This is a genomic window from Bacillus sp. JK106 (assembly GCF_053663355.1).
The window spans coordinates 1-115,343 of sequence record NZ_JBSJQC010000001.1; the positions used below are offsets into that span (position 1 = coordinate 1).

At 44.6% G+C, this 115,343-nt stretch carries 111 protein-coding genes, 4 tRNA genes, 1 rRNA gene, 3 pseudogenes and 1 riboswitch; of the genes and pseudogenes, 87 read left to right on the plus strand and 32 right to left on the minus strand.

Annotated elements, in window-relative coordinates; all coding sequences use genetic code 11:
* From ACWJJS_RS00005 to dnaA, 8 genes are all read right to left on the minus strand, one after another.
* A 16S ribosomal RNA gene (locus ACWJJS_RS00005) occupies positions 1-115 on the minus strand; the annotation flags it as partial.
* Between the two features lie 298 nt (positions 116-413).
* Positions 414-2,873: a DNA gyrase subunit A gene (gene gyrA, locus ACWJJS_RS00010; RefSeq protein WP_004392898.1), complete on the minus strand. Its 2,460-nt coding sequence runs from the start codon at positions 2,871-2,873 to the stop codon at positions 414-416.
* 215 nt (positions 2,874-3,088) lie between these two features.
* Positions 3,089-5,005: a DNA topoisomerase (ATP-hydrolyzing) subunit B gene (gene gyrB / locus ACWJJS_RS00015; protein ID WP_004392900.1), complete on the minus strand. Its 1,917-nt coding sequence runs from the start codon at positions 5,003-5,005 to the stop codon at positions 3,089-3,091.
* A gap of 59 nt (positions 5,006-5,064) precedes the next feature.
* On the minus strand, positions 5,065-5,310 hold the full coding sequence (gene remB, locus ACWJJS_RS00020) for an extracellular matrix regulator RemB (RefSeq protein WP_004392908.1): 246 nt from the start codon (positions 5,308-5,310) through the stop codon (positions 5,065-5,067).
* A 17-nt stretch (positions 5,311-5,327) separates the two neighbouring features.
* Entirely contained in the window at positions 5,328-6,440 is a 1,113-nt protein-coding gene (gene recF, locus ACWJJS_RS00025) for a DNA replication/repair protein RecF (protein ID WP_007409910.1), read from the minus strand.
* A gap of 15 nt (positions 6,441-6,455) precedes the next feature.
* Positions 6,456-6,671 carry a ribosome maturation protein RlbA gene (gene rlbA, locus ACWJJS_RS00030; protein ID WP_004392910.1) on the minus strand — a complete coding sequence of 72 codons (216 nt, stop codon included), beginning with the start codon at positions 6,669-6,671 and terminating at the stop codon, positions 6,456-6,458.
* 134 nt (positions 6,672-6,805) lie between these two features.
* Complete coding sequence (gene dnaN, locus ACWJJS_RS00035; protein WP_094247315.1) at positions 6,806-7,942, minus strand: DNA polymerase III subunit beta; 1,137 nt, start codon at positions 7,940-7,942, stop codon at positions 6,806-6,808.
* 184 nt (positions 7,943-8,126) lie between these two features.
* Positions 8,127-9,467 carry a chromosomal replication initiator protein DnaA gene (gene dnaA, locus ACWJJS_RS00040; protein WP_004392913.1) on the minus strand — a complete coding sequence of 447 codons (1,341 nt, stop codon included), beginning with the start codon at positions 9,465-9,467 and terminating at the stop codon, positions 8,127-8,129.
* Between the two features lie 622 nt (positions 9,468-10,089).
* Here dnaA and rpmH point away from each other — a divergent pair.
* The 10 genes from rpmH (at position 10,090) to ACWJJS_RS00090 (ending at position 19,458) form a co-directional block, all read left to right on the plus strand.
* The gene (rpmH, locus tag ACWJJS_RS00045; protein ID WP_003178075.1) at positions 10,090-10,224 is read left to right on the plus strand and encodes a 50S ribosomal protein L34; all 135 of its coding nucleotides are present in this window, start codon (positions 10,090-10,092) and stop codon (positions 10,222-10,224) included.
* Between the two features lie 154 nt (positions 10,225-10,378).
* Positions 10,379-10,729, plus strand: coding sequence for a ribonuclease P protein component (gene rnpA, locus ACWJJS_RS00050; protein ID WP_004392944.1), 351 nt, complete (start codon positions 10,379-10,381; stop codon positions 10,727-10,729).
* A gap of 160 nt (positions 10,730-10,889) precedes the next feature.
* Positions 10,890-11,639 carry a YidC family membrane integrase SpoIIIJ gene (gene spoIIIJ, locus ACWJJS_RS00055; protein WP_007409906.1) on the plus strand — a complete coding sequence of 250 codons (750 nt, stop codon included), beginning with the start codon at positions 10,890-10,892 and terminating at the stop codon, positions 11,637-11,639.
* On the plus strand, positions 11,636-12,277 hold the full coding sequence (jag, locus tag ACWJJS_RS00060) for an RNA-binding cell elongation regulator Jag/EloR (protein ID WP_004392953.1): 642 nt from the start codon (positions 11,636-11,638) through the stop codon (positions 12,275-12,277). The genes spoIIIJ and jag overlap by 4 nt, the downstream gene beginning before the upstream one ends.
* A gap of 288 nt (positions 12,278-12,565) precedes the next feature.
* On the plus strand, positions 12,566-13,945 hold the full coding sequence (mnmE, locus tag ACWJJS_RS00065) for a tRNA uridine-5-carboxymethylaminomethyl(34) synthesis GTPase MnmE (RefSeq protein WP_025854033.1): 1,380 nt from the start codon (positions 12,566-12,568) through the stop codon (positions 13,943-13,945).
* 16 nt (positions 13,946-13,961) lie between these two features.
* Complete coding sequence (gene mnmG, locus ACWJJS_RS00070; RefSeq protein ID WP_004392959.1) at positions 13,962-15,848, plus strand: tRNA uridine-5-carboxymethylaminomethyl(34) synthesis enzyme MnmG; 1,887 nt, start codon at positions 13,962-13,964, stop codon at positions 15,846-15,848.
* Positions 15,849-15,861: 13 nt separating this feature from the next.
* On the plus strand, positions 15,862-16,581 hold the full coding sequence (rsmG, locus tag ACWJJS_RS00075) for a 16S rRNA (guanine(527)-N(7))-methyltransferase RsmG (protein WP_014306213.1): 720 nt from the start codon (positions 15,862-15,864) through the stop codon (positions 16,579-16,581).
* A gap of 121 nt (positions 16,582-16,702) precedes the next feature.
* Complete coding sequence (noc, locus tag ACWJJS_RS00080) at positions 16,703-17,554, plus strand: nucleoid occlusion protein (protein ID WP_007409900.1); 852 nt, start codon at positions 16,703-16,705, stop codon at positions 17,552-17,554.
* A gap of 298 nt (positions 17,555-17,852) precedes the next feature.
* Positions 17,853-18,614, plus strand: a complete 762-nt coding sequence (soj, locus tag ACWJJS_RS00085) for a sporulation initiation inhibitor protein Soj (protein ID WP_007409899.1) — start codon at positions 17,853-17,855, stop codon at positions 18,612-18,614.
* Positions 18,607-19,458: a ParB/RepB/Spo0J family partition protein gene (locus ACWJJS_RS00090; protein ID WP_004392966.1), complete on the plus strand. Its 852-nt coding sequence runs from the start codon at positions 18,607-18,609 to the stop codon at positions 19,456-19,458. The genes soj and ACWJJS_RS00090 overlap by 8 nt, the downstream gene beginning before the upstream one ends.
* Positions 19,459-19,487: 29 nt before the next feature.
* Here the strand turns inward: ACWJJS_RS00090 and yyaC are convergent, their stop codons facing one another.
* Complete coding sequence (gene yyaC / locus ACWJJS_RS00095; protein WP_004392969.1) at positions 19,488-20,102, minus strand: spore protease YyaC; 615 nt, start codon at positions 20,100-20,102, stop codon at positions 19,488-19,490.
* A 200-nt stretch (positions 20,103-20,302) separates the two neighbouring features.
* The gene (locus ACWJJS_RS00100; RefSeq protein ID WP_454023202.1) at positions 20,303-20,830 is read right to left on the minus strand and encodes an N-acetyltransferase family protein; all 528 of its coding nucleotides are present in this window, start codon (positions 20,828-20,830) and stop codon (positions 20,303-20,305) included.
* 88 nt (positions 20,831-20,918) lie between these two features.
* Between ACWJJS_RS00100 and ACWJJS_RS00105 the strand changes: the two genes are divergently transcribed.
* The 12 genes from ACWJJS_RS00105 (at position 20,919) to ACWJJS_RS00160 (ending at position 30,269) form a co-directional block, all read left to right on the plus strand.
* Entirely contained in the window at positions 20,919-21,944 is a 1,026-nt protein-coding gene (locus ACWJJS_RS00105) for a YkvI family membrane protein (RefSeq protein ID WP_454023203.1), read from the plus strand.
* Positions 21,945-22,029: 85 nt separating this feature from the next.
* On the plus strand, positions 22,030-22,236 hold the full coding sequence (locus ACWJJS_RS00110) for a DUF951 domain-containing protein (RefSeq protein WP_004392973.1): 207 nt from the start codon (positions 22,030-22,032) through the stop codon (positions 22,234-22,236).
* Positions 22,237-22,282: 46 nt separating this feature from the next.
* Positions 22,283-24,286 (plus strand): molybdopterin-dependent oxidoreductase, encoded by a 2,004-nt coding sequence (locus tag ACWJJS_RS00115; protein ID WP_454023204.1) that lies wholly within the window; start codon positions 22,283-22,285, stop codon positions 24,284-24,286.
* A gap of 126 nt (positions 24,287-24,412) precedes the next feature.
* Complete coding sequence (gene ychF, locus ACWJJS_RS00120; protein ID WP_004392975.1) at positions 24,413-25,513, plus strand: redox-regulated ATPase YchF; 1,101 nt, start codon at positions 24,413-24,415, stop codon at positions 25,511-25,513.
* Positions 25,514-25,624: 111 nt separating this feature from the next.
* Complete coding sequence (rpsF, locus tag ACWJJS_RS00125) at positions 25,625-25,912, plus strand: 30S ribosomal protein S6 (protein WP_004392977.1); 288 nt, start codon at positions 25,625-25,627, stop codon at positions 25,910-25,912.
* 39 nt (positions 25,913-25,951) lie between these two features.
* Positions 25,952-26,470: a single-stranded DNA-binding protein SsbA gene (gene ssbA, locus ACWJJS_RS00130; RefSeq protein ID WP_004392979.1), complete on the plus strand. Its 519-nt coding sequence runs from the start codon at positions 25,952-25,954 to the stop codon at positions 26,468-26,470.
* Between the two features lie 43 nt (positions 26,471-26,513).
* Positions 26,514-26,753, plus strand: a complete 240-nt coding sequence (gene rpsR / locus ACWJJS_RS00135; protein WP_004392983.1) for a 30S ribosomal protein S18 — start codon at positions 26,514-26,516, stop codon at positions 26,751-26,753.
* 188 nt (positions 26,754-26,941) lie between these two features.
* On the plus strand, positions 26,942-27,523 hold the full coding sequence (locus ACWJJS_RS00140; protein ID WP_176283644.1) for a bifunctional transcriptional activator/DNA repair enzyme AdaA: 582 nt from the start codon (positions 26,942-26,944) through the stop codon (positions 27,521-27,523).
* On the plus strand, positions 27,520-28,035 hold the full coding sequence (locus ACWJJS_RS00145) for a methylated-DNA--[protein]-cysteine S-methyltransferase (protein WP_454023205.1): 516 nt from the start codon (positions 27,520-27,522) through the stop codon (positions 28,033-28,035). The genes ACWJJS_RS00140 and ACWJJS_RS00145 overlap by 4 nt, the downstream gene beginning before the upstream one ends.
* 38 nt (positions 28,036-28,073) lie before the next feature.
* Positions 28,074-28,832 carry an exodeoxyribonuclease III gene (locus tag ACWJJS_RS00150; protein WP_094247317.1) on the plus strand — a complete coding sequence of 253 codons (759 nt, stop codon included), beginning with the start codon at positions 28,074-28,076 and terminating at the stop codon, positions 28,830-28,832.
* A 62-nt stretch (positions 28,833-28,894) separates the two neighbouring features.
* A complete protein-coding gene (locus tag ACWJJS_RS00155; RefSeq protein WP_454023206.1) occupies positions 28,895-29,833 on the plus strand; it encodes a LacI family DNA-binding transcriptional regulator in 939 nt (312 codons plus the stop codon).
* Between the two features lie 55 nt (positions 29,834-29,888).
* Positions 29,889-30,269, plus strand: coding sequence for a VOC family protein (locus tag ACWJJS_RS00160; RefSeq protein WP_121984315.1), 381 nt, complete (start codon positions 29,889-29,891; stop codon positions 30,267-30,269).
* A gap of 30 nt (positions 30,270-30,299) precedes the next feature.
* Here ACWJJS_RS00160 and ACWJJS_RS00165 read toward each other — a convergent pair whose 3' ends face one another.
* On the minus strand, positions 30,300-31,631 hold the full coding sequence (locus ACWJJS_RS00165) for an MFS transporter (RefSeq protein ID WP_326353211.1): 1,332 nt from the start codon (positions 31,629-31,631) through the stop codon (positions 30,300-30,302).
* Positions 31,632-31,845: 214 nt separating this feature from the next.
* Between ACWJJS_RS00165 and ACWJJS_RS00170 the strand changes: the two genes are divergently transcribed.
* Entirely contained in the window at positions 31,846-32,742 is an 897-nt protein-coding gene (locus tag ACWJJS_RS00170) for a CPBP family intramembrane glutamic endopeptidase (protein ID WP_454023207.1), read from the plus strand.
* On the opposite strand, the gene ACWJJS_RS00175 is transcribed toward ACWJJS_RS00170, so the two are convergent.
* From ACWJJS_RS00175 to ACWJJS_RS00200, 6 genes and pseudogenes are all read right to left on the minus strand, one after another.
* Positions 32,739-34,589 (minus strand): thioredoxin domain-containing protein, encoded by a 1,851-nt coding sequence (locus ACWJJS_RS00175; RefSeq protein ID WP_454023208.1) that lies wholly within the window; start codon positions 34,587-34,589, stop codon positions 32,739-32,741. The two genes, ACWJJS_RS00170 and ACWJJS_RS00175, sit on opposite strands and share 4 nt — an antisense overlap.
* Positions 34,590-34,663: 74 nt before the next feature.
* Positions 34,664-34,819, minus strand: a pseudogene (locus ACWJJS_RS00180) (DUF255 domain-containing protein); the annotation flags it as partial.
* A 146-nt stretch (positions 34,820-34,965) separates the two neighbouring features.
* Positions 34,966-35,655: a DUF554 domain-containing protein gene (locus ACWJJS_RS00185; RefSeq protein ID WP_454023209.1), complete on the minus strand. Its 690-nt coding sequence runs from the start codon at positions 35,653-35,655 to the stop codon at positions 34,966-34,968.
* Positions 35,656-35,723: 68 nt separating this feature from the next.
* Positions 35,724-36,536 (minus strand): MerR family transcriptional regulator, encoded by an 813-nt coding sequence (locus ACWJJS_RS00190; protein ID WP_048367898.1) that lies wholly within the window; start codon positions 36,534-36,536, stop codon positions 35,724-35,726.
* Between the two features lie 161 nt (positions 36,537-36,697).
* A pseudogene (locus ACWJJS_RS00195) lies at positions 36,698-36,865 on the minus strand (DUF255 domain-containing protein); the annotation flags it as partial.
* A 148-nt stretch (positions 36,866-37,013) separates the two neighbouring features.
* Complete coding sequence (locus ACWJJS_RS00200; RefSeq protein WP_454023210.1) at positions 37,014-37,925, minus strand: DMT family transporter; 912 nt, start codon at positions 37,923-37,925, stop codon at positions 37,014-37,016.
* Between the two features lie 128 nt (positions 37,926-38,053).
* Here ACWJJS_RS00200 and pdxR point away from each other — a divergent pair, with 128 nt between their 5' ends.
* Entirely contained in the window at positions 38,054-39,502 is a 1,449-nt protein-coding gene (gene pdxR / locus ACWJJS_RS00205; RefSeq protein ID WP_454023211.1) for a MocR-like pyridoxine biosynthesis transcription factor PdxR, read from the plus strand.
* Positions 39,503-39,707: 205 nt separating this feature from the next.
* On the opposite strand, the gene ACWJJS_RS00210 is transcribed toward pdxR, so the two are convergent.
* Positions 39,708-40,142, minus strand: coding sequence for a GNAT family N-acetyltransferase (locus ACWJJS_RS00210; protein ID WP_166705967.1), 435 nt, complete (start codon positions 40,140-40,142; stop codon positions 39,708-39,710).
* A 120-nt stretch (positions 40,143-40,262) separates the two neighbouring features.
* Between ACWJJS_RS00210 and ACWJJS_RS00215 the strand changes: the two genes are divergently transcribed.
* The 7 genes from ACWJJS_RS00215 to ACWJJS_RS00245 all read left to right on the plus strand — a co-directional run bounded on the left by ACWJJS_RS00215 (position 40,263) and on the right by ACWJJS_RS00245 (position 45,510).
* On the plus strand, positions 40,263-40,715 hold the full coding sequence (locus ACWJJS_RS00215; protein ID WP_014306189.1) for a MarR family winged helix-turn-helix transcriptional regulator: 453 nt from the start codon (positions 40,263-40,265) through the stop codon (positions 40,713-40,715).
* Positions 40,716-40,897: 182 nt separating this feature from the next.
* On the plus strand, positions 40,898-41,776 hold the full coding sequence (locus ACWJJS_RS00220; RefSeq protein WP_014306188.1) for a YitT family protein: 879 nt from the start codon (positions 40,898-40,900) through the stop codon (positions 41,774-41,776).
* Between the two features lie 137 nt (positions 41,777-41,913).
* Entirely contained in the window at positions 41,914-42,348 is a 435-nt protein-coding gene (locus ACWJJS_RS00225; protein WP_004393037.1) for a MarR family winged helix-turn-helix transcriptional regulator, read from the plus strand.
* A gap of 13 nt (positions 42,349-42,361) precedes the next feature.
* Complete coding sequence (locus ACWJJS_RS00230; RefSeq protein WP_032875378.1) at positions 42,362-42,988, plus strand: nitroreductase family protein; 627 nt, start codon at positions 42,362-42,364, stop codon at positions 42,986-42,988.
* Between the two features lie 30 nt (positions 42,989-43,018).
* Positions 43,019-43,387, plus strand: a complete 369-nt coding sequence (locus ACWJJS_RS00235) for a DUF1304 domain-containing protein (RefSeq protein WP_004393040.1) — start codon at positions 43,019-43,021, stop codon at positions 43,385-43,387.
* 345 nt (positions 43,388-43,732) lie between these two features.
* Positions 43,733-44,950 (plus strand): MFS transporter, encoded by a 1,218-nt coding sequence (locus ACWJJS_RS00240; protein WP_454023212.1) that lies wholly within the window; start codon positions 43,733-43,735, stop codon positions 44,948-44,950.
* A gap of 50 nt (positions 44,951-45,000) precedes the next feature.
* Positions 45,001-45,510 carry a DinB family protein gene (locus tag ACWJJS_RS00245; RefSeq protein WP_070082663.1) on the plus strand — a complete coding sequence of 170 codons (510 nt, stop codon included), beginning with the start codon at positions 45,001-45,003 and terminating at the stop codon, positions 45,508-45,510.
* A 77-nt stretch (positions 45,511-45,587) separates the two neighbouring features.
* On the opposite strand, the gene ACWJJS_RS00250 is transcribed toward ACWJJS_RS00245, so the two are convergent.
* The 5 genes from ACWJJS_RS00250 to ACWJJS_RS00270 form a co-directional block, all read right to left on the minus strand.
* Positions 45,588-46,250 (minus strand): GntR family transcriptional regulator, encoded by a 663-nt coding sequence (locus tag ACWJJS_RS00250; protein WP_172615122.1) that lies wholly within the window; start codon positions 46,248-46,250, stop codon positions 45,588-45,590.
* 79 nt (positions 46,251-46,329) lie between these two features.
* A complete protein-coding gene (locus ACWJJS_RS00255; RefSeq protein ID WP_172615121.1) occupies positions 46,330-47,886 on the minus strand; it encodes a glycoside hydrolase family 32 protein in 1,557 nt (518 codons plus the stop codon).
* A 61-nt stretch (positions 47,887-47,947) separates the two neighbouring features.
* A complete protein-coding gene (locus tag ACWJJS_RS00260) occupies positions 47,948-49,369 on the minus strand; it encodes a glycoside hydrolase family 68 protein (RefSeq protein WP_025650097.1) in 1,422 nt (473 codons plus the stop codon).
* A gap of 347 nt (positions 49,370-49,716) precedes the next feature.
* Entirely contained in the window at positions 49,717-50,634 is a 918-nt protein-coding gene (locus ACWJJS_RS00265) for an EamA family transporter (protein WP_281063059.1), read from the minus strand.
* Positions 50,635-50,819: 185 nt separating this feature from the next.
* A complete protein-coding gene (locus ACWJJS_RS00270) occupies positions 50,820-51,749 on the minus strand; it encodes a manganese-dependent inorganic pyrophosphatase (RefSeq protein WP_004393053.1) in 930 nt (309 codons plus the stop codon).
* 206 nt (positions 51,750-51,955) lie between these two features.
* Here ACWJJS_RS00270 and ACWJJS_RS00275 point away from each other — a divergent pair, with 206 nt between their 5' ends.
* Entirely contained in the window at positions 51,956-52,327 is a 372-nt protein-coding gene (locus tag ACWJJS_RS00275; RefSeq protein WP_454023213.1) for a winged helix-turn-helix transcriptional regulator, read from the plus strand.
* 36 nt (positions 52,328-52,363) lie between these two features.
* Here the strand turns inward: ACWJJS_RS00275 and ACWJJS_RS00280 are convergent, their stop codons facing one another.
* Positions 52,364-52,849 (minus strand): spore coat protein, encoded by a 486-nt coding sequence (locus ACWJJS_RS00280; RefSeq protein ID WP_017418488.1) that lies wholly within the window; start codon positions 52,847-52,849, stop codon positions 52,364-52,366.
* Between the two features lie 133 nt (positions 52,850-52,982).
* Between ACWJJS_RS00280 and ACWJJS_RS00285 the strand changes: the two genes are divergently transcribed.
* From ACWJJS_RS00285 to ACWJJS_RS00330, 10 genes are all read left to right on the plus strand, one after another.
* Positions 52,983-53,135 (plus strand): hypothetical protein, encoded by a 153-nt coding sequence (locus ACWJJS_RS00285; RefSeq protein ID WP_004393059.1) that lies wholly within the window; start codon positions 52,983-52,985, stop codon positions 53,133-53,135.
* Between the two features lie 243 nt (positions 53,136-53,378).
* Complete coding sequence (locus ACWJJS_RS00290; RefSeq protein WP_172615120.1) at positions 53,379-54,314, plus strand: YybS family protein; 936 nt, start codon at positions 53,379-53,381, stop codon at positions 54,312-54,314.
* Positions 54,315-54,344: 30 nt separating this feature from the next.
* The gene (locus ACWJJS_RS00295; RefSeq protein WP_014306180.1) at positions 54,345-56,324 is read left to right on the plus strand and encodes a DHH family phosphoesterase; all 1,980 of its coding nucleotides are present in this window, start codon (positions 54,345-54,347) and stop codon (positions 56,322-56,324) included.
* Positions 56,321-56,770, plus strand: a complete 450-nt coding sequence (gene rplI, locus ACWJJS_RS00300; RefSeq protein ID WP_004393063.1) for a 50S ribosomal protein L9 — start codon at positions 56,321-56,323, stop codon at positions 56,768-56,770. The genes ACWJJS_RS00295 and rplI overlap by 4 nt, the downstream gene beginning before the upstream one ends.
* Before the next feature lie 6 nt (positions 56,771-56,776).
* Positions 56,777-57,475, plus strand: a complete 699-nt coding sequence (locus ACWJJS_RS00305) for a protein kinase family protein (protein WP_077723107.1) — start codon at positions 56,777-56,779, stop codon at positions 57,473-57,475.
* 87 nt (positions 57,476-57,562) lie between these two features.
* Entirely contained in the window at positions 57,563-58,219 is a 657-nt protein-coding gene (locus ACWJJS_RS00310) for a PIG-L deacetylase family protein (RefSeq protein ID WP_004393067.1), read from the plus strand.
* Positions 58,216-59,550 carry a glycosyltransferase family 4 protein gene (locus tag ACWJJS_RS00315; RefSeq protein ID WP_454023214.1) on the plus strand — a complete coding sequence of 445 codons (1,335 nt, stop codon included), beginning with the start codon at positions 58,216-58,218 and terminating at the stop codon, positions 59,548-59,550. Before ACWJJS_RS00310 ends, ACWJJS_RS00315 begins: the two co-directional genes overlap by 4 nt.
* Complete coding sequence (locus ACWJJS_RS00320; RefSeq protein ID WP_353575377.1) at positions 59,540-60,727, plus strand: carboxylate--amine ligase; 1,188 nt, start codon at positions 59,540-59,542, stop codon at positions 60,725-60,727. The genes ACWJJS_RS00315 and ACWJJS_RS00320 overlap by 11 nt, the downstream gene beginning before the upstream one ends.
* Positions 60,720-61,775 (plus strand): phosphotransferase, encoded by a 1,056-nt coding sequence (locus ACWJJS_RS00325; protein ID WP_167860577.1) that lies wholly within the window; start codon positions 60,720-60,722, stop codon positions 61,773-61,775. Before ACWJJS_RS00320 ends, ACWJJS_RS00325 begins: the two co-directional genes overlap by 8 nt.
* 22 nt (positions 61,776-61,797) lie before the next feature.
* On the plus strand, positions 61,798-63,090 hold the full coding sequence (locus ACWJJS_RS00330) for a glycosyltransferase family 4 protein (RefSeq protein ID WP_229154668.1): 1,293 nt from the start codon (positions 61,798-61,800) through the stop codon (positions 63,088-63,090).
* Between the two features lie 55 nt (positions 63,091-63,145).
* Here ACWJJS_RS00330 and ACWJJS_RS00335 read toward each other — a convergent pair.
* A pseudogene (locus ACWJJS_RS00335) lies at positions 63,146-63,394 on the minus strand (hypothetical protein); the annotation flags it as partial.
* Between the two features lie 82 nt (positions 63,395-63,476).
* A complete protein-coding gene (locus ACWJJS_RS00340; protein ID WP_014306172.1) occupies positions 63,477-63,620 on the minus strand; it encodes a YycC family protein in 144 nt (47 codons plus the stop codon).
* Between the two features lie 118 nt (positions 63,621-63,738).
* On the opposite strand from ACWJJS_RS00340, the gene ACWJJS_RS00345 reads away from it, so the two are divergent.
* Positions 63,739-63,948 (plus strand): hypothetical protein, encoded by a 210-nt coding sequence (locus ACWJJS_RS00345; protein ID WP_014306171.1) that lies wholly within the window; start codon positions 63,739-63,741, stop codon positions 63,946-63,948.
* 31 nt (positions 63,949-63,979) lie between these two features.
* Here the strand turns inward: ACWJJS_RS00345 and ACWJJS_RS00350 are convergent, their stop codons facing one another.
* Positions 63,980-64,177: a DUF2188 domain-containing protein gene (locus tag ACWJJS_RS00350; RefSeq protein WP_007407900.1), complete on the minus strand. Its 198-nt coding sequence runs from the start codon at positions 64,175-64,177 to the stop codon at positions 63,980-63,982.
* A 169-nt stretch (positions 64,178-64,346) separates the two neighbouring features.
* On the opposite strand from ACWJJS_RS00350, the gene dnaB reads away from it, so the two are divergent.
* The 20 genes from dnaB (at position 64,347) to ACWJJS_RS00450 (ending at position 83,847) form a co-directional block, all read left to right on the plus strand.
* Complete coding sequence (gene dnaB / locus ACWJJS_RS00355) at positions 64,347-65,711, plus strand: replicative DNA helicase (protein WP_004393100.1); 1,365 nt, start codon at positions 64,347-64,349, stop codon at positions 65,709-65,711.
* 117 nt (positions 65,712-65,828) lie between these two features.
* Entirely contained in the window at positions 65,829-66,242 is a 414-nt protein-coding gene (locus tag ACWJJS_RS00360) for a VOC family protein (RefSeq protein ID WP_004393101.1), read from the plus strand.
* A gap of 238 nt (positions 66,243-66,480) precedes the next feature.
* The gene (purA, locus tag ACWJJS_RS00365; protein WP_004393102.1) at positions 66,481-67,773 is read left to right on the plus strand and encodes an adenylosuccinate synthase; all 1,293 of its coding nucleotides are present in this window, start codon (positions 66,481-66,483) and stop codon (positions 67,771-67,773) included.
* Between the two features lie 202 nt (positions 67,774-67,975).
* Positions 67,976-68,051 (plus strand) — tRNA-Lys (locus ACWJJS_RS00370).
* Between the two features lie 8 nt (positions 68,052-68,059).
* Positions 68,060-68,131: transfer RNA gene (locus tag ACWJJS_RS00375), tRNA-Glu, on the plus strand.
* An 84-nt stretch (positions 68,132-68,215) separates the two neighbouring features.
* A tRNA-Asp gene (locus ACWJJS_RS00380) sits at positions 68,216-68,292 on the plus strand.
* 36 nt (positions 68,293-68,328) lie between these two features.
* Positions 68,329-68,401: transfer RNA gene (locus ACWJJS_RS00385), tRNA-Phe, on the plus strand.
* Between the two features lie 336 nt (positions 68,402-68,737).
* Positions 68,738-69,445, plus strand: a complete 708-nt coding sequence (gene walR / locus ACWJJS_RS00390) for a cell wall metabolism DNA-binding response regulator WalR (protein WP_004393104.1) — start codon at positions 68,738-68,740, stop codon at positions 69,443-69,445.
* A gap of 6 nt (positions 69,446-69,451) precedes the next feature.
* Positions 69,452-71,287, plus strand: a complete 1,836-nt coding sequence (walK, locus tag ACWJJS_RS00395) for a cell wall metabolism sensor histidine kinase WalK (RefSeq protein ID WP_004393106.1) — start codon at positions 69,452-69,454, stop codon at positions 71,285-71,287.
* A complete protein-coding gene (gene yycH, locus ACWJJS_RS00400) occupies positions 71,277-72,635 on the plus strand; it encodes a two-component system activity regulator YycH (RefSeq protein ID WP_004393107.1) in 1,359 nt (452 codons plus the stop codon). Before walK ends, yycH begins: the two co-directional genes overlap by 11 nt.
* The gene (locus ACWJJS_RS00405; protein ID WP_004393108.1) at positions 72,622-73,461 is read left to right on the plus strand and encodes a two-component system regulatory protein YycI; all 840 of its coding nucleotides are present in this window, start codon (positions 72,622-72,624) and stop codon (positions 73,459-73,461) included. The genes yycH and ACWJJS_RS00405 overlap by 14 nt, the downstream gene beginning before the upstream one ends.
* 14 nt (positions 73,462-73,475) lie before the next feature.
* Complete coding sequence (locus tag ACWJJS_RS00410) at positions 73,476-74,270, plus strand: MBL fold metallo-hydrolase (protein ID WP_004393110.1); 795 nt, start codon at positions 73,476-73,478, stop codon at positions 74,268-74,270.
* A gap of 86 nt (positions 74,271-74,356) precedes the next feature.
* Positions 74,357-75,553 carry a S1C family serine protease gene (locus ACWJJS_RS00415; protein WP_043867591.1) on the plus strand — a complete coding sequence of 399 codons (1,197 nt, stop codon included), beginning with the start codon at positions 74,357-74,359 and terminating at the stop codon, positions 75,551-75,553.
* Between the two features lie 513 nt (positions 75,554-76,066).
* Entirely contained in the window at positions 76,067-76,279 is a 213-nt protein-coding gene (locus tag ACWJJS_RS00420) for a winged helix-turn-helix domain-containing protein (protein ID WP_043867590.1), read from the plus strand.
* Complete coding sequence (locus tag ACWJJS_RS00425; RefSeq protein WP_454023215.1) at positions 76,276-77,694, plus strand: sensor histidine kinase; 1,419 nt, start codon at positions 76,276-76,278, stop codon at positions 77,692-77,694. The genes ACWJJS_RS00420 and ACWJJS_RS00425 overlap by 4 nt, the downstream gene beginning before the upstream one ends.
* Before the next feature lie 231 nt (positions 77,695-77,925).
* Positions 77,926-78,933: a ThiF family adenylyltransferase gene (locus ACWJJS_RS00430; RefSeq protein WP_077723099.1), complete on the plus strand. Its 1,008-nt coding sequence runs from the start codon at positions 77,926-77,928 to the stop codon at positions 78,931-78,933.
* Positions 78,930-80,252 (plus strand): ABC transporter substrate-binding protein, encoded by a 1,323-nt coding sequence (locus ACWJJS_RS00435; RefSeq protein ID WP_454023216.1) that lies wholly within the window; start codon positions 78,930-78,932, stop codon positions 80,250-80,252. The genes ACWJJS_RS00430 and ACWJJS_RS00435 overlap by 4 nt, the downstream gene beginning before the upstream one ends.
* An 18-nt stretch (positions 80,253-80,270) precedes the next feature.
* Entirely contained in the window at positions 80,271-81,461 is a 1,191-nt protein-coding gene (locus ACWJJS_RS00440; RefSeq protein ID WP_077723097.1) for an MFS transporter, read from the plus strand.
* 27 nt (positions 81,462-81,488) lie between these two features.
* The gene (locus ACWJJS_RS00445) at positions 81,489-83,114 is read left to right on the plus strand and encodes an ABC-F family ATP-binding cassette domain-containing protein (RefSeq protein WP_232213045.1); all 1,626 of its coding nucleotides are present in this window, start codon (positions 81,489-81,491) and stop codon (positions 83,112-83,114) included.
* A gap of 13 nt (positions 83,115-83,127) precedes the next feature.
* Positions 83,128-83,847 carry a cupin-like domain-containing protein gene (locus ACWJJS_RS00450; protein ID WP_004393125.1) on the plus strand — a complete coding sequence of 240 codons (720 nt, stop codon included), beginning with the start codon at positions 83,128-83,130 and terminating at the stop codon, positions 83,845-83,847.
* 45 nt (positions 83,848-83,892) lie between these two features.
* Here ACWJJS_RS00450 and ACWJJS_RS00455 read toward each other — a convergent pair whose 3' ends face one another.
* Positions 83,893-85,308: a sigma-54 interaction domain-containing protein gene (locus ACWJJS_RS00455; RefSeq protein WP_071392516.1), complete on the minus strand. Its 1,416-nt coding sequence runs from the start codon at positions 85,306-85,308 to the stop codon at positions 83,893-83,895.
* 174 nt (positions 85,309-85,482) lie between these two features.
* Here ACWJJS_RS00455 and ACWJJS_RS00460 point away from each other — a divergent pair, with 174 nt between their 5' ends.
* From ACWJJS_RS00460 to ACWJJS_RS00495, 8 genes are all read left to right on the plus strand, one after another.
* A complete protein-coding gene (locus ACWJJS_RS00460; RefSeq protein WP_015240946.1) occupies positions 85,483-85,770 on the plus strand; it encodes an autorepressor SdpR family transcription factor in 288 nt (95 codons plus the stop codon).
* Positions 85,767-86,402 carry an SdpI family protein gene (locus tag ACWJJS_RS00465; RefSeq protein WP_454023217.1) on the plus strand — a complete coding sequence of 212 codons (636 nt, stop codon included), beginning with the start codon at positions 85,767-85,769 and terminating at the stop codon, positions 86,400-86,402. Before ACWJJS_RS00460 ends, ACWJJS_RS00465 begins: the two co-directional genes overlap by 4 nt.
* 229 nt (positions 86,403-86,631) lie before the next feature.
* Positions 86,632-87,837 (plus strand): ornithine--oxo-acid transaminase, encoded by a 1,206-nt coding sequence (locus ACWJJS_RS00470; RefSeq protein ID WP_025650081.1) that lies wholly within the window; start codon positions 86,632-86,634, stop codon positions 87,835-87,837.
* A gap of 223 nt (positions 87,838-88,060) precedes the next feature.
* A complete protein-coding gene (locus tag ACWJJS_RS00475) occupies positions 88,061-89,461 on the plus strand; it encodes an amino acid permease (RefSeq protein ID WP_004393132.1) in 1,401 nt (466 codons plus the stop codon).
* Positions 89,462-89,534: 73 nt separating this feature from the next.
* A complete protein-coding gene (gene rocF / locus ACWJJS_RS00480) occupies positions 89,535-90,425 on the plus strand; it encodes an arginase (protein ID WP_252053078.1) in 891 nt (296 codons plus the stop codon).
* Between the two features lie 131 nt (positions 90,426-90,556).
* On the plus strand, positions 90,557-91,672 hold the full coding sequence (locus tag ACWJJS_RS00485) for a response regulator aspartate phosphatase (RefSeq protein WP_353575370.1): 1,116 nt from the start codon (positions 90,557-90,559) through the stop codon (positions 91,670-91,672).
* Positions 91,659-91,793, plus strand: coding sequence for a hypothetical protein (locus ACWJJS_RS00490; RefSeq protein ID WP_004393139.1), 135 nt, complete (start codon positions 91,659-91,661; stop codon positions 91,791-91,793). Before ACWJJS_RS00485 ends, ACWJJS_RS00490 begins: the two co-directional genes overlap by 14 nt.
* 37 nt (positions 91,794-91,830) lie before the next feature.
* Entirely contained in the window at positions 91,831-92,304 is a 474-nt protein-coding gene (locus ACWJJS_RS00495; RefSeq protein ID WP_033574290.1) for a GNAT family N-acetyltransferase, read from the plus strand.
* A 29-nt stretch (positions 92,305-92,333) separates the two neighbouring features.
* On the opposite strand, the gene ACWJJS_RS00500 is transcribed toward ACWJJS_RS00495, so the two are convergent.
* Positions 92,334-93,314, minus strand: coding sequence for an aldo/keto reductase (locus ACWJJS_RS00500; RefSeq protein WP_017418510.1), 981 nt, complete (start codon positions 93,312-93,314; stop codon positions 92,334-92,336).
* Positions 93,315-93,496: 182 nt separating this feature from the next.
* On the opposite strand from ACWJJS_RS00500, the gene ACWJJS_RS00505 reads away from it, so the two are divergent.
* From ACWJJS_RS00505 to ACWJJS_RS00540, 8 genes are all read left to right on the plus strand, one after another.
* Positions 93,497-94,246: a hypothetical protein gene (locus ACWJJS_RS00505; RefSeq protein ID WP_454023218.1), complete on the plus strand. Its 750-nt coding sequence runs from the start codon at positions 93,497-93,499 to the stop codon at positions 94,244-94,246.
* Between the two features lie 10 nt (positions 94,247-94,256).
* Positions 94,257-95,420 carry a hypothetical protein gene (locus tag ACWJJS_RS00510; protein WP_326374931.1) on the plus strand — a complete coding sequence of 388 codons (1,164 nt, stop codon included), beginning with the start codon at positions 94,257-94,259 and terminating at the stop codon, positions 95,418-95,420.
* A 304-nt stretch (positions 95,421-95,724) separates the two neighbouring features.
* Positions 95,725-95,895: a hypothetical protein gene (locus tag ACWJJS_RS00515; RefSeq protein ID WP_454023219.1), complete on the plus strand. Its 171-nt coding sequence runs from the start codon at positions 95,725-95,727 to the stop codon at positions 95,893-95,895.
* A 153-nt stretch (positions 95,896-96,048) separates the two neighbouring features.
* Positions 96,049-96,219, plus strand: coding sequence for a CxxH/CxxC protein (locus tag ACWJJS_RS00520; RefSeq protein WP_004393147.1), 171 nt, complete (start codon positions 96,049-96,051; stop codon positions 96,217-96,219).
* Between the two features lie 80 nt (positions 96,220-96,299).
* Complete coding sequence (gene rlmH, locus ACWJJS_RS00525; RefSeq protein ID WP_013354196.1) at positions 96,300-96,779, plus strand: 23S rRNA (pseudouridine(1915)-N(3))-methyltransferase RlmH; 480 nt, start codon at positions 96,300-96,302, stop codon at positions 96,777-96,779.
* Positions 96,780-96,929: 150 nt separating this feature from the next.
* Positions 96,930-98,873 (plus strand): hypothetical protein, encoded by a 1,944-nt coding sequence (locus ACWJJS_RS00530; protein WP_088037194.1) that lies wholly within the window; start codon positions 96,930-96,932, stop codon positions 98,871-98,873.
* Between the two features lie 624 nt (positions 98,874-99,497).
* Entirely contained in the window at positions 99,498-100,490 is a 993-nt protein-coding gene (locus ACWJJS_RS00535; RefSeq protein ID WP_020958089.1) for a ParA family protein, read from the plus strand.
* On the plus strand, positions 100,487-101,353 hold the full coding sequence (locus ACWJJS_RS00540; protein ID WP_061861697.1) for an SIR2 family protein: 867 nt from the start codon (positions 100,487-100,489) through the stop codon (positions 101,351-101,353). The genes ACWJJS_RS00535 and ACWJJS_RS00540 overlap by 4 nt, the downstream gene beginning before the upstream one ends.
* A 169-nt stretch (positions 101,354-101,522) precedes the next feature.
* On the opposite strand, the gene ACWJJS_RS00545 is transcribed toward ACWJJS_RS00540, so the two are convergent.
* Both ACWJJS_RS00545 and ACWJJS_RS00550 read right to left on the minus strand, forming a co-directional pair.
* Positions 101,523-101,684 (minus strand): hypothetical protein, encoded by a 162-nt coding sequence (locus tag ACWJJS_RS00545; RefSeq protein ID WP_044052758.1) that lies wholly within the window; start codon positions 101,682-101,684, stop codon positions 101,523-101,525.
* 58 nt (positions 101,685-101,742) lie between these two features.
* The gene (locus ACWJJS_RS00550; protein ID WP_095318288.1) at positions 101,743-102,297 is read right to left on the minus strand and encodes a Pathogenicity island protein; all 555 of its coding nucleotides are present in this window, start codon (positions 102,295-102,297) and stop codon (positions 101,743-101,745) included.
* Between the two features lie 316 nt (positions 102,298-102,613).
* Here ACWJJS_RS00550 and ACWJJS_RS00555 point away from each other — a divergent pair, with 316 nt between their 5' ends.
* The 6 genes from ACWJJS_RS00555 (at position 102,614) to ACWJJS_RS00580 (ending at position 108,949) form a co-directional block, all read left to right on the plus strand.
* Complete coding sequence (locus ACWJJS_RS00555; protein WP_454023220.1) at positions 102,614-103,630, plus strand: FUSC family protein; 1,017 nt, start codon at positions 102,614-102,616, stop codon at positions 103,628-103,630.
* A gap of 63 nt (positions 103,631-103,693) precedes the next feature.
* Positions 103,694-104,710 carry an XdhC family protein gene (locus ACWJJS_RS00560; protein WP_454023221.1) on the plus strand — a complete coding sequence of 339 codons (1,017 nt, stop codon included), beginning with the start codon at positions 103,694-103,696 and terminating at the stop codon, positions 104,708-104,710.
* A complete protein-coding gene (locus tag ACWJJS_RS00565) occupies positions 104,707-105,327 on the plus strand; it encodes an NTP transferase domain-containing protein (protein WP_326998250.1) in 621 nt (206 codons plus the stop codon). Before ACWJJS_RS00560 ends, ACWJJS_RS00565 begins: the two co-directional genes overlap by 4 nt.
* 5 nt (positions 105,328-105,332) lie before the next feature.
* Positions 105,333-107,663 carry a xanthine dehydrogenase family protein molybdopterin-binding subunit gene (locus ACWJJS_RS00570; protein WP_454023222.1) on the plus strand — a complete coding sequence of 777 codons (2,331 nt, stop codon included), beginning with the start codon at positions 105,333-105,335 and terminating at the stop codon, positions 107,661-107,663.
* Positions 107,650-108,492 (plus strand): FAD binding domain-containing protein, encoded by an 843-nt coding sequence (locus ACWJJS_RS00575; protein WP_454023223.1) that lies wholly within the window; start codon positions 107,650-107,652, stop codon positions 108,490-108,492. The genes ACWJJS_RS00570 and ACWJJS_RS00575 overlap by 14 nt, the downstream gene beginning before the upstream one ends.
* The gene (locus tag ACWJJS_RS00580; RefSeq protein ID WP_044052762.1) at positions 108,485-108,949 is read left to right on the plus strand and encodes a (2Fe-2S)-binding protein; all 465 of its coding nucleotides are present in this window, start codon (positions 108,485-108,487) and stop codon (positions 108,947-108,949) included. Before ACWJJS_RS00575 ends, ACWJJS_RS00580 begins: the two co-directional genes overlap by 8 nt.
* A gap of 52 nt (positions 108,950-109,001) precedes the next feature.
* On the opposite strand, the gene fbp is transcribed toward ACWJJS_RS00580, so the two are convergent.
* Complete coding sequence (fbp, locus tag ACWJJS_RS00585; protein WP_070082638.1) at positions 109,002-110,927, minus strand: fructose-1,6-bisphosphatase; 1,926 nt, start codon at positions 110,925-110,927, stop codon at positions 109,002-109,004.
* Between the two features lie 298 nt (positions 110,928-111,225).
* Positions 111,226-111,306: riboswitch (glycine riboswitch) on the plus strand.
* Between the two features lie 145 nt (positions 111,307-111,451).
* Between fbp and ACWJJS_RS00590 the strand changes: the two genes are divergently transcribed.
* Positions 111,452-112,804, plus strand: a complete 1,353-nt coding sequence (locus ACWJJS_RS00590) for an amino acid permease (RefSeq protein ID WP_454023224.1) — start codon at positions 111,452-111,454, stop codon at positions 112,802-112,804.
* A 999-nt stretch (positions 112,805-113,803) separates the two neighbouring features.
* The gene (locus ACWJJS_RS00595) at positions 113,804-115,105 is read left to right on the plus strand and encodes a hypothetical protein (protein WP_096034911.1); all 1,302 of its coding nucleotides are present in this window, start codon (positions 113,804-113,806) and stop codon (positions 115,103-115,105) included.
* Positions 115,106-115,343: the final 238 nt, after the last annotated feature.

Here is a 115,343-nt window from a genome sequence, read left to right on the forward strand (position 1 = left end):
TACTCACCCGTCCGCCGCTAACATCAGGGAGCAAGCTCCCATCTGTCCGCTCGACTTGCATGTATTAGGCACGCCGCCAGCGTTCGTCCTGAGCCAGGATCAAACTCTCCGATAAAGTAGTTTGACTGACTACGCACATCACTGTGCGATTTATTTAAAACTTTGAATTAACAGGTACGTTTTGTCTTGTTTAGTTTTCAAAGAACTTTTCCACTTCTCTCGAAGCGACCTCTTAATCATAACATTTTCAGTTTGCTAGGTCAATACTTTTTTAAAAAATATTTTCGCTAGGCTTGCCTTTCTATTAAAAAGACAACAAAAAGAATTATATCAGCATCATCACTATGTGTCAAAGCTTTTTTTCATTTCTTTATATAGTAAAAGCGCAGCCTGTTGCAGCTGCGCTTTTTCGTTTATACTTCTTCCGTTTCTTCCGGCTCTTCTTCATTCTTTTCCACAAGCGCCACAGTGGCTACATGCTCTTGATCAGACATGCGGATCAGACGGACGCCTTGAGTTACGCGTCCCGTAGTGGAGATATCATTAATATCCATTCTGATTAACACGCCGCTTGCCGTAATAATCATTAAGTCCTCTTCGCCTTTTGTTGCTTTCACGGTTACTAACGGACCGTTGCTGTCAGTGATTTTACATGTTTTAAGGCCTTTTCCGCCCCGGCTTTGAACTCTGTATTCTGAAGCTGGTGTGCGTTTGCCGTAGCCGTTTTCTGTCACTATGAGGACATGGGAGTCTTCTTCAAGAATCTCCATGCCTACAACGACATCATCGTCTGTCAGCGTAATGCCTTTAACACCCGCAGCTGTGCGTCCCATTTGTCTTACATCTTCTTCAGGGAAACGGATCAGCAAACCGTTCTTCGTTCCGATGATGATTTGTTTCTTGCCGTCAGTCAGGCGGACGGCCATCAGTTCATCGTCTTCCCGGAGACCTAGGGCGATCAGCCCGTTATTCCGTATATTCGCAAACTGGGACAGTGCCGTACGTTTCGACACCCCTTGTTTGGTCGTAAAGAAGAGGTATTGCTCCTCATCAAACGTGCTGACCGGAATAATGGCATTAATCCATTCGCCTTTTTCAACTTCCAGAAGGTTAATAATCGGAATGCCTTTTGCCGTTCGGCCGTATTCAGGGATTTCATATCCTTTAGAACGGTATACCTTCCCTTTATTAGAGAAGAACAGAATCGTATCGTGCGTTGATGTGGAAATTAAGTGTTCCACAAAGTCATCTTCATTCGTTCCCATTCCCTGTACGCCTTTTCCGCCCCGTTTTTGGCTGCGGTATGTGGACGCCGGGAGACGTTTAACATAGCCGTTATGGGTCAGTGTGATGACGATATTTTCTCTCTCGATAAGATCTTCATCTTCAATTGTTTCAAGACCGGACGTCACAATTTCAGTGCGTCTCTCATCATTGAAACGCTCTTTGATTTCATTAAGTTCTTCACGGATGATCTCAAGAACTCTTTCTTCATTGGCTAAAATATCTTTCAGCTCAGCGATAAGCGCAACAAGTGATTGATATTCCTCTTCAATCTTTTCGCGCTCCAGACCGGTTAATCGCTGAAGGCGCATATCCAGAATGGCTTGCGCTTGTTTTTCAGTCAGTGAGAATTGTTCGATCAAACCTGTTCTCGCAATTTCAGCCGTCTGGGAATTGCGGATAAGAGAAATAACGGCATCTAAATGATCGAGAGCAATTCTTAAACCTTCCAAAATGTGAGCTCTCGCTTCCGCTTTGCGGAGTTCGTAAGCCGTTCTGCGCCGGATCACAACCTTTTGGTGATCAAGATAATGCTCCAGACATTGTTTCAGGCTTAGTACCTTCGGCTGTCCGTCAACGAGCGCCAGCAGGTTGATCCCGAAAGACGTCTGCAGGGCCGTTTGTTTGTACAGGTTATTCAAAATGACGTGAGCATTGGCGTCACGGCGGATCTCAATGACGATTCTCATTCCGTTACGGTCGGATTCGTCTCGCAGATCGGTAATTCCTTCGATTTTTTTGTCCCGGACAAGATCCGCGATTTTTTCAATTAATCTCGCTTTGTTCACCTGATAAGGAAGTTCCGTGACAATAATTCTTTCTTTTCCCGATGAAGTCTCTTCGATTTCAGCCTTAGCCCGGATTGTGATTGATCCCCGTCCGGATTCATATGCCTTGCGGATGCCGCTCCGGCCCAAAATCTGACCTGCAGTCGGAAAATCCGGGCCCGGGATGTATTCCATCAGCTCCTGGTTTGTAATCTCAGGATTCTCACTTACGGCAAGCACGCCTTCAATGACTTCCCCAAGCTGATGCGGGGGAATGTTTGTCGCCATTCCGACCGCAATACCGGCAGCCCCGTTTACGAGCAGATTCGGAAATCTCGAAGGCATGACGGCAGGCTCTCTTTCTGAACCGTCATAGTTATCTTGATAGTCAATCGTGTCTTTCGTAATGTCACGCAGAATTTCCATTGCGATTTTTGACATTCTTGCTTCTGTGTAACGCATCGCGGCCGCTGAGTCGCCGTCAACCGAACCGAAGTTGCCGTGTCCGTCAACAAGCATGTAGCGGTAGTTAAAATCCTGCGCCATTCTGACCATTGATTCGTAAACCGCTGAGTCACCGTGCGGGTGGTACTTACCGATAACTTCACCGACGATACGGGCAGATTTTTTATATGGTTTGTCACTGGTCATGCCTAAATCATTCATTGCGTACAAAATCCGTCTGTGAACCGGCTTCAGACCGTCACGCACATCCGGAAGCGCCCGGGATACGATAACGCTCATTGCATAGTCCAGGAAGGATGTCCGCATTTCCTGACTGATATTGACTTCACGTACTTGTGGTGTGTTTTGTTCACTCATTAAAAAAACCTCCCTGAAGTATCACATGAAATAATGTGGGAGTAGATTGTCCATTATGATCTTCAATACGATTTCACTATTCTCCATTATATCAATAAACTTGTGTTTATACACATTAATTTAGTAGAATATACGGGTTTTGCGGGTTTTCAGAGGCTTTAGAAGCCGCTTTGAGAAAAAAGCCTTATTTCTTAACGAAAATAAGGCTTTCTTGGTTAAATATCAAGATTTTTCACGTATCTGGCGTTTGCTTCTATGAAGTTTCTCCGCGGTTCTACTTTGTCACCCATCAGCATTTCAAAAGTCTCGTCAGCGTCCATTGCATCTTCAAGATTGACTTGCAGAAGCGTTCTGGTCGCAGGGTCCATTGTCGTTTCCCAAAGCTGAGTCGCGTTCATTTCTCCAAGACCTTTATAACGCTGGAGGCCGGGCTTAGGTGATTGCGGAAGCTCTTTTAACAGCTCATCAAGCTGCTTATCGTTATAAGCGTATTCCACCCGTTTTCCCTGCTGCACTTTATAAAGCGGCGGCTGGGCAATGTAGACATAGCCGTTTTCGATGATTTCCCGCATGTATCTGTAGAAGAACGTTAATAAAAGCGTTCTGATATGGGCGCCGTCAACATCGGCATCCGTCATGATGACCACTTTATGATAACGCGCTTTTTCAAGATTAAAATCTTCTCCGATTCCTGTTCCGAGGGCCGTGATCATTGATCTGACCTCATTGTTTGAGAGAATCTTATCAAGTCTGGCTTTCTCAACGTTCAGAATCTTACCGCGCAGCGGCAGAATGGCTTGGAAATGACGGTCCCGTCCCTGTTTCGCTGATCCGCCCGCAGAGTCACCCTCTACGATATACAGCTCGGAAATGCTCGGATCTTTAGAAGAACAGTCCGCCAGTTTGCCCGGCAGATTGGAAATCTCAAGCGCACTTTTGCGCCGGGTCAATTCCCGGGCTTTTTTCGCCGCCATCCGCGCTCTTGCGGCCATTAAACCTTTTTCAACGATTTTGCGGGCTGAGTCCGGATTTTCAAGAAGGAATGTTTCCAGCGCAGAAGAAAACAGCGTATCAGTGATCGTTCTCGCTTCGGAGTTGCCGAGCTTGGTTTTCGTCTGCCCTTCGAATTGCGGATCAGGGTGCTTAATTGAAATAATGGCAGTCAGCCCTTCTCTCACATCATCCCCGCTTAAATTCGGATCATTTTCTTTGAAAATCCCTTTTCTTCTTGCATAGTCGTTTATGACACGGGTCAGACCGGTTTTAAATCCGGCCTCGTGCGTGCCGCCTTCGTATGTGTTGATATTATTTGTGAAAGAATAAATATTGCTTGTATAGCTGTCGTTGTATTGCAATGCAACTTCAACCGTTATGCCGTCTTTCTCGCCTTCGATATAAATCGGCTCTTCATGAACGACTTCTTTGGAACGGTTTAAGTACTCAACATAGCTTTTGATTCCGCCTTCGTAGTGGTACTCGTTTTTCCGTTCTTGTCCTTCACGTTTGTCTTCAATCGTGATGTTTACGCCTTTTGTCAGGAAGGCCAATTCCCGGACACGGTTTGAAAGCAGATCATAGTCATATACGGTTGTTTCTTTGAAAATTTCCGGATCCGGAACGAAGTGCGTAATCGTTCCGGTCTTATCAGTTTCGCCGATCACTTCAAGATCAGCCACAGGTACACCGCGCTCGTACGCCTGATAGTGGATTTTCCCGTCACGATGAACCGTAACGTCAAGAGTGGTCGACAAGGCGTTTACGACGGACGCCCCTACACCGTGAAGACCGCCGGATACTTTATATCCGCTTCCGTCAAATTTACCGCCGGCGTGGAGAACGGTCATGATGACTTCAACCGCAGGGCGGCCCATCTTCTCCTGGATACCGACCGGAATTCCGCGCCCGTTGTCCTTAACGGTAATGCTGTTATCTTTTTCAATCTCGATGTTAATATCTGTACAATAACCGGCCAGGGCTTCGTCAATACTGTTGTCGACGATTTCCCACACCAAATGGTGAAGGCCTTTGCTGTTAGTTGATCCGATGTACATCCCCGGTCTCTTTCGAACAGCTTCCAAACCTTCTAATACCTGTATCTGATTCTCATCATAACTATTTTGCTGCTGTTCCATAGCCATGCACATTCACCTACACTTTTCTTAAACGATAATATATTCATTGTAAAGATCCGCTAAGAATCTATTTCTAACATAAATTGCGCACGTTTCTTCAGTGTGCCGGAAGATAAGGGAGAGTAATATATATTCTCAGTCGTGACTACGATAGACTTTGGCGTGCCGTTTACGGACGGCACTACTTTTTCTTTCTGTCTGTCCAGAAATTCTTCAACGATCGGCGATACATTGACCTTGCAGTCAAAAATGCCGACAATATCGCGGGTTGAAACGACAAAGTCGTCACCTAAATGAATATACAATCGCTCACCTCATTTCTTCACTTCACTAACGTACCGTTTTCCACACGGAACATTCCTGCTTGATGTAAGGTATCGTGGTCAATGCCATCCACGCTCGTCGTGGTGACAAATGTCTGCACACGGCCTTGGATCGTATGAAGCAAATGGGACTGCCGGTAATCATCCAGCTCGCTTAGTACATCATCCAAAAGTAAAATGGGGTATTCTCCGATTTCTTCATGAATCAAATCTATTTCAGCCAGCTTCAGAGACAAAGCCGTCGTACGCTGCTGTCCCTGCGAACCGTAAGTCTGCACATCGCGTCCGTTCACATAAAAAAGGACATCATCCCGATGCGGTCCGAATAATGTGACGCCTCGTTCTATTTCTTTTTCTTTTAATTTCGAAAAAGACTCCTGGTAGCTGTTACCTATTTTCGACAAATCTTTAGGATCTGATACATCAAGCGCCGTGTGATACTTAAGCGTCAGTTCTTCAAGTCCCCGGGAAATGCCGGAATGGATCGGCTGCGCCCATTTTTCAAGCTGCGCCGTAAACTGCAGACGTTTGGCGACAACTTTTGCGGCTGCTTCAATCAGCTGATCAGTGAGAACGTCAAGCATGGTCCGGTCAGTCTGTTTCCGGCTTTGCAGCTGTTTCAGAAAATGATTCCGCTGTGAAAGGATTTTTTGATAAAGAGATAAATCATACAGATAAACGGCAGAAACCTGCCCGATCTCCATATCGAGAAATCTTCTCCTCACCTGAGGGCTTCCTTTGACGAGATTTAAATCCTCAGGGGCAAACATAATGGTGTTCAGCGCTCCGACATACTGACTGAGTTTTTGCTGCTCTATATGATTGACCTTGCCCTTTTTACCTTTTTTGGAGATGACAAGCTGCATCGGGATGTCCCCGTTGCGTTTCATCACTCTTCCTTCTATTTTAGCATAGTCTTCGTCCCACCGTATAAGTTCTTTGTCATTTGAGGTGCGGTGTGATTTTGCCATCGAAAGGACATAGATGGCTTCCATCAGATTGGTTTTGCCTTGGGCATTTTCCCCGATGATCACATTCACCTTGTTTTCGAATTGAAGCTCAGCGCGCTCATAATTACGGTAGGATGTTAATTCTAAATTTTGGATATACAACCGCTGTCACCCGCTTTAATTGACGACTTGAAATGAACCAAATCCTTCAATCGCGACCACGTCTCCAACGTAAAGCTTTCTGCCGCGGCGATTGTCAGGTTCATTGTTGACAGTCACCTCATGCTCGCTCAGAAACCACTTCGCCATGCCGCCGGACTGAATCACATCGGCTAATTTTAAAAACTGGCCAAGCGTAATCATTTCTGTATCAATCGAAATCGGATTTGCCATAATATCGACCTCTTTCAAATATCACTAATATCTAATTGTACTAAAAAATCCTGAAATAAGGAAAGGGAAAACTTGAGGGAGCGGCTGATGAATAGAAAAGCTGCCGAACTAAGCCGGCAGCACATTCTGTTTGATTAATACGTTCTGACCGGAAGGATGAGCTGAACGATGGTCTCATCATTCGGCGTACGGATAAGAAACGGTCTCATCGCTCCCGTAAAGCTGATGCGGATGTCCGCTCCTTCAAGTACTTTCAGTGCGTCCATCATATATTTTGGACTGAATGAAATATTTAATTCCTCGCCGTCAATCTGGTCAGCCAGCACAGCTTCGACCACTTTCCCGATTTCCGGAGAATTTGATGAAATCTCAAGCGAATCGGCCGGTTTGGCAGAAAGCTTTACAACGTTGTTGCGGCCTTCTCTCGCCAATAAAGAAGCACGGTCTATCGCCTGTAAAAATTCCTTCGTGTTCACGACGATTTCCGTTTTGCTTTCCTGCGGAATTAAGCTGGTCGTGTCCGGATAGTTTCCGTCAAGCAATCTTGAGAAGAACAATACGTTTTTCGCTTTGAACAGAACTTGGGTTTCTGTAATGACGATATCCACCAGCTCTTGGTTGTCATCAAGAATTTTGCTCAGCTCGGTTAAGCTTTTCCCGGGAATGACCACGTTATAAGTACTGTCTTCCGGAATATCAAGCTTCGCCTTTCTTAAAGCGAGTCGGTGGCTATCCGTGGCAGTGCATAATAATTCACCGTTTTCAACTTTCCAGTTTACACCTGTCAAGATAGGGCGTGTTTCTGAGGCGGACACAGCGAACACGGTTTGGCGGATCAGGTTTTTCAAAAGATCCGTCGGAATCTGAATGGCGTGATGCTCTTCGATTTGCGGTAGATGCGGATATTCATCTGCATCAAGGCCGTTTAAATTAAATTCGGCTTTTCCGGAACGGATAATCGTTAAATATTGATTTTGAACTTCGATTTCAACAGTCGCCATCGGCAGTTTTTTAACGATTTCACTGAAGAAACGCGCTTGAAGCACGATACTTCCCGGCTGATCAATCGTCACGATTTCTTTATCATCATCTTCTTTCGGAATGAATGACTCAATTGAAATATCAGAGTCACTTCCTGTGAAAGATACTCCTTCATCTGAGGCGACGATCTTAATACCGGTGAGAATGGGAATTGTGGTTCTGGATGAAACGGCTTTTAGAACGTCTTGTACACTTTCGACTAACCGATCTTTTTGAATCGTAAATTTCATGTTTATCCTCCTAACGGATAATATAATTAATATATTTTAAAAATAGCAGTAGTAATAGTAGGGCCTGTGGATTTGTGGATAAGTTGTGAAAAAGACAGGAAACACAGCCTATCCCCATGTGGACAGACTGTGTATGGCTATGAAAAAGTTATTCACACTTTCCCCGATTCATCCGAGGACACTATTATTTAAGCAGTTCTTTTATTTCTTTCACCTGCTGCTGAAGCTGCTCGTCATCAATCAGCAGTTTTGAAATCTTTTCGTGGGCGTGAATGACGGTTGTATGGTCTCTCCCGCCAAATTCTTCCCCGATTTTAGGCAAAGAAGAATCCGTCATTTCTCTTGAAAGATACATTGCAATTTGTCTTGGGAAAGCCACTGATTTCGTACGCTTTTTCGCTTTGAAATCTTCAAGCTTAATGTTGAACTGCTGTCCGACAATCCGCTGAATCTCTTTTATCGTAATGACCTTCGGCTTAGAAGACGGAATAATATCTTTCAATGCTTCTGCTGCCAGGTCTGCGTTAATGTCTTTATTGATTAAGGATGAATAGGCAACAACCCGGATTAATGCCCCTTCCAGTTCGCGGATGTTGCTGTCAATCTGATTCGCGATGTAAAGCATGACCTCGTTCGGAATATCAAGGCCCTCCGCCTTCGCTTTCTTTCTCAGAATGGCAATCCGCGTTTCCAGATCCGGCGGTGTGATATCTGTAATCAATCCCCATTCGAACCGCGAACGCAGGCGGTCTTCAAGGGTCGGGATCTCTTTCGGCGGTCTGTCACTGGAAATCACGATTTGTTTGCTTTCTTCATGAAGCGTGTTGAATGTATGGAAAAACTCTTCCTGTGTTTGTTCTTTTCCGGCTAAAAATTGAATATCATCTATCAAAAGTACATCAACGTTCCGGTAGCGGTTGCGGAAATCAACGGCTTTATTATCGCGGATTGAGTTGATGAATTCATTTGTGAATTTTTCAGAAGACAGGTACACCACTTTGGCTGAAGGATTATGATCAATGACATAATGGCCGATCGCGTGCATTAAGTGGGTTTTTCCTAAGCCGACTCCCCCGTATATAAATAAAGGGTTGTACGCTTTAGCGGGTGCTTCCGCCACAGCCAGTGATGCTGCATGGGCGAATCGGTTTCCCGATCCGATGACGAATGTGTCGAATGTATATTTCGGGTTGAGCATGCTTTGGGGAAAATCAGACGGTTCCTCTTTTGCCGCTTTTTTCACTTGCGGTTTCGGCAAAAAGTCTTCTTCGTCCTGATTTTGAGGAATGACAAATTTGACGCTCAATTCTTCCCCGGTTAATTCATATATGGTATCTGCAATGAGATGTAAGTACCTGGACTCCAGCCAGTCTCTGGCAAATTCATTGGGAGCGGTGATGGTTAAGGTATCTCCTTGCAGCGAATGGGCTTTCGTCGACTTCATCCAAGTTTCGAAACTCGGTTTGCTTAGCTTTTTCTCAATTTGAGCTAGAGCTTGATTCCAAAGATCCAATATATTCTCCATTATCCGGCACAGCCCTCCTTTTCTTTAAAAAATCAGCGCCCTTCCCCTGTTATAGAACACAAAAAAAGAGCATATGGCTCTGACCATTCGTACACACGAAATGTTGAAAACATATAGTATAGTAGAAAAATAGCTTTTCGACAAATTCCACAAGTTGTGGACAACAATCTACACAAGCTGTGTGAAAACAATCCACAACTTATCCACAATTTGTGGATAAAGAGAATGGACTGGATAAGTAATTAAGAGTTAAAACACAAATATAATATCAAATTAAGCGAGGACTTGCAATGGTTCTTGTAATCTTATCCACAAACCTGACAACTTGTTGAAAAATCTTTGTCCACAGGGGTTAGCAATGTGAAAATGTTGTCGATAACGATTGTGGATATTAAAAAAAGACCGAAAAATTATCCACATGACGTTTTTTCGGGGGAGCGCGGCTTTTTTTGTGCGTTAAAAAAAGGAATATGAAAAATAAGGTTTCTAATCTGGTTAAGGTATGTTATCCTATTATGGTTGTAAGAAATAAAAGCACTGCTGAAGTTGACAATGAATAGGCAGCACAAATATAATAAGTAAGACTGTCTTTAACAGCTATTCCTCGAGGGAGGTGTCATAAATGAAAAGAACATTCCAACCGAATAACCGTAAACGCAGTAAAGTTCATGGCTTCAGAAGCCGTATGAGTTCAAAAAACGGTCGTCTAGTATTAGCACGCCGTCGCCGCAAAGGCAGAAAAGTATTATCAGCTTAGGCCACTGAATAATGTCAGTGGTCTTTTTTCACATTAAGAGAAAAGAGATGTCATGCGTCGCCCGGTACTGGAGAAATTTCTTCAGTATTCCGGCGGCCCGTTTTTTTTAGATAGAAATAAAAGTTTCTGCGAGTGAATATCGGAGTGAATTAAAGTGAAGAAGCGAAATCGGTTAAAGAAAAATGAAGATTTTCAAAAAGTGTTTAAACGCGGAACGTCTATGGCAAACCGCCAGTTCGTGCTGTATACGCTTGATCAGCCGAAACAGGAAGAGCTCCGGGTAGGGCTTTCTGTCAGTAAAAAAATCGGCAATGCCGTCGTGCGCAATCGGGTGAAGCGGTTAATCAGACAGGCGGTTCAGGAGGAAAAAGAGCTGCTCAAGCCGAAAGATTTTATTATTATCGCAAGAAAACCCGCCGGCGACCTCAGTTTTGAAGAAACGAAAAAGAGTCTGCAGCACTTATTCAGAAAAACCTCATTATATAAGAAATCTTCGTCAAAATAGCTCATATTTTGTTTTCTTCACGTTTTTAAAAGCGCTTCCTTTTATTTGGCGAAAAATGAACGCCATTTGAAACTGAAAGATGCTAAAATACATACAAGGTTTATAAAGATTGGTATAGGAGGAAACGTTCTTGAAAAGGAGAATATGGTTACTACTGAGTATGGTCGGTATGCTCGTGCTGCTGGCCGGATGCTCGAGTGTGAAAGAGCCGATTACGGCGAATAGTCCGCATTTCTGGGACAAATATGTTGTGTATCCATTGTCAGAAGTCATTACGTACGTAGCGAAACTGACGGGCGATAACTATGGTTTATCGATCATCATCGTTACGATTCTAATTCGTCTGCTGATTCTGCCGCTGATGATCAAGCAGCTTCGAAGCTCAAAAGCGATGCAGGCGCTGCAGCCTGAAATGCAGAAGCTCAGAGAAAAATACAGCTCTAAAGATCAAAAAACGCAGCAGAAGCTTCAGCAGGAAACGATGGCCCTGTTTTCAAAGCACGGGGTAAACCCGCTGGCGGGATGTTTCCCGATCCTGATTCAAATGCCGATTTTGATCGGATTCTACCACGCCATTATGCGTACGCAAGCCATTTCACAGCACAGCTTTTTATGGTTTGATTTAGGAGAGAAGGATCCTTACTATATTCTTCCTATCGTTGCCGGTGTGGCCACTTTTGTCCAGCAGAAGCTGATGATGGCGGGAAATCCGACTCAGAATCCTCAAATGGCAATGATGGTATGGATTATGCCGATCATGATTATCGTATTTGCAATCAACTTCCCGAGTGCGCTTTCTCTGTATTGGGTAGTCGGAAACCTGTTTATGATTGCTCAGACATTCCTTATTAAAGGACCTGACATTAAACACGATCCGGAAACGCAGAAAGCCGGAGGAAAGAAAAAGTGAAGAAGGTGACTGCTGCGGGACGGAATGTCGAAGAAGCAGTTCAATCAGGCCTTCAGGAACTTCAACTGACGAAAGATCAAGTAGAAATAACAGTGGTGCAAGAAGAATATAAAGGGTTTTTGGGTATTTTCGGAAAAAAGAATGCGATCGTAGAACTTGAAGAGAAAAGAAATCCTGTTCAGGAAGCGAAAGCGTATTTGGAAGAAATCATCCATTCCATTGCCGGGCCTTCTGAGATTGTTACGGAAGAAAACAAGAAAACAGTCTGTTTTCACATTAAAGGTGAAAAAGCGGCGCTGCTTATTGGCAAAAGAGGACAAACACTCAATGCATTGGAAACATTGACGCAGCTTGTTTTGAACCGCGGCTCCGGCCAGTATCGCCAAGCCGTTGTCGACGCTGAGAATTATCGGCGGAAAAGAAGAGAAATTCTGGATCAGCTGGCAAACAGGCTGGCCAAGCAAGTGTCGAAAACGAAAAAAGAGGTGCATTTAGAACCGATGCCGTCAGGTGAAAGAAAAATCATCCATGACGCGCTGTCAAAGCATCCAAATATCAAAACGTTTTCTACCGGTGAAGGCCGGTACCGCCATCTCGTTATTTCCCATAAAGATAGCAGAAAACCGAAGTCCGGGTAAAATCGGAACTTCGGTTTTTTTATTGGTAAAAATGGCTCTATTCCTGAGCAGAATCGCATTTTTTGCGTTTAAGTTTTTTCTTTTTCGGTCTATGCTGTTGATAAAAAAGGTTTTAGGAAATAAAATTAATTGTTATTCACATGTGGATAAGTTAAAGTAATAAGGGATGAATTTCTGCTTTTGTGGATAACGTATCTTCCACTTCAAACCAAACTATGTTATCTTTTAATTTTGGCATAAATAAATTTTTTATATAGATGGAAACAGAGATAAAGAGAGGTGAACAGCATGGATACAATTGCAGCGATTTCAACTCCGATGGGTGAAGGCGCGATTGCGATCGTTCGGCTGAGCGGCCCGGAAGCCGTAAAGATCGCCGACAAAATGTACAAGGGTCCGAAAGGCAAAACGCTCAGTTCGGCAGAATCGCATACCATTCATTACGGGCATATCGCGGACAGTACGACGGGACGGATTATTGAGGAAGTCATGGTGTCTGTTTTAAGAGCGCCCAGAACATTCACAAGGGAAGATATCATTGAAATCAACTGTCACGGGGGTATTGTGACGGTTAATCAGGTGCTCCAGCTTGCTTTAAGAGAAGGTGCGAGACTGGCAGAACCCGGTGAGTTTACGAAGCGCGCATTTTTAAACGGACGGATTGACCTTTCACAGGCGGAAGCGGTGATGGATCTGATCAGGGCCAAAACGGACCGTGCCATGAATGTCGCCATGAACCAGATGGAAGGACGGCTTTCCGCGCTTGTCCGCCGTCTGCGTGATGAGTTGTTAGAAACACTTGCCCATGTTGAGGTGAATATAGATTATCCGGAATATGATGACGTCGAAGAAATGACGCATCAGCTTTTAGTGGAGAAGGCAAGCGGCGTGAAGAAAGAAATCGAGGCGCTGCTCCGTACGTCTGAGCAGGGGAAAATTTTGCGTGAGGGACTGTCTACCGTGATCATCGGCCGTCCGAACGTCGGGAAATCCTCTCTGCTTAACAGCCTTGTTCATGAAACGAAGGCGATTGTAACCGATATTCCGGGAACGACGCGTGATGTGATTGAGGAATATGTCAACGTGCGAGGCGTGCCGCTTCGGCTTGTCGATACCGCCGGAATCCGTGAGACAGAAGACATCGTCGAAAGAATCGGTGTGGAACGGTCACGGCAGGTTCTGAAGGAAGCGGATCTCATTTTGCTTGTGCTTAACCACAGCGAAGCGCTTTCTGAAGAAGATGTGAAATTGTTTGAAGCGGTTGAGGGAATGGACGTCATTGTCATTATGAATAAGACGGACCTTGAGGCTAAGATTGACGCTGAGCGCGTCAAGGAACTGGCGAAAGGCCGGCCTGTCGTCACGACCTCATTGTTGAAAGAAGAAGGCATTCAAGATTTAGAGGAAGCGATTCAGTCGCTATTTTATACAGGAGCGATCGAAAGCGGAGATCTCACCTATGTCAGCAACACCCGTCATATTTCGATTCTGCATCAGGCAAAGCAAGCGATTGATGATGCGCTGAACGGAATTGAACAGGATGTTCCGATTGATATGGTGCAAATTGATTTGACAAGGTGCTGGGAACTGCTGGGCGAAATCATCGGTGATGCCGTCCACGAAAGCTTAATTGATCAGCTCTTTTCACAATTTTGTTTAGGTAAATAAAAGGGAGGAAAAAACCATGGGGTATGAAGCAGGCCAATACGACGTGATTGTCATCGGCGCCGGGCATGCCGGTGTTGAGGCTGCCCTCGCATCCGCGCGCCAGGGAGCCAAAACGCTTGTTTTGACGATTAATCTTGATATGGTTGCGTTTATGCCATGTAATCCGTCTGTCGGCGGCCCCGCGAAAGGGATTGTCGTCCGCGAAATTGACGCGCTCGGCGGAGAAATGGCTAGAAATATAGATAAAACTCATATTCAAATGAGAATGCTGAATACAGGAAAAGGTCCGGCCGTACGGGCGCTGCGTGCGCAGGCGGATAAATTCCAATATCAGCACGAAATGAAGCATACGCTGGAAAAAACACCGAATTTGACACTTCTTCAAGGGATTGCCGAGCGTTTAATCATTGAAGACGGAGAGTGCCGCGGTGTCATTACGCAAACCGGTGCTGAATACAAGGCAAAAACGGTCGTGCTGACAACCGGAACGTATTTAAGAGGGCGGATCATTCTCGGGGATCTGTCTTACTCAAGCGGTCCGAATAACCAGCAGCCGTCTATTAAACTTTCTGAGCACTTAGAGGAGCTCGGTTTTGATCTCGTCCGTTTTAAAACGGGCACGCCTCCTCGTGTCTCAAGCGATTCCATTGATTACAGCAAAACAGAAATCCAGCCGGGGGACCCGGTTCCGCGCGCTTTCTCATATGAAACGGTTGAATACATTACCGATCAGCTGCCTTGCTGGCTGACTTACACGAGTCCTGAGACTCATGAGATCATCGACAGCAACCTGCATCGTTCGCCGATGTATTCCGGTATGATTAAAGGAACGGGACCGAGATACTGCCCTTCGATTGAAGATAAAGTCGTTCGGTTTAATGATAAACCGCGCCATCAGATTTTCCTTGAGCCGGAAGGCAGAAATACGCAGGAAGTATACGTTCAGGGTCTATCCACGAGTCTTCCTGAGGACGTGCAGCAGCGGATGCTGGCGACCATTCCGGGACTGGAAAAGGTGCAGATGATGAGAGCCGGATACGCGATTGAGTATGACGCGATTGTACCGACGCAGCTCTGGCCTACACTGGAGACGAAAAAAATCCCTAACCTGTACACAGCCGGTCAAATTAACGGTACATCAGGTTATGAGGAAGCAGCCGGGCAAGGAATTATGGCAGGGATCAACGCAGGCCGCAAAGCGCTTGGAAAAGAAGAAGTGATCCTCAGCCGTTCCGATGCTTATATCGGTGTATTGATTGATGATTTGGTAACGAAAGGAACCAATGAACCGTATCGTCTGCTGACTTCACGGGCGGAATACAGACTGCTGCTCCGTCACGACAACGCGGATCTTCGCCTGACGGAAATCGGCCATGAGATCGGCTTAATTTCTGATGAGCGCTATGAAGCGTTTGAGAAGAAAAAAGCGGCGATCGAGGCAGAGAAAAAACGTCTCTGGTCTGTTATTATCAAGCCGTCTCCTGAGAATCAGGAATATATCCGTTCACTCGGCGGAAGCGAGCTGAAAGACGGAGTGCGCGGCACAGATTTAATGAAACGTCCGGAAATGAACTATGAAACAGTGACAAAACTTGCGCCTGCAGATTCTCCGGTTCCGCAAGATGTGGCGGAACAAGTGGAAATTCAGGTGAAATATGAAGGATATATCGAAAAATCCTTGCAGCAAGTGGAAAAGCTGAAGAAAATGGAAAACAAAAAAATCCCTGATCGGATTGATTATGACGCCATTAAAGGAATTGCTACTGAAGCCCGTCAAAAGCTGAAAGAAGTGCGTCCTTTATCAGTTGCTCAAGCGTCCCGTATTTCCGGCGTCAATCCGGCAGACATTTCAATCCTGCTGGTATACCTGGAGCAGGGCCGTATTGCCAAGGTAGCTGAATAGAAAGGATGACGGCATGAATATAGAGGAATTCACATCCAGTTTAGCGGAGAAAGGGATTTCCCTTTCTGACCGCCAGCTGGAGCAATTCGAGTTGTATTACCGGATGCTCGTGGAATGGAACGAAAAAATGAATCTGACATCCATCACTGAGAAAAAGGAAGTTTATCTCAAGCATTTTTATGATTCGATAACGGCGGCATTTTATATTGATTTTGAAAAGGTCACCACTCTTTGTGACGTCGGCGCCGGCGCCGGTTTTCCAAGCCTGCCCGTCAAAATCTGCTTCCCGCATCTGCATGTCACCATCGTCGATTCACTGAATAAGCGGATTACGTTTTTGGAAACTCTCTCTGATGCTTTACAATTAGAGCATACAACATTTGTCCATGACAGAGCGGAGACATTCGGACAGCGGAAAGACGTCCGGGAAAGCTTCGATCTCGTGACGGCCCGTGCGGTGGCGCGTCTGTCGGTCCTGAGTGAGCTTTGTCTGCCGCTGGCCAAGAAAAACGGTATTTTTGCGGCATTAAAAGCTGCAGCCGCTGATGAAGAGCTGAAAGCGGGGCAAAAGGCGATTAAAGTATTGGGAGGAGAGCTTGAACAAGTTCATTCCTTTACACTTCCCGTTGAAGAAAGTGAACGGAACATTATGATCATTCGCAAGACGAAAAGCACTCCGAAAAAATATCCGAGAAAACCGGGTACTCCAAATAAATCGCCAATTGAAGGGTAATTTAGACAGCCTGATGTGACAATTCCATCATATTTTCTGCAAAATTGATGAAGATACAGCAGGAAAAACCATGAGAAAATAGAATTATAAAAATGGCAGTTTTTAAAGGTGGTGTAGGTACATGAAGCATTCATTCTCTCGTTTCTTCGGGTTTGGTGAGAAGGAAGAGGAACCGGAGATAGCTGAGCATGATACAAACAAAGAAGAGATACTCGAAATACCGGTACATGCTATCGTTCCCAACCGTTTTCAGCCACGCACCATTTTCTCAGATGAAAAAATCAAAGAGTTAGCAATGACTATCCATACACACGGCATCATTCAGCCGATTGTTGTCAGACATACAGAAGATGAAGGACAATATGAGCTCATTGCGGGTGAAAGGCGCTGGAGAGCGGTACAGACGCTTGAATGGGAGAAGATTCCCGCAATTATTAAAGATTTTTCTGATACGGAAACAGCATCTGTCGCTTTGATTGAAAACCTGCAAAGGGAAGAATTGTCCTCCATTGAGGAAGCTCATGCGTACGCAAGACTGTTAGAACTTCATGATTTAACACAGGAAGCCTTGGCGCAGCGCTTAGGAAAAGGCCAGTCAACGATTGCGAACAAGCTCCGATTGTTAAAGCTCCCGGAACCCGTCCAGGATGCGATTATGGAGAAAAAAATTACGGAACGTCATGCAAGAGCACTGATTCCGCTCAAACAGCCGGAGTTTCAGGTCACATTGCTTGCGGAAATCATTGAGAAAAGCTTAAACGTCAAGCAGACGGAAGACAGAGTGGTGAAAATGCTTGAACAGAATAAGCAGAAACCAAAGCCGAGACGCAAAGCGTTCAGCAGGGATACAAGAATTGCGATGAATACGATTCGTCAGTCACTGTCGATGGTGGAAGACAGCGGCGTCAGGCTGAACACTGAAGAAGAAGAATTCGAAGAGTACATCCAGCTTACCATTCGGATACCTAAATAAAAACTCTCCTGATCAGCAGGGGAGTTTTTATTTTAATCAAAAAACTATTTTAAGATAATGATAGATTTATTGTGCACTATACACTATATATGTAAAATTTTATCTTTTTGTGTCGTGAATTGTCTTTTTACAGTCAAAAAAGTCACTTTATCGGAGAACTTATATTAGAAAGTGTCTTTTTCGTTTACATTTTTTTCACTTGCTGATAAACAAATTATGAAAAAAATAAAACGCTTTACTCTTTTTTTGATAAGATAGAAACAAGACAGTACATGTTCATGTGAAGGTAGGTGACATCGTGGGAAAAATCATAGCAATTACGAACCAAAAAGGCGGAGTCGGGAAGACGACGACTTCTGTCAATCTGGGGGCTTGCTTGGCTTACATAGGTAAAAGGGTTCTTCTTGTTGATATTGATCCGCAGGGCAATGCAACGAGCGGATTAGGGATTGAAAAAGCCGATGTGGATCATTGTGTGTACGACATTTTAGTAGATGATGCAGATGTTACAGATATTATTAAACCGACTTCAGTAGAGAACTTAGATGTCATTCCGGCCACGATCCAGCTTGCGGGAGCGGAAATCGAATTGGTTCCGACGATCTCACGGGAGGTCAGGCTGAAAAGAGCATTAGAATCAGTGAAACAAAATTACGATTACATGATTATTGATTGTCCTCCGTCTCTCGGGTTATTAACGATTAATGCGCTTACCGCTTCAGATTCAGTCGTTATCCCGGTTCAGTGCGAATACTACGCTCTTGAAGGATTGAGTCAATTATTAAATACAGTTCGGCTTGTGCAAAAACATTTAAATACCGACTTAATGATAGAAGGAGTGCTTCTGACGATGCTTGATGCCAGAACGAATCTCGGCATTCAAGTGATAGAAGAGGTAAAGAAATACTTTAGAGATAAAGTGTATCAAACCATTATTCCTCGCAATGTCCGTTTAAGTGAGGCGCCGAGTCACGGCAAGCCGATCATATTATACGATCCGCGTTCGAGAGGTGCGGAAGTATATTTAGATTTAGCAAAGGAAGTGGCAGCGAATGGCTAAAGGCGGGCTCGGAAAAGGGATTAACGCGTTGTTTAATCAGGTTGATTTGTCTGAAGAGACAGTGGAAGAGATTAAAATCAGTGATTTACGCCCCAATCCTTATCAGCCAAGAAAACAATTTGACGATGAGTCATTAGCTGAACTGAAGGAATCCATCATTCAGCATGGCATTCTTCAGCCCATTATCGTGAGAAAATCATTGAAGGGCTATGATATTGTAGCCGGCGAACGCCGTTACCGCGCCGCAAAACTTGCCGGTAAAGAGACAGTGCCGGCTATCGTGCGGGATTTATCTGAATCGCTGATGCGGGAAATCGCTCTTTTGGAAAACCTTCAGCGTGAAGACTTATCACCGCTTGAAGAAGCTCTGGCATATGACTCACTGCTGAAGCATTTGGATTTAACCCAGGAACAGCTCGCTAAACGGCTCGGGAAAAGCAGGCCTCATATTGCCAACCATTTAAGACTGCTGACGCTGCCGGAAAGCATCCAGAACCTCATTGCAGAAGGTACGTTATCCATGGGACACGGCAGAACCTTGCTTGGCTTGAAAAATAAAAACAAGCTTGAACCGCTTGTGAAGAAAGTGGTTGAAGAACAGCTGAACGTCCGCCAGCTTGAGCAGCTGATTCAGCAGTTAAACAACAATGTTCCACGTGAAACAAAGAAAAAAGAACCTGTTCAAGATGTTGTGTTAAAAGAGCGGGAATCGTATTTGCAAAATTACTTCGGAACAACAGTCAATATTAAGAGACAAAAGAAAAAAGGGAAGATTGAGATTGAGTTTTTCTCAAATGAAGATCTTGAACGTATCCTGGAACTATTGTCCGAAAGAGAAGCGTAAAAACCATCTTTTTAAAAAAAGATGGTTTTTTATATACGTCTTGTCAGCTTATGAAACGGACTGAGCCGTTCCTGCCGGCCTTCTGATTTATCTGTCAGCTGTAACCCCTCTGCTAAAACATTTGCCATGCTCATAACAAGATGAAGCCTCGTATTCTGCAGGACAAAATACTCCATAAACCCGCTGACATTGACGATTCCATTGATATGGACGTCACCGATTTCAGGAAGGTCTTTTTGAACACCTGCTCCGGGCTTCAGCGGCCCATCGCCGATTTGAAATGAGCCTACGCTTTTGACGCGGCCTAAACAAGCATCAACCGCTATAATAAACGGATTTTTATGTAGATGTTGAATATCTTTCAGCTTGTCTTTCATATTGACGGCGTGAACAGGATCTGACAGCGTGCCGTAAACGTGCAATCTGCCTAAATTCATTTTTTCTAACTTTGTTCCTACGAGCGGACCTAATGAATCTCCGGTCGACCGATCTGTACCGATACACACGGTGACTAACGGTCTGCCGGCTGCTTTACGTAAAGATGAAGTAAGGATCGCTTGTATTTGATTCGCAGCAGAAGAATCCGTATGGGATACATATTGTTTTGCCCGTTCTTGAGAAAAAAGCCCGCCTTTTCGATTCATAAGGTTCACTTCCTTGTCATGTCATACGAGTATTACATTGTTGTTTTTGGTGATGTATGGTTGTTTACAGTATATCCAGCGCTGCCTTTTTTTATGCTTATGTCATGATCAGCATGCCGGTTGTTTGAAAAGAGCGGGATAGAAAAAAGAACCCAGAGCAGTTGTTCTCTAAGTTCATGAAAGAAGTAAGACCATTTGATCTACATCAACATATTGCGATCTAATTTCAGCACTCTTTTTTCTGCAGAGAAGAGGAAAAATCCTAACTGAGCGCAGAGTTTTTTTACGGGTTCATTTGTTGAAGTAACAGAGAGATGGAGCTGTTCTGTGTCTTTCATCTTTTTTGCCCGGTTGATGGCTTCCGTCATTAACGCTTTTCCCGCGCCTGACCCTCGGTGTTTGGGGGAAATATACATAGAACCGATAACCGCAATGTGTCTTAGTTTAAACAGCGAATGCTTGGAGATCTTGAGGATTCCTATCAGTCTGTCTTGTTCAAAGGCGCCAAGCACGATGGCATTGCCGGCTTCAAGCCTGGCTTTGCATTTTTCGGACGGCCATTCATTCGCCTCATCATAGCTGACGGCGAATGCGTCCGGGTGATCTTTTAAAGCTTTGAGCCTCATATCGGAGTAAGGCTGGGTATCACTTGCGGTTAACCGCCTGATGTACATGATTTGATCGCCTAACATAAATAAGTTTTCTGAATAGTCAATCGTCGTTATCATACCATATTTGTCCCATTTGTATGAATGTTTGCCGCTGTCACTCAATATAGTAGCAATATGCGGAGATGATCAGAAATTTTATGAGGTGATGAGGGTGTGGAGAGCCGGGATGAAGTGGATGCTGCTCATATTAAGCAGCCAGATTGGGGCCGGGTATGCGAGCGGGCAGGAAATATGGCAGTTTTTCGGTGTCGAAAGCGGACTGGCTATTGTATTGTTTACAGTCATGTTTACGATTTCGGCTTATATTGTGTTGAAGATCAGCTATCGGGTTCAATCAACGCACTTTTTACCTGTGCTTGAGCATCTGATGGGGCCGGCTCTTGCTAAAGTCTATGATGTGCTTATTATGTTTTATTTGTTTTCAATGACGATGGTTATGATTGCCGGCGGCGGTGTGACACTGCAAATGTACAAGCTGCCGTTTTGGATCGGTATTTTTCTTCTTTGCATTGTGACCGTCGGTTTATTCTTTTGGGATATAAAAGGAATATTATCTCTGAATAGTATTTTGATACCGATTCTTGTAGCGGGGCTGTTATATGCATTGGTCTTTTTTCAGACAACCCATCATTACACGTGGACGATAGATTTGACCCGCCAGTATAATTGGCCGGCAAGCATTACCTTCACGTCCTTAAACATCCTTTCTGTTGTCGCTGTTCTTTCTTCAATCGGGAAAGATATGAAGGGACTGGGAGAAGCGAAAATCGCAAGCGTTGCAAGCGGGCTGATTTTCGGTATGATTTCATTTGTTTACAATGAAACGCTTGTACAGCTTTCAGGCAGTCTTACACAATATGAGATTCCTCTTTTCGCCGTCCTTGAAGGCGCTCCTTATCCGTTATTTCTTTGTATGGCCGCCGTGCTTTTTTTAGCCATCTATACGACAACGGTGACCGGTCTTTTCGGGCTGTCCAGCCGCATACTTGCATTTGTGAAATTGCCGAGATGGACGCTCGTATCTCTTCTTTTAGCTGTGATGGTGCCTTTTACGACAATCGGTTTTTCAGATTTGATCGCCATTTTATATCCCATTTACGGGCTTTTAAGTCTTTATTTGCTGGTATGTCTTCTTCTTTACCCTATTTTAGGGAGATGGAAAAAAGTATAATGCTCATTTTGAGTGCGGCCGTTGCTCTTATCCTGTTTTTTTTTGTACAATAAATAAAGCAGTCTATGGAGAGAGGTGAAGGGTCTTGGCGGATAAAGACTTTGGCCTGAATGATATTGTTGAAATGAAGAAGCCGCATCCTTGCGGTGAAAACAGGTGGAAAATCATTCGGATGGGGATGGATATTCGGATCAAATGCACGGGTTGTTCCCACAGTGTCATGATTCCGAGAAGAGATTTTGAGAGAAAGCTGAAAAAAGTACTCGTCAAGCATGAGGAGCCTACATCATAAGGGCTGGCGCTCATGCTTTTTCATATAGAGGAGAGGAAGAGGCCCGATGAGCAAAGTGCATCAGTCAGCGTGCCCGCTGAATTGCTGGGACAGCTGCGGCTTTTTGGTGACAGTTGAGGATGGAAAGGTGACGAAAGTAGACGGAGACCCGAATCATCCCATTACGGAAGGGAAAATTTGCGGCCGGGGCAGAATGCTGGAGACGAAAACGAATGCGCCGGAACGGCTTCGTTTCCCTTTAAAAAAGAAAGACGGCGAATTTGTCCGGATTTCCTGGGAGCAGGCGTTAGATGAAATTGCTGAAAAAATGGCGGTGATTAAGGAGACGCTGGGCACTGCCGCAGTGCTGCACAGTCATGACTACGCCAATAACGGTCTTTTGAAGGCGCTCGACCAGCGTTTTTTCAATGGATACGGCGGTGTAACCGAGATTGCGGGCAGCATTTGCTGGGGTTCCGGCATTGAAGCGCAGCGCTGGGATTTCGGGCGTTCTTACGGGCATGGACCGCTTGATATTTATCACAGCAAGCATGTGATCGTATGGGGCAGAAACGTGTCCCGGACGAATATGCACCTCTATCATCATCTGCAGCAGGTGAAGAAAAAAGGAGCGACACTGACGATCATTGATCCTATTTTTAACCCGACTGCAAAGCTTGCCGACCGGTATATATCCGTCAAACCCGGCATGGATGGCTGGCTTGCGGCGGGTGTTTTAAAAATATTATGCCAAACCGGCAGAACCGATTCTGATTTTATTCAAAAGCATTCGGTCGGTTTTGAGGAAATAGACAAGCTTCTGCAGACGATTTCTTTTGAGGAGATCATTGAGAAAACAGAAACGTCTTTAGAAGTGCTTGAATATCTTGCCGATTTATATGCTGACGGTCCCGCCTCCACTTTTATGGGTCTTGGGATGCAGAGATATAAAAACGGGGGCGGGACGATACGGTGGATTGACGCTTTAGCTGCGGCGAGCGGAAATGTCGGTATCAAAGGCGGCGGCGCAAACTTCGGAAATGTGCAAGTCGGTGAAAGCTTTGCAAAGGCCGAGCTCACTCGTCCTGATTTGAAGAAAAGTTCGAGAATGTTTTCGATGATGACTCAAGCTGAAGAGGCGCTGAATGCAGCCGACCCGCCGATTGAGATGATCATCGTGACGTGCGGCAATCCGCTGACACAGGTGCCGAATACAAAAAAAGTGAAGGAAGCGTTTGAAAAAACGCCGGTCACAGTGGCCATTGATTCGGTCATGACCGATACGGCGAAGCTCTGTGACTATGTGCTGCCGACGGCCGTTGTTTTCGAAGAGGAAGATATTTATTATTCCAGCATGTATCATCACTATGTTCAATATGGCAAGAAGCTCGCGGAACCGCAGGGAGAGGCAAAATCAGACCGCTTGATCTGGACGGAACTCGCAAAGCGTCTCGGATTCGGGGAGCTGTTTGATTACAGTACGGAAGATTTCTTAAAAATGGGGCTCTCTTCTTTGGAGAAAGAAGGAATCACCCTTGAGCAATTAAAGGAAAAAGGACATATGCCGCTTCCGGTTAAACAGGTTCCATGGAGTGATTTTCAATTTTTAACCCCGAGCGGAAAATTTGAATTCGTCTCGTCACTGGCAGAAGAGAAAGGATACAGCGGCCTCCCTCAATTGGAGGTGCCGGAGGAGTCTGTTTATCACGACGCCGGACTGGCCGGGAAATATCCGTATACGCTGCTGTCCATTCACCCGCAGCGCTCCAATCATTCACAGCACGTGCCGTTTATTGAAAAGCTTCAGCAGATTCAGGTGGACCTGTCGCCGGATATCGCGGAAGAGCTTTCTCTTCAAGACGGAGATACGGCAGAGGTTTACAATGACCGCGGCCGTCTGCGCGGCAGGGTGAAAATCATGAAGCAGGCTCACCCGAAGACGGTGAATATAGATGAAGGCATGTGGGCGGCATTCGGAGGCTCCGTCAACATGCTCACAAAGGATTCAAATTCCGATAATGGAATGGGAAGTACGCTTTTTGACTGTCTGGTAGCGGTTAAAAAAGGATAATCTAAGGAGAGAGAGGGCGGGAAATGCTTTTTTCTCAGCTTGTCTTTTCCTATGAACCTCCTTATAATTGCTCTAGGTTTACAATACGTTTATACGATGATGGTTTGATATAGAGGAGATGAAAGAATGGCTTTAACTGCTGGAATTGTCGGTTTGCCGAATGTCGGAAAATCGACGTTATTTAATGCAATTACCCAGGCTGGTGCCGAATCAGCCAACTACCCGTTCTGTACAATTGATCCGAACGTGGGAATCGTGGAAGTGCCGGATGAACGTCTGCAAAAGCTGACTGAATTGGTGAACCCGAAAAAAACGGTGCCGACTGCGTTTGAATTCACTGATATCGCGGGGATCGTAAAAGGCGCATCTAAAGGTGAAGGACTCGGAAATAAGTTTCTTTCTCATATCCGTCAGGTTGATGCGATCTGCCACGTTGTACGTGCATTCGCTGATGACAATATTACGCACGTGTCAGGGAAAGTCGATCCGATTGACGATATTGAAACGATCAATCTTGAATTGATTCTTGCCGACATGGAGACAGTCGAAAAACGCATCACGCGTGTAAGCAAGCTTGCGAAGCAAAAAGACAAAGAAGCGGTTTTTGAATTTGACATTCTGTCTAAATTGAAAGAAGCTTTCGAACAAGAAAAGCCTGCCCGTTCCGTTGAATTTACGGAAGAACAGCAAAAGCTTGTGAAGCAGCTTCATTTGCTTACGTCAAAACCCGTGCTTTATGTGGCGAATGTAAGCGAAGATGAAGTGGCTGATCCTTCAGACAATGAATACGTTGCGAAAATCCGTGAGTACGCCGCGGGTGAAAATGCCGAAGTTATCGTCGTCTGTGCGAAAATTGAGTCTGAAATTGCTGAATTGGAAGGCGAAGAAAAGCAAATGTTCCTTGAGGAGCTCGGCATCGAAGAATCAGGTCTTGATCAGCTGATTAAAGCGTCATACTCTCTTCTCGGCCTTGCAACATACTTTACGGCGGGCGAACAGGAAGTGCGCGCATGGACATTCAGAAAAGGCATGAAAGCTCCTGAGTGTGCGGGTATCATCCACACTGACTTTGAACGCGGCTTTATCCGCGCTGAAACGGTTGCTTATGAAGACCTTTTGGCAGGCGGCGGAATGTCCGGAGCGAAAGAAGCCGGAAAAGTGCGTCTGGAAGGTAAGGAATATGTAGTCCAAGACGGAGATGTCATTCATTTCCGATTTAATGTATAGGACACAGTTGTAAAGGGACAAGAGCTTTGGTATAATATAAACTTGTGAGTAATAGAATTATTGCTCCTTGCCCATTATAGGGCCGCTTAGACCAAAAGGAGGTGCAAACAGATGAAAAAGTACGAAGTTATGTACATTATCCGTCCGAACATTGACGAAGAGTCAAAGAAGGCAGTTATCGAGCGTTTCAACAACGTATTGACTTCTAACGGAGCGGAGATCACTGGAACAAAAGATTGGGGTAAACGTCGTCTTGCTTACGAAATCAACGATTTCCGTGACGGTTTCTACCAAATCTTAAACGTTCAGTCTGAAGCTGCAGCGGTTGCTGAATTCGACCGTTTAGCTAAGATCAGTGACGATATCATTCGCCACATCGTTGTTAAAGAAGAAGAATAAGCAATTTGAAATATATAATGTTAAAAGGTGGTCTTTCATATGCTTAACCGAGTTGTATTAGTCGGAAGACTGACAAAAGACCCAGAGCTTCGTTATACGCCAAGCGGTGCGGCTGTCGCCACGTTTACTCTTGCTGTGAATCGTACATTCACGAACCAGTCCGGAGAACGTGAAGCCGATTTCATTAATTGTGTCACTTGGAGAAGACAAGCCGAAAACGTTGCAAACTTTCTTAAAAAAGGAAGCCTTGCCGGCGTAGACGGCCGACTCCAGACAAGAAATTATGAAAATCAGCAGGGACAGCGTGTCTTCGTGACAGAAGTCCAAGCTGAAAGTGTTCAATTTCTTGAGCCTAAAAACAGCGGCGGTTCTGGATCAGGCGGATACAACGAAGGAAACAGCGGCGGAGGCCAATACTTTGGCGGAGGCCAAAATGATAATCCGTTCGGCGGAAATCAGAACAACCAGAGACGAAATCAAGGGAACAGCTTTAATGATGATCCATTTGCCAACGACGGCAAGCCGATTGACATCTCGGATGATGATCTTCCGTTCTAATAGATTATCGCTATATTCATAACGAGAAAGGTGGGAAATGACAATGGCAGGAGGACGCAGAGGCGGTCGTGCGAAACGCCGTAAGGTTTGTTACTTCACTTCTAACGGCATTACGCACATCGATTACAAAGATGTAGATCTTCTTAGAAAGTTTGTTTCTGAGCGTGGTAAAATCTTACCTCGCCGTGTAACTGGAACAAACGCGAAATACCAACGTAAATTGACTATCGCGATCAAACGCGCACGTCAAATGGCTTTACTTCCATACGTAACTGGCGAGTAAGCCGAAAGAAAAGAGCAAGAGCCTGCGGGCTCCTGCTCTTTTTTTATATCAGTCCTCCTCCATCCTGCCGAAATGTTTCACATGAAACATGGAAGTGCTTCTTACTCCTTTGTTATCTTGCTCCTCTATTCAAATACGCGTACTTATGCAATGAATTTGTTTATACTGAAGAACAGGGGGTGGCTGAGATGGAGACAGACAGAAATATCCTGACTGATGAAAAGTGGGGCGCAATCATACGCAATGATGCTTCTTATGACGGGGCATTTTATTATGCAGTAAAAACGACGGGGATTTTCTGCCGGCCTTCTTGTAAATCGAGAGTTCCGAATAAAGAAAACGTGCTGGTGTTTGATACGGCTGATGCAGCGCTCGAGAAACATTTTCGTCCCTGTAAAAGGTGCCGGCCGAACGGTCTTCGTCTTCCTGATGAAGAATGGATTGTTCAAATCATTGAGTACATTGACCGCCATTATCACGAATCTCTGACTCTGAGTGTACTGGCCGAAATGTGTCACGGCAGCCCTTATCATTTACAGCGGACATTTAAAAAAATCAGGGGAATATCCCCGATTGAGTATATACAGAAAAGAAGATTGTCGAAGGCGGAACACCTTTTAAAGCATACTGATATGACAGTCATGGAGATCGCTCTGACGGTCGGAATTCCAAACACAGCGCATTTCGCCACTCTTTTTAAAAAGAGAACCGGAAATTCGCCCACAGAATACCGAAAAACTGCCGGAATGGGAAAGGGAGGTTCAATATGAGTAAAGAGACAATGGTCTATTGGACACTTTTCACACGGAATGATTGGAGCCTGTATACAGCCGCCACATCTAAGGGGCTATGCTTTATAGGTTCAAATCATGGAAGCTTTGAAGAGCTTGAGCAGTGGGCAAAAAAATCACTGCCGCAATACCGATTGGCACGTGATGATGAGAAGCTGGCGTCTTACACGGCAGAGCTGTCCGAGTACATCGAAAATGGCAGATCAGCTTTTTCAGTGCCGGTGGATCTTTACGGGACAGAATTTCAGCTTGCTGTATGGAAAGCGCTTATGGACAGACCGTACGGCGAGACATACTCGTATTCGGATATAGCAAAAATAATTCAGAAACCGGCAGCCGTAAGAGCCGTGGGCGCCGCGATTGGAAAAAATCCGGTATTGATTACGGTTCCGTGCCATCGCGTCATTGGAAAAAACGGGAAACTGACCGGATTCAGAGGCGGTTTAGAAATGAAAAAGCAGCTGCTGGCATTAGAGGGCGGAAACATTTAAACACTGGAATGACGGCTGAGCCGGACAGGAGGGAACACATGAAACTGATTTCTTGGAATGTAAACGGCTTACGTGCCGTGATGAAAAAGATAGATATCAATACTTACGTTCAGGAAACGGAAGCCGATATTTTATGTCTGCAAGAAACGAAAGTACAGGACGGACAAGTATCATTACAGCTTGAAGGGTACCATGGCTATTGGAACTATGCGGTGAAAAAAGGCTACTCAGGCACGGCTGTTTTTTCGAAAGAAAAGCCGCTTCACGTGTTTTATGGATTGGGAATTGACGATCATGATCAAGAAGGACGGGTGATCACACTTGAATTTGAGAACGTGTTCGTCGTCAACTGTTATACGCCGAATGCCAAACGCGGATTAGAGCGAATTGATTACCGTCTTCAATGGGAAGCCGATTTTAAGGATTATCTGAAGAAGCTTGACCGGAAGAAGCCCGTGATATTATGCGGCGATCTGAATGTCGCACACAGGGAGATAGATTTAAAAAATCCGAAAGCCAACCGGAAGAACGCCGGTTTCTCGGATCAAGAGCGGGAAGCGTTCAGCGCCCTGCTGAACACAGGATTTACCGACTCATTCCGCTATTTATATCCTGATCGGGAAGGCGCCTATTCCTGGTGGTCTTACAGGACGAACGTACGTGAGAAAAACATCGGCTGGCGGCTTGATTACGTCATTGTTTCAGACAGACTGAAGCCGCGGATCAGCCAAGCGGCCATTTGTGCCGATATCATGGGTTCTGACCATTGCCCTGTTGAAATGACAGTGGATTTATGATGAGATAGCAGTAAGAGAAATCCACTCTTGCTGCTTTTTTATCACCGAAAATGGAGGAGCACATGGCAAATATAAAAGAGATTGCGAAACTGGCGAATGTGTCGGTGGCCACCGTATCACGCGTATTAAACCGACACCCGTACGTATCTGAGGAGAAAAGGCGTCTTGTGAATCAAGTGATGAAGGAGCTGGATTATACCCCTAATCGAACCGCCATTGATCTGATTCGCGGAAAGACCAATACGATCGGCGTGATATTGCCGTACAGTGACCATCCCTGCTTTGACAAAATTGTAAACGGTATCACGAAGGAAGCGTTTGCCCATGATTACGTGACAACCCTTCTCCCCACCAACTATGACCTCGCTATAGAGATGACCTATTTCGAACTGCTGAAAATGAAAAAGATTGACGGACTGATTGTCACGTCCCGCGCGAATGAATGGGAAACCGCTGTGCCTTACCTGGAATACGGCCCCATTGTCGCTTGTGAATATACGCAGCATCAAGAGATTCCCTGCGCTTATAATGACAGGCAGGCAGCTTACAGAGAAAGCTTTTTGTATTTGAAAAACCGCGGACATCAAGACGTTGCTTTTACATGTGTGCGGGAAGCGGAAAAAAGCCCGAGTACGGCCGACAAGGTAACCGCATATAAGGCGGTTTTCGGCTCTCTTGATGAAACCCGCATTCTGATCGGATGCCATGATATGGACGACGGAAAGCGGGCAGGTGAACACTTCTGGGGTTTCGACAAGGCGCCGACGGCCATCTATGCGCACAGTGATGACGTGGCTGCCGGCTTGTACCAGTTTGCGAAAGAACAGAAATGGGACGCGGAGATCATCGGCGAGGGAAATCTGAGCGTCAGCCGGGCATTGAATATCCCATCTCTGGAACTTCATTTGGAACGGGTCGGAAGGGAAGCATTTTTGCTGTTTTTGCACGGAGAAACGGCTAAAAAACAAATTATGCATCAATTTCAGCGGAAAAAGTCTTGAGCTGAAATGGGTTTCATGCTTTATAACTAGATTGAGAAAAAAAGGAGGCGGACATATGCGAATTGAACATGCGGCCATATGGGTGAAAGATTTAGAACGGATGAAAGAATTTTATGAGACATACTTCGGCGCCAAGGCCAATGACCTTTATCATAATGAGAAAAAAGATTTCAAATCGTACTTTCTTTCGTTTGACTCCGGATGCAGGCTGGAACTTATGAAAAAAGGCGGCATTGATGAAGCTCCGTCACAGAATATGACCGGATGGGCGCATCTCGCATTTTCTACAGGCAGCAAGGAGCGGGTGAATGAATTGACGGAGACGTTTAAAAACGACGGATTTCAGGTTGTAAGCGGCCCGCGCGTGACGGGTGACGGATATTATGAGAGCGTGATAGAGGATGGGGAAGGCAATTTGATAGAAATCACAGTGTAACAGTGCGGGGAACCCGCACTGTTTTATTGATTAAATTTGCTGAGCATTAGTTTTCGGACCGAAGAGGATTAACAAAACGGAACATAGAAGCCAGCAGCCGCCGATGAACAAAAAGACGCTGATGTAGCCGAGCTTAACGGCAATAAATCCGACGAGCAGGGAACCGAAGATGTTGGAAAAACGGCCGAGCCCGTACGCCAGCCCGCTCCCGGCCGAGCGATATTCCGTAGGATACGGCTCCGATGTATATGCGTATAAGTTTGAGGTGAATACCCGTTCCGTGACGTTGACGACAAATCCAAACACAATAATCATGACGGGAATAAACGTCATGCCGTATAACAGTCCGGCAATGGCAGTCAGAAAAGCGCTTGCGGCCAGAATCCATTTCCTTTGGAACGTCTCGGATATCATGGAACCGAGCAATGCGCCAAGCGGTGCGCCGACAGAGTGAAGCACATTGTACCACAGTGTTTTTTCCATGGTGATGCCGTTGCTTTTCAGCAGGCTGGGCACCCATGAAGCAAAGCCGTAAAAGCCAAAGGTTTCAAGAATCCATACCGCTGACAGGATGATGGTGATCTTTAAATTCCTGCCCTGAAACAGCCCTAAGTAGCCTGCGTGCTTCACTGTATGTACTTCTGCCGCCTCTTTTGGCGCGGGAAGCGGGCCTTTTTCTTTCTCTATACGTGCTTCAAGACGGTTCATAATGGTGTTTGCCTGATCATATGCGCCCCGATTTTCGTGCCAGCGCGGCGATTCCTCAAGCCGGCGGATAAAAAAGAAATAAATGAGACCGGCCGCCCCCCATACGAATACGAGCCGCCACCCCCATGAGCCTAAAGGAATGACAAAAGCGGAAACAACGTTTGTGACGGGAACGCCGATCAGTCCGATCATGGCGCAAAAGGAGATGTATTTTCCTCGTACGGATGATGGAAAAAATTCCGCCAAATAGCTGTTCGTCACAATCATGGCGGCCGCGACGCCGAGCCCGGTCAAGAAGCGGAAAATCATTAAGGACGGAATGTCCCATGCCAGCGCATTCAGAAAAGATGAGATCGAAAAGACAAGGACAAAACAATTCAGCGCTTTTTTCCTGCCGATCCGATCGGACAGCCTTCCGCCGATGGAGGCGCCTAAAAACATGCCCAGGAAGGATGCGGCCGTGATGTCGGCAATGGTGGACAGCTTCACGCCCCAATGCTCAATCAGCGCCGGAGCCACGTTGCTGAGCGTAAACAGATCAGCGAGATCGAAAAAATAGATGATTCCGAGAGCGGTTAATACTTGATAGTGCACACGCGAAATGGGGAGACGGTCTAATCGGTTCGCTACATTTGAGAATGTCTGATGTTTCATAAAAAACCCCCTGACTTAGCAATTGTAATCAGAAAATACTGTAAATTTATCTGACGAATACATTATAAAGGTCTTTTTTTGGCAAAAACAGAGTGTAAATAACCAGAGCCAAAGGAAACGGCATAGCGCTTTCTTCTTAAAATATATAACATTTTCTATATCTGTTTCTGTTTATATTGTAAAATGTTGAAGGAAAGGAAGTTGATGCATAAATATGAATACATTTGTACGGCCCGCAGAGGGAAGAAATAGTGTATCGAGATATCTTCTTTCTCTGTTGGTCATTGTGGGTTTATTCTTTTTCGGAAGCATACTGACCGTGTTTTACATGTTTCTTACGTCCGCTTTCAATCCTTCACTGACGATAAATTGGGATGAGGCGGCATTAAGTGACCCGCTGGCGGATATTTATTTACAGCACCTCGTCTATTTCATAGCGATTCCGGGCATTTGGATAGCGGTTCGTTTCATTATGAAGCGGCGGTTTTTATCCATCATTACACCGAATCAGTCGCTGAACTGGAAGAGAATTTTCTTTGGATTCGGCACATATGTTGTGCTGATGTTTGTCGCGGGGCTGATTGATTTTTTAATTCATCCGGATCGTTTCACGCTTCAGGAATTCCATGCTTCACGTTTTCTGCTGCTGTTAGCGGCGGCCGTCTTATTGGTTCCGATTCAAACCTCTGCGGAGGAATTTCTCTTTCGCGGTTTTCTGCTACAGTTCGCCGGAAAATTGACGGCAAACGCGGTGGTTCTGACGGTCATTATCGGCGGATTATTCGGCGCACTTCATTTCGGAAATCCGGAGATGGATAATGGGGCTCTATGGGCGGGAATCGGATATGTCACCATCGGCATGATCTGGACCTTTATCACGATTAAAACGGGCAGTCTGGAGATGTCCCTTGGCGGTCACGCTGCCAATAATATGTTTTTATTTATCTTTCTCACAGAGGATCATTCGGTGTACGGCGGCATTCCGTCGGTATTTACAACAGCAGCCGGGGGCTATGAAATATACGATTGCATATCGACTCTGGTGATCAATATCATCTTCGCATGGCTCGCGTTCCGTTTTGTGAAAAAAGAAAAGCAGCAGGCCGCCTAGGCTCTGCTGCTGATTTGTAAGGTGTTCATCGCTTCATCAATATCCGTCGTCGGCTTCCGGCAGGCGAAATTCTCACAAATGTAGACTGTTGTCTTTCCGTCGATCATTTGATAACCCGCGGCAAAGTCAGAAATGCCAGCAAGATCATCCGGATGTTCTGCGGCGAGAATCGTATAGGCGGGAGTGAAATGCTCCTGAAGCGCCTCAATGAAACGTTTTCTGTCCGGGTCATCTTTCCTTCCGAACACAACGATTTCTTTTTGGGGCATTGTGTGTGCCAGTACGCTTTGCATGAAGAAAGCGTTGCTGCTCGGATAGGCCTCTATTTCCCGTTTGAACACGGAAAACATCACTTCGGCTTTTTCAATCAGTGATACATCACTCGTCAGGCGGCCGAGACGAAGCAGCTGTACGGCAGCCGCGCTGTTTCCGGAAGGCACGGCCCCGTCATAAACCTCTTTTTCCCTGACAAGAAGGGTCTCAGCATCATTCCCCGTAAAGAAGAAACCCCCGTGCCGTTCATCCCAGAACAGCTCCAGCATGCTTGTACATAACGTTTTCGCTTTCTGCAGATAAGACGGATGAAAACCCGCTTCATACAGTTCAAGATAAGCCCAGATGAGAAAAGCGTAATCATCGATAAACCCTTTGTTTTTCACTTCGCCCTCGCGATAGCGGACCATGACGCGCCCGTCCGGCATGAGGTGCCGTTCGAGAAAGCGGATGGCTGTTTCCGCCATGCTGAGATAGTCAGGCTCGTGAAATACCTTTGCGGCTTTTGCCAGCCCGGCAATCATGAGCGCGTTCCATGAGGTCAGCACTTTGTCATCTGTATGCGGATAGCTTCTGTTTTCACGCGCTTCCAGCAATTTTGTTCTTGCCTCTTCAAGACGTTCGGCCAGCTCACGTTCGGTGAGGCCGGTCTCTTCGAGGATAGCCTCACGCCGCGTGAAAATGAGGTGCGGGATGTTTTCGCCTTCAAAATTGCCTTGATCTGTGATGTTATACACCTTGCAATAAAGCGGGCCGAGTTCATCACCGAGAAGATTCATGATTTCTTTTTTGGACCATATGTAATATTTCCCCTCACGGCCTTCGGTATCAGCGTCTAAAGCTGAGAAAAAGCTGCCGTCTTCATGCATCATTTCCCGCTGAATAAACGTTACGATCTGCATCGCAATCTGTTTGTAGCGCTCATTACCTGTGACTTGATAGGCTTCCGTATAGGCGGTCAGGAGAAGGGCGTTGTCATACAGCATTTTCTCAAAATGCGGCACGAGCCATTCATTATCAGTCGAGTAGCGGGCAAATCCGAACCCGATGTGATCAAAAATTCCGCCGTTCGCCATGCCGTCGAGTGTCTTGGTTACGCCGGCCAAAGCCTGCTCCTTGCCCGTATAGCTGTAGTAGCGAAGCAGAAACATGAGCATATGCGGCATCGGAAATTTCGGAGCCTGGCCGAACCCGCCGTACACCGTGTCAAACCCGCCGGCCAGCTGGCGATACGTGTCATGAACCGCCTGTTCGCCAAGCATGCCCTCAGCCGGGTGAACCTTGACTTCAAGATGAGCGGCGGCGTTTTCAGCGATATCCTCGACATGCTGCCGGTCATTCGCAAACGTTTCGGACAGATGTTCAAGCACATCGATAAAGCCTGGACGGTTAAATTTGCTCGTCTTCGGAAAATACGTCCCCGCATAAAACGGCTTCTGATCTGGTGTGACGAACACGTTCAGCGGCCACCCGCCCTGCCCCGTCATCAGCTGGCAGATTCTCATATACACGGAATCCACATCAGGGCGCTCCTCACGATCAACCTTGATGGCTATGAATTTATCGTTTAACATACCGGCGATCTCTTCGTCCTCAAAGGACTCGTGAGCCATTACATGGCACCAGTGGCAAGTTCGCTAAGCTACCCGTACCCAATAGATAAGAGAACAGGTTTATTCTCTCGTTTCGCTTTTTCAAATGCTTCATCGCACCAAGGATACCAATCCACGGGATTATAAGCATGTTGGAGTAAGTACGGTGACTTCTCGTCGATTAATCTATTGGGTACTTTTTTATTTGGCATGGGATCACCTTCTTTCGTTCGTATTACCGTTGATATATCTTTACTGTACCATAAAGATGTGCAGTCTATTCTTTATTTGTTTCTGTCTAAAGAAAACTAGTCTGTAGTTGACAGAATGGACAAGGTGCCTGACAACTGATATAGAGCTATGCGCCTAATCCAAAAGCTTTCATAACAAAGATAACAACAGGCGGAATGATAAGTGACGGCAGAAGATTTAAGGTTTTACATTTTTTAATTCCCAAAATGCTTAACCCCGAGCTTAGTATCAGTATTCCGCCCACAATTGTTATTTCATTAATCATGTCTGCACTTAATGCACTCTCCATTACTTTTGCAAATAAATAGAGTGAGCCTTGCCAGGCAAATAACACAACAGCAGATAAGGCTATTCCAAAGCCAAACGCTGATGCGAGAACAATAGAAGTGATGCCATCCAACATACCGTTTGTAAGAAGATAAGTGGAATCATCATGGATCGCGGATTCAATGGGCCCTAATATCGACAATGATCCCATGCAAAACAATAAGATTGCAGTTGATAAGCCTTCAGCTAAGTTATTTTTAGAGAACTTGCTGACTAGATGGTTGAATCTAAGTTCCAAATTTACAAACTGTCCAAGTAGTCCGCCAACAGCTAAACTTACAATAAAAAGAATAGGGTATTTACTATCCGATAAATGCTGTGCAATGGCGTTTATTCCTAATCCAACTGCAACAAACCCCATCGCTTGCATAAGAATATCTTGATATTCACCTTTCATTCCTTTCTTGAATAGCCCTCCGAGTAAACATCCTGCGAAGATCATAAATGTGTTAAAAATTGTTCCAATCATGTGCTTTCTCCCCCAATAAAGTGTGCTTTTAAAAAAATAAACTCTCCAGTAACTAGAGAGTCAAGGGATTATTTAATGGGCAGCATGATTTCGGTCACATAATGATCCGGATTATTAGTAACACCATAATCAATTAACGTTATCTCAATGGAGTCGGCCGCTAACTCCAGATGATGCTTTTTCATATATGTCAGTAACTTTTTATAATATTGTTTGGCCTCTTTATGCGACCCCTTAAACCTGATTTGTAAATATTCATTTGATGGTAAGGTGATTACTGATGGGGGCAAATCATGCTCGTCTTCTAAGATCATAAAAATACTGGAGTAACGATCAAACTTATGCGCTTTTAGGTTTGACACTGAAATCGATAATCCAATCTTTCCTAAAAATATGTCTTCTTTAATAGTAAGATCATTTCTCAATTCTGTTAGAGAGTGTTCAATATCATGACCTAGAATATACTCATGCTGTAAATAAGCGACACGCAACTCCGGAAGTTTGATTTTTGTAATTTTGTCTAACGGTTTATTAACGGCATCTTCTATTTTGTTTAAACGGCGGGTGATCTTTTTTTCAATAAGCTCTAATTCCCTTTTTTTACGATCGATTTCGGTTTTTTGGTTTTTCAGTAATTGAATTAAGGTATCTGCATTGTGGGAATTATAAAAATCTAGGAGTTTGTTTATTGGCAAGCCTAAAGCCCGCAAATATTTGATTGTATCCAGTCTCTCAAACTGCTCTGTGGAATAGTATCTGTAGTTATTTTGCTTGTCTTTGTATGCAGGTTTCAAAAGACCGATCTCATCATAATATCTGAGAGTGGATATTTTGACGTGAAATAACCTGGATACCTCTCCGATAGAGAAAAAATTCTTCATGATCATAATCCTTCTGCTTTCATTTGTCTTAATAAACCTGTAAAAAATGGTTTTATCAACATTATAATATTCAGCAATTTAAAGATAAAGCATCCCCTCTGGATAGAAAAATTTTAATGGAGGGAATTGGAGAGGATTATATGGTAATCTGCGTGGCGTCAATGACACGTCGAATAGCCGATGCTGACAAGAACCGGCTTGTTTAAGCGTTTCGCTTTTTCGAAGGCTTCTTCTCCCCAAGGGTGCCAGTTTACGGGGGTGTGGGCGTGTTGGAGCAGATAGGGGGACTTCTCCGTGATTAAACTGTTGGGTTTACTATTGTTTGGCATGGGCTCACCTCTTTCTATTCATATTTGTATGTTTAACATACCACAATCCTCTAAAATAATTCATACACTCAACTTTGTGACCCAAACCCAAGTCATTAAAAAGGAGAACGGCTTATGATTCTATTTTCAGGGTTAAACTTCATCCACCTTATTGCTTTTTAGATAAGAAATAAGGATTTAAAATCTTTATCATTTTATTTACTGTTAGATAAGTGAAACACACCCCAACGACTGTAACTGCGCCGCCCAGAAGAGAAATAAACGCAGGTACCTCACCTAACCACACCCAAGAAATGACCAAGGTTATAGCGGGTGTTAGGTAAAGTGAAATGGCTGCTTCTGAAGCACCGACGAGTGAAGTGACATACGCAAGTGCAAAGTAAGGCACAACCGTTGGTAATAAGCCTAAGTAAACGATAGACAATGTTGAGTTCATTGAAGCGTTCAAAACCTCTTCCCCTAAGCCAGGCAGAAATACAAGCATAGGTATTGTCCCGCCCCAAATAGTGAATGTAACGAATGGGATAAATCCATATTTTTTTATATAGCGGGCTTGAAAAACGAAATAAATACTCTCCGAAAAAGCTGCCAGCAGGATTAACAAAATGCCGTTCACTGAATTTGTATTGTTTCCTGCCCCGAAAGAAATGATCGACACACCCAATAAACTTATGATAGAGCCAATCCATTTATAAAGCCCAAAATGTTCACCAAAAAACAGACGAGATAACATTGCAGAAAAAATAGGTGTCATGGTCACGAGTAAGCTCGCAACTCCTGCACTAACTGTTTTTTCTCCGATATTCAGCAAAATGTGATATAGCGCAAAACCTAAAAATCCTAACAATAAAATAGCAGGGATATCCTTCATGTCAGGCAAACGCATATGAGTCAAAACAGCAAAAACCAACAATGCCATTGACCCAATCAACAAGCGAAACAAAGCAAGGTGTTCCGGCGTGTAACTCTCAAGACCCGCGCGAATTCCCGGGAAAGCTGATGCCCACAACCCAATCATCAGACTGTAAGATATGCCGATTCGAACTGTTTTCTTTCTCATCTTTCTCACTCCTCTTTACAAAAACCAACCAGTTATTTAATGTTTTTCTATATTAATAAAGATTTGAGGAGATGACTTCAACCAGTTAAATAGATTTTGACCCAACCACTTTAAGGAGGATCCTTTTTATGAGCGCTCCAGAAGAAAAAAAGATGAGAAAGCTTCCTAAGTACATACAAATCATTCAATTTATAAAAGAGAAAATAGGAAATGGAGAATGGCCGATCGGAAGTAAGATTCCAAGCCAGCGCACGCTTGCCAAACAACTTGAGGTGAACAGGAGCACAGTCATTACAGCTTTAGAGGAATTGATGGCGGATGGATTAATCGAAGGCAGAATGGGCAAAGGGACAGTTGTTACGAACAATACATGGACACTTTTGGCTAAGAATTCCGCCCCCGATTGGGATCAGTATGTAACCTCCGGAATTCAGCAGCCAAGCCAAAAAATCGTTCAAGAGATCAATAAATCAGAATCAAATTCTGATCTTATACAGCTCAGTAAAGGAGAACTTTCACATGAGATTTTTCCTTTAGCTGTTATGAAAGAGATCATGGGAAAGGTATCTCAAAACATAGAGGCATTCGGATATGAGGAACCAAAAGGATATTTACCTTTGAGAGAGGCATTAAGCGGCTATTTAAGAACAATCGGCATTCAAGCTTCTCCTTCTTCCATTCTTATTGTTTCGGGCGCACTGCAAGCCTTACAGCTTATATCAATGGGGCTTTTACAAAGAGGATCGACCGTATTTCTCGATCAGCCTTCCTATCTTTATTCATTACACGTCTTTCAATCAGCCGGTATGAAGCTGACTGGAGTTCCTATGGACAATGATGGACTTTTGCCGGAACATATTCGCATGGCAAGGGGGGAACGGGGGAGAGCTATCTTATATACAAATCCTTGTTTTCATAACCCGACAGGTATTTTAATGTCAAAAAAGAGACGAGAAGAAATCCTTGCGGCAAGTGAGAATGCACAGCTTCCCATTATTGAAGATGACATTTATCGTGAGTTATGGATCGATGAGATTCCTCCAGATCCTATTAAAACAATTGATAAAAATGGGCATGTGCTTTACATAGGCAGTTTATCGAAAACATTAAGTCCGGGCTTGAGGATTGGCTGGATTGTCGGGCCGGAACCAGTGATTGAACGTTTATCCGACATAAAAATGCAAACAGATTACGGCTCCAGTTCGTTATCCCAGAGAGTAGCGGCAGAGTGGTTTATATCCGGTGAATACCAGCAGCATCTAGAACAGGTGAGAAGTCAATTAAAGGTGAGAAGAGAATTGGCCTTGAGTGTTTTAGAAACTCATTTGAAAGATGTGGCGACATGGAATATCCCAAAGGGAGGATTCTTTGTCTGGGTAAAAATATTGCCTTCCATATCCATGAAATTACTTTATACCAAAGCCTTATCAAAAGGGATACTTCTCAATCTCGGCAGTATTTATGCTCAAGAAAAAGGGAATTATATTCGCTTATCATATGCTTATGCATCTCTTGAAGACCTTCAAAAGGGAATTTATGAATTGGGTTTGATGATTAAGGAATTGGCAAGCAGATAAATTTAAAAGACAGCGGCATACCGGAATTCAAACTCCATGGTTCGTTTTAAACTTGGCGAATCGGGATGCAGTGAGTGACAAGGCAGGGATAGATAAGAAAGTTAAAGGAGGTCAGAATATTCTAATCTCCTTTAACTTCGGTCAACCTTGCATCCTTAATATACTAAAGATTAAAAAGGAAGAAGTCCGGCCGTTTGTTATTCGGTTAAGCCAGCTCTTTTGTCATTAAGACATGCGGGATGCCGTCTTCCATAAATTCCGGTGAATCTGTCTGATAGCCCAGTTTGTGATAAAAGCCTTCCGCATGTGTTTGTCCATGCAGTTTACATTGGGTGATGCCTTTTTCTTTTACCATGTTTTCTAATTCTCTTATGATTACTTTGCCTAACCCGTATTTGCGGTAAGGTTTCAGGATGCAGATTCGTTCGAGCTTGCCTGTATGGTTTACGATGCGGACCCGTCCTGTGCCGGCAGGCTGATTTTCATGATAAACCAAGACATGCCCGCACTGTTCCTCAAGCGTATCGAACTGATCAAATTCATCGGATTCAGGTACATGCTGTTCCTCAATGAATACTGCTTTTCTAATCTCAAGCGCTGCTTGCAAATCAATTTCCGTTGTTATTCTTTTTATCCTCATGATCAATCAATCCTTTTCACATATTAATCTGGACTGCACGGCTTGCTTGTGGTCTTATAGAAGTAACGATAAAACAATTATATTGCAAATGCAACAAAAATATGAAAGGTTTGAAAAGATATGACTGATATTTTGCGGGAAATCGGCATGATCGCACGGGCATTGGATTCCATCAGCAATATTGAATTTAAAGAATTAGACTTAACAAAAGGGCAGTATCTCTATCTTGTGCGTATATGTGAAAACCCGGGAGTGATACAGGAAAAACTGGCGGAAATGATTAAAGTTGACCGAACAACAGCGGCGAGAGCGATCAAGAAACTGGAAATACAAGGATTTGTTGAAAAGCGTCCTGATGATCAAAATAAAAAAATAAAAAAACTGTTCCCGACCGAAAAAGGGAGAAAGGTTTATCCGTTATTGCAAAGAGAAGGAGAGCACTCTGCGGAAGTAGCCCTGTCCGGCTTTACGTCTGAGGAAAAAGAAACCATTTTCAGCCTTCTTCAGCGGGTGAGAAAAAATATAGAGCATGATTGGGAATATGTGAAGAAGGGAAACAAAAGAGACTATTAATGGATGATAATTCCTTTTACTGAATGATTGCGTTGTGAATGATTAAAGTCATAAATGGATACGTTATCTGTGAAATCTCCTTCCTCGGTTCCTGCTTCAACTAGCCGATAGGCTTATTTTTAACGAAAAGTATCAATTATGGTATATTTAAATAAGACAAAATAATTGAAGCGGGGAATGATATGAGTACAATCGAAAAACAAAGACGTAAGAAATTCAGAGCGAAATCAATCGTACGGGCCATCATGGTCATCATCGGCGGAATTATTGCCGCGTATGGACTGGAAACCGTACTGATTCCGAATAGTGTATCTGACGGCGGTGTAACCGGACTCAGCATTGTCGGTTCACAGCTCTTTCATTTGCCTCTTGGGATCTTGATTGCGGTGATCAATATACCGTTTGTCTGGTTAGGATATAAGCAAATCGGGAAAGGTTTTGCGTTTCTATCAATTATCGGTATTGTCTCACTTGCCGCGGGCACGAGTTTTTTCCACCACACGCCGGCTATCATTGAGGGAGATACCCTGTTAATCACCGTTGTCGGCGGGATTATTCTCGGCTTGGGAATGGGATTGGCATTGCGCAACGGCGGCGCCTTAGATGGAATTGATATGCTGGCTGTGCTTCTGTCACGGAAACTGCCGTTTGGCACGAGCGATCTCATTTTATTTTTAAACATTTTTGTGTTTATTTTTGTTTCTTTTGTATTCGGGCTGCAAGGCGCATTGCTTTCCGTCATTGCTTACTACATCGCATCCAAGGTGATCCATGTGGTTGAGGAAGGCTTAAGCGGTTCTAAAACATTTCAGATTATCACCAATGAGCCTGCATTAATGGTGGAGACCATTCGTGAAGAATTGGGCCGGAGCGCTACGTATAAAGAAGCATACGGCGGTTTTTCTCATGAAAAATTCAAAGAAATCACATGTGTCATCAACCGTTTGGAAGAAACCAAACTGAAGGAAATTATTAATGACATTGATAATCAAGCCTTTGTGACGGTATATGATGTCGCTGAAGTAAAAGGCAGTAATTTCAGAAAAATCCATAATCATTAAGAAGGAGCTGCCGTTCACCGGCAGCTTTTTTTAAAAAAGGAGAAAACACTTGCAAAAAAAGAATAACGGATGTATATTATTGATATATCAAACATTGACTAGTCAATTAATTGCGCAAAAGAAAGTAGGGATGGGTTTTGACAGCATGTTGTTCAGAGGAAGGCGAGATTTTGTATCAGCTCCAATCACTGCACAAAGTGATCGGCACGAAGTTTGAAGCGTGCACCGGAATCAGCCAATCCCGCCTTGAGCTTCTCGCCGTGCTTTTTTACGTCGATGAGATCAGCCAAAGCGATCTTCAGAAAAAGGTGAATATTGACGGCGCAGCCGTGACAAGACACTTGAAACAGCTTGAAGCCAAAGAAATGGTCACAAGAAGGCGGAAGCCCGAGGACAACCGAATTATACTTGTCCGGCTTACTGATCAGGGGCGGGAGAGAATTGAGGCTTCCAAAAAGGAGAAAGAGCGTTTCATAAAGGAAATGCTTGCCGGTGTCAGCGAGGAAGAACGCAGTATGTTAAAAAACGTATTGTCGCAGATGCAGAATAATATAGAAAATATGAAAGCATAGGAGTGTATTACACATGAAAACAAACGACTTTATGGACATTATGAAAGGGCGCCGTTCCATTCGGAATTACGATCCGGCCGTAAAAATCAGCAAAGAAGAAATGACTCAAATTCTTGAAGAAGCAACGACAGCGCCGTCTTCAGTCAACGCGCAGCCATGGCGTTTCCTCGTCATTGACAGCCCTGAAGGAAAAGAAAAACTCGCGCCGCTTGCCAGCTTTAACCAAACACAAGTCAGCACATCATCTGCGGTGATCGCGGTTTTCGCAGATATGAACAGTGATGACTATTTAGAAGAAATTTATTCAAAAGCGGTCGAACTGGGCTACATGCCGCAGGAAGTAAAAGACAGACAAATCGCTGCTTTGACGGCGCATTTTGAAAAACTGCCGGAGCAAGTGAACCGTGAAACGATTCTGATCGACGGAGGTCTCGTTTCCATGCAGCTGATGCTTACAGCACGTGCGCACGGCTATGATACAAACCCGATCGGCGGCTATGATAAAGAAAAGATTGCCGAGGTTTTCGGAATGGATAAAGAGCGTTATGTACCGGTCATGCTGTTATCAATCGGAAAAGCGGCAGACGAAGGATATGCTTCCTACCGTCTTCCTATCGAAACAATCGCACAATGGAAATAAGGTTGAAGTGAAGCTGAGAGGAGAGGGACAGTGGACATAATTGCGGCTGTTTTCGTCGGAATTGTAGCTTTAGAACATATATTTATCATGATACTTGAAATGTTTTTTATCAATTCGAAGGCTGCCAAGCGGTCTTTCAAATTGCCGAAGCATTTAGAAGGTGATCGGAATGTGGCGGTCATGTTTGCAAATCAAGGTCTGTATAATGGATTTCTGGCTGCCGGCCTCATTTGGGGACTGATCCTCGGAGCTGATCCGATTGGCCATATGATTCAAATGTTTTTCGTCATCTGTGTGGTCATCGCGGCCATTTTCGGAGGCTTTACTTCAAACAAATCAATTATCGTAAAACAAGGACTTCCGGCTGTTTTAGCGCTTATTTTTCTTTTATTGGCGTAGCAGACGGAGTGAGGGCTTCCGGAAAGGAAGCCCTCTTTTTTATTCTGTTTTGAAAATCATTTCTTATATACATCACTATAGATTGGGAATGTCAAATCAGCGGGGGCAAGCAATGGATTGCAGTCGCTTGGAATGAGTATGGTTCCGGATGTGATCAGCTCGTTTCAACACATATATCCTTATGTCAATTTTCAGTTGAACCAAGCGTCAAATCAGCTGTCACTCCTTCTTAATTGTTATTTGCTGAAATAGATGGAGCGGACTCCATGTCAATCTGTTTTTTTAAAAAAAGCTGATCGGCAAATATGGTATGATTTACATAATCAGGGAGTGGGGTTGCAGAGGATGAATATGAAGAGAGCGTATTACGCTATTTTATACAGCCAGACCGCTATCAACTTGGGGTTTTCACTTTATACGATGGCCGTTATCTTGTTTTTGTTTACAAAAACCGGTTCGACAGCGATGGCCTCTCTTATGACGCTCGTCAGCATTGTATGCCGCGTATTGGGCAGCACCGTTTTGCCGCTGGTCACCGGCCGGTTCACGCTTCGTTCTTTGTTAATCAGTTCTCAATTGATACAGATCACACTGTTAGTCTGTTTGTTTTTTGTCATCCAAACCGGTTCATCCGCATTCTTTTTTCTGCTGTTTTGTCTGATCGGAGGCATTTCTTTTTGCAACGGATGGTTTGCTCCGATAAAAAGCGCGCTGATTGGGGAAATCATTCCTCCTGATCGAAGGGCGAAAGCGAACAGTTTATTATCTGCGGCGGATCAGACCGTTCAGTTTGCGGGGTGGTCTCTGGGCGGCGTCATCATAGCGTTCCTGGGAGAGAGCGATACAATGATCGTCACTGTCATGTTATTGGTTTCTTCGGTGTTGGGCATCATTCTGTTTCTTCGAGTACGCATGTGTGCGCCGGCAGCAGTCAGGAAACGTTCCCTTTTTGCAGATGCGGCAAGCGGCTGGGTGTATTTATTTCAGCAAAAACAGCTCAGGGTTCTCATTGTGATGGATGTGATCGAATCGTGGGCAGGCATGATATGGATCGGGTCTGTGTCCTTGACTTATGTGCATGACGTCCTTCATAAAGGAGAGGCTTGGTGGGGGTATGTCAACGGAGTCTATTATGCAGGGACGATGATCGGAGGACTGATCATCTATAAGTTATCCGGTAAGTTTGAGCATCATCTCATTCCGCTTATGCTGACGGGAGCCTTGGCATATGGAATGTTCACGTTTATTTACGGGCTGATCACAAGCGCCGTTACGGCCCTTTTTCTGGTGCTGTGTATGGGGCCGGCTTGTGTATTACGAGATCTCACGCAGGAAACATTACTTCAAAACATCACGACCGAAAAGACACGGGTCAATATATTAGCGGCGAGATCAGCTTTAGTTCAGTTCATTTTTATGTTTTCCATTATCGGAACGGGGATTATCTCAGATGTATTCGGCGTGCGGTTTATTTATATCGGCGCAGGCCTTCTCTTATTAATTTCGGCTTTTATCGGATTTTCTCAGCTGCGAATGAAGAAAATGGTACAGAGCGGCATGTAGTGTAGTATAATTAGGAACGTACGTTCTATATCGAGAGAGGAGAGGGTAATGTGGGACATCTGGCACTGCAATTGTATGATTATCATCTTTGGGCAAATCAGCAAATATTCACCCGGCTTAAAGAGCTTCCGGAGGATGTGTACCGAAAGGAGATTCAAAGTGTCTTTCCGTCGATAGCCGGTGTATTGACTCATGTGTATCTGTCGGATAAGGGGTGGTTTGATGTGTTCTCCGGAGAGCGTCTGGAGGATACGCTGAAATCAGCTGAACAGCAAAAAGGGGACATCTTGTCTAAAGAGATAGAAGAGCTGGAAGATCTATTTTTGGAATTATCAGACCGGTATCAACTATTTTTGCAGAAGGAGGAAAATATCAGCCTCCCCCTTGAAATAGAGCATCCGTCAGGTGACATCATGAAAACCGCAGCTGCCGATATGATCCTACATGTTGTGAACCACGGAACGTATCATCGCGGGAATATAACAGCCATGCTCAGACAGATGGGGTATGCTTCTGTGCCGACGGATTACGGTATTTATTTATATATAAACAAAAAGTAAACAAGACAGCCAACGCGGCTGTCTTGTGATATCCGTAAAAAAGCCAAATCATATGAGTGATTTGGCTTTTTCGTTTGCTATGCCATGTTTTGCAGCCGTTCTAAACTGTTTTTCCAATTCGCTTCAAGCGCTGTAAAAGCAACGGCGGCATCTTGCTGTTCTAATGCGTGAATGATATCAGAGTGTTCATTATATGATCTGTTTAAAGCGCCGTTTTCACTGAAATAGCGGATTTCCAGTCTCTGAATTTTGACTTTCAGGCTTACAAGCAATTTGTGAAGTTCAGCGTTGTCCGCAAGCAGAATGATACGATGGTGAAATGCATTATCCGCTTCCAGAACGGCCATTTTATCGCCGTCTTTCATCGTTTGAAGAAGATTTTCATTCAGCTGTTTCAATTCTTGAATCACGGCATCGTCCATACGCGGGAGGGCTTGCTGCAATGCGAGTTTCTCAAGCGTCCAGACGATGGAATACAAGTTTTCCGCTTCTTTTAACTCAATCGGAGCGACAAGCGTCCATCTGTTCGCTTTTGTTATCACCAAGCCGTCATCTTCCAGCCGCAATAAGGCTTCCCGTATCGGGGTGCGGCTGATTCCCAATGTTTCCGACAAATCCTTGTCCTTTAACTTTGTTTCCGGTTTGAGCTTGCCCGTTATGATCCAGTTTCTGAGTGTGCGATACACTTCGTCCCGCATGATGGTTCTTTTCAGCACAGGTTCTTTGTTTTGATTATCCAATGGAACACCTCATGAATCGTAGTATACATATTTGCATTTTACCACAGTCCGGGCGCCGGTTAGAAATGAAGAGGGACGTCTAAGGATGAATCGAACCGAGATGCTTCATCTCAATATGCTGAAAGTCAGCGGAGCCGCCATCAGAAAAGAGCGTGATTCCCTGATCTTCGTGTTTTGGGAACACTTCATTTGTCAAAACGGTTTTTCCGTCGTCTGCAAATACTTCAATACTTGTTTTATCTACGAGAATTTTCAGATGGACGCGTCCTTTGTTTCCGTCAAATGGGGCTTTGCTTTCGACGTATGCGCCGGTTTTATCAGGCTGGTCTGTAAACGATCTGTTCACATAGGCACAGCCGTCTTCTGCTGAAATACCGACATCAATATGCCGGCTTTGGTCTGCTGATTCTCTGAGTCTGACGCCTGCATTTTTGATATCTGACCAAGCGATATCCATATCAAGCTGATATATGTCACCTTTGATCGACAGTGTCTCTGAACCGTTCACCTGTTTGTGTTCTATGCTGTCAGTTGAAGAGGTTAATTGGTTCAATGCTTCAACCGGCTCTGACACAAGGCTGTATGTGCCGCCGTCCTGCTGCTGAAGACGGATTTCACGGACGATAGAATCCGTGCCGTTAAAGCCGTTTTTTAGTGTCGGTGTTTCATTCGGATAATCCCAATTGTTCATCCATGCCAGCGCATAGCGTTTTGTCAGCGGATCTTCGCTATTACCGTCTTCAAATGTGACGCCGCCGTACCAGTCAAAGCCGTAATCGAGCCATTGCGGTTCTTCTTGATCGGCGGTAAATTCCTTCCCGTCAAAGTTTCCGGTCCAATACGCGTACGTATTCGGTTTGCCTGCGGGTTTGCCGTTTGCGCTTGCGCCCAGAACCCATTTGGCTGTTCCGTCATCTGCACGCATCATATAAAGGTCGGGGCATTCGACGAGGCCGATCTGCTGAGTGATAAAGCCGCCCGTGTATTTCCAATTTTTTAAATCGGGTGATTCATAAAAACCGATTTTTTCTCCTTCGGCCATGGCCATCACCCATTTGTCATCCTGTTCATCCCAGATCACTTTCGGGTCCCGGAAATCCTTAGTTCCCGGGTTTTTCATAACGGGCTGATCACTATAGGAAGTAAACGTTTTTCCCTTATCCGTGCTGTACCATAAATATTGTTCCTGGGCTTTTGTTTTGGCAGTCGGCTGCGTTGTGACGGCGACCAGCGCGTTTTTGCCGAAGCCCGCCGTGTTGTGTTTATCAATGACGACAGAACCGGACCATATATCGCCGTTTTCGTTGGTGTATTTCGGAATAGCCGTGCCTTCGTCCGTCCAGTGCACCAAGTCCTCTGATACGGCGTGCCGCCATTCTGTGCCGTTGCCGTTCGGGTAATCCCGATTATAAAGATAGTAGTAATGATATTTCCCCTCGAAAAAAATGGGCTTTTGAGGGTCGTTTTTCCATTTGTCCGGGGTCGTAAAATGATACGCCGCCCGGTAATCCTTCTTATGCTCCGTGTTTGTGTCAGAGGAATTGTGGGTTTTGTTCGGCAGTAAGCCGACAAACAGGAACGCACCCAAAAAGATCAATATTACAACGGGCCATTTTCGAGCCATGATTGAGTTCACCATCTTGTTGAGAAATAAAAGAAAATGCCAATGAAGTATCGGCATTTTCTTTTTGTTGTTATTAGTTGTTAACCGTAAGCTGTCCTTGTTCAAGGATGCTGTTTTTAACAACGGATGTTTTCTTGCCTTTGATGTTCATTAAGAAGCTTGGCGCAAATGTCGCCTTTTTATCCTCAAAGAAGCCTCTGTTTGTCATGTAGCTTGTGATCACGACATTGTTGCCTTTGGCTTGCGGCACTGCGAAGTGAGAGTAAGTGAACGTTACATCGTTAGGATCAAGACCCATTTGCAGGACAAGACCAGTTTTGTTCAGCGGCTTGTAAGGACCTGTTAAAGAGTTTGATACATAACCAAGCATGTAAATATCGTTTGAGTTAATACCGTCGATCGTCATTTTTGAACCGCGTGAATCAGTGAACAGGTACCATTTGCCGTTCATTTTGAAAACATTCGCACGCTCGATTTCATCAGTTACCGTGTTTGAAGTGATCAGCGGCTTCATGACTTTTTTCAATGTGTAATCATCATTTAACTCTACCATACCGAGGGCGCCGTTCGCTAATTCAGCATCGCGTTTTTTAGCGCTTTGCTGAAGCTTCTGACTTTCTTTACGGAAGAAGTTTGTGCTGCCGCCGTAGTACGCTTTGTTAAATAAAGATTCTTCGCCTTGGTATCCGTTTTCTGTTCCTGTGTTGGCTTCGAATACAAGGTATTTATGTCCTTTGTCTTCAACGTAGTGAGGGTCTCTCAGCGTATGGTTGTCGCCGGATGTATAGTTCCCTTCATCGATAAACTGCTGAACGTTTTGATATGTTTTTCCGTCGCCGTCAAAAATCGTTTTATGATCTTCCACTCCGTTGATCTTGAGCGTGTCATCAGATTTTGACACATTTACCTGCGCCGTTGTCAGGCTTTGTTTGCCGTAATGTTTACCGGAAAAGTCAGTGTAGAATAAACGGATTTTTCCGTCAGATGTAAAGGTTGCAGAACCGGACCATTCTTGTGTCTGTTCTTTCAGGATTTCATCATTGGCGTCGAACTTATCGCTGTCTTTAAAGACACGGCCGGCGTTTTTCCAGCTGTCGATCGAGTTGTCGCCGACTTTTTGGTAAAACATGTAGATGGATGTGTCATCAGCGTCTTTCGGGCTTCCCGCAAGAGCAAACACGACGTGATAGCCATTGTATTCAGCTACTGTTCCGTCAGCGTTTTGGAGCGGCCAGCTGTCCCACACATCCAGTCCTTTCGCGGACTCGATATTTTTAATTGTTGATTGGTCGAATTGAGGCACTTGGTATTTTTCACTTTGCTGCTGTTTAGGGATCTGCAGCATATCATGGCGTGTGATATGAGAGACGCCGTACGTTTCTTTGTAAGGTTTTTGGGTATTTTCTTTCGCGAAGGCTTGAGTCGCTCCCCCTGCCAGAAGTGCAGTCGTAAAAGTTAGAACTGTGGCTCGTTTTGCAAATTTTTTGATGTTCATGTTCATGTCTCCTTTTGTATGTACCTTTTTTTGCGATCTGCCGATTCGATCCTCCTGCATTCATGGATGGCAGGTTTGTTACAGAAAAAAAGACCTAAAATATGTATGGGGTGACGCCAAAGAATACACTTTGCCCTTAACACATTTTAGGTCTTGCCTGCTTTATCAGTAACAATCCTGCATGATTTACTTGTCGACATCATTCTATTAGACTCTGATTCTATTGACAACTGGTCTATTTTCCTCTTTTGGATGATAGTAAAATGAAAAAAGGCCTTTTAATATATGGGTAATTGAGACTAAGGGGTGCTCTGGGCCTAGGAAAAAACCTCTCTAAAAAAGAGAGGTTATTTTTTCTTGATAGATAATAAAGCGATGGTGGCTAAAATCAGCAAAGTACCCAGCCATTCTGATATTCCGAAGGGAACATGCAGCCAGATAACAGCTAAAAAAGCTGCCGACAGCGGCTCTGCACAGGCAAGCAGGCTGGTTTCAGAGGCACTCAGATATTTCAGGCTTTCCAAGTAGCAATAAAAAGCGATGAGCGTTCCGAAAATGATGATAAACACAATCGCGGCATATGCAGGAAAGGACCACTCGCCTTCAAATGTCCAGGGCGGGCGGATCAAGCTGAGGGCGGCTCCGCCGATCAGCATGCCCCATCCGACAACAATGGCGGATCCCCATTTCTTCAGCAGACGATGCGGCTGAAGGGTGTAAAACGCCAGTGCAAACGCCGAACTGATTCCCCAAAAGACGGCCAGACCGGATATGGACAGGCTTCCGGCATTCCCGTGCGTGACCAAAATGAATGTGCCGGCAACCGCCAATAAGACGGCGAGCAGTTCTTTTCCCGAAGGAATTCTCTTTGCGCGAATCGCTAAAAAGCATGTAATGATCGCCGGCCCTAAATACTGAAGAACGGTAGCAGTTGCCGCGTTGCCGTACTCAATTGCCGCGAAGTAGGTGTATTGAACGCCTAACATTCCGAAAATCCCGAATAAAAGAAGGGGAATTCTGTCCCGTCTGTCTTTCCAAACAGCCCATATCCGTCCTTTTTCTTTGCGGTACGCGATTCCGAGCAGAAGCGCCCCTGACACCAGAAGGCGCACCGAAGTCAGCCATTCTGTATTAAAATGGCGGTGCTGGAACAGATACTGGGCAACCGTTCCCGAGACCCCCCATAAGATAGCTCCTGTAAGCACAAGCCAAATGCCTGTTGTTCGTGAATAAGAAAGAGCAGCGTGTTTTTCCAGGATAGACACCCCCGATTCTGATGTTGTGATAGCAACTTACAATAATTAGGAAAACGAACGCCTTACATGTGATATATTATATATTGTATATTACCAGGCGTCAAAATAATTTTCGGAGAAAGCGCTTACTAAATGGCTGTCTGATGAACGAGCTGTAAAAAAAAACACCCCGGCTGTTTTCCGGGGTGTGTTGGTTATTCTGCAATCGCGTCTGTTAAAACAGGAACGACTTGTTTCTTTCTGGATACGACGCCTTTTAAAAGAGCCGTGTTGTTTTCTAACGTCACGTTGAATGCTTTTTCCACTTTTGACGCTTGATCACCGATGGCGAGCGCAAGGGAATCGTTTTCCAAAATGTCCGTAATCACGAGAAGGAACAGATCAAGGTTTTTCTCAGCAATGACTTTTGAAAGAGCCGCTTCTAATTCCGGCTGCCGCTTTTTGACATCTTCAATATCAACTGTGTTGACTTGGGCGATTTCGACTTTTTTGCTGCCGAGCGTGAACTCTTTCGCATCAAGAGAAATCAGTTCTTCCACAGTTTTTTTGCTTAAGTCGGCGCCCGCTTTCAGCATGTTTAAGCCGTACTCTTCCGCATCTACGCCGGCAATTTCAGCAAGCTCTTTTGCCGCTGCGATATCCTGCTCCGTGCAAGTCGGAGACTTAAATAACAGAGAGTCGGAAATGATTGCTGAGAGCATGAGGCCCGCAATTTCTTTCTCGATTTTCACGTTATTTTCTTTGTACATTTTGTTTAAAATCGTAGCCGTACAGCCGACCGGCTCAGCACGGTAGTAAAGAGGTTCCGCTGTTTCGAAGTTGGCGATACGGTGGTGGTCGATCACTTCAAGAACCTGAACGTCTTCGATATCCTTGATGCTTTGCTGGCGTTCATTGTGGTCAACAAGGATGACGCCGTTTACTTCGTTTGCGGCTGTTTCCACCAAACGCGGGCTTTCCTGCTTGAAATAATCAAGCGCGTATTGTGTTTCGCCGTTGACTTGTCCAAGGCGGACGGGCTCAGCATTGAAGCCGAGTTTATTTTTTAGATCAGCGTAGGCAATGGCAGAGCAAATGGTATCTGTGTCTGGGTTTTGATGTCCGAAAATAAGAATTTTTTCCATAATAACTCCTTGTCCTTTTTTGTAGTGTAAACAATCTTTTTATAGTTTAACACGTCTTGCGGAGGGTGTAATCTTCAAAACCTTAAAAATTGATGTGAAAAAGAAGCATTTTTGTTGAGCGGTGAGGAGGATTGCGAGTAAAATACTGGGTAAGTCAGATGCTAATCAGCATATAGTATCAAAAAAGGTACTATGGAGGATGAAAAATGAACATATATGCGAATAAAGAAGGTTGTCCGGTTGAACTGACGCTTTCCGTTATCGGCGGAAAGTGGAAGGGTATTTTGTTTTATCATATGATCGGCGGAAAAAAGCGGTTTAATGAGTTTCGGCGCATTTGCCCCAGCATTACGCAGCGTATGCTGACGCTTCAGCTTCGCGAGCTTGAGGCGGACGGCATCGTGCATCGCGAGGTATATCAGCAGGTGCCTCCAAAGGTGGAGTATTCCCTTACCGAATTCGGCAGGTCGCTGGAACCGATCGTTTTGCAAATGAAGAAATGGGGAGATGCCAACAGGGAGTTTCTCGAGGCATACCGGGAAAAAACGTCGCCTCAAGATCAGTCCGCTCAAAAATAAGAAGCAGCAAAGGATTAAATTCCTTGCTGCTTTTTTTTATTTCATCGCGATGGCCTTTCTGGCGTTGCGCACATCATTCTTCAGCAATTCGCTCAGGTTGTAAGCCGGATATTGACCGCGTTCTTCCATATACTCAAAGACCATTTGATGCCACTTGATGGCCGCGTTCAAGTGCTTGACGAAAACGTGTCTTAATTGAGGTGTGGCCGTCTCTGTAATGGCTCCGGCGTAATTGCGGACAGACGTTTTGGCCATGATCAGCAGGCCGCCGCTGTAAAAGGAGGAATCAGCGCGCTCTTCTGTTTCATCCTCACGAAAAGCGGGAGCTTCAGGGAAGAAAGGAAGCAGTTCACGCAGATTTTGTTCCAGCGAATGGATGGAAAATCTGTAAAGCTGTTTTAATCTGGCATCGCTTACGTCCCGCTCTGTTCTTTTTAATTTCACAAGTCCGTTTGCCTGGAAAGCCACTAACTCATGCAGTTCTAACGTTTCATGCCATGCTAATGTTCTCCGCTCGGTCATGGTGTAAGAATCTCCTTTATCCTTCATTTTCACTTTCAGCATATGCCCCGGTCCCGATGTTGTTCCTGATGTTTTGAAGTTTCCAGAAAGGGAAACTCAATGTAAAGGAAATACGAAATAGAGGTGAAACTATATGTGGGACATGATAAAGAACTTCTTCCTTTTCAGCAGCGGGGTTTTACAGGCGACCACTCTCTTACTTATCGTTATCGTCTTGTTATATGTTCGAAAAACCAAAAAGAAAAACAGAGATACTTCTGGTTTCATGGATGATCAGGATCACTGATACAACGGGCATTCTTTCACTGGGATGTCCGTTTGTCTGTTTTCATGTTTCACATGGAACATTGCGGGTGTCCGCGCTCATTTTACTTGCGATTTCGACTTATGTTAAAATATATACGTGTATTTTGGAGAGTTTTTGGAAAATTCAGGTCTTGAAAGAGACATTGCGGCGTCAAAAGAGCAGTCGTCTAAGCTGCTCTTTTCTATTCGTATGTTCGAATGATACAAGGTTTGAGGTGAGTAAGTGAAAAATACAAGGGCTCTAATAGAAGGCGCCATTTTGATCAGTATTTTTGCAATCATTTCCCTTTTGGTCGTGTACCTCCCTTTACTGGGGGCAATTCTTCTCTTTGCTTTGCCGCTGCCGATCATTCTTTACACCATTCGGCACGGTCTGAAGCCCGGGGTATGGATGGGGCTTGCCAGCCTTCCTGTCAGCTTTATTGTAAGTTCGTTTACCGGGCTTACAGGCGCTTTTACGGCTGCCTGTACGGGAATCGCCATGGGATATTATTTTAAAAAGAAACAGCCCGGCTATGCGGTTTCTGCCGGCGCTATGGCGTATGTGCTGTGCGGCGTCGTTTTTTTTGTGGTCAGCATCGTGTTTCTTAATATGAATGTGATCGATACCACCATGTCCCAGCTTCGGGAGTCGCTGTCTTTAGCAGAAACCATGTCAAAGCAGCTCGGTTACGGAGATCAGTTCGGGAAGCAGATCAAGCTGATGGAAAGTCAGCTGAGCACGGTTCAATATCTTTTTCCGACAGTGCTCGTATTGACCGGCATCGTTTTTTCTTTCCTCAGTTATGCTATGGCAAGGCCGCTTTTACGGCGATTTTCCCCTGATCTTCCGAAGATGAAGCCTTTTAGAGAGCTCAAACTCCCGCAAAGCGTTGTCATTCTGTATTTTATTGTGACGATATTAGGGTTTCTGCCTTTAGAAAAAGGGCATATGCTGTATTCGGTTTCATTGAATGGGGGATTTATTCTCAGCTTGCTGATTTGTATTCAAGGATTAGCGTTTATTTTTTTCTATTGCCGCGAAATGGAGATGCCGAAAGCCGTTCCTGTTTTAGCAATTGTGCTGGGTGTGCTTTTTCCGCTCATCTTGTCCGTGTATCTCCTCTTAGGCATCATTGACATAGGCTTTAACATAAGAAATAAGGTGACGCGAAATTGAGTGTGACTTACAGGTGGGGAGTTGATAGAAATGCCTAGTTTTTATGAAAAACCGTTGTTTCGGTATCCCATCTATGCATTGATTGCATTGTCAATCATCATAATCCTCATCAGCATTTACTTTAACTGGCTGATAGGAGCCATCGGCGTTGTGCTGCTCGCCGTGATCCTGTTTTTCATTAAGCGTGCGGATTCTCTGATCAGAAAAGAAATTGACGATTATATCTCCACGTTATCGTATAGATTGAAAAAAGTAGGCGAAGAGGCATTAATGGAAATGCCTATCGGGATTATGCTGTTTAATGATCAATATTACATTGAGTGGGCGAATCCGTTTTTGTCTTCCTGTTTTAATGAAAGCACACTCGTCGGGCGCTCGCTGTATGACACATGCGAGGCCGTCGTGCCGCTGATCAAGCAGGAGGTCGATTCGGAAACGATCACCTTGAATGAGCGGAAGTTTAAAGTAGTGATTAAAAGAGATGAGCGCCTGCTCTATTTCTTTGATGTGACAGAACAGATTCAGATTGAAAAGCAGTACGAAAATGAGAGAACCGTGCTGGCATATATCTTTTTAGATAACTATGATGACGTCACACAGGGGCTGGATGACCAAACGAGAAGCACGATGAACAGCCAGGTCACCTCATTATTAAATGCGTGGGCGCAGGAGTACGGCATTTTCCTGAAACGGACGTCCTCTGAGCGGTTTATCGCGGTGTTAAATGAACACATTTTAACGGAGCTTGAAAACGCGAAATTTTCGATTTTGGATGAAATTCGAGAAAAAACATCCGTTCACACTGTATCTTTGACCCTCAGCATCGGGATCGGCGCATCGGTTTCTTCCTTGAAGGAGCTAGGAGATCTGGCGCAGTCCAGCCTCGATTTGGCTCTCGGCCGCGGAGGCGACCAAGTGGCGATCAAAATGCCGAACGGCAAGGTGAAATTTTACGGCGGCAAAACAAATCCGATGGAGAAACGCACAAGGGTGCGCGCCCGGGTGATTTCTCACGCGCTCAAGGAGATTGTCTCAGAAAGCAGCAATGTCATTATCATGGGGCACAAATTTCCTGATATGGACGCAGTCGGAGCCGCAATCGGAATATTGAAGGTGGCGCAGGCCAACGGCAAAGAAGGCTACATCGTCATTGATCCGAACCAGATCGGATCAAGCGTTCAGCGCCTGATTGAAGAAATTAAAAAATATGAAGAGCTGTGGTCGCGGTTCATCACGCCGGAAGAGGCGATGGAAATTTCAAATGACGACACGCTGCTTGTCGTCGTTGATACACATAAACCGTCCCTTGTGATGGAAGAGCGTCTCATGAACAAAATCGAGCACATCGTTGTGATTGACCACCACCGCAGAGGCGAGGAATTTATTAAAGACCCGCTGCTCGTTTATATGGAGCCATACGCTTCATCCACCGCAGAACTCGTGACGGAGCTGCTTGAATACCAGCCGAAGCGGCTCAAAATCAATATGATTGAAGCGACGGCCCTGTTAGCTGGTATAATAGTGGATACGAAGAGTTTTTCCCTTCGCACGGGCTCGCGGACGTTCGACGCCGCTTCTTATTTGAGAGCGAAAGGCGCAGATACGGTTCTGGTGCAGAAAGTTCTCAAAGAATCCGTCGGTTCTTACATCAAGCGGGCGAAACTGATCCAGCATACGGCTCTTTATAAAGAACATATCGCGATTGCTTCTCTGCCTGAGAACGAAGAGGAGTACTTTGACCAGGTGCTGATTGCGCAGGCGGCTGATTCCCTCTTATCGATGAGTGAAGTGGAAGCTTCATTTGCGGTAGCCAGACGGGATGAGCATACGGTGTGCATCAGTGCGAGATCGCTGGGCGAGGTCAATGTGCAGATTATTATGGAGGCGCTGGATGGCGGAGGGCATTTAACCAATGCGGCAACCCAGTTATCGGGCATTTCTGTCTCAGAAGCGCTCGTCCGGCTGAAGGAAGCCATTGATGAATATTTTGAGGGAGGCGTTCAGAGATGAAGGTTATTTTCTTACAAGATGTAAAAGGTAAAGGAAAAAAAGGCGAAATGAAAAACGTAGCAGACGGTTATGCACATAACTTTCTCATTAAAAAAGGCCTCGCTGTCGAAGCAAATGCGACAAACATCAGCGCATTGAAAGGACAGAAAGAAAAAGAGAAAAAAGAAGCGATTGCCGAGCTTGAAAGAGCGAAAGATTTGAAAGAAACGCTTGAACAGCTGACTGTTGAGCTGAGTGCCAAATCCGGTGAAGGCGGCCGTCTGTTCGGGTCTGTCACAAGCAAGCAGATTGCAGAAGCGCTGCAAAAAACGCATAAGATTAAAGTGGATAAACGGAAACTGGAGCTCCAAGACGGTATCCGCACACTGGGATATACAAACGTTCCTGTAAAGCTGCACCCTGAAGTTCAGGCTGTGCTGAAGGTTCACGTAAAAGAAGAAGCGTAATACACAATGAAAAACCCGCCGATCCGGCGGGTTTTTTTTATGTCAGCAGACGGCGCAGCGCAAGAAAATGATGAGATTGTTTCATTTCCGATCGCTACCAGATTGCATATTATATTACATCATAACGAAGGATGTGTCGGTATGAAACGATTTTTTTCTGAAACATATTTTAATAATCCGGAGAATAAAAAGGCGCTGGAGCACTATCCGCTGATCGGAGACGGAAAAGACGGGGAAGTCTACCGCTTAACACACAACAAATGCATAAAATACTTCTTTGAAAAAGGGACATGCAAGAAGGAATTGGCGGCTTTAAAGACCGGACAAGGTTCCCCGGTGATTCCAAGACTGTATGAATACGGAGATCGTTATATTGTGATGGAATATGTCCAAGGCACCTCTCTTGCCCGCCATATCAGAAAAGAAAAATCTCTGTCCGTCAAACTGACTGCTGATATTTTAAATATGCTGGATGAATTAAAAAGAATCGGTTTTACCAGATGGGATGCCGAAATCAGGCACATTCTGATTAACGAACACGGAAATCTTAAGGTCATCGACCATAAAAGAGCTTTTTCCGCCATTACCCGGTTTCCCGTAAAACTATTAAAAGGACTGGACAAATACGGCTTGGCAGATGAGTTTTTGAACACTATAAAAAAATTAAATCCGTCACGTTACCTGGAATGGCAGCCGCACATGTAAGTTTCTGAAAATCCGCATATGTAAGTTTCCTTTTTTTAGGGTCGTCATATGATATTTGTAACATTTGTTTGGTGGAGTGTGGAAAAAATGGCAGAATACATTATGGTTATCGGCGCTCATCCCGATGATGAACTATTGGGAGCAGCGGGCACCATAAAACGGCTGATCAATGAAGGATATAAAGTGATTTCCATTATTACGGCATTAGGAAGAAAAGAAGAAGCTCATCATATTAAACAATTAGGCGAACGCGCGAATCAAGAGCTTGGAATTGAGAAAGTCATCTTTTTGGAGCATACGAATTTAGAGCTGGAATGTATCCCGCTTCATAAGCTTGTCAAAGAATTAGAGCAGCTCATTCGCGTCTATCAGCCTGATAAAATCTTTACACATCATTACGGCGATATCAATATGGACCACCAGAGAACATTCCAAGCAGTTTTAACAGCCGCCAGACCGCTTCCGAATCAAAAACCTATCGAACTGCTTACGTTCGAAACGCTATCTTCAAGCGAGTGGGAGAGGAATACGGCTGATAAACTCTTCAAACCTAATTACTTCGTTAACATCACAGACACAATGGATGCTAAACTCGCGGCGCTTCACCACTATGACGTAGAAATGAGGGATTACCCTCATCCCCGTTCATATGAAGGCGTTAAACATTTAGGAAGAGTCAGAGGGATGACGGCGGGTGTGGAATACGCCGAAGCTTTTGAAGTCGTGCGGAGGATCTGGAAATGATCAAGACATTTTCCGTCCCGTATCCGTATATGGTCCAGACGCTTGACCGCTACTACGGGGTCAAAACGCGCCCTCAAAAAAAGGCGGCAGTAAAGACACAGTTGAAACATGAACATCATATTCCGCGGTTATACAGGAAAAAAAAGAAGTTATCCATTTTGATTGCCACGTTTTGGGACTACCCGCACACGGGCGGTTTATCAAACTATATTAAAACGCTTAGTGAAGGCCTGAAAAAGAGAGGTCATAAGGTCGATGTCATCTCCCCTAATCTGTTTCCGTCCGCACAGGTAAAAGAACTGCGGGCGGCTGTTGTTCCGAAGTTAAAAGATTTCTTTAAGGACAGATATGGGGATTATAACAATCATATTTTGAAAAATAATAGGCTGATGTTTATATACGAGCAAATGCTTCAAAAGATTCATTTGGAAAGATATGATGTGTTTCATGCTCAAGATTTATTTACAGCCAATATATTAGGCAGATTCAATCAAATCTATAAGAAACCTTTATTTTTCACACCGCATGGCATGTTTACTTTCAACAGACTTAAATTTCACATCTTTAAAAAAGGATCGGTAGAAGAGTTTTATTATAAAAAACTAGAGATGAAAGCCATTGAATACGCAGATCGCCTGATTATTATCAGCGATACGTTCCGCAGCCCGCTCATGAAGCTCGGAGCCGAACAGGAAGACATGACAACGGTGATCACAGGAATCGATTACGATGCAAAAACAGGCGGGAAAAGAAAAATCCCGGTACCGAAAAATAAGATCATCATCTCGTGTATTGCAAGATTAGGCCCGAGAAAAGGTCACAAATATTTACTGGACGCACTTTCGAGAATTCCATCTGATGTACTTGAGCATGTTGAAGTGCTGATCGCGGGCGACGGAGAGATGAGGAGCGCCTTAGAGGAACAGGCTCGAAAACTGAATCTATCTATGGTTTCCTTTTTAGGAAAAAGAGATGATGTTCCCGCTATTTTGAATATGACGGACATATTCGTACTGCCGACGGTTAATGATAGTCTGCCTATTTCGATTATTGAAGCGATGTTCAGCGGCTCGGCTATCATCGCGACCGATTGCGGGGGTATTCCGGATCTGATCCGCCATAACAAAACGGGGCTTATTGTCGAGCCGGGAAATGCAAAGGTTCTTGCCCGGGCTTTAGCGTTTTTTATCACTAACAAATCTGCGCGGGAGAAGGCTGCTTCAAACGCAAAGGCCTACGCGGAGAAATATTTAAGCAGTGAGACGATGATAAAAAATATCGAATCGATTTATCAAAATACCAACAGCTCGGAGGGAGATCATGAAACATGAACATGCAGCCGTTGTACTTGATTTCAGTGCAAACGGGATTGGGATCATTCGCAGCCTGGCCCGAAGAGGAATCGATGTTTACGCGTTTGACACGGAGGGACCTTATCGTATCGGAAAATCAAGGTTGGCAGATTGCGGGATATGTCCCAGCCCTTTAACACAAGAAGAAGAACTGCTGACATTCCTGACTGATTTCGGGAAGCGATTCCAAGCAAAGCCGGTTCTGTACGCAGGATCTGATGATTATGCGGGATTTATATCTAAATTCCGCGAGACATTAGCCGGTTTTTTTTTATTTTTGCTCCCGAGCCGCTCTCTGTTAGAAACGGTCTTAGATAAAAGCAAAGCATATGAATTAGCGGTCAAGCATAACATCCCCTGCCCGAAAACCTTTTTTCCGAACAACCGGGATGAGCTGGAAGAGGCCATCGCCAATATTGACTTCCCGTGTATTTTAAAACCGGTGGCCGGCCATGAATACAGAAAAAAAGTAAACAAAAAGGCAATTGTAATGAAGGATGCCGCACAATTGCGCAAGGAGTTCAGCTCCTACAGAGAAAATGGAGAACTGCTCGTGCAGGAGATCATCCCCGGAGACAACCAGTGTTTTTATAAAGTCGCCACTTTTTATGATGATCAAATGAAATTAATGGGCCTGTTCACTCTGCAAAAGAACCATCAATTCCCTGCTGACTTTGGCGCGGGGGCCCACGTCGTCAGCAAACGGCTTCCTGATTTAATCGAGAAGACCCTGCCGTTTTTTGAAGCGATTCAGCTGAAGGGAGTAGGCATGGCGGAATTTAAAAAGGATCCCCGAGACAATGTTTACAAGTTTATCGAAATTAATCCGCGCTTTTGGCTCAGCCATAGCCTGACAGAACCGGCAGGCATTCATTTCGTTTACATGTACTATCTGTATTTGACCGGACAACAGGTGAAGCCCCAGCTCGAACAAAAAGACGGAATCAATTGGATTTATGAGGTGCGTTACTTCTTAACGTTTTTGAAGAAACGAAAAAGAGGAGAAATGACGTTCCGGGATTTTTGGAAAGGATTTAAAGGAAAAAAAGAGTACGCTCTTTTTGCTTGGAATGACCCGATGCCATTTATCAGAAACACTTGGTCTCATCTCAAAAACAGCTGGAAACGGAAGCGGAAGGAAGATCGGCATGTATGAAAAGGATCTTTTGTATGACGCATTTCAAAAACTGAGAATTGACGAAAAACTGTCGTATTCGTTCGGTGAAAGGGCCGCGGTGAATCCGGTTGACATCACATGCCTGAAATCAACAGACAGAAGCGCCATTTATAAACTGTTTGTAAAGAAAAAATCCGGCATTGTTCCGCTGATATTGAAGGTGTATAAATCTTCCCGTGAAAAAAACAAGGTCGAGATTAATATATACGGGAAAGCCCGTTCTGTTTTAGGGGATTTGCTGCCGGACATCTATCTTATAGAAGAAAGTGACCATGAAACGTGGATATTTATGGAGTTTGTCAGCCAGATCAGAGGACAGCTTACATTTCATCCGAAGCATTTCAAGTATATTATTCCGTCTGTCGCAGAACTGCACAGCCGCACCTTTGAAAACAAGACTATTTCTGACGGTAAATGGCGGTCGTGGCTGCCGGTATACGAATCGGAAACCATGAGAAAAGGGCGTAAAAAGCAGATCAAAAAGACAGCGGAATTATTGGATAGAGCTCTTAAAGATGAGCGCACAAAGGATATCGTGAAGCCTCATTATCGGCAAATCACAAACTTGCTGGAGCAGGAGGAGCCGGATTTTTTCCCAGAATTGATCCAAAACGGCTCAGCCATCACACACGGTGATCTTCATATGCAGAATATCTGCACCCACGATGCGTCCGGACATGAACCGTGGGATATTCAATTCATCGATTGGGAATCCGCAAAGTACGCGCCGGTTTGGTTTGATATGACGGTGCTGGTTGAAATTCTGCTCGGCTTCAGAAAAGATTGGAGCCGGCACGCAGAAGATATTCGGACGTATTGCGTAAAAGTGTATACGAAAGAAATGAAAAAGCGGGGCATTCATTTTCAGACCCCTCCTATGACGCTTTATAAAATGGCTTATTTGCAGAGAACACTTGAGAAAGGGCTTCATACCCAATTGCGGAGAATCTTCGACAATCGGGGAGGAGAACTGTTGCCGTATCATGTTGACAAAGTGTCAAAATGGGGACGGGAATTAGGATTATAAGTTTAAGAGAGGGGGAGCGGATTTGAAAGAAGAGATCGGCAAGCCGAACGGTCTGGTGCCTCTTGCCTTATTGCGCGTCATGGATCAATTTTACGGGATCGAACATCAAAGTGAGCCGGAGATGCTGTATTCGTTCTGTGCGGAAGGAAAAAGCTCCCCCAAACGAAAAAAGCCATTGCGTATTCTGTACGCAACCTTTCTCCGTTACCCGAATGTCGGAGGACTGGCGAGTTATATCACGTCAATTAAGACGGGTTTTGAGCGCATCGGTCATCAGGCGGATGTCATCTCGCCGCTCCAAATGCCGCCAGCTTTTTTTCAGGAAGATATCCCGCGGGCCGCTGACGAGATCAGAGCGTTTCTTGTTGGCAGATACGGCGCCGCAAACGAAAAGTTTGTGAAGAATCTCAGCTATTTACATGTCTTTCAAAGATTTTTGAAGGAGAAAGACTTAGAACAATATGACCTGTTTCACGCGCAGGATTTATTTGCGGTATTTTTGCTGGGATACCTTAATCAAACGTATCGGCGTCCGCTTTTTTTCACGCCGCACGGACATTTTACGAAAAGCCGGATGAAGTTTCATAAAATCCAAAAGGGTTCAATAGAAGAGGCATATTTCAGTGAAATAGAAAGGCAGGGTATTCGGGCTTCGGATAAAATCATTACAATCAGCGACTCCTTTCACGAGCCCTTGCTGGAGTACGGAGCGAAGGAGGCTCAGCTGACGACTGTTCATACCGGCATTGACATCCGGGATGCACCCGAGCCAAAACGTGCTGAAAAGCTCGTGATTGCGTGCGTTTCCCGTCTGACCGAGCGAAAAGGACATGATGTGCTGCTGGACGCTCTCGCCCGCATCCGGCACCATTTATCCGGAGTGGATATATGGATCATCGGAGACGGAAACATGAGAGGGTTTCTGGAAGAGAAGAGACGGAAACTGGGCCTCTCAAATGTGTTTTTCCTCGGAAAACGACATGATGTGCCGGCGCTTTTGGCTGAATCATCTATATTTGTCCTGCCGACATTGAATGATAATTTCCCCATAGCGATCATCGAAGCGATGTTCTCAGGTCAAGCCATTGTCGCAACTGACTGCGGAGGAATCCCTGAGATGATCCGGCATGAGGACACAGGGCTTATCTGTCAGCCCGGCAACAGCCGCGAACTTGCTGATGCCCTCGTAATGCTGATTACGGATCAGTCTCTCAGGGAACGGCTTGGAAAAGAAGCGCGCTCCTATGCCGTCCGGCATCTGCGTCAGGAACTGATGGTTTCAAAAATAGAAAGGATTTATCAATCATTTTTCTGAATGATACCGGCGCCGCATGGCAGGTGCTTCAAGAGCAAAATAAAGAGGCCGGCGTTTAACTATCCAGCCTCTTTCCGAGCTGTTTTTTCATCTCATACAGAGTCTGCTGACTTTGTCCGCCCGGGCCGCCTGTCATTCCTCGCCGGGCTGAGCTTGTTTTTCCGGTGCTGTATCGGTCAGCTGAGATTTTTGTGCCGTTCTTTTTAATCCATGAGACAAGCTTTGTGTTGCCTGAATTGTTTCCGGATTATAAGAAATAGTTCACTTTTCCTTCGTCAACAAGTTTTTTCAGCTGTGAGACGGTTTTACCGAAATTTTCTTCACGGAAAAAAGAGGCGGAAAGCCATCGCTTCCGCCTCCCGCACATATATATGAGAGAGCGGCCTTTATTTGTGATCGTTCTCTTTTTGGATTTCAGCTAATTTGGCAAGCAGAATGTGCTGAGGCATGTGCATGATTCTCTCAAGCGGCATATTCAGTGATTCTGCGAGCTTTTGCGCCGTTTCGGCGGAAATTTGCAGCGGTTTCATGTGATCACTCCTTCCGTTTCTTTATTGTACTAAAATCAGAAATCTATCGTAAGGGGATATGACAAAGGAATGGAGGTTTGAAAAGCGGGGCTTTATAACAGAATGGGGGAGGTTTTTTATGCAATCGCCATTGATGTTATTACAGCTGAAGCTGGCTGATTATCAGAAAAAAGCCGCAGAACTGCGGACAATTGACGAATTTATCATACTGAAACAGACATTGCAGGACATGATGAAAGTATTCGCCGCCTTTGAAGAATGGGAGCTGTATCAAAAAACGGCCGATCTCATGGCGCAGACGGTGCTGCACATCCGTTTCATCGAATAAGGAAAAGCCCTCGCTCGGGCGAAGGCTTTTCTTAAAAGGACCGTTCTTCTTCAATGTTTTTATGCTGATCATAAATGACAAGCTTAGACGGGCTGTTCTCTTTCGCCGTCTGCTCCGCTTTCTCGATCGCCGCGTCCTTTGATGTATAAAGAGCCGTCGGCGCCACATTTTCCACCTTCACAAACCATCCGTCCGCATCAACACTGGGTGTTACAGCATATGTTTTCATCCTTCTTACCTCCTGGTTTCGGTTTATTTATTTGTTTCCCGGCATTCGGAACGGCAAAACACATAACCCTCTCCTCCAAATACAGGGAAAGTGATATTTTTCTATTCTTTTTCATGAGAAATGGTAAAATGGAGTTTGGATATTTTTTAAGGAGAGGACGGTGCTTAGCATGACAGACCTTCTGAATGATCGGCTGCCGCCGCAAAACATAGAAGCTGAGCAGGCCGTGTTAGGTGCTGTTTTTTTACAGCCGTCTGCGTTGACACTGGCTTCTGAAGTGTTGATTCCGGATGATTTCTACAGAATGTCACATCAAAAAATTTACAATGCCATGCTCGTGCTCGGAGACCGCGGTGAACCGGTTGATTTGGTCACGGTAACGTCAGAGCTTGCGAATACCGATTTGTTAGAAGAGGTGGGAGGCGTCTCTTACCTGACGGACATCGCGAATTCCGTTCCGACAGCGGCTAATATAGAATATTACGCGAAAATCGTTGAGGAAAAATCCATTCTCCGCCGTTTAATCAGAACGGCGACCTCGATCGCTCAAGACGGGTATACGCGCGAGGATGAAGTTGAAGATTTATTAAGCGATGCGGAAAAAACGATTATGGAGGTCGCGCAGCGAAAAAATTCGGGCGCCTTCCAAAATATTAAAGACGTGCTTGTTCAAACATACGACAACATTGAGCAGCTTCACAACCGGAAAGGCGATATTACCGGGATTCCGACCGGCTTTATCGAGCTTGACCGGATGACGGCGGGTTTTCAGCGGAATGATTTGATCATTGTCGCAGCCCGTCCGTCTGTGGGGAAAACGGCGTTTGCCTTAAATATTGCGCAAAACGTGGCTACCAAAACGGATGAGAGCGTCGCGATATTCAGTCTTGAGATGGGTGCCGAGCAGCTTGTCATGCGTATGCTCTGCGCCGAAGGGAATATTAACGCCCAAAATCTCAGAACGGGTAATCTGACGGAAGAAGATTGGGGCAAGCTGACGATGGCGATGGGAAGCCTGTCAAACAGCGGTATCTTTATAGATGACACCCCCGGCATCCGCGTCAGCGAAATCCGTTCAAAATGCCGCCGGCTGAAGCAGGAGAACGGATTGGGCATGATTTTAATTGACTACCTGCAGCTCATTCAGGGAAGCGGCCGTTCGAGCGACAACCGTCAGCAAGAGGTATCGGAAATTTCACGGGCGCTAAAAGCGCTGGCGCGGGAGCTCGAAGTCCCGGTCATCGCCCTGTCTCAGCTCTCCCGGGGTGTTGAGCAGCGGCAGGATAAACGTCCGATGATGTCAGATATCCGTGAGTCGGGAAGTATTGAGCAGGATGCCGACATCGTCGCCTTCCTGTATCGTGATGATTACTATGATAAAGAATCCGAAAACAAAAACATCATCGAAATCATTATCGCCAAACAGCGTAACGGCCCGGTGGGCACCGTCTCACTGGCTTTTGTGAAAGAATACAATAAGTTCGTAAATCTGGAAAGGCGCTTTGATGACGGCGGTGTTCCGGCAGGTGCGTAAAGCCTCAAGCAATGTCTTGAGGCTTTTTTTCATCCGAAAGAATGAGAGAATGCCGTCTGTTCGGCAGTCGATAAAAAGAAAGCGCTTTTATATAATGGCATTAAGGGAGGGATGATGATGACAATTGAATTTCCGCAATTTCAAGCGGCGCAAATCCGGATTGCCCGGCCGACCGGACAGCTCAAAGAAATCATCAGGTTTTATGAAGAAGGCCTCGGATTGAAGAGGGTCGGCAGTTTTTCCGGACATGAGGGCTACAGCGGCGTCATGTTCGGCCTGCCGCATACGCAATATCACTTAGAATTCACCGAAGAAACCGGCTCGTCTCAGCCGGCGCCCGTTCCGCACGGCGACAGCCTGCTTGTCTTTTACATCCCTGATCAGCAGGAGGTCATTCGCATCAGCACGAAATTAAAGCAGATGGGATATGAGGAGAAAGAACCCGAAAACCCGTACTGGGAAGAAAAAGGCGTGACCATCGAAGATCCTGACGGCTGGCGGATCGTCCTGATGAATACAAGCGGAATATAAATGACTGTCTGAAGAACCCGGGATATGGGTTCTTTTTCGTGTTAAAGTATGAAAGTTTCGGGAGTAATAGATAGCAAATGAAAGAGAAAACGCTTTTAATCAGGTTTAAGGCGAACAAATATAGAATAATAAGATTTTAATGTTCGGATTTACGATTGACTTTCTGTTTCGGCACTGATACACTTAATTTGTTTGAATGAGATATCGTTTTGAAAGGTTAACGGAGGTGCACGGATATATGTCTTCAGTAGTCGTAGTAGGTACGCAGTGGGGCGATGAAGGAAAAGGTAAAATTACAGATTTCCTATCAGAAAATGCAGAAGTGATCGCACGTTATCAAGGCGGAAACAATGCAGGACATACCATCAAGTTTGATGGCGTCACGTACAAGCTTCATTTAATCCCATCAGGAATTTTTTATAAAGAAAAAGCGTGTGTCATCGGGAACGGAATGGTTGTTGATCCGAAAGCGCTCGTAACGGAGCTTGCGTATCTTCATGAACGCAATGTGAGCACGGATAACTTGAGAATCAGCAACAGAGCCCACGTCATTCTTCCATACCATCTGAAACTGGATGAAGTAGAGGAAGAACGCAAAGGGGCCAACAAGATCGGCACAACGAAAAAAGGCATCGGACCTGCTTATATGGACAAAGCGGCGCGGATCGGCATCCGGATCGCAGACCTGCTAGATCGTGACGTGTTTGCAGAAAAGCTTGAACGGAACCTTGAAGAGAAAAACCGTCTGCTGGAAAAAATGTATGAAACGGAAGGCTTCAAAATTGAAGATATTCTGGATGAGTATTATGAATACGGCCAGCAGATTAAAAAGTATGTATGCGATACATCCGTCGTTCTGAATGACGCGCTGGATGAAGGCCGCCGCGTTTTATTTGAAGGCGCTCAAGGGGTTATGCTTGATATTGACCAAGGGACATACCCGTTTGTCACTTCATCCAACCCGGTCGCCGGAGGGGTGACGATCGGTTCAGGCGTAGGTCCGACAAAAATCCAGCACGTCGTCGGTGTATCTAAAGCGTACACAACCCGTGTCGGTGACGGTCCTTTCCCGACTGAGCTGAAAGATGAAATCGGAGATCAAATCCGTGAAGTCGGACGCGAATACGGCACAACAACAGGCCGTCCGCGCCGTGTCGGCTGGTTTGACAGCGTTGTTGTCCGCCATGCCCGCCGTGTCAGCGGAATCACAGATCTTTCTCTGAACTCAATCGATGTGCTGACTGGCATTGAAACATTGAAAATCTGTGTCGCTTACCGCTACAAAGGTGAAGTGATTGAAGAATTCCCGGCAAGTCTGAAAGCTCTCGCAGAGTGTGAACCGGTATATGAAGAAATGCCTGGCTGGACGGAAGATATCACAGGCGCAAAAACATTAAGCGATCTTCCTGAAAATGCGCGCCATTATCTGGAACGCGTATCTCAGCTGACAGGTATTCCGCTTTCTATTTTCTCTGTCGGTCCCGATCGTTCACAAACGAACGTCATCCGCAGTGTATACCGCGCTAACTAAGAATTTGCAGCAAACAAGCCTCCGGTCACGGAGGCTTGTTTTTTTATGTAGGAAAAAAATAATAGATTTTTTTCAAAAAAGTAGTTGCCACTTTCGAATGTTCTATGATATTATAAATCTCGTTGTTACGGAACAGCTTCAATAGAGTACTGCAAGAAAGCTTTTGTCTCAATGCTCTATGATACATAATCCGACACATCAAGAGCCATTAGCTCAGTTGGTAGAGCATCTGACTTTTAATCAGAGGGTCGAAGGTTCGAGTCCTTCATGGCTCACCACTTTTTATGGCCCGTTGGTCAAGCGGTTAAGACACCGCCCTTTCACGGCGGTAACACGGGTTCGAATCCCGTACGGGTCATTGATTTACTTTAGCGTTATTGCTAACTCCTTATTTGTCCTCGGAGGACCGCCACGATACGGTTCTCCGGACAAATTACTGTAAGGTCCGGTAGTTCAGTTGGTTAGAATGCCTGCCTGTCACGCAGGAGGTCGCGGGTTCGAGTCCCGTCCGGACCGCCATTTTACTTTACTTTATAGTATAGAAAAGAAACATCTGGCTCGGTAGCTCAGTTGGTAGAGCAACGGACTGAAAATCCGTGTGTCGGCGGTTCGATTCCGTCCCGAGCCACTTACCCAAACGCATCTGCAATAGTAGGTGCGTTTTTTCTTTTGTTATAAAAAAGGGAGAGCCGGCTTTTCAGCCGGCCCAGAAGAAGACGTCAAACACTAGACGGCGTTTTTTTTCTTGAGGTTTCAAAAAAATATTATTTTTTAAAAGAAAATAAAAAACATGACAAAAGGATGGCAGTTCAATACGTTTTTGCGCTGTTCTCTTTAATTTTTTTATCTTTTGACCTGAAACCGTTATAATAGACGGGGAACGTTTTTCACGATACGAATTGTGATCATCATGAAACATCAATAGATGAAATGAAGTCATTCTGGCAGGAGGAAAATCAAGATGATGGATAAGAAAATCCTTGTAGTCGATGATGAAAAACCGATTGCAGATATATTAGAGTTTAATTTAAGAAAAGAAGGCTATGACGTGCATTGTGCGTACGATGGAAACGAAGCCGTGGAAATGGTGGAGGAGCTTCAGCCTGATTTAATTCTTTTAGATATTATGCTTCCGAATAAAGACGGAGTTGAAGTGTGCCGGGAAGTCCGGAAAAAATATGATATGCCGATTATTATGCTGACGGCAAAAGACTCGGAGATTGACAAGGTCATCGGGCTTGAAATCGGAGCGGATGACTATGTCACGAAGCCTTTCAGCACGCGTGAGCTTCTGGCCCGCGTCAAAGCGAACCTGCGCCGCCAGCTTACGGTTGCGCCGGCTGAGGAAGAATCAGCTTCTAATGACATTCATATCGGTTCTCTCGTCATCTTCCCTGACGCTTATGTCGTATCAAAAAGAGAAGAAACGATCGAGCTGACTCATCGTGAGTTTGAATTGCTTCATTACTTAGCCAAACATATCGGACAGGTCATGACCCGTGAGCATCTGCTGCAGACTGTGTGGGGCTATGACTATTTCGGTGACGTGAGAACGGTGGATGTAACAGTGCGCCGTCTCCGTGAGAAAATCGAGGATAATCCGAGCCATCCGAACTGGATCGTCACAAGACGGGGTGTCGGTTATTACTTGAGAAATCCTGAACAGGACTAACCGGCGATGAATAAGGTTGGTTTTTTTCGGTCGATTCAGTTTAAGATCACGCTGATCTATGTGCTTCTCATTATCATCGCCATGCAGATTATCGGCGTGTACTTTGTGAAACAGGTGGAGAATTCTCTTCTCAAGTCCTATGAATTATCGTTAAATCAGCGGATTGACAATCTATCCTATTATATTGAGCAGGAATATAAAGGAGATAATGACAGCACCGTCATTAAAGATGACGTCAAACGGATTTTGAATGATTTTACGAAAAACAATGAAATACGGGAGATTACATTTGTTGATAAAAGCTATGAGGTCGTCGGTTCTTCGAGGCCTTATGGCGAGGAAATAGCGGGGAAACAGACGACTGACCCGATTTTTAAACGGATTTTCTCAACAAAACAGGCCTATTCAAAAAAATATTATGATCCTAAAAGCAAAAACAGAGTGCTGATTTCAGCAAAACCTGTCGTCACAGAGAATCAGGAAGTTGTCGGCGCGATTTATGTCGTGGCCAGTATGGAAGATACCTTTAACCAGATGAAAACCGTCAACTCGATTCTTGCTTCAGGAACAGGCTTAGCCCTTGTTCTGACGGCCCTTCTCGGTATATTTCTCGCCCGCACCATCACCCATCCGCTGTCGGATATGCGGAAGCAGGCGATGGAACTGGCAAAAGGGAATTTCTCCAGAAAGGTGCGGAAATACGGGCATGATGAAATCGGTCAGCTCGCAACGACGTTCAACCATCTGACGAGAGAGCTTGAAGATGCCCAAGCCATGACGGAAGGGGAGAGAAGAAAGCTTTCTTCCGTTATCGCGTATATGACGGACGGTGTCATCGCTACGAATCGCAATGGAGCTATTATTCTTTTAAACAGCCCTGCGCTTGAGCTGCTGAATGTTTCACGTGAAACGGCTTTAGAGATGCCGATTACGTCTTTATTGGGCATAAAAGAGAACTTTACATTTGAGGATTTAGTAGAACAGCAGGATTCAATGCTGCTGGAGATCGAACGTGACGATGAAACGACTGTACTGCGGGTGAATTTTTCCGTTATTCAGAGAGAGCACGGAAAAATCGACGGTTTAATCGCGGTTCTTTATGATGTCACCGAACAGGAAAAACTCGATCGGGAACGCAGAGAGTTCGTTGCCAACGTGTCTCATGAGCTGCGGACACCGCTGACGACCATGCGAAGCTATTTAGAGGCGCTTGCGGAAGGCGCGTGGGAAAACAAAGATATCGCTCCGCGTTTCTTAATGGTGACCCAAAATGAGACTGAGCGCATGATCAGATTGGTGAACGACCTGCTTCAGCTTTCTAAATTCGACAGTAAAGATTATCAGTTTAATCGGGAGTGGATTCATATGATCCGCTTTATGTCACTGATTATCGATCGTTTTGAAATGACGAAAGAACAGCATGTCGAATTTATCCGCGAGCTTCCGGACAGAAATCTGTACGTGGAGATTGATCAGGATAAAGTGACGCAGGTTCTCGATAATATCATTTCTAACGCACTGAAATACTCACCGGAAGGCGGGCATGTCACTTTCTCAGTCGATGTGAACGAGAAAGAAGAGCTGCTTTATATCAGCGTAAAAGATGAAGGTATCGGCATTCCGAAAAAAGATGTGGAAAAAGTCTTTGACCGTTTCTACAGAGTGGATAAAGCGCGCACGAGAAAACTCGGCGGCACCGGGCTCGGCCTTGCGATTGCAAAAGAGATGGTTCAGGCGCACGGCGGAGACATTTGGGCCGACAGTGTAGAAGGCAAAGGAACGAAGATTACATTTACTCTTCCATATAAAGAAGAGCAAGAGGATGATTGGGATGAGGCGTGAAAATATAAAAACAGTCATACTGTCAGTGCTGGTCGTCATTAGTCTTGTTTTAACATGGGGAATTTGGACATTCCAGCCCAATTTTTCAGAAGGCACGGCCTCAACCAAATCGACTGTCCGGGAAAAGCATAAAATTGATAAAACGAGCCAAAAAGTGTCGCAAACGGTAAAACCCCGGGATATGTTTATTCATACAAACGGCTCTCATTATAAAGTGGATGATGAGACGCTCTTTAATGACCTGTGGGCGGATTTGCCGCAATGGGAAGTAAAAGGGATGAAGGATATTTCCGATCAATACGACAAGCTCGGTTTTAAAAATTGGCTTTACGGCAGAAACGGCAATTCGGCAAAGCTCGATCTGCAATTCAATGACACCATTCCGATTGATTTCTTCCAATCGATGTTTAAATGGTCAAATCCGTCAATGGAATACAGCTCATTTGACCATATTGTTATTCCGTTTAATGAGAATAAGACGAATAAGAAGATTTACATGGTCTCATACAGCAAGCAGCTGATTTTGGAAGTGACTGTGGAATCGGCGAATTACCGCAATCTGATGAATGAGCTGTACAGCAAAAAGTCGAGTATGCCGTTATACCACCTCTATTCGGTCGGAAAAAGCAAAGAATTTCTCATGCCGAATGCGCGGTTTAATATGAAGGAAAAAGAATTTATCACTGAAACCATTAAGACGAACCTGTTTAAGCAGACGCTTTTTAATGATCCGAGCACGGTCAGAGAGGACCCGAATTACAATCGGAATGTGCTGACTGACGGAATCAGCCGTCTGGAAATCAATTCGACACAGCGGCAGATTCAATTCCAGCATCGGAACCTGGCACAAAGCGCTTCTTACCAAACGGGTGAGCTGATTAAGAAAAGCTATAAATATTTAGAGGATACGGGAAGCTGGACGGATCATTATCAATTTTTTAATGTGAGTGATAACCAGCAGCTGAGTTTCTACATGTTTAAAGACCAAATGCCTGTGATCAACAGCACGTCTAAGCCTTTCGGATCCGGCCCTGTTTTGACCCTGCAATGGGCCAATGACGAGGTTCTCAGCTACAAGCGGCCGAACTATGTTCTCGGGCCGAATCCGATTAAAACAAAAGACGTAAAAATGATGAACGGCAATGAGGTTGTGTCTCTGCTGGAGCAGCAGGATAAATACGACGTGAACAAAATCGACCAGATCTTCCTGTCCTATCAAATGGTCTCTTCGTCAACGAATGATCTTGTTGAGCTGGAACCCGTCTGGAGTATGAAAATCAACGGGAAGATCGTCCCGATTACGAAAGATCTGCTGGGGAAGGAGGAGGACGATAATGGAGTGGAATAAGACAAAAACGATCTTCATCATTGCCTTCCTCATCCTCGATATTTTTCTCGGCTATCAGTTTTTTGAAAAACGCTCGAGCAGTGAATACGAAGTGATTAAAAATTCAAACGTGGAAAAAGACATGGAGATGGACCATATCACATTCGGCAACCTGTCTTCTGATTCCGCGACGGGCTACCGGCTGACGGCGGGCCAAAAGGTATTTACCGCTGAAGATATTGATGCTTTGAAGGATCAAAAGCCGTTAATGGAGATGCCGGCGGATGATCATAAGGTCACAACGCTGAAAATGAAATTTACCGATCCGGTCGGTTTATCGAAGCAAAAACCGCAGGAGGATGCGGAATCGCTCGTCAGCTCTAAAGTAACCGGCGGTGAAAAATATAAACTGTGGAAAGTCGACAAGGATCAAAAACAGATCATTTTTTACCAGACGTATGACGGACAGTTTATTTATCAGGATTTTGACTCGTCCACGGATGCGATCGGACAGGTGATTCTGCATCTGAACGATAAAAACCAGGTCGTATCTTACGAGCAGACCATGCTGGAGTCATTCAAGCGAATCCAGACGGAGAGCCTGATTCCTGAGCTTGATGCGGTCGAATTATTGTATTCTCAAAATTACTTAAAAGCGAATTGCGCCGTTAAAAGCGTCAAGTTCGGCTATATTGCCCAATACCCGCTGACAAGTACGCAGGTGCTGGCGCCGGTATGGAGAATTACAATTGAAGATAAGTCAAAAGGGACGAAGAAAAAGACACAGCAAACGTACACTGTGAATGCATTGGAAAGCACAGTCATTGATAACAATCAAAATAAATAATGGAGTGAGACACAATGGGCTTGCAATTTAGCGTGCTTGCGAGCGGGAGTACCGGAAACGCGTTTTATCTGGAGACAGAGGAGCACTCTTTTCTGGTGGATGCCGGCCTGAGCGGTAAAGCGATGGACGGGCTGATGGAGAGAATCGGCCGTAAGATAGACGACGTCGACGGCATCTTTGTCACTCACGAGCACAGCGACCATATTAAAGGGCTCGGCGTCATTGCGAGAAAGTACGGTCTACCCGTCTACGCCAATGAAAAGACGTGGAAAGCGATGGAGAATCAGATCGGCAAGCTGGATACCGGACAAAAGTTTTTGTTCCCGATGGAAAGCGTGAAATCTTTCGGCGGGCTTGATGTTGAGTCATTCGGCGTCTCTCATGACGCGGCCGAGCCGATGTTTTACGTTTTCCACTACCAAGGCAGAAAGCTCGCGCTGATGACGGACACCGGATATGTGAGCGACAGAATGAAAGGCATCATCCGTTCGGCCAATGTGTTTGTGTTTGAAAGCAACCATGACGTCGGCATGCTGCAAATGGGCAGATACCCTTGGAGCATTAAGCGGCGGATTTTAAGCGATGTCGGCCACGTCTCGAATGAAGATGCGGCGCTCGCCATGACTGATGTCATCGGCGACGGCACATCGCGCATCTATTTGGCGCATCTGAGCCAAGACAACAATATGAAGGAACTGGCGAGAATGTCCGTGCAGCAGACATTGGCTGCGAAAGGATTTGTCGCCGGGGAAACGTTTCAGTTATTTGATACCGATCCGAAAATTCCGACGCCGCTGTGCGCCGTGTAATTTTTCCAAATGAATCATGATTATTAATCCGCGATCTGACCCACACTATAAGCAAATCGAGTACTCTTGAAAGGATTTGAGATAGGGTGGATTATAATCGCGATGATGAACAGTACGCCTCCGAACAGCCCCGCCGCAGCAAGAGGGGATACTTTCTATCAAGTCTGATCGGCGTCATCGTCGGGGCCGCGCTCATGGCTTTCCTGCTGCCGTACTGGACAGGCGGAGACCATGGAGACAGCAGCAAAAGCACCAGCCGGCGTCTCGGCAGCGAACAGGTGAAAACAGTCAACGTAAATGTCAATGACGCTGTCACGAATATGGTCAGCCGTGTATCGGATTCGGTAGTCGGCGTTCTCAATATCCAAAAGACCGATATTTGGGGAGAGGGCGGCGAAGCGGGAAGCGGGTCGGGCGTCATTTACAAAAAGAACGGAAACACTTCTTATATCGTAACCAATCACCATGTCATTGAAGGTGCGACTGAGATTGAGATCAGCCTGAAGGATGGCTCACGCGTGCCTGCTGAGCTGATCGGGAGCGACCGTCTGATGGATCTCGCGGTACTGAAGGTGAAGTCTGATAAAATCAAATCGGCCGCCCAGTTCGGCAATTCTGATCAAGTCAAAGTCGGAGAACCGGTCATTGCGATCGGAAATCCGCTCGGACTTGAATTTGCGGGATCAGTGACACAGGGGATCATTTCAGGCACGGAAAGAGCGGTGCCCGTTGACTCAAACGGCGACGGACATCCGGATTGGAATGCGGAAGTGCTGCAGACCGACGCTGCGATTAATCCCGGCAACAGCGGCGGCGCTTTGATGGATATTTCGGGCAAGGTGGTCGGCATCAACTCAATGAAGATCGCTGAATCCGCCGTTGAAGGAATCGGCCTGTCCATCCCGTCAAAGCTTGTCATTCCCGTTATTCAGGATTTAGAAAAATACGGAGAAGTCCGACGGCCTTTCCTCGGTATTGAGATGAAATCCTTAACGGATATTGCGAGCTACCATTGGAGCCAGACGCTGAAACTTCCGAAAGGCGTTAAAACCGGGGCGGTCATTATGGGTGTCGACGCGTTTTCACCGGCCGGAAAAGCGGGTTTGAAAAAGCTCGACGTGATTACCGGGTTCGACGGACATAAGGTCAATGACGTTGTGGATCTCCGTGAGCGCCTGTATCGCAAAAAGATCGGCGACCGTGTGAACATCACGTTCTACCGTTCGGGAAAGAAAAAAACAGCGGAAGTCAAACTGACAGAAGCGGATCGATTACAGAAATAAAAAAGCAGCCCGGACATCCGGGCTGTTTTTTATTGATTTATTTGTTAATATTATACTATTGTGAAGCAGGGAGGTGAAACACATGAAAACGGCTGATGTGATCATCGTATTGAATGAAATCGAGGGTGAATGTGAAGGAAGAATTATCTTAGAATGCAGAATTTAAGAAAATGAAACATGACATATTAAACGTCCTTTTTCAGGGGCGCTTTTTTTATGCCTTTTTTCAGAAGCCATAAAAAGAACTGAACGCGGGTCACAACACGTTCAGTTGAAAATGGATATATGTAGAAAAAGGCAGACATGACTTTAGAACTTTGTAATTGAAACAGACTGGTGCTGCTGAATAGCGGCAGATGAAACTGCCGGCAGCTTACTTGCAGATGGTTCCGTTTTGACGTTTACTTTCACCAAATCAGCTTAGCTTCCGTTTTGTTTCAGATAAAAGCGAATAATAGAAGGGGAAGCGAAAAAAATAAACACAGGCTGATACATCTAAGGAGAGACTGCATCATGAATAAGTTGAAAGGCATCAAGCTGCTGAGTGCAGACGGCGAGTCTGCACTCATTGATTCTTTAACGATGGGGCTTCATCACGGAACGGTTCTCGGGGAAGACAATATCGTCGAGACATACATTCGTTCTTTGCGCGAAAAGCTGAAGGACAAAGAACACAAGGTGATTCGCACGGTTCGGGACGGCGGGTACAGGGTGGACCTGGCATGAAACGGCTGTACAGAACCCTGCGGTTCCAGCTCCTGTTCAGGTCACTGGCGATTTTGACCTTGCTGTTATGTTTCATCGGCGGTACACAGTACATGTTTATGAGACGGACGATGTATGAAAATCAGGCGATCAGCATTCAGAGTGATATCAATTCAATGGATCAAAGCGTATGGAGGTCAATCAAAACCCTTGCCCGTTCCGAAACACCGGCTCATCCGAATGTGATTTACCCCGGGGTGACGGTTGCTTTTATCAATCAATCATACAAGATGTCAGTTTTATCAGAAGACCCGCACGCGGGGGCCGCTCCTTCTTTTCCGAAAAACGTGTATCGGGATGCGCTGACAGATACAATGGCGCTTCACTATCAGGTGGCTCACAATAAGGCGGGTGAGGAAATCATCGTCGTGTTTCAGGCGATTTCCGTTGACGGAAGGCAGGCGGGAGTTGTACAGATGAGCACGCTGACCCAGCCTCTAAATGATTCGCTTTTCCGCCAGATCAGCATTTTCGCGGTGCTTTCCTTTGCGGCTTTGGTCATCGGACTGTTTGTTTTTTTGCCGGTGATCCGGCTCACACTCAAGCCGCTGTCCCGTATTGTGCATATGATGGGTGACATTCATGCCGGAAGTCTCGATAAACGGCTGCCGATTGATAGGAAGCAGGCCGAAATTGAGTCATTGGGCATCTCCATCAATCAGATGCTGGAACGGATTGAAACCTCTTTTCAGGCGGAAAAAGAAGCGAAGGAGCGCATTCGGCAGTTTGTATCAGACGCATCACATGAGCTGAGAACGCCGCTTACCTCCATTCACGGCTTTATCGAAATTTTAATGCGCGGAGCGGCGGAAAAGCCGGAGCAGAAAGAAAAAGCGCTTCAAAGCATGTACGCGGAATCCGTCAGGGCGAATAAGCTGATAAAGGATCTTTTGTTTCTCGCGAAGATTGACCGGGAGCCGAGCTTTGAAATGAAAAAAGGCACATTGGGAGACGTCATTTTGGAAATGGAGGCTGAGCTGAAGCTGCTCGCGAGAAACCGGAAACTCGAGTTCTTTGTCGATCAAAAGATAGAAGCCGTTTTTGACAAAGACAAAATGAAGCAGGCCATTCTCAATCTCTTTTACAATGCGGTGCAGCATACGGATGAAGACACAGGTGTCATCACCGTCTCCCTGCAGAAAGACGGGGGAATCATGCTTATGATTGCGGATAACGGAACGGGAATCGCTCCGGAGCATGTGCCTCATGTGTTTGACCGGTTTTACAGGGCGGAAACCTCCCGATCCCGTCAATCCGGCGGCACGGGGCTGGGTCTTGCCATTACAAAAACCATTATCGACAGCCATAACGGAACAATTGAAGTGAAAAGTGAGCAGGGAAAAGGCTCCGTGTTCATCATCCGGCTGCCGGGATAAACCGGGATGCCGGAAGAAATATCACAATTTATATATAAATTCTAAATTTTCAAAAAATAACTTGTCCTTTTCCAATATTGATGATAATATCTAGTTATTGGTAAAGGGGGTGTGTACTGATGAAGATTGAAGAACTTGATCTTGATACAGAAACAGCAAGCTTGGTGCAGCGTTGCTAGTAAAGCCGTGACTCCCCTCATTGGGGAGTTATTATCTTTCAGGGGGTATGTCATGATGTCAACGGACTGTAAGCGCTGGAAGTTTAAAGACAGCGTGCAGGTGCTGACCTACACGGCGCATATTATCATTCAATATCGAAAGGCGATTAAGCTTACGCATACGAGTGAGATCAAAGAGGCGGTTGAACGGCTGATCACCGGCTGTGAAAAACAAGAGCTTTCTGATCTTCTGGGAGAGGAAGCGGGAAACCGGTTTTTCGATGCGTTAATGAAATTGGATGCTTTAATAGAGCCATGGCAAAACGGCCGTGAAGGCTGCATCACTGAAAAGCAGCTGTACCATTTTGAGAAATACAACCAAAACCCCAATCTGATCCAAAACAGGTTAGACGGCAGCAGGGCAGCGATCGTGGGTCTGGGGGGCGTCGGAACGATCATTCTTCAAAACCTTTTGGCGGCGGGCATCCAGCATTTTATTCTCATTGATTTCGATGCCGTATCAGTACATAACCTGAACAGACAATTCGTCTATAATAAATCTTCTGTAGGCAAATTAAAGATCTCAGAATGCAGAGATTATATTGCGGGTATCAATCCCCATGCGGACGCAGCACTTTACCATCAGGAAATGACACAGCCGCAGGACCTGCGTGTGTTAGATCCGTACGAAATTGATATCGTCATAAATGCCGCTGACAAACCCCATAACATTTCTGAATGGGTTTATCAGTATTGTAAGCAGCGGAATATCGCGTTTATGACCGGGGGTGTCGGCAGCTTCAGCGGCCAATGGGGGCCTCTGCTCACGCCTGAATCCTATCAATCCGGCGTCACCTATGAAAAAAGCATGCCGGCCGGACTTCTGAACTGTTACCCCGATGAACCGATCAAAGGTTCTTTAGGAGCGACAAACGGTATTATATCCTCGTTTATGTCTCATGACATTATCACATACCTTGCAGGCGGAAGCCCGAAATCCCTGAATACCCGCATCGGCTTGGACTTTGACGGCCTTCATATTACAGAAACGAAGCTATCTCAAAAGGAAAGCGCTTTATGAAGACGATGCATCGTACGGCGAGAAAACCGGGCGACCCTCTGAAAATAGAAATCGACACAAGCCCGATACGCTTGAACCCATTAGATACGCAGGATTACACAAGCAAGATGATTTGCAGCATTATGTATGAAAGCCTGCAGGACGGCTATAACTGCCGAATCATCCGCAAAGATCCCCGCACCTGTCAGGTGGACATTCACCCGGACTATTTAGGTGACGCCGAGGGTGTGGTTCAAACGATCATCTATCATCTGACAAAAGAAAACCAAAGTCCCCATCTCGGCAGTTTCCTGAACATAAAACAGGCCGTTCCGTATGTAAAAGGCTTCGTCTCTTCCGATCAGCTCGGGGTGAACGTAACGGGCGAAAAATGCTTTGAAGTCACCTTGGACGAGCCGTCTGATGAAATAGAAGCCGTTTTGCAGAGCAGCTTTCTGATTCCGGGAACCGCCGGGGGCGATGTGCCGGAAAACGGCCCGTACCGATTCAAGCGTACGTTTGAGAAAGGGCTGGAATTTGAGCGGAATCCGCAATATAAAATGACGCCCGCGGATCACCGCACGGTTCAGACCATCCAATTTATTTTGAATGATGATCTGGAAAAAAGCATCGGTCTGTACGAAGCGAATCAGACCGATGTGACCTGCCACACCCAGTTTCATCATTCCAACATGAGGTATCGGCAGTATGCTGATTTTAAAGAAAATCATTTGCCGATGTTATTTACCTTCAAGGTAAAGGACGGCATGCTGAGAACTTTCATTCAGCATTATTTTGATAAACAAAAGCTGGCCGGGGATTTGGGGCATATTATCACACCGACTGATTCACTGATCGGTATCTGGGAAAGCGGGCGGATACCGAAGAAAGATCCGCCCCTTTTGACAAAAGAAGAGCCGATCCGAATCGTTTATGCCGATTATTATCCCAACGGAGAGATCATTGAAAGGCTGGCTGAATTGTTTCGGCGGGCCGGAGCGGACGTATCCGTCTCCCGCGTCAGTCATTTCAATGATTATTACCATATGGATAAAAGCGGGTTTGATATTGAGCTCCATTTGTTCCTGCCGGCTTACATGCATGAGCTGAGCTATATCAAATATTTCATCCGCGACATCAGCGATCCGGGGAAGAAAAAAACGATCATTGATGCCATAGGATCTGAAAAAAAGAAGGAACTTTTTGGGTTATTCGAGAATACAACTCATTATTGCCCAATTTGTTTTGGGAAAAGTCTGTATCTGCAAGATCCATGTATAGAGGGTTTTAGTGTAAAGACTGACGGGCTCCTTTCTGTTCATGATGTTAAATGCAGATAGCTGGAAAGGGGTATTCATTTGCGGAATCGAAATTTGCTTTACTTCTCCGGTTTTTTCGGAAACTTCTTTTTCGAACGGGGAATTTGGATTTTATATTTAACAAGCATGAATTATTCATTGTTTCTTGTGGGCATCCTGCAATCGGTCCTGAATTTGGCGATGTTTCTGGCGGAAGTGCCGAGCGGCGTCATCTCGGACAGAATCGGGAGAAAAAAATCGCTCTTGCTCGGCCATTTTATGGTCATTGTCTATTTGGTGATGTTCCTGAGCTTCCATAACTTCATCGCCCTCTTCATCGCTCATATTATATACGGTATCGGGCTGACGTTTATATCAGGAACGGATCACGCCTTTTTGTTTGATTCACTGAAAGAACAAGGGAAAGAAAAGTGGTACGGCAAATCCATCGGAAATTATAACGGACTTGTCATACTCGGTCTTGCGATCGCCATGGGCATCGGCGGCTACTTGCAGGAAATATCATGGTCGTATGTGTTTATCGCCGGGGTTGTGACTCAGTTGATTGCGATGGCGGTCATTACACAGCTGACGGAAATCAAATTTGAAAACAGTGAACACGAAACGCAGACGGTCGGGGATATCTTAAAAGAAGTCAAAGATTTCTTCAGGCTGAACAAAGCCTTTAAATATTTGGTGCTGTCACTTTCTGTTTTCTTTGCGATTACATCGGTTTTTTATATGTACGGACAAGATCTGTTAAGTCAGGAAGGGCTGTCCGTGCGCAATATATCCATTATTTTTGCGGGGCTGTCCATCTTGCAGGCGCTGTGCTCCATCTTTTCTTCAAAGCCGGCGGAAAAATTTACGCCGAGGCGCGTGCTTCTGCTGACATTCTGCATCATCGGGGCGGCCTATCTGTTTATACCTTCAGGCAGTCTGTACGTGACGATTGCAGCATTTGTCGTCATCAACGCGCTCTATGATGTGATAGAACCCGTATCCAGTCAGGTGGTGAATAATGAGATTCCGTCCAGAACGAGAGCCACGCTGCTGTCCATTATCAGTTTGATGACCTCGCTCTTCATGTTCATTGCCTTTCCGTTTATCGGATTCTTAACGGACTATTTTGATTCAGCTTTGCTGCTGACCGCAATCGGGGTATTATCCATCTTATTGTCGCTGTTTATGATGCTCAGCTTTTACAAACTGAAAGCGAGCGTCGCCATCCAGAATAAAGTCGAGCTTTGAACCAGAATGACAAAGGGATGATGTGAATTGCTGAATATTCATAATCTTACGGTAAATTTAGCGGGAGATACCATTTTCAAACAAGTTTCTTTCTTCATTAATGAAGGCGAAAAAGTGCTTGTGGCCGGGCCGAACGGGTCCGGCAAAAGCACGCTGTTCAGGGTGCTTTCAGGAGAGCTTGAGGCGGATGAAGGAACGATTGCGATCAACAAAGGGGCGAAGGTCGGTTTGCTGAAGCAGATCGCTGATCCCCATGAGGATCTGACGTTGTATCAATATCTGGAAAAATCGTTTGAAGCTCTCGCGGCGATCCAGAAGGAAATGAAGGCCATTGAGCTGAAGCTTTCGGAACCGATGGGTGATGACGAGCTGACTGCTTTATTGGAAAAGTACAGTCAATACACGGAAACATTTGAGAGGAACAACGGCTACCAGATGCATGCGATGATTGACGAGGTATGCAACGGGCTCAGCCTCAGTGAATTAAAGGATCAGCCGTTTTCAAAGCTGAGCGGCGGCGAAAAAACAAAAGCCGGCCTTGCCGAAATTTTAATCCGCAACGACGACATTATACTGCTGGACGAGCCGACCAACCATTTGGATGTTCATGCGATTGAGTGGCTTGAAGGGTTTATAAAAAAATCGAACAAAACCATTCTATTTACGACCCACGATAAAACGTTTGCCGACCAGACGGCGATGAAGGTGCTCGAGATTGATGATACGGAGGTGAAGATTTGGCCTTACGGTTTCAGCGAATACCTGAAAAAGCGGGAAGAATTCATCATCGCCCAGTTTGAGAAATATGAAGAACAGCAGAGAAAAATACAGAAGATGAAGGAATCCATCGCCCAGCTGAGAGATTGGGCCAACCGCTCGAATCCGCCGTCTGTCAGCCTGCACAGACGCGCGAATAATATGGAAAAGGCGCTGAAAAGGATCGAGCTGATCAATAAGCCGGTCCGGACGGAGCAAAAATTAAAAAACGCATTTCAGGAAGCGGGCGCCGGTTCAAAAGATATTGTGTTCATTGAAAACGGAAAGGTGGCCAACGGATCTTCCCTTTTATATCAAAATGTGAATCTGCGTATAAAGCATAAAGACAGAATCGGCGTCGTCGGCAGAAACGGCGTCGGCAAAACAACGCTGATCCGCTGTATCATCGGGGAAAGAGAACTGTCGGACGGCACCATTAAAGTAGGGGAAAATCTTAAGATAGGCTACATTGATCAAAAGAGCCAAGTCGGAGATTCGAGTCAGACGATTCTGCAATTCTTTAAAGAAAATCTGCTGACTGAAGAGGGCATGGCCCGGAATATGCTGGCCAAGTACGGATTTTACGGGTCGTCGGTCTTTAAAAAACTTTCCGTCCTGTCGGGCGGTGAGAGAATCAGGCTGAAGCTGTCCATCTTAATGGAAAAAAAGCTGAATGTCCTGATCCTGGATGAGCCGACCAACCACTTGGATATTGAATCTCAGGAAATTCTCGAAAACAGCCTGATGCAGTTTCAAGGCACCATCATCTGCGTTTCTCACGACAGAAACCTGCTGGAGAAGTTCAACAAGATTTTCTGGCTTGAGAATCAAAACGTCACCATCTTTTCAGGTCCATACAGTTACGCCAAACAAAAAAAACGGCAGATTGCCGAATAAAAGGGGAATGGATATGACCATTGACAGACTGACAATCAATGAGTTATCGTACGATCTTTTTGTAAGCGAGTATGCTGATAAGAAACCTTTTATTTTGACGGGGGCAATGGATCACTGGGAATGCAGGCCGTGGACGCTTGAATACATTGACGAACACTATGGAGACAGAATGGTCACCATCCGGAAATCAGATATCGAAGGGGTCAAAACGTTTAAACAAGTAAAGCTTTCCAACTATATCGAGTACATTGATCAGAATGATGACAAATGGTACTGTGACTGGAATTTTACGCAGCTGAACCAAAATGACTTAGACCTTGTCTATTCCGCACCCGAGTATTTTACAAAAGACACATTGAGAGCGGATGAAGAAACGGGACGGGACTGGAAATGGTTCTTTCTCGGTTCTAAGCAGACAGGCACGCCGCTGCATCAGGATTTTAACAGCACGCACGCGTGGAACGGCGTCATTTTCGGAGAGAAGGAATGGATCTTCTATCATCCGGACGACTCTCCGTATTTGTACGAAGGAAATATCAATGTCTTTGATGAAAAAGACATAGAGCAAAAACCGCTGGCGCAAAAGGCGTCTCCGATCCGCTTCAGACAAAAGGCGGGAGAAATCATTTACGCGCCGCGTCATTGGTGGCATCAAGTCGAGAATACGGAACATACATTGGCAGTGAGTGAGAACTTTTGGTTTACCGGAGAGCGGCTTGCCAATCAGATATAACCTGACGAAAGGCTGAGAAGCATCTCAGCCTTTTTTTGTATGGATTCATTTCATCCGGTCCAGGCCAAATTTTTTCAGGCGGTATTGCAGGCTCTGTCTGCTGATTCCGAGCTCGTTTGCCGTTTTGGATATGTTATTGCCGTGTTTTCTCAGGGTTTTTTCGATCATGTATTTTTCGAAGTTTTCCATTTTGTCTTTTAAATCGGTGCCGGGCTGGGTGCTTGCGGCGGCTTTGCTTTCCGTGTCAGCGGGTTTGATTTTCATCCGGTATTGGTAAGGCAGGTGGGCCGCCGTAATCGTCGTTTCATCCGTCATAAAGTTCATGGCGCCTTCAATCATATGTTCAAGCTCGCGGATGTTGCCCGGCCAGTCATACTCCAGGAAAAATTGCTGCACATCGTCACTGATCGAATCAACATGCATTTGAAACAGGTGGTTGTTTTTCTGAATAAACACTTCGGCCAGAGGCAGAATGTCTTCCTTGCGCTCTCGGAGCGGGGGAATGATCAGCGTGACAACGCTTAAGCGGTAGTATAAATCTTTGCGCAGCCGCTCTTCTGAAATGGCAGTGATCGGGTCTTCATTCATCGTGGCGATGATACGGACGTCAATCGGTTTGTCCTGAGCTGATCCGATGCGCCTGATTTTCTTTTCCTGAAGGGCGCGGAGCAGTTTTGCCTGCAGGCTGAGATTGAGAGAGTTGATCTCATCGAGGAGCAGGGTGCCTCCCTGCGCCTGCTCAAATAAGCCGGGCTGGTCGATGGCTCCGGTAAAGGCGCCTTTTTTCGTGCCGAATAAAATACTTTCGACCAGACTGTCCGGCAGGGCGGCGCAGTTTTGTGAGATGAACGGGGCCCCTGAGCGCTGGCTGCCGTTGTGAATGCTTTGGGCGAACAGTTCCTTGCCTGTTCCCGTCTCGCCGGCCAAAAGCACGGACGATGACGTACGGGTTGCCCGTTTCGCGTTTTCGATGACTTCCCGAATGACCGGGCTGTTGCCGAGAATGCTGTCAAACGTGTAGCTGTTCTGTTCTTTCCTGTGCATGTTCTCTCTGATCAGCCGTTCGAGCTTGGTGACGTCCTTGGCGATTTCCACGGCGCCCTTGATCTCGCCGTTTTGCACAATCGGGAAGGTGTGGTTGATCGTCGTGATTTCCTGGCCTTTGTTATTGAAATAGCTCTGCTTTACATTTTTAATCGTTTTGCCTTCTTGAAGGGCCTGAACGAGCGTGCTGTCCTGCTGATTGGAAAACATAAATACATCAGTCAGGTTTTTATGCAGGACGTCCCGTTCATCCATATCTTCAATCTGCATCATTTTCTTATTGTAAATGACGGTGCTGCCCTTCTCGTCCACCACATGCAGCCCGACATCAATCTCTTCCAGAATGCTTTGTAACACGAGTGTGTAAAATTCGCTGGTTGTGTGCAGGTCAATTCCCCCTCTCAATCGTCTTAACATTCATTATTTTAAAATAAATCGAACAGGAAACGCAAAAAAATTTTGCGCTTGGACGATGTTTAAAAATAAATGGAAATTGAGGTAATAAAATCATTGACTTTTTTAGGGAAATGATTGATATTTAGATATATACTTAAATATCTAAATCATGTACGTATGAGAGGGGGAAAGTTTTTGAATAAAGCTTTTAAAGCACTGGCCGATCCTACAAGGAGAAGAATTTTGGATTTATTAAAGAAACAAGACATGACAGCTGGTGAAATTGCGGAACACTTCGACATGTCAAAACCCAGTATTTCTCATCACCTTACCATATTGAAAAATACTGATCTGGTTCACGATGAGAGGAAGGGCCAATTTATTATGTATTCATTAAATACCACTGTATTACAGGATCTTATAGGCTGGTTCTTTTCTCTGACTGATTCAGAACATGATAATAAGAAAGGCGGGGAATCATGAAAAAATATCTCTTTTCGGCAGGAATCATTGTTTTAACTGTTTTCACATGGGTTTGCACTTATTCATCTTTACCGGACAATTTGGCGACACACTGGGGATTAAACGGAAGTGCAAATGATTACCAAACGAAAGCTGATGCGATGATGATGCTTATTGGCATCATGATTATTGTATATATTTTAATAGTTATCATCCCTAAGATTGATCCTAAAAATAACTACAAAACATTTATCCGGCCATATATGGCTATATTTAATACAATGTTTGCGGTTCTGTTTGTCATTAATCTGATGACCATCTTGACCGGCCTGGGATATGATCTCCCTATATCTTATTTAGGAAACTTTATAGTGGGAGTCATTTTCATGGTGTTTGGAAACTTCATTCAGATCGTGAAGCCTAATTTCTTTTTAGGGATAAGAACACCTTGGACGCTGAGCAGTGAAAGAGTTTGGAAGGATACACACAGGGTTAGTTCGAAAATTTTTGTCTTAGCGGGCATACTCATGATGCTTGCAGCCTTTTTGCCGCCGGTATATAGAGTGTCAGTCATTTTCATTGCGGCAATCGGCTGTATCATATTATCTTTACTATATTCTTACATTGTATATCAGAGACAATTAAATAAATAATTGTTGAACAGGAGCAATCTAATCGGATTGCTCCTATTTTGTCAGCGGGAAACGCAAAAAAATTTTGCGCTTGGCTGAAGTTTGCACGCAAACTGCCGGAATATTTTGCAGGAAAAGAAAGAATGCTGGCGAAACATCCCGTTTTTTCGGATTGGCACGGAACTTGCTTTATAAAAAGGGAAAGCAAGATCTAATGTTGAATGATTACAAAACAAGGGGGAATCAGATTATGTCAGCTTTCACAAAATCTCAAGAAATTATCAGCCAAACTTCACATTACGGCGCGAACAATTATCATCCTCTGCCGATTGTTATTTCCGAAGCGCAGGGTGTTTGGGTAAAAGACCCTGAAGGCAATCAATATATGGATATGCTGAGTGCTTATTCTGCGGTGAACCAGGGGCACAGACATCCTAAGATCATTCAGGCGCTGAAGGATCAGGCGGATAAAATCACTCTGACGTCACGCGCGTTCCATAACGATCAGCTCGGCCCGTTTTATGAGAAAACAGCCAAGCTGACCGGAAAAGATATGATTCTGCCGATGAATACGGGAGCGGAAGCCGTTGAATCCGCTGTCAAAGCGGCGAGACGCTGGGCATATGAGGTCAAAGGAGTAGCCGATAACCAGGCGGAAATCATTGCGTGTATCGGCAACTTCCACGGCAGAACGATGCTTGCGGTATCCCTTTCTTCAGAAGATGAGTATAAACGCGGTTTCGGACCTATGCTTCCGGGTATAAAATTAATTCCATACGGAGATGCGGAAGCGCTGCGCCGGGCGATCACGCCGAACACAGCCGCTTTCTTATTCGAACCGATTCAGGGAGAAGCGGGCATCGTCATTCCGCCGGAAGGATTTTTACAAGAAGCGGCCGCTATTTGTAAGGAAGAAAATGTGCTTCTGATCGCTGATGAAATTCAGACGGGACTCGGCCGCACAGGGAAAACATTCGCGGTTGACTGGGAAAATATCGTACCGGATATGTTTATCTTAGGCAAAGCGCTCGGCGGGGGCGTCTTCCCGATTTCGTGCATCGCGGCGAACCGTGACATTCTCGGCGTGTTTAACCCGGGTTCCCACGGCTCGACATTCGGCGGAAACCCGCTCGCTTGCGCGGTATCGCTCGCATCTCTTGAAGTCCTTGAGGAAGAAGGGCTGGCAGAGCGTTCCCTTCAGCTTGGCCGTTATTTTAAAGAAGAGCTTGAGAAAATTGATAACCCGATCATAAAAGACGTGCGCGGACGCGGCCTGTTTATCGGTGTTGAACTGACAGAAGCGGCCCGCCCGTACTGTGAAAAGCTGAAAGGCGAAGGGCTTTTATGCAAAGAAACACATGATACCGTGATCCGTTTTGCACCGCCGTTAATGATTTCCAAGGAAGACTTGGACTGGGCGGTCCAAAAGATCACAAACGTGCTTCAAAACGCGTAAAACCTTGATGCGGCAATGCTTTCCCTCGGCTTGTATGGAATTTACAAATAAAAAATTCAGCACACTCTATTTGCGCGGAGACAGTATTTTAGTATAATGTATCTTTATGTACGAAAATGAATTTCATATAACATTCATATACAAATAGAGGCTCTTTGGACAGCAAATCGGTTTCAAAGCACCGGCTTGGTTCCAATACAAGTTGCTGAAGGGGTGCAGAATAGTGAATACAAATCAAAAAGAGAATCAGCTTCAGCGCACAATGAAATCGCGCCATTTGTTTATGATTTCATTAGGCGGAGTGATCGGCACCGGGTTTTTCCTGAGTACCGGATTTACAATTAACCAGGCGGGACCGCTGGGCGCGGTTCTGTCTTATCTGGTCGGCGGTTTTATTATGTTTTTGACAATGCTCTGCTTAGGCGAGCTTGCGGTTGCCCTTCCCGTATCAGGGTCGTTTCAGACGTACGCAACCAAATTCATCAGCCCCGCTTTCGGTTTCGCATTCGGCTGGCTGTACTGGCTCGGCTGGGCGGTGACATGCGCCATTGAGTTTTTATCTGCGGGACAATTGATGCTCCGCTGGTTTCCGCATGTTCCCGTATGGGTGTGGTGCCTCGTGTTTGTCGGACTGATGTTTCTTTTGAACGCGATTACCACAAAAGCGTTCGCTGAGTCGGAATTTTGGTTTTCCGGCATTAAAATTTTAGTCATTCTGCTGTTTATTATTTTGGGCGGTGCCGCCATGTTCGGCCTGATCGACATGAAACACGGCGAGCAGGCTCCTTTCTTCTCTCATTTTTATGAGGATGGATTGTTTCCGAACGGCATTAAGGCTATGCTTATTACGATGATTACCGTAAACTTCGCGTTCCAGGGAACGGAGCTGATCGGGGTTGCCGCGGGAGAAAGTGAAAATCCCGAGAAAACGATTCCGCGCTCTATCCGGCAGACGGTATGGAGAACGCTTGTCTTTTTCGTTCTCTCCATCATCGTCATTGCCGGCATGATTCCGTGGAAGCAGGCGGGAGTGGTTGAAAGCCCGTTTGTCGTGGTGTTTGAACAAATCGGTATTCCATATGCGGCCGATATTATGAACTTTGTTATCTTAATTGCGCTGCTCTCAGTGGCCAACTCAGGCCTGTTTGCATCGACGCGTATCTTATATGCCATGGCGAACGAAGGACAAGCCTTTAAATCGCTCGGCAAAACAACTAAACGCGGCGTGCCGATGAACGCTCTGATCGTGACGCTGGCCGTCGCCTGCCTGTCCCTGCTGTCTAAAGTGGCAGCGCCGGAAACCGTTTATATGTTTCTCTTATCATTAGCCGGACTAAGCGCGCAGGTCGGCTGGATCACGATTTCCCTGTCACAGCTGATGTTCAGACGGAAATACATCCGCGAAGGCGGCAAAGTGGAAGACCTGAAGTTTAAAACACCGCTGTACCCGGTGCTGCCTATTATCGGGCTGACGTTAAATACGGTCGTTCTGATCAGTCTCGCATTTGATTCAGAACAGCGGCTCGCCCTTTATTGCGGCATCCCGTTCATGGCGGTGTGCGTTATCGTCTATCATCTGTATGTAAAAAAGCATAAGCAGTCAGAAAAACAGATAGAGCTTTAAATCTTTTCGTGTCCAAGTCATCTTTGAGAAACCCGCACAGGACAACATACAACATGTTGAGGTGGAAAAACGGATGAACAAGAATATCTCAGTTATTGGAATGCCGATGGATTTAGGACAAGCACGACGCGGAGTGGACATGGGCCCGAGCGCCATCCGCTACGCGCATCTCATTGAACGGTTATCTGACATGGGGTATGCGGTGGAAGACTTAGGCGACATCCCCGTCAATCGTGAAAAACTCAAACATGATGAAGAGCTGAAAAATTTGAACTCTGTGCTCTCGGGGAACGAGCAGCTCGCCCAAAAGGTGCACAGCGTCATTGAGAATGAGCGGTTCCCTCTCGTCTTGGGCGGCGATCACAGCATCGCGATCGGAACGCTGACAGGAACGGCAAAGCACTATAAACAGCTCGGCGTCATCTGGTACGACGCGCATGGCGACTTAAACACCCTGGAAACATCGCCGTCAGGCAATATTCACGGAATGCCGCTGGCCGTCAGCCTCGGCGTCGGGCACGACACGCTGGTGAATCTGGGCGGGTATGCCCCGAAAATCAAGCCGGAGAACGTCGTCATCATCGGCGCGAGATCGCTTGATGAAGGCGAGCGTGAATACATTAAGGAAACAGGCATGAAAGTCTATACGATGCATGAGATTGACCGCCTCGGCATGACAAAGGTCATTGAAGAAACCATTGACTACCTGTCAGACTGTGACGGCGTTCACCTCAGCCTTGATCTAGACGGCCTTGATCCGAGCGACGCACCCGGCGTAGGCACGCCTGTCGTCGGCGGCATCAGCTATCGTGAAAGCCACTTGGCAATGGAAATGCTGTATGATGCCGACATCATCACTTCAGCGGAATTTGTCGAAGTCAACCCGATCCTCGATCACAAAAACAAAACCGGCAAAACAGCGGTCGAGCTGGTGGAATCTTTGTTAGGAAAAAAACTATTATAAAATATGCGCCTCCGCACCTGCGGAGGTTTTTTTTGTTGCCACGAGGAAACTAGCGGGCTGCCACCCTCTTTTTGGACCTGTAAATATGATATATTTATTACACAAAATGGGAAAGGGAGGTGTCCTGACAGATGGCTGAAGTGATGGCCCACGAAACAGTTGCGAAAAAAATCAGTGACTGGTATGAGGAAATCAAAAAGCACAACACCGAATCGGCTGAGGCGTTAAGAGAACAACTGCTTACGGATCTGCAAAATATGACACAAAATCAAACGGTGCTCCTTTATTTTAATTTAATTGATTCCCGCTATAAGCTTTTGATGGAAGAGTATGAGAAAACAGACGGCATTTTAAAAACGATCCAGCTGAACGCCGATAAAGAAAAAACGGACCAGATGATTCAATACTATTATTATTTCTTTTCCGGAATGCACGAGTTTTACCGTAAAAGGTTTATGAACGCCATTAATTTTTACCGGATTGCTGAAAGCAGGCTCCGGCACATACCGAATGAGATTGAAAGAGCCGAGTTTAATTATCAAGTGGCGATTGCCTACTATGAAATCCGCCAAAACTACTTTGCGATGAACCACGCGGAAAAAGCGTTGGAGATCTACAAAGCCAATGAAATGTACGCGGTCAGAGAAGCACAGTGTTTAATGGTGGTCGGCTGTAACAGAATGGACTTGTTTCACTATCAGAAAGCCGAAGAGCTCCTGCAGACGGCGGTTCATCAAGCCGCCAAAGCGGGCGATCCGCATATTGAAGCGCTCGCCCACTTTAACGCAGGCATTTGCTATGAAAGACAGGAAAAACTGGAAGAGGCGCGGGTCGAGTTTGAAACGGCTCTTGATCAAAAGGAGCATTTGCGATCAGCGTATTCGGTGCGGAGTCTGTACATGCTGGCCAGAGTGTTATTGAAGCAGGAAAAGACGGATGAGGGCCGGTTTTGGCTGCATAAAGCGCTGAATGCCGCTGAAGAAAAAAACGAGCCTGTATACACCCAAAAGCTGCGCATTTTACAGCATGTCTTTATTGACCGCAATGAAGAAGCGCTTGAATCAGCTTTCGCCGAGTTAAGAAGGAAAGAGCTGTGGAGTGACGTTTCCGATTTGTCATATCAGGCCGCGGCGCATTTTAAAAAACAGGAGAAATACAAACCGGCGGCGAAGTATTTTCAGGAATCAATTGATGCCAATGACCAAATTTTGAGATTAACGGAGGGGATTCGTAATGAAAACATGTAAATTCATTGTACTCTCAGCAGCCTTGGCAAGTCTCATTTCGATTGGATTATTTGCACAAACTGGTTCAACGGCACAAGCCGACCAAATCATAAAACCGGCGGAAAACGGAGCCTTCGGATAATACTGCATGATACCGCTTTCGTGTAAGGAGTGATTCAATGGCTATCACGCTGCAGCCGATGACAGGACAAGAGTTTCAGTCCTATCTCGCTCATTCAACCAAGCATTACGCTGAAGAAAAGGTAAAAGCGGGAACGTGGCTGCCTGACGAAGCGCCGGAATTAGCGGAGCTGGCGTTTGAAGACCTGCTTCCAGACGGCTTGGAGACAGCCGATCACTATTTATGGACGCTGACATTGGACGGAAAGGAAAATGCCGGCTGGCTGTGGCTGCACGCCGATCCGGACCACCCGCAGCAGGGCGCATTTATTTATGATTTCGGCCTTCATCCGCCTTTCCGCGGCAAAGGCTATGCAAAAGAGGCGCTCGCAAGGCTGGAGGACAAAGCCAAAGACCTGGGTGTCCGCAAGATTTCTCTCCATGTGTTCGCTCATAACGAAACGGCGCGGAAGCTGTATGAGAAGACGGGATTCCTGGAGACGGATGTCATCATGAGCAAAAAGCTGTCATGAAAAGAGGCCCGCACGATGGGCCTCTTTTGTTATTCATCTAACAATGTCATCATTTGTTCCGGGTAACGCTCGCCGGCCGCCGTTCCGATCGGAAACATTTCATCCAACCGCGCTTTCACATCCTCCGGAAGCACAATGTCGAGAGCGGCGAGGTTCTCTTCCAAGTAGTGTTTCTTTTTTGTACCCGGAATCGGAATGAGATCATCGCCGTTTGCGAGAACCCATGCGAGCGCAAGCTGAGGCGCGGTGATATTCATTTCCCGGGCAATGGCGGTAAGTTTTTGGACGAGCCCTATATTCACCGCCAAATTGTCTCCCTGGAATCTCGGCGTTCTTCTTCTGTAATCATCGGCATCCAGCTGATCTGTCGACGTCATCTTTCCGGAAAGAAAACCTCTGCCGAGCGGACTGTAAGGCACAAATGAGATGCCGAGCTCACGGCAGGCGGGCAGCACATGCTCCTCTGCTTCCCTGCTCCATAAAGAATATTCCGATTGAAGCGCGGCAATCGGGTGAATGCGGACGGCGCGCCTGATCGTTTCTGCGGAAGCCTCTGACAATCCGATATACCTCACTTTTCCTTCGTCAATCAGCTCCTTCATGGCGCCGACAGTTTCTTCAATCGGCACCCGCGGATCAACCCGGTGCAGATAATAAAGGTCGATATAATCCGTCCCAAGGCGTTTCAGACTGGCGTCACACGCTTTTTTCACATAATCGGGCCGTCCGTTAATTTCGATAAACTCACCCTTTTCGCTTCGGACATAACCGAATTTCGTCGCGAGGCACAGCTCCTTTCTGAATGGGGCAAGCGCTCTGCCGACAAGTTCTTCATTCGCACCCAATCCATATTGATCAGCTGTATCAAACAAATTCACGCCGAGATGAACGGCATGATGCAGTGTGGAAATCGACTCTTCCTCACTCTGGCTGCCATAGTATTCCGACATGCCCATGCACCCTAACCCCATTGCGGAAACCCGCATCGAACCGATTGTTCTGTCCTTCATATGTCCTCCCCCTTTCTTGTATGATAACCGGATTTCCTGATATTTGAAAATGATTTATGTATATGATTTACATATTGTTATAAAATTTTTAAAAATCTGTAAATTGTATTTTTTTTTATCGCAATTTCGTCATATAATGAAAACGTGGAAAAATTAACCTTAAAGAAAAGAGGCGAAGTTTGATGTGTAAAAAGCTGTTCAAAGCCGTCCTCCCGTTTGCCCTGTCATTCACCATGGTTCTGTCGTTCTCCGGTTTGAATGTAAAAGCGAAAGAAACAGAAACAGCCCGCTACGCAAAAGAAATCGCAGACCTTCAGCAGGGCACGACTCCTGAAGACGTTCTCCAATCCGCCAAAGAGCTTGCCAAACAGAAGCATGTTTCAACAGAAGCAATTCTCAAGCAGTTTCATCAAGAAATCACGGCAGACAAGGTGCAAGGAAATGTAATCGCTTCCAAAGGCGGACTCTCTGCGATGGGCGGATCGTCAGGAACCAAAAAACTCCCGAAAAGCACAAAAGGCAATATTTATTACACGAACTCATACACGGCTTATTACAACCACGGGCATGTCGGCATGTATTCATCCGCTGATAAAATTGTCGAATCCGTGCCGGGAGACGGCGTCCGCCAGATTGCTTATAACGGCAGAGAAGTCGAAGACAATTCAATCGTCCAGACCGTGAAAGTTACCGATGCCCAAAAACAAGCCGCCGCTGACTGGGCTGTATCAAGAGTGGGTGATGAGTACTCCTTCAACTTCGTCAATAACAGAAATACGGGCCATGAAGGCGCCAAAAACTGCTCAAAACTGCTGTGGTCGGCATTCCTCTTAAAAGCCGGGATTGATATCGACTCTAACGGCGGCTTAGGCGTATACCCGCGCGACATCACAAGCTCGTCCTACACAACCACGATCCTGACCATTCACTAAGGAGAACAACGTGAAAAAAATCATCTGGATACCCTTAGTGATCATCGCCGCCGCAGCGGTCTTATGCTTCTTCTATTTCCGCACGGAAGACCCTGCGGAGGTTGCGAGAGACACATTAAATGACCCTGATTTTCTGAAAGATAAAGAGGCGCTGCTGTATTTCTCCACTGCGGCTGACCAAGACACGTTCGGCGGCGGAAAAAGCTACGCCCTCTTCGCCGATGAAAAAGGGCGGCTTTCTTCTTATCAAATGAAGGGGCTTGAGCTCGGATCGGCCAAAGTGCATGACGAAAGCGTGCTGCTGGAGGACAAAAAAGGAATCTACACCGTTCAGGACGGCCTTCACACGTATAAAAGAGCGTACCAGCATACGGGAGACAGCGCGGGATATATCGAACGGGCGAAAGGCTTTTACACGCTGTATAATTCGGGCTACGACAAGAGCGGCGGCAGCTATCGCTCAGAGCTGTACCGCCAGATGGACGGCAGGTGGAAGCAAGACGTCATCCCGCACTATATCCGCGCCTCAGGCTTTTTTAAAGATCATCTTTTCGCGCTCACGCCGACAGATGACGAAAAAGGCTATCACGTCCAAGACATTCAGGCCGATAAAGAAAAGCTCCATACAACATCAATCGCGACGTGGACGTATAAAGAAGGCACGTCTGTCGAATCCCAGCTCGCCGCGGACGACAGCGCTGTCTGCTTTGTTACCAGAGGAGAAAAAGCCGATCACATCTATCAAATGGTGAAAGTCATGAAAAACAGCGGCGCCATCAAAACGTATGACATCGCCGCTTATAAAAATGACGAACAGACGATCTATGACTCCATGCCGTTCAGCTTCAAAAAAAGCTTTTTCATGGAGCATCGCAGCTTCTATTTCGTTGACGGCTTCGGAACCGTCTACTGTATCAACCCTGAGACCGGAAAAAGCAAAAAGGCCTTCACCCTCCCCGCATCACGAATGAAGGCCGACTTTAAAGAACTTATGCATCAAAACGGAAAGCTGTATCTGTTCACGTACAGCTACAAAAAGCCCGCCAAAATCGAATCCTTCGACCTGAAAACGGGCAAAAAACTGAACGACCTGACCATCCCAAACTTAAAAAACATCGTCACGCCGAAAAGCCATCTCAAGCTGTATGATGTGCAGGTGATGGATGGGTTTTAAAGAGTATGAACATTTCGGAAGAGCTTGCCGCTTTTGGTAAGCTTTTTATAATGAAACGTTACTGCGGGAAAGAAGGTGTTCATTTGAAATCATTCAGTATCTTCTTATTGTTGTCCGTCATTTGTATAACCATTGTTTTTGTCATAATGAATATGTTGATTGGATACCCTGATGTGAGTAACGGGGCATTGATGATGATTGTATATATCGTTGTGACCCTCATGATAAGGCTATATAGCAAGAAAAAGAAATAGAGGAATTTGAACCGTAAAAGCAGAAGACAGTCAGGTGAAGGAGGGAGCCGATGAAGAAAAAGCTTGCCGCGGTGACCGTAACCATTCTCCTGGTTTCCGTGATAACCAACTCTTTTCTAAACGGCGGAAAGCCGGACTGGATTGATGTATGCTGTACGCTGCTGGCGAGTCTATTAGGAATTCTGTTCGTCCTTCGCTTAGAAAAAAGAGAAAACACGTAAAGAGCCGGATGCTGAAAACACCGGCTCTTTTTGCGCGTCATTTGCCGAATTGTGGATAAAACTCAGCCCGAAGCACTACTAACATGTGTATAAATAGGTTATATTGAGAAGAGAACAATTGCCGCGCGCAAAAGAAAACCGGAGGATGTAACAATGAAAACCGCTTATTATTCTTGTGAAGAACATATCGAAACCGTGCTGGACATGTACATAGATGATCATGAGCTTCCGCCCGAAATCAGAAAAATCGAACATACTAACAGTTTATCCACAGCCTGTGAATTATGTGGGGACACTGCAACATATCTAGTAGGGAACGAATGATCCTACACAAAATACAGAAAAGATATCCACAATTGTGGACAATATATATGAATAACTTGTTTCTAAAGTGGGGATGACCTGTGAATATCAATATTGTGACCATCGGAAAACTAAAAGAAAAATACCTCAAGCAAGGCATTGAAGAATACAAAAAACGACTCTCAGCCTACGCAAAAATCGACATTATCGAACTCCCGGACGAAAAAGCTCCGGAAAACCTGAGCGACCAAGACATGAAAATCGTCAAAGACAAAGAAGGCGAACGCATCCTGGCCAAAATCAGCCCGGACACCCACGTCATCGCCCTCGCCATCGAAGGAAAAATGAAAACATCCGAAGAACTGGCCGATACAATAGATAAGCTGGCGACTTATGGAAAAAGCAAAATCACCTTCGTCATCGGCGGCTCACTCGGCCTAAGCGACGCCGTCATGAAGCGCGCAGACGACAAACTGTCATTCTCAAAAATGACATTTCCTCATCAGCTCATGCGGCTCATACTAGTTGAGCAGATTTACCGGGCGTTTCGGATTAATCGTGGGGAGCCTTATCATAAGTGAGTGAGGTTTTTAGAGTAAAGAATTTATTTGCTAATAGTAACAGAGTAATGACGTAAAAAGAATCCTTCCAATTCGACTTTGAAAATCAAAAGAGAAGGCAACGTAGGAGTTTGCCAAAGAATATTAATATTAAAGAAAGGAGAGGGGAATGTGGTAAAGGAAGGATATAGAGGTGTAGAGTACTACAAAGGGCCAGATTTGGCAAAAGGATATATGCTAGATAAGGCTAAAGAAGTTTATGAGGAGTTGACGATAGGTCATACAATAGAGAATATCAATGAAGCTATAGAATTATATAATATAATCAAGTATGTGAAGGACGATACATTTCTATTATATCTTGGTGAAGATAAAGAGGAATGGCTTAAAGAAAAAGACGGTATAGCTAAATCGTTAGTGGGTAAATATATCAATCATCATTCAGACATATTAGCCGAATATGAAGAAGTAGATTTCGAATATAAGGAATGCTTTTGGGAAATAATAGAAAAAAGGAAGTTGGGTGATATTACAGAAAGCAGATTTAAGGTGTTTCTTGATAAACTTGATGTATTTGCATGGCAAATATTTAAGCAATATAAACTTGTGATGAAATATGACGTGGAATTAAGAGAATACATGCTTATCAATCCAGAAGGAAGTACAAATTTACTTTTGGATAAATATTTATTAAAGCATAGGAGCGAACGAGAGGAATCTTATTTGCCACAATCATTAACTACAGAAGATAAAGAAAAGATTATTAGCACCTATATTGATTTAGACAAGCCTAATTTAAATTATACCAGGCTTCTTAGTAATGTACAGAATACAAAAGAGTTTGCTTTAGATACTAGAGTTAAACTGAAAGCAAAAAGAGTAAGCGAAAGACTTGAGAGAGAACTCTTTAAAGATGGTAGTGGGCGGGGAACGGAAATAATAGTTGAGTTCAAAGAAAATGTAGAGGGTACAGTAAAGCAACATTTCACTTTAAGCAAAGTAGGAACAGAAGTTGATAAAGAATGGTTAGAATCAAACCTTGATAATCCTACATTATTGAACAACTTTATATACATATTCGAGTTCGTAAATAATGATATGGTTTCTAAATTCCCATATAATGAAATATATGCAAGTGTTTTTGAAAGATTTGGTTTTGCTCATGAAAAAGAATACAAGACCTGTACAGCTTTCTCAATAAGAGAATCGTTATCCTTAGCACAAATGCATGTATATTATTCATTTCTAAAGAGTAAAAACAAAGATTTAGAAGCAATAATTGAATGGTTCTTCAATGTTTATCTAAAAGAGGAATTCTATATTGAGGACTTCACCATTAAGCTACCACCTATAGATAATCCGAATTTTGAAAAGTGCAAATCTATATTTCCAACTATTGAAAGCATAATCAAGAAGTATAGGTTTTATTTAGAGGATGGTTACATTGATGAAGAACTTGTACAAATGGAAAGCAAGCCTTTGCCATTTTCTGAATGCCCAAGCATGACAAAAGACAGATACGTGTATATAGCGCCAAATAATGATGAGGCTATAATATTGAGAAATATTATGTTCTCTGACCAAAGTAACCTTACTTATTTCCCGAATTATGGTGATATTCAATACAATACGCTTATTGAAAGGTTGACTACTGATAAGCTGTATTTACATGACATAGAGGATTATCAAAAATCGTCTTTAGATTGGCTTATTGAACATGATTATGTGACTGTAAACGACGATAATGAAATAATGTTGGTCAATAGGAATCGAACACTTATACATTATTATATCCATATAAACGGTGTAGTTGTGACTAGTAAGTTAACTAATGCTCTAAAGCAAGAAGTTGATAAGTTATTAAATGAAAGAGTTTTAGTTTCCGAAAATACATTATTAACAAGGCAAGAATCCAATTATATAGATTACTACTTGAATAAGAAAAATTTTATCAATGGATATGACTTAAGGAACAAGTATTTACATGGTACATCTTCTAGCTATGAGAATGAAAATGAGCATTATGTAAATTATTTGCATGCTCTCAGATTATTAATAACGATTATGATAAAGATAAATGATGATCTTTGCACAGCGAAGGTTGTGGGTGATTAATATTAAGAAGAAACGAACCAGGCCCCTGTGGCAGGAGTAAAAATTGTAAGCATCAAGTTAAATTAGGTTCTTTTCAAAATTAGTTGATAATTCTTTCTAGGCATGTTCAGGGCTCAATAAGAAAAAGAAGAAGTAGAGACCATGAATGAATTGATACGGCTTCTCGACCGCATTTGGAATACGATTCTCATGAATTAACAGTCCATGCTGTGGTGATTCATGTATCGTCAAACCTTCATGAAGTTTCCTGACCCCATTGTGGTGTGAGTTCGTCCACCGTTCACTCCACCTATCCGAAAAAGCTTTCAAGATTTACCCATGCAGAGAAACAAGGCCATGATTCGTTTGAGTAATCGGGAATTATTTTATGATAATCCAACTTGTAGCCACGAAATTTTCTTAGAACGTGCAGTGTTCATTTACTGCAGTTCCGTAACGGTTTCGAAAGTCTTGAGTACCCTATTTAAACAAAAATCAATTAATAAAAACCATACTTAGATTAGTCAAGGGAGCCTTATCATAAGTATTTTATTTTCTTAAACTGATTTTTTCAGAAAAAACATGAAACTCATGATAATATATAACCAGGTCCATTTCAGAAAAATTTGTCACAGGAGGGTATTTATGAAATCTATTGCAATGTTTAACAACAAGGGCGGAGTAGGTAAAACTACATTAGTATGCAATTTAGCAAGTTTTATAGCTGCTGAGTATGATAAAAAGGTACTGCTAATAGATGCGGATCCTCAGTGTAATTCTACGGTGAATTTACTATCTGATAAGCAATTTGAAGAAGTTTATTATAAAAAAGATGGATTCACAATATACGACATGTTAAAGCCCTTACATAGAGGACAGGGCTATTCACAAGAGTTAAATCTAATAAAAGTAAATAATTTTGATATTAGTTTCTTAGCTGGCGATCCACGGTTGGCATTGATGGAGGATTTACTATCCAATGATTGGAGAGATGCTGTTGCAGGTTTACCCAGGGGTTTGAGGACAACGCTTGTTTTCAGTGAATTGTTAAGTAGATGTAAAGAATTTGACTATGTTTTTTTTGATATGGGGCCATCTTTAGGCTCATTAAATAGATCTATATTATTAGCATCAGATTATTTTATAACACCTATGTCTTCCGATATCTTTAGTTTATTGGCGGTTGAGAACATTGGCCAAACTTTAGAAGCTTGGAAAACAAGGTTTAATTATGGAGTTATAAACAATGAAGATCCAGAAGCTTTAGATGGATTAAAAACAGAGAGTAACCTGAAGTTTGCTGGGTATGTTACTCAACAATATACTGCAAAAACAAAGGATGGAGTAAAGAGACCAGTCAAAGCATTTGAACGTATACTTGAACCAATTCCAGCTACGATGAAAAGGGAATTAATTGAAGTCTTGAACAAAGAGGTTGGAGAGAATGATTATGATTTGGGAAGTATTCCTAACTTCCATAGTGTAATACCAATGTCACAAGTTGCCCATAAACCAGTATACAGATTAGAAGCAAAAGATGGAGTAGTAGGTGCTCATTTTACTAAAGTAAAAGAATTTAAATATATTATGGAAGGTATTTCTCGGAAACTGATTGAGAGTTTGGAGGTAATTGGATGATTAGCTGGCCACTTCCTCTCGTGAAAGATATAGCGAGAAGAAAGTCTGTTTTATTTTTAGGTTCAGGAATATCTAGAAATTCCATAAATGCACAAGGTAAAAGGCCACCTACTTGGGAAGAATTTTTGAGAATAGCTTCAGATAATATCTCTGAAAATACTGAACATATTAATACTTTTATAGCTGAAAAAGATTATTTAACTGCTTGTGAAATAATTTATTACAAATTAAGTTCCCATGGTTTTAATGAAATAGCTAAAGATTCTTTCATGAGACCTGGATTTGAAAAACATAGAATTCATGAAGCGATTTTTAAATTAGATTCAAGAATAGTAGCCACTCCAAATGTTGATAAAATATATGATACATTTGCCAACCAAGAATCAAATGGAACTATTAGTGTGAAAAACTATTATGATGACGATTTAGCAGATAAGCTTAGATCCGAGGATCGGATAATCATAAAAATTCATGGCACTATAGATTTCCCTAATCAAATGATTTTTACCAGAAAGCAGTATACAGAAGCTAGGTATAATAATTCCACTTTTTACAAGTTGTTAGATGCCTTAGCCTTAACCCACACATTTATATTTTTAGGGTGCGGTCTAAATGACCCTGATATTAGATTAATTTTAGAAAATTATGCTCATGTATATCCAAATAGCCGCCCACATTATATGGTAACGGCCTCAGATAATGTGACTGAAGATTTAGTTCGGTCTACAAGAGAGAATGCTAACTTGGAAATTATAAGTTATGATTCAACGAACAATCATATAGAACTCTGTCGATCATTAGAATCATTAGTTGTTTTGGTTGAAGAGGAGCGAGATAAAGTTGCTAGTGCAAGAATTTGGTGAGTAACATTCTGTATATTGAGAAATTAACTCTAGTATTACACCTGGCATTTTGTGGAATAGTTCGATAGATTGAATTTTATGCAAAACTATTGCTAGTTAGCAGTCAATGAGGTGAAACAAAAACCAGATTCCACTACAAATCTGGTTTCCCACAGCTATTGAAAGCAACCTACTGTTGCTTCTCTTTCACCATCTTAATAAAGAGAAAGAAGACAATGATTACAATAAAATAATTCAATGGGTTCTTAACGATGCTTATCTCCAGTGAAATCTGTAAGAGTATCCAGAGAATGAAGATGGCTAGTATTGAAGGAATGATGATTTTGTACATGTCGACCACCTTCCATAGTTAGTAAAAGAAAGGGGCGCGGGCCCCTTTTTCTTCATGGTTAAAAGCAAGATGCGGCAGCTCCTGTCATTGCACCGCCAACAGCGCCGGTAATGGCTCCGACGGCACCCGCTCCTACTGTTCCGATACCGGGTATTGTGACTGTTCCTACAGCAGCTCCTGCAAGACCCAGTGTGCCGCCTCCAGTTACCGCACCACCGCCAGTACCTAAAATACATTTCCCGACTGATTGGGTGCTGATTGACCCGCTCGTTTTTCCAGCGTCTTTGTTTACGACTTTGACTAAAACGCCATTTTTGATTTTTTCATATTTCAGTGTAACGGGGTCACCATTTTTGTCAGTAGAGCTTTTCGGAAGAGCCTGCTCCTCGCCCGTTATGTTGTCTTTTAGGGTTGCATTGCCTTTAGCGTCAATATGAACATCTGCATGATTGAACGTCATCTTCAGCTCACTGTCGTTGAGGTTTTCAACTTTGTATGTAGCTTGGGATTCTGCAGCAGCCGCAGCATGAGGTAAAACCGGGAGGGCAAAGGCACCTGCTAGGAATACCAAGGCTGCCAGTTTCACTGCGGTTAGCTTCATTCTGCTTTGCATCATTGATCCTCCTCCTTTGGTTGCCATACTAACAAAGGCATTCTGCTTGTTAAACCCTTACCATATAAAATGATAAAAAATTCACCCAATTTCATCACATTAACCAACAAGGTTTGTATGTTTCCCTTCGAAAGTCATAGGAGAGCAGGGTTCATATCTGATGCGAAGTTATCAAGGAGGATAGAAACCGTAAAGAAGAGCTCAGAGAAGCACCTTTATTGCGAACAACAGCTTCTTCCGCATTTTCCATACAACAGTATAAATCCCTTTCCGTCACGGAAACCTAGTGGAAAAGGTTTCTGAAAGGAGGGGGCGTATGATGAAAAGTGAAAAAATTCAAAACAAAACATCTTTGGTTTGGAAGATGGCGATTGCCTCTGCGGTTTCTTGGGAAGCGGCAAAACTGGCGGGCTCTGATCACCCCTATTTAGCGCCTCTGTCTGTTATCTTATGTTTGCAGCCAACGATAGATCAGTCGATTCGTTTTTCTTTTCATCGTATTGCGGGAACTGCGATTGGGATCATGCTAACGTCCTTTCTTGTCAGTCACTTGCCAATGAATGGCTGGATGCTGGGGCTGTTCCTGTTAGGCGGTACTTACATAGCGAAGTGGTTGCGAATAGATGTAACGGTTTTACATCAGGTAGCGCTCACCATTTTATTGGTCTTTACGTTTGAACGAAACTCTAAAGATTATGCATTCGACCGAATCATCGATACGGTGATCGGCGTCATCATCGCGATTCTGATTCACATGTTCCTGTTTCCGCCGGACTACACAAAAAAGGCAGCGGACTCTTTTCAAACATTGGCTCGTCAGCTTTCCGGCACACTTTCAGACCTTTCCAAATGGGTGCAATCAGAGTGGGGGCAAGGAAAAGGGAACCTTATGGAATATAAAATGAACCATCTTCTGCAGGAGCTGCATATGACAAAAGAGATGCTGCAAACAGCCTCTGACAGCTTAAAATTCAACCCCGTCAGAAAAAAACATAAAAACATCATTTCAAGCTATCAAATAGAGATGCAAAAGTTGAACGCCGGATTTGAGTATCTGTCAAATATAGTGAAAACGTTAAAAGAATGGGAAAAAGAAGGAGCTTTATCTTCAAGTGACAAAAGGGAGCTGGGGAATAATTTACAAGTGTTAAGTGAATATTTTGCGGGTTTTAAAGGCATACAGGAGGGTGAAACAGACAATCGGAAACAGAAGGAACAGAACGTGTTATTGGAATCTCTCCGCTCCGACTTGCTGTCGCACCCGCCGCCCGGTCATAAGGTCTATAAAGACTCTTTTTTTTTAGAAACGAAGAAATTGCTGAAGCGTTTGTAATGTTTTCTGGAAAAAAAGAATACGGATATACAGATATGATCAGGTAAAAGCGGGGGACATGAGATGGATGATATACACCGGATTTTGGATGTCATCGCTAATTCTAAGAAAGCTAAGGTACTGGCTACCATTATTAAAACAGAGGGGTCCGCTTATAAGAAAGAAGGCGCCTCCATGCTGATTTTAGAGGACAAAACAAGAGTCGGCATGTTATCCGCCGGTTGTCTGGAAGAAGATCTCGTTGAAAGGGCAGAGCAGGTCTGGTCTGCGGGAGAACCGTTGATTGTCCGCTTTGATATGAGTGCGGAAGACGATTTATCCTGGGGACAGGGCGTTGGCTGTAATGGTGTTTTGACGGTGTTGCTTGAGCCTGTAAAAGGGGAATTGGAACGGCATCTGATGACAGTCAAGACATGCTTAGATGGAAAAAAATCTGTGACCCGAGTGAAACGATTCACTGAAACGTTAGAGCCGAAGGAAGATCTGTATATCGCTGAAGACGGCAGCGTGTTTGGAACCGGGGATGTGATGGAGCAAGGCTGTATTCAAAAACTGAGACAGACAGAGAAGGGAATCAAAAGAGATGAACATACATCTGATTTGTTTTTTATCCATCAGATGGTGCCAAAACCTTGTTTATATGTCTTCGGAGCAGGAGAAGATGCGAGGCCGTTAGTTTCGTTGGCGGCTCGTGCGGGCTTTCATGTGACGGTGATTGACTGGCGTCCCGCCTTATGTCATCACGGGCATTTTCCTGAAGCCGGCCATTTGATAACGGGAGCGCCGGAAGAAGTCATGGAAGGCCTGAGCATGACAAAAAGGGATTTTGTTGTCATTATGACGCACAGCTTTCAAAAAGATCAGATCATTTTACATACAATAAAAAACGAGAATGTGTTTTATAAAGGCGTTTTAGGCCCCAGAAGGCGCACGGAGCGGCTGTTAGGCGGGGCGGAGATTCCGGCAGATATTCATTCCCCTATCGGCCTTCCCATCGGGGCACAAGGCCCTGAAGAGATTGCTGTAAGTATCGTCGGCGAGCTGATTAAAGAAATGCGAAAACAAAGGACCCGCTTATGAAAACAGCAGCCATTTACCTGGCAGCCGGTACAAGCAGACGCATGGGGACGGATAAGCGAAGTTTATTTCTCAATGGCGTTTCCCTTGGAAGTATGGCTCTTAAACATGCCTTGTTATCTGAATTAGATCATATTTTCGTTATTACGGGAAAGGGAGATTCACTGCATTGGCTTTCGGAATTTTTCTTTTTATCCCCTATGTCAAATAAGTGGAGCCAGGCAGAATGTGAGCAAGCGGGTAAGGGCCAAGGCCATTCTATACTATGCGGTTTACAAAAAGCGGCAGCGTACGAGGCTGACGCCGTTATCATTCTCCTTGCAGATCAGCCGTTTGTCACCTCAGATATCATCAATACGTTAATTGATTCCTATCAAAAGGAGCGCCGCTATTTATTTATCGCCGCTGAAAATCAGCATCTTCCTATGCCCCCTATTTTATTCTCCAATCAATGTTTCCCGGTATTGCATCAGTTAAAGGGAGATCAGGGCGCCCGGCATGTGATCCGTGAAAGTATGATCAAGGCGGGAAAAATGATCAGCTTTCAAGACCCTTTGCTTTTTTATGACGTCGATACAGTTGAAGATTATAAGCTGCTGCTGAATAAATTCGGGGAGTGAATGAGTTGGAGTATATCGGGAAGAGTGTCATTCGGAAAGAGGCCCTTGAAAAAGTGACGGGTAAAGCGAAATATACGGATGATTTTCAAGAAACAGGGACGTTGCACGCAAAAATGCTGACCAGTCCATATGCTCATGCCGATATTGTGTTGATGGACTTTTCAGAAGCTTGGAAGATTCCCGGTGTGAGAGCGATATTGGGTGACGAACCTTTTCCGCTTGCAGGTGAAGAAATTAAAGACAGATCGCCGATTGCTTATAAAAGGGTCAGATACCATGGTGAGCCGGTTGCTGTTGTTGTTGCGGAAAATCCGATTACAGCTAAAAAGGCCGCGGATGCCATCAAAGTATCCTATAAACCTCTTCCCGTCGTCAATTCCCCCCGTGAGGCCTTTCAAAAGGATGCGCCGCTCGTTCATGAACATGCGGACCGCTATGAGAAGACAAAAGGTGTATTCCCGGTTCCGAAGACAAATATCGCAAACCTGGATAAGGTTAGAAAAGGAAATATTGAAGACGGATTTAGGGAAAGTGATGTGACAGCAGAATTCCAGATTTCCTTTAACCCTTCTGATCACGCTGCGATGGAGACAAGATGCTCGATCGCTGAAATTCGGGCGGATGAGGAGATTATCATTACCACATCCTCTCAAGCCCCTTTTGCCATTAAAAAATTAATGCAGTGGTATTTTGGAATTGAACCCGGAAAGGTTATCGTCAAAACGCCTTTAGTAGGCGGGGCGTACGGGGGAAAAGCAGCCGTTCAGTTAGAGGTGATTGCCTATTTGGCATCAAAAGCAGTCGGAGGCCGGCCCGTCAAATTGTTTAATACGAGAGAAGAGGATATGATCACATCTCCCGTTCATGTAGGATTGGATGCCATTGTCAAATTAGGGGCCACAAAGGATGGAATTTTAAAGGCGGCAGACATTCAGCTTTTATTTGATGGCGGAGCATACTCTGATAAAGGAGTGGACATCAGCCGGGCTGCGGTGGTTGATTGTACGGGTCCGTACGCTATCGACCATATATCGTGTGATTCATATTGTATGTATACGAATCATCCATATCCCAGTGCATTCAGAGGCTACAGCCATGCTGAAGTGTTATTTGCTTTTGAGCGGACGATGGATGTATTGGCGGAAAAGCTGAACATGGACCCGTTAGAACTTCGCTATAAAAATGCCATTCGCCCCGGTGACACCACACCGACTCAAGTTCTTCTCAATTCAAGCACGGTCGGAAATGTGCCGAAATGTATTGAAAGATTGAAGGAATTAATGAATTGGGACGAGGGGCAGCGAATTGAAATCGACGGCCGGAAGATACGGGCGAAGGGAATCAGCTGTATTTGGAAAACCTCAACATTTGATACAAATGCAACGTCCGGGGTTCTTTTAACCTTTAATCCCGATGGAAGCATTAATTTGATGTCAGGGGTAGTGGAAATTGGAACAGGGACAAAAACAGTGTTAGCCCAAATCTTAGCGGAACGAATGAAAATGGATATAAGCAAAATTCACGTGAAAATGCTTGTAGACACCCAAACAACTCCCGAGCATTGGAAAACCGTGGGGAGCAGAGGGACGTTAATGGCCGGGAGAGCCGTACTGAATGCAGCGGAGGAAGCCATCCGAAAGCTGAAGGACGCGGCATCATGTGTGTTGCGGGTTCCTGTCGAGGAATTGGAAGTGGCCGACGGAAAGGTTTATTTTATAGATCATCCTTCTGTACATGTTGACATAAAAGACATTGCTTACGGATATACGTTTCCGAATGGAAATACCGTTGGCGGCCAAATCATTGCGAGCGGTAATTACACATTAACCCGGATGACGAATTTAGACCGGGAAACGGGAAGAGGAAAGCCGGGACCCGAATGGGCTGTAGGTGCTCAGGGAATTGAAGTTGAGTTGGATAAGCGGGATTATACGTATCGGATTACAAAAGCCTATTCTGTTGTGGATATAGGAACTGTACTGAATGAAAAAGCTGCAAGGGGTCAAGTGATGGGGGGGATGAGTATGGGAATCGCATTCGGAGGAAGAGAAACCTTTGTATTTGATTCATATGGCAGAGTATTAAATCCTCAGCTTAGAACATACCGCCCCCTTCACTATGGAGAGCAGCCTGAATATATCGTTGAATTTGTTGAAACCCCGCATGTGATTGCGCCTTATGGAGCGCGAGGCGGCGGGGAACACGGACTGCTGGGGATGCCGGCCGCATTGGGAAATTGCCTTTCCGCCGCTTTAGGTGTCCAATTGAATCAACTTCCTCTCATTCCCGAACAATTATGGAGGACGCAAGAGGGGTGGAAAGATGATACCGTTTGATTTTGACTATTTTAAACCGAAGACCATTCAAGAAACAATCAATCTATTTCACTCGCTTGCGGCTGAAAAGAAAACACCGATGTATTATTCCGGCGGCACGGAAATTATCACGTTAGGAAGGCTGAATATCGTCTATACGGATGCGGTGATAGATATGAACGCGCTTCCGGAATTTCACGCCATCCGTTTTTATGAACGTTATCTGGTGATCGGAGCGGGCGTGTCATTAACGAAACTGGAGGAAGAAAATCCATTTCCGCTATTAAGTAAAACAGTAAGTGAAATAGCCGATCGGACGACTCGAAATAAGATCAGCCTGGGCGGAAACATTTGCGGGGGCATCTACTACCGTGAGGCCGTGCTGCCGTTGCTGATTTCTGATAGTTTGCTAGGGATTGCAGGGAGAGCGGGGATTCATTACCATCCTATAAATAAAGTATTTAACAAGGAAATACAATTGCGAAAAGGAGATTTTTTATTTCATGTCGTTGTCGATCGAGCGTACGTTGACCTGCCATTTGTCAGTATCAAAAGAAGACAGCAGTGGAATGTCGGGTATCCATTGGTGACAGTCTGTGCGCTGAAAAAAGATGATGAGATCAGAATGGCCTTCAGCGGCGTATGTCCATTTCCGTTTCGTTCTGCTGAAATGGAGGCTGTGCTTAACGATAAAAGCTATTCATTAGAAGATAGAGCGCGCAGGTCTTTACAGTATGTACCCAAACCCGTTCTTGATGATGCGGAAGGCTCAAGTGAATACCGAATATTTGTCTTGCAACATACAATTTTAGATGCCTTACGGGAATTAGAAGGAGGTCCAAATGTCTGATCTTATTACGTTGAAAGTAAATGGCGAGGAAAGACAGATGACGGTCAGACCGGCTGATACTTTGTTATTTGCTCTTCGTCTTCGTCTCGGATTAACTGGTGCAAAACCGGGCTGCTTAAATGGGGATTGCGGCGCCTGTACGGTATTAACGGACGGGGTGCCGATGAAGTCTTGCTTAATGCTTGCGGCAGAAGGGGAAGGAAAGGACATTACGACAATTGAAGGACTGATCAATACGCCGATTCAAAAGGCTTTTATTGAAAAATTCGCGTTTCAATGCGGTTATTGCACACCGGGTTTTCTCATGAATTGCCATGCTTTAGTGAATACTGAGCCGAATGCAAGTGATGACACGATAAAAAATTGGCTGGAGTCCAATATTTGCAGATGTACGGGTTACAGGGAGATTGAAGAAGCGGTTAAATCTGTTTTACATACAGGGAAAGGGACTTCTTAGTTCGCAACCGTAAAAAAAGAGCCCAGAGAATCATCCCTGAACTCCATATTCTTCACTTCATATACCGATACTCCCGCAGCTTCTCCAAAATCGCCACTTCTTTCAGCAGTTCTTCACCGACGTTTGTTTCTTTCACTTTCTTCCGCTCCAGCTCTTTGTCGACTAATCGTTTCACTGTTAAGACGTCGGTTCCGGTGCTCAGCACTTCGGCCTTGGAGTTAAAGTGTTTATGGGCGACGAGCTGCATGCCGTAGGAGTTGTATAAGAGCGTGTAGCCGGCGATGCCTGTTGTGGATTGATAGGCTTTGGAGAAGCCGCCGTCGATGACGATCATTTTTCCGTTTGCCTTGATCGGATCTTCTCCTTCGATTTCTTTTACCGGTGTATGGCCGTTGATGATATGGCCGTGATCCGGATTGAGGCCGAATTCCTTCAGGATGTTTCGGCAGGTTGCCTCGTCTTCACGCAAATAGTAATACGGGTTTTTCTTTTCTTTATGCGTTTCCTTCTCTTTAATGAAATACCGCTCAAAGGTTGTCATGGCCCGTTTTCCGAAGAGGGAGGAGTATTCGCCTGTCCATAAGTACCACGTCATATCTGTCGCCAGATCATCGGTTTCTTCCGGATGGGCAAACGCTTCACGTAAGAACCGTTCAAATACATCGAGCAGCTCACGGCCCGCATAAGCTTTATCCTCTATCATCATCGTTTCCATGCTGCCGTTTTCATCGACGGGAATACAGCCGTGAATCAACAGGTTGCCGTTATATTTCAGATACAGGCTGCCTTTTTTCATCATAAAATTCATATGGCGGCCCAGCTTTTCGGAGTGCTGGACAGAAAACAGCAGCTTGTCCATGACTTCTGCTTCTTCTTCTAGCAGCTCGTCGGGCTGTTTGGGATTCACCGTCGCAAAGCAGGTGTTTTCCAGTTGATACGTTTTTCCGTTCAGCGTGATTTCATTGCGGTCATAATCAATCTTTTCCAGTAACAGCCGTTCCTCCATATTAAAGTTCGGCCGTCTCTTAATAATCGGGCTCTCAAGCTTGAATTGGATCATCGCGATCGCCTGATGAATTTTTGTGATTTGTTTAATCTCATCTTCCGGTCTGTTTTCGTCCGCTTTCGGGCGGAAAGACGGGTTATCATCGTAATATTTTTCGGCAAGGTTCAATAGCGGTCTCAGATTGATGCCGTAAACGTCTTCAATAATATCCAGATTGTCATAGCGGGCACAGATGCGGATAATGTTTGCCAGACATACTTTTGAGCCGGAATAAGCGCCTATCCAGAGAACATCATGATTCCCCCATTGAATATCCACTGAATGATAGTTGATCAGTTCTTCCATGATTTTATCCGGCTGCGGTCCGCGGTCATAAATATCGCCGACAACATGCAGATGGTCGACCACCAATCGCTGCGTGCTGTAGGCAAGACCGGTGATCAGCTTATCGGCCTGGCCGAGCGCAATGATCTGTTCTATGATTTCGGAGTAGTATTGTTCCTTGTTGGCGGCTTGTTCTGTTTTGTACAGCAGCTCTTCGGAAATATAAGCAAATTGGGCGGGCAGTGCTTTGCGCAATTTGGAGCGGGTGTACTTGGAAGAACAATAAGAAACGAGCTTAATCATCCGATGAATCGTTTCTTTATACCACTCGTTTAATGCCTCTTTCGTATCAAAGTTATGTTTGATCAGCTTCAGTTTGTCTTCCGGGTAATAGACCAAAGCCGCCAGTTCATCAATTTCTCTATCGTAAATGACGCCGCTGAAAATATCGCGGATCTTCTCTTTTACTCTTCCTGAACCGTTCCGCAGCACGTGTTGGAATGCCTGATACTCCCCGTGCAGATCACTGACGAAATGCTCGGTTCCTTTCGGCAGGTTCAGTATCGCTTTCAGATTAATGATTTCCGTGACCACTTTTTCTTCACAATCGTATTTTTGTGCGAGCAGATCTAAATATTTGGTTTCCAATCTCGTCCATCCCCTTTTTATTTACGAGCAATTGTATGATAAAGTGAATTTAAAGTATGACATAATGTTTAAATGATTAGACCTTATATGATAGTACCGCATAACGCCTTTTTGAGACAATGAAAACGGAAAATACGGCGCTTCAGGCATCGAAAATTGGACCGGGATAACGCCGTGAGCTCATCCCCCTATTGACAATGAATTCAACTTCCATTAAAATAAAAAGTTAGCTGATAGTTATTTCTATCGGAAACTTAATACGTAGCAGGCTATGATTGCTGTGGGTCGCACTACAGCAGGAGCGGCTTCTGGAGAGACCGCGGGTTTTCCGCGGCGCCGAAGGGTTCACAATCTCAGGCAAAAGGACAGAAGAGTACCGAATATGTATTTGTCATGCTGTTGATTGTCAGCGGCGCAAATATAATTTGATATTCTTATGACCATGAGATTGGAGGGCATCCAATCTCTTTTTTTATTGGCTTTTTTTGCTCGTCGTTCACTAGAGAGGTAAGGAGGAGTCAGATGTGGAGCAGCGAGAGCTAAAGAGGGACTTATCGAATCGGCACGTGCAGCTGATCGCCATTGGCGGCACGATCGGCACCGGATTGTTTTTAGGGTCCGGTAAGGCGATTCAGCTGGCGGGTCCTTCTATCATCTTTGCGTATTTTATTGTAGGTATTGCGCTTTTTTTCGTCATGCGGGCGCTGGGAGAACTGCTGTTATCTAAAGCAGGCTACCAATCATTAACGGATATTGCCGAGGCGTATTTAGGGCCGCGTGCAGCGTTTGTCACCGGCTGGACTTATTGGTTTTGCTGGATTATGACGGCTATGGCGGATGTGATCGCCGTCGGTGTATATGTGAAATATTGGTTTGACATTCCGCAGTGGGTTCCTGCACTTATCTGTTTGCTCATTTTATTAGGGCTTAATCTGTTAACGGTTAAGATTTTTGGAGAATTGGAGTTTTGGTTCGCCTTAATTAAGGTAGTCACGATTCTCGCGTTAATTGTCATCGGGGTGGTTCTGCTGGTGATTGGGTTCAAAACGCATACCGGAACGGTTTCAGCGGCGAATCTGTGGGAGCACGGCGGCTTGTTTCCGAACGGATTTTCAGGCTTTTTGCTTTCGTTCCAGATGGTGATCTTCGCCTATGTCGGTGTGGAGTTAGTGGGTGTGTCAGCGGCGGAAACGTCAAATCCGAAAAAAAATATTCCGTCCGCTATCAATAAAATTCCATTGCGGATTTTATTTTTCTACGTCGGGGCATTGATCATTCTTTTATGTATTAATCCGTGGATGCAGCTGAATGCAACGGAAAGTCCATTTGTAAAGACCTTCAGTCTGGTCGGTATTCCGTTGGCCGCGGGAATTATTAATTTTGTCGTATTAACGTCTGCCGCTTCTGCTTGTAACAGCGGGATGTTTTCAACAAGCCGGATTTTGTATAACTTAAGCAAAACGAAACAGGCGCCGGCAAGTTTTGCGAAGCTGAATAAAAATCATGTGCCGAGCCGCGCATTATGGATATCGGTTATTGTGCTGTCAGCTGGCGCTCTTTTAAGCAAATTGATACCGGAAGCGGCCTTTGGCATCGTGACCACCATCAGCGCGATTTGTTTCATTTGGGTGTGGGGCGTGATTCTTGTCTGTCATATCAGATACAGGAAAACCCGTCCGGACTTACACGCAAGCTCGCCTTTCAAGGCGCCGTTTGCGCCGTTTATCAATTACGCCGTGCTGTCGCTGTTTGCCGTCATTCTGGTGATTATGCTGTTTGCGGATGCGACGCGCCCGGCTTTGCTGCTGACACCGCTGTGGTTTATTGGATTGTTTCTTATCTATCGGGCGAGAGGGAGAAAGAAAAGAAGGACCTAACATTATGCTGAACGTTCACTTATTGAGATTGGTGAAAGCATATGTTACGGAGAGTCACATTTAAAAGGAGCATTTTTAAGATCAACCATCGGAATGCTCCTTTAAAAGTGGAAATGATCATATCTCTCCAATATCCTCAAATATTGCCCACGCTTTCCACAACAGAATATTCTATAAGAATATAATCCTCCCTCACACTATACTATTACCATCTCTACATCTGTTTTCTGGATTTGCCGCCGAATACGTCATTTTGTGCCACAATTGATTATTACCTAATATTAAACTTAAACATAATAGTCTTGATCAAATGGTTGTCAACTTTATAAAGTCTTTTTCCGTTTTCGGCATCATTTTTTGGCATAGTTCTGTCTTTTATCACTCATAACTTCATTCCTTCATTGATGATCAATTTTCTACATCAAAAAACCACTAAGGTTATTGTATATAGTCAGATTAAGATAATGAAAAGGGTTTTACTAGAAAAATATAGCACAATGTGCTTTTTTCTTTTATTATAACTAGAAAGGGAAACACTGGAGATGGTCATACGATAAATTCAGTGTCTTAACTGTCTATTTTAATCCAATCGGATCTGTTAATGAATAACGGCACTATACTTAAGTAAATGGCTAACAATGCGGTAGTCTATTGTTTAACAGCATATTGAAGAGATTGATACAAAGGTGGATGAATCTGTTGAACGGGTCAGATCCATGCATTATCGGATAGTTGGGTTTGGTGAGCATTATCAGCGGCCGTTGTTATTGAAGTGATACAACAACATGCCTACCAACAAAAAGGATTTTTGAATTCTGAAGAACATGACAAATCATGAATGAAGCGCTGAATATTTATATGGTGCGTCTGTCCGCCATCGTAGTGACATAGATCATATGGACAAGGATTATCATGATGCAGATATGACATTAGCGAATAAAATAGGAATTTATTCAAATTTCTATTATGTTAGATAAGGTTAAAAAGGAGGCTACGAAATTGAAATCCCCCAGCTCTATATTGATTTCTGAAGGGTTATTAGCAACTGCAGCTATGTCTAAATTTATTGATCGGTTAATGAAAAAAAAGGATTATTCCAGATTAGTTGTCATCATTTGTAATCTTTTATTTAGTGCTTTAATATCTTTATTTCCTTCATCACTAATTTCATTTATAATTAGCATGTTTAATCATCAGTTTCTTTTAGAATTTAAAACGTATTATCTACTCTCTATGGTGATTTTTATTTTGATGATATCAATAAATCTATTTACTGAACAAATAAATATACCCATGATACTTTTGCGAATTACATTTTATATTAAGTTAAAATATAAATCTGCTGCAAAAAATTATGGATTAGCTCTAGTGACAACTCTAATATTGGGCTGGCTAGGAAAGCAATTGTTTAATATTCTCTTTTCAGCGTTAAACAGATATGGGGTTCAAGAAGAAATTGCAGGTATAATAAGTATTATTTTAGCTATAGGGATAACTATATCTGGTTTTTATACATTCCCGACAAAGAAACAAGTTAGAGATACTAATGAACTATTGTTTTCTCCTTTTTTTATAATAATATCAATTGGTATGAGTTATGTTGTAAGTGAGAGAAATATGATAACAAACTTTGCTGAGGGAAATAGAGAAATATCAGCTTATATATTAGCAGTGTTTATGTTAACAGCTATTAACCAAATAATAAATTATCTAAAAAAGTTATTTGAAAAGATGCATGAATCTCCAGAAAATAAAGAAACGATTAATCCGATTGATTTATATATAAGTTCAGCATGGAGTAAATATGTTAGTCGAAGGAAACAGTTTAAAAAACAGTTGGGGTTATTGAAAGTTAATATAATTAAGTTATTTACTTTTATAAGAAAGAATTATAAAAACAAAAGGTTTTATCTAAAAACCACGACAATAGTAGCCTTATTTATAGTATCATACTTTATATTGAAGAAAGTTAATATATTTCTATCTGAGTTTAAAATCCCGGAATATATAATAAATTTTTTGTCCCCATTGCTCATTATAGGAGTTTTCTTGTATATACTTTTTAAAATGATATGCTTAACCATTTTTAAACTGAGAGGAGAACCGAAAGAAAAATTTGTTGCGTTGAAGTATTTTAGTATATTGTTATTGTTTCTAAGTGCATTTTTATATATTATAACTCATTATATATTAGGTGGTAACTCTCATCTTACTAATATTAGTGCTGTACTATTTGGTGTAGCATCAATTCTTTATGCAGTTAGCTATTTAGTTGAATGGTTAATAAGTGCTAGAAGATGAGTATAGGAAGATTAATTAAACTTTCCTTGTACTGCGGACCTGTTGCCGAAAAAGCTTGCATTTAAAGACGCGTATCAAGGCCCGCCAAAAAATAATACTTGTGAACCCGTTTGCTGCTAGCTTCAATATGTGCTGGAAGTGCTGCAAAGTCGCACATGAGGGGTGGGGCATATTAAATTAAATAGGAATGCTTGATCACAAACTGAAGTTCTCGCGTGACACGATAAAAGACGACATG

Coding starts and splice junctions, on each gene's coding strand:
- ACWJJS_RS00495 (WP_033574290.1), top strand. CDS start 91,831: ATGGCTATCACGCTGCAGCCGATGACAGGACAAGAGTTTCAGTCCTAT.
- rplI (WP_004393063.1), top strand. CDS start 56,321: ATGAAGGTTATTTTCTTACAAGATGTAAAAGGTAAAGGAAAAAAAGGC.
- ACWJJS_RS00360 (WP_004393101.1), top strand. CDS start 65,829: ATGACAATTGAATTTCCGCAATTTCAAGCGGCGCAAATCCGGATTGCC.
- spoIIIJ (WP_007409906.1), top strand. CDS start 10,890: ATGGTCGGTATGCTCGTGCTGCTGGCCGGATGCTCGAGTGTGAAAGAG.
- ACWJJS_RS00200 (WP_454023210.1), bottom strand. CDS start 37,925: ATGAGAAAGAAAACAGTTCGAATCGGCATATCTTACAGTCTGATGATT.
- ACWJJS_RS00240 (WP_454023212.1), top strand. CDS start 43,733: ATGAATATGAAGAGAGCGTATTACGCTATTTTATACAGCCAGACCGCT.
- ACWJJS_RS00170 (WP_454023207.1), top strand. CDS start 31,846: ATGAATACATTTGTACGGCCCGCAGAGGGAAGAAATAGTGTATCGAGA.
- ACWJJS_RS00145 (WP_454023205.1), top strand. CDS start 27,520: ATGAGTAAAGAGACAATGGTCTATTGGACACTTTTCACACGGAATGAT.
- ACWJJS_RS00405 (WP_004393108.1), top strand. CDS start 72,622: ATGGAGTGGAATAAGACAAAAACGATCTTCATCATTGCCTTCCTCATC.
- ACWJJS_RS00305 (WP_077723107.1), top strand. CDS start 56,777: ATGAAAAACCCGCCGATCCGGCGGGTTTTTTTTATGTCAGCAGACGGC.
- ACWJJS_RS00435 (WP_454023216.1), top strand. CDS start 78,930: ATGAAGACGATGCATCGTACGGCGAGAAAACCGGGCGACCCTCTGAAA.
- ACWJJS_RS00165 (WP_326353211.1), bottom strand. CDS start 31,631: ATGAAACATCAGACATTCTCAAATGTAGCGAACCGATTAGACCGTCTC.
- ACWJJS_RS00310 (WP_004393067.1), top strand. CDS start 57,563: ATGGCAGAATACATTATGGTTATCGGCGCTCATCCCGATGATGAACTA.
- ACWJJS_RS00560 (WP_454023221.1), top strand. CDS start 103,694: ATGGATGATATACACCGGATTTTGGATGTCATCGCTAATTCTAAGAAA.
- dnaB (WP_004393100.1), top strand. CDS start 64,347: ATGACAGACCTTCTGAATGATCGGCTGCCGCCGCAAAACATAGAAGCT.
- ACWJJS_RS00555 (WP_454023220.1), top strand. CDS start 102,614: ATGATGAAAAGTGAAAAAATTCAAAACAAAACATCTTTGGTTTGGAAG.
- dnaN (WP_094247315.1), bottom strand. CDS start 7,942: ATGAAATTTACGATTCAAAAAGATCGGTTAGTCGAAAGTGTACAAGAC.
- ACWJJS_RS00425 (WP_454023215.1), top strand. CDS start 76,276: ATGAAACGGCTGTACAGAACCCTGCGGTTCCAGCTCCTGTTCAGGTCA.
- ACWJJS_RS00565 (WP_326998250.1), top strand. CDS start 104,707: ATGAAAACAGCAGCCATTTACCTGGCAGCCGGTACAAGCAGACGCATG.
- rocF (WP_252053078.1), top strand. CDS start 89,535: ATGAACAAGAATATCTCAGTTATTGGAATGCCGATGGATTTAGGACAA.
- yyaC (WP_004392969.1), bottom strand. CDS start 20,102: ATGAATCGAAAAGGCGGGCTTTTTTCTCAAGAACGGGCAAAACAATAT.
- ACWJJS_RS00285 (WP_004393059.1), top strand. CDS start 52,983: ATGTGGGACATGATAAAGAACTTCTTCCTTTTCAGCAGCGGGGTTTTA.
- rpsR (WP_004392983.1), top strand. CDS start 26,514: ATGGCAGGAGGACGCAGAGGCGGTCGTGCGAAACGCCGTAAGGTTTGT.
- ACWJJS_RS00350 (WP_007407900.1), bottom strand. CDS start 64,177: ATGAAAACATATGCTGTAACACCCAGTGTTGATGCGGACGGATGGTTT.
- rpsF (WP_004392977.1), top strand. CDS start 25,625: ATGAAAAAGTACGAAGTTATGTACATTATCCGTCCGAACATTGACGAA.
- ACWJJS_RS00520 (WP_004393147.1), top strand. CDS start 96,049: ATGAAAACCGCTTATTATTCTTGTGAAGAACATATCGAAACCGTGCTG.
- ACWJJS_RS00155 (WP_454023206.1), top strand. CDS start 28,895: ATGGCAAATATAAAAGAGATTGCGAAACTGGCGAATGTGTCGGTGGCC.
- mnmE (WP_025854033.1), top strand. CDS start 12,566: ATGGATACAATTGCAGCGATTTCAACTCCGATGGGTGAAGGCGCGATT.
- ACWJJS_RS00230 (WP_032875378.1), top strand. CDS start 42,362: ATGAAAACAAACGACTTTATGGACATTATGAAAGGGCGCCGTTCCATT.
- ACWJJS_RS00550 (WP_095318288.1), bottom strand. CDS start 102,297: ATGCAAAGCAGAATGAAGCTAACCGCAGTGAAACTGGCAGCCTTGGTA.
- purA (WP_004393102.1), top strand. CDS start 66,481: ATGTCTTCAGTAGTCGTAGTAGGTACGCAGTGGGGCGATGAAGGAAAA.
- ACWJJS_RS00210 (WP_166705967.1), bottom strand. CDS start 40,142: ATGAGGATAAAAAGAATAACAACGGAAATTGATTTGCAAGCAGCGCTT.
- ACWJJS_RS00100 (WP_454023202.1), bottom strand. CDS start 20,830: ATGATAACGACGATTGACTATTCAGAAAACTTATTTATGTTAGGCGAT.
- ACWJJS_RS00470 (WP_025650081.1), top strand. CDS start 86,632: ATGTCAGCTTTCACAAAATCTCAAGAAATTATCAGCCAAACTTCACAT.
- walR (WP_004393104.1), top strand. CDS start 68,738: ATGGATAAGAAAATCCTTGTAGTCGATGATGAAAAACCGATTGCAGAT.
- ACWJJS_RS00540 (WP_061861697.1), top strand. CDS start 100,487: ATGATTAGCTGGCCACTTCCTCTCGTGAAAGATATAGCGAGAAGAAAG.
- ACWJJS_RS00455 (WP_071392516.1), bottom strand. CDS start 85,308: ATGTTAAGACGATTGAGAGGGGGAATTGACCTGCACACAACCAGCGAA.
- ACWJJS_RS00215 (WP_014306189.1), top strand. CDS start 40,263: ATGACTGATATTTTGCGGGAAATCGGCATGATCGCACGGGCATTGGAT.
- ACWJJS_RS00500 (WP_017418510.1), bottom strand. CDS start 93,314: ATGAAGGACAGAACAATCGGTTCGATGCGGGTTTCCGCAATGGGGTTA.
- ACWJJS_RS00190 (WP_048367898.1), bottom strand. CDS start 36,536: ATGAAGAATTTTTTCTCTATCGGAGAGGTATCCAGGTTATTTCACGTC.
- ACWJJS_RS00580 (WP_044052762.1), top strand. CDS start 108,485: ATGTCTGATCTTATTACGTTGAAAGTAAATGGCGAGGAAAGACAGATG.
- ACWJJS_RS00140 (WP_176283644.1), top strand. CDS start 26,942: ATGGAGACAGACAGAAATATCCTGACTGATGAAAAGTGGGGCGCAATC.
- noc (WP_007409900.1), top strand. CDS start 16,703: ATGAAGCATTCATTCTCTCGTTTCTTCGGGTTTGGTGAGAAGGAAGAG.
- ACWJJS_RS00450 (WP_004393125.1), top strand. CDS start 83,128: ATGACCATTGACAGACTGACAATCAATGAGTTATCGTACGATCTTTTT.
- ACWJJS_RS00315 (WP_454023214.1), top strand. CDS start 58,216: ATGATCAAGACATTTTCCGTCCCGTATCCGTATATGGTCCAGACGCTT.
- ACWJJS_RS00320 (WP_353575377.1), top strand. CDS start 59,540: ATGAAACATGAACATGCAGCCGTTGTACTTGATTTCAGTGCAAACGGG.
- rlbA (WP_004392910.1), bottom strand. CDS start 6,671: ATGGCAAATCCGATTTCGATTGATACAGAAATGATTACGCTTGGCCAG.
- ACWJJS_RS00175 (WP_454023208.1), bottom strand. CDS start 34,589: ATGTTAAACGATAAATTCATAGCCATCAAGGTTGATCGTGAGGAGCGC.
- ACWJJS_RS00150 (WP_094247317.1), top strand. CDS start 28,074: ATGAAACTGATTTCTTGGAATGTAAACGGCTTACGTGCCGTGATGAAA.
- gyrB (WP_004392900.1), bottom strand. CDS start 5,005: ATGGAACAGCAGCAAAATAGTTATGATGAGAATCAGATACAGGTATTA.
- walK (WP_004393106.1), top strand. CDS start 69,452: ATGAATAAGGTTGGTTTTTTTCGGTCGATTCAGTTTAAGATCACGCTG.
- ACWJJS_RS00490 (WP_004393139.1), top strand. CDS start 91,659: ATGAAAACATGTAAATTCATTGTACTCTCAGCAGCCTTGGCAAGTCTC.
- ACWJJS_RS00465 (WP_454023217.1), top strand. CDS start 85,767: ATGAAAAAATATCTCTTTTCGGCAGGAATCATTGTTTTAACTGTTTTC.
- ACWJJS_RS00295 (WP_014306180.1), top strand. CDS start 54,345: ATGCCTAGTTTTTATGAAAAACCGTTGTTTCGGTATCCCATCTATGCA.
- ACWJJS_RS00220 (WP_014306188.1), top strand. CDS start 40,898: ATGAGTACAATCGAAAAACAAAGACGTAAGAAATTCAGAGCGAAATCA.
- ychF (WP_004392975.1), top strand. CDS start 24,413: ATGGCTTTAACTGCTGGAATTGTCGGTTTGCCGAATGTCGGAAAATCG.
- ACWJJS_RS00185 (WP_454023209.1), bottom strand. CDS start 35,655: ATGATTGGAACAATTTTTAACACATTTATGATCTTCGCAGGATGTTTA.
- ACWJJS_RS00345 (WP_014306171.1), top strand. CDS start 63,739: ATGCAATCGCCATTGATGTTATTACAGCTGAAGCTGGCTGATTATCAG.
- mnmG (WP_004392959.1), top strand. CDS start 13,962: ATGGGGTATGAAGCAGGCCAATACGACGTGATTGTCATCGGCGCCGGG.
- ACWJJS_RS00535 (WP_020958089.1), top strand. CDS start 99,498: ATGAAATCTATTGCAATGTTTAACAACAAGGGCGGAGTAGGTAAAACT.
- ACWJJS_RS00325 (WP_167860577.1), top strand. CDS start 60,720: ATGTATGAAAAGGATCTTTTGTATGACGCATTTCAAAAACTGAGAATT.
- ACWJJS_RS00420 (WP_043867590.1), top strand. CDS start 76,067: ATGAATAAGTTGAAAGGCATCAAGCTGCTGAGTGCAGACGGCGAGTCT.
- ACWJJS_RS00340 (WP_014306172.1), bottom strand. CDS start 63,620: ATGAAACCGCTGCAAATTTCCGCCGAAACGGCGCAAAAGCTCGCAGAA.
- ACWJJS_RS00090 (WP_004392966.1), top strand. CDS start 18,607: ATGGCTAAAGGCGGGCTCGGAAAAGGGATTAACGCGTTGTTTAATCAG.
- ACWJJS_RS00160 (WP_121984315.1), top strand. CDS start 29,889: ATGCGAATTGAACATGCGGCCATATGGGTGAAAGATTTAGAACGGATG.
- ACWJJS_RS00280 (WP_017418488.1), bottom strand. CDS start 52,849: ATGACCGAGCGGAGAACATTAGCATGGCATGAAACGTTAGAACTGCAT.
- ACWJJS_RS00545 (WP_044052758.1), bottom strand. CDS start 101,684: ATGTACAAAATCATCATTCCTTCAATACTAGCCATCTTCATTCTCTGG.
- ACWJJS_RS00275 (WP_454023213.1), top strand. CDS start 51,956: ATGAACATATATGCGAATAAAGAAGGTTGTCCGGTTGAACTGACGCTT.
- rsmG (WP_014306213.1), top strand. CDS start 15,862: ATGAATATAGAGGAATTCACATCCAGTTTAGCGGAGAAAGGGATTTCC.
- ACWJJS_RS00485 (WP_353575370.1), top strand. CDS start 90,557: ATGGCTGAAGTGATGGCCCACGAAACAGTTGCGAAAAAAATCAGTGAC.
- ACWJJS_RS00410 (WP_004393110.1), top strand. CDS start 73,476: ATGGGCTTGCAATTTAGCGTGCTTGCGAGCGGGAGTACCGGAAACGCG.
- ACWJJS_RS00115 (WP_454023204.1), top strand. CDS start 22,283: ATGAGCAAAGTGCATCAGTCAGCGTGCCCGCTGAATTGCTGGGACAGC.
- pdxR (WP_454023211.1), top strand. CDS start 38,054: ATGAGCGCTCCAGAAGAAAAAAAGATGAGAAAGCTTCCTAAGTACATA.
- rpmH (WP_003178075.1), top strand. CDS start 10,090: ATGAAAAGAACATTCCAACCGAATAACCGTAAACGCAGTAAAGTTCAT.
- ACWJJS_RS00575 (WP_454023223.1), top strand. CDS start 107,650: ATGATACCGTTTGATTTTGACTATTTTAAACCGAAGACCATTCAAGAA.
- dnaA (WP_004392913.1), bottom strand. CDS start 9,467: ATGGAGAATATATTGGATCTTTGGAATCAAGCTCTAGCTCAAATTGAG.
- ACWJJS_RS00105 (WP_454023203.1), top strand. CDS start 20,919: ATGAGGGTGTGGAGAGCCGGGATGAAGTGGATGCTGCTCATATTAAGC.
- ACWJJS_RS00515 (WP_454023219.1), top strand. CDS start 95,725: ATGAAGAAAAAGCTTGCCGCGGTGACCGTAACCATTCTCCTGGTTTCC.
- ACWJJS_RS00270 (WP_004393053.1), bottom strand. CDS start 51,749: ATGGAAAAAATTCTTATTTTCGGACATCAAAACCCAGACACAGATACC.
- ssbA (WP_004392979.1), top strand. CDS start 25,952: ATGCTTAACCGAGTTGTATTAGTCGGAAGACTGACAAAAGACCCAGAG.
- ACWJJS_RS00260 (WP_025650097.1), bottom strand. CDS start 49,369: ATGAACATCAAAAAATTTGCAAAACGAGCCACAGTTCTAACTTTTACG.
- ACWJJS_RS00430 (WP_077723099.1), top strand. CDS start 77,926: ATGATGTCAACGGACTGTAAGCGCTGGAAGTTTAAAGACAGCGTGCAG.
- ACWJJS_RS00505 (WP_454023218.1), top strand. CDS start 93,497: ATGTGTAAAAAGCTGTTCAAAGCCGTCCTCCCGTTTGCCCTGTCATTC.
- yycH (WP_004393107.1), top strand. CDS start 71,277: ATGAGGCGTGAAAATATAAAAACAGTCATACTGTCAGTGCTGGTCGTC.
- gyrA (WP_004392898.1), bottom strand. CDS start 2,873: ATGAGTGAACAAAACACACCACAAGTACGTGAAGTCAATATCAGTCAG.